Source organism: Rhodococcus sp. MS13 (assembly GCF_013277835.1).
GTDB classification, from domain to species: Bacteria; Actinomycetota; Actinomycetes; order Mycobacteriales; family Mycobacteriaceae; genus Rhodococcus_F; species Rhodococcus_F erythropolis.
The window spans coordinates 1-113,975 of the sequence record NZ_VBTL01000003.1 but is presented as its reverse complement, the minus strand read 5'-3'; the positions used below and the strand labels follow the sequence as shown (position 1 = coordinate 113,975).

The following is a 113,975-nucleotide window of genomic DNA, read 5'->3' as shown; positions in this document are numbered from 1 at the left end:
ATCCTCGCGTGGCGCTCCGGAAGCAGTGCTGATCTGGTGAAGGCGTGCGGTCAGGTACTGACCATGATCCTTCTGTGGCTCGGCGTCGCCAACGTGATGTCCGTGGCCTTGCCGCTGCGGGCCGAACCGATGACGGCGAGGCGCCACGACGGCACATGGAAGCAGTTCCTGCTGTCTTTCGTCATCTCGTACGGTGTCGGACTGATCGTCAATCTGATGCTCTACTGGCGAGTCTGGGCGAAGACGACGCTGCTCGAGCAGATGGGCGGTCCGTGGATTCCGGTCCTGTTGCTCCTCGCGAGCGCGGCCGCGACGTGGCTGTTGCTGACCGTCCTGGCCGTACTCCTGGCCGAGCAACCACGCTTCCGGCGCGCCTTGCAACGGGAGATGGTGGTCTACCGCGAAGAAACCAACCACTTGCAGGCGACCATTCAGCACAATTCCGGCTAATGTAACCGTGCGTGGCTGATCCGGGCACGCCGCGAGTACACGCAGTGTCGAGGAAGGCGTGACCCATGATGTCCGTAAAGCCTGGCGCAGCCGATACGTCGGCCGCCGTAACCACCGCCTCCTGGCTACCACTGATCGTGGTGGTCCTCACGCAGATTCAGGCGTCGTTCGCCGTCAATGCGCTGACCGTCTCGATGGCCGGCATCACCACCGATCTCGACACTCCTGCAACAAGTGTCGGCACCGCGATCACCGCAGGCACCTTTGCCATGGCTGCCTTCATTCTGCTGGGCGCCAAGATCGGCGCCCGCTACGGGACGCGTTTGGTCTTCCAGATTGCCGTCGCGATTCACGGTCTCGCGATGGCTGCGGTCGCTCTGAGCCAGAGCCCGGCAATGCTGTTCGTGGCGCAAGCCGCGTCCGGCGCCGTGATCGCTCTCATCGCCCCCGCGTTGACGGTTTTCATCGCCACGAACTTCAATGGCGATCAGCAGGCAAAGGCCATCGGTTACCTGGCAGCAGCAATCCCCGCAGCCGGTGTGCTGGCACTACTCATCGCCGGTTCCTTCGCGACGACCATCGGGTGGCGCTACTCCTTCGCCCTCGTCGTGGCGCTCGCCGTGGTCAACCTGGTCCTGAGTTTCCGTGTCAAACCTGTTCCCCCGCAGAAGGACATCACCATCGATTGGGCCGGCGCCGCACTGGCTGCCGTTGCCGTCATCCTGCTCAGCTTCGGTTTCAGCGGCCTGAACTCGTGGGGCGTCATCCTGGCCACCGACGCTGCGCCGTTCTCGGTCATCGGTGTTTCACCCGCGGCCATCCTGATCGTCCTCGGCACCATCTGCGCGCAGGGATTCTTCCAGTGGACGCGAAGCCGCAAGGCGCAGAACAAACCTCAGCTCTTCAACCTCGACGTCCTCAAGACCGGCGCCGAGCGCGCCACCACGATTTGTATGGCGACGATGATGTTCGTGGGAACCGCGGCCAACTTCCTCATTCCGCTGTACATGCAGATCATCCAGGGCCGCAGCAGCTTGCAGACGTCGTTCTCGATCATCCCGTACACACTCTCGATCTTCATCGCGAGCACCGTCGTCGCGCGCCTGTACAAGACGTACTCCCCGCGTCTGATCGCACGAGCTGGGTTCGTCGTTGTTGCCGCTGGACTCATCCTGTTGGCCTTCACCATTCGTGGTGACTGGCATCAGATCTTTGTTGTCATCGGCCTGATCACCCTCGGCCTCGGGCAGGGCGCCATCGTTGCGCTGGTGTTCAACACCCTCCTCACCGCAGCTCCCAAGGAACTGGCCGGTGACGTCGGCGCCTGGCGAGGACTGGTACACAACATGTCCGGCAGTGTCGGCATCGCGGTGGCCAGCGTGTTCGCCGTCGGAATCCTGGGTACCCTCGTCAGCTCGCAGCTGATCGACAACCCCACCATCCCGGCATCGCTCAAGGTCGAGTCAGGGATCAATCTCGACCAGGTCAACTTCGTCCCCAACGATCAACTCGTCGTGACGCTCGAAAACACCTCCGCGACACAGGCACAGATCGACGAAGCCATCCGGATCAACACCGAAGCGCGCCTGCGCGCACTGCGAACCTCGCTGCTCGTACTCGCCGGGCTCTCTCTGCTCGCCATCATTCCGGCCGGGCGCATGCCCAACGAAGTACCTGCTCTGGAAGAACCGCAACCCACGAAGGGCAAGAAGTAACCGATGTCCAACCAAGACCAATTCGGTCCGATCGAGTACGTTGCTGTCGAGTTTCCCGGCGGTGCACCGACCTCCGCGGGATTCGAGCAGCTGCTCGCTCTCGTCGACTCCGGAGTGATCCGCATCCTCGACCTCGAGTTCGTCACCAAAGCCGCCGACGGATCGGTATCCGTCGTACCCGCGTCCACCTTCGAACTCGCAGATTTCGATTTGGCGCAGTTCGACGGCGCTGCCTCCGGACTGCTCGACGCCGGCGACATCGCTGCCGTTGGTGAAGAGTTGGCTGCCGGAAGTGTTGCCGCCGTACTCGTCTACGAGGAACTGGCAATACTGCCGGTCATCGAGGCCTGGACCCGCAGCGGCGCAAAGGTTGTCACCGAAGGTCACCTGAGCGTGGACGAACTGGCTGCTGCACTGGACAACACCGCACCGGATACCACGGAGAAGGACGCATGAGTTTCTTGAGGCGAGCCGGCCGGGTAGCCGTCGCAAGCTCCATTCACGGCAATGTTCAGCGCCGTCAGCGGACCCGTTGGGCTGCCGAAGATCAGGCCCGCGCAGCGCAGGTCCAGCCGGTGCCGCCGATTCCCGATCTACCGCCCCTCCCGCCGCAGGCAGCTCCGGCAGAATCGGAAATGTCGATGGACGCGAAGCTCGAACAGCTCACCAAGCTGGGCGAACTCAAGAATGCCGGCGTATTGACGGAGGCCGAGTTCGAGACCCAGAAGGCGCGCATCCTCGGCTGAACTAGCTGGGCCGCCCGAGTGCAAAAGCCATGACGGGAAGCTGCGTCGTCGCGAGATTCAACAGAGATGCCACTCGCGCATCCGTGAATCCTGCGATGGCGCAGCCCACAAGTCTCATCGCCTCGGTCACAAGGTACAGATTCTGAACCAGCACACCGGCATCCACGTGCATCGTGCGGTAGTGCCGCATCGCGTACTTCTCGAGCGGCGCTTCCACGTTCGCGACGACAAACAGAAGAACCGGGAACACGTCGACGAACTCGGGCTGGAGAAGGCTCGCTCGAAGGTTTCCTTGTACGTCACCCGGCCGGACGGCCTCAGCACGGCCTTCCTGGATGTACCGGTACACCCCGGCTCCAAGCGAGTGTCCGGGTTGGCTGACAACAAACGACAGCGTCAGTTCGCGCATCCCACCGGCCGTCGGGCTGCTGACCAGACTGTGGTGCAGCACATTTGAAAGTTCATCGATTCCCAAAGCATCTTGCGCTGGGTTGTAGTGGCTCCGTCGTGCCTGCAAGATATCCGGAAAGTCCCGGGCCGGCAGTGGCGTCGGCGCCGGTAATTCAACGAACTCAGACGTCACCGGAGGCAGTGCGCCCTCGTCGAACGGTAGCTCCGACGGAGCCACCGTCCGGTCAAGCGCAGCATGCAGCGATACGACGGCCTCGACCCGCTCGAGGGCGGTCAAGACCTCACGAACCCGGGTGCAGCAGGCGAGATACCTCGGCAGCTCCGTCGATCGACACCAATTCACCGGCGAACCACGCCTCCGGAACGGCAAAGATCGCATTCGACGTCGCGGCAGGCGTCCCGGCAAATGCCGTGCGGGCAGCCTCGAGTGTGGATTCCCGAGCCGACTCGGTGGAGTAAACGACAAGAATTGCCTGCGGCGACTTCGCGAGTATCGATTCGGTGGCTACCTGGCCGAAGTACTTCCCATCCGGAAGGTCGCTCTCGTAGAGGTTCTTTCCCCCGGCCGCCTCGAGCACGCTGCTGTAGAGGCCCCTCGCCAGAGCGTAGGACTGCCCCTCCGAAACCTGAACCATCACAGTGGCAACCGGCTCCTTCCCGGCCACGGATGCCTCGGTTTCTGCGAGCGACTTCTTGCCATCTGCCAGGAGAATTGCTGCTTCGTCACTTGTTCCGGTCAGGGCACCGAGACCGTCGATGTCGGACCAGACGTCGTCGATCCGCCCCTCGGTGACCGCCTTGTGGCAGTAGCCGCTGTTCACGAAGATCGGGATGCCGAGGTCACGCAATTCGTCCATGCTCTGCAGTCGGTCACCGTCGAACCAGTATTCCCCGTCGGAGACGATCAGATCCGGACGGGCGTCGAGCAATGCTTCTTTCGCGGGAACTCCGGTGCTCAGTACCGGCACGGCCGCGAACTGATCCGCGAGTTCGGGGCTGGGAGGAGAGAGATCGGTATTCGATTGTCCGACAATGCGGTCGGCGGCACCAAGTTGAATCAGAAGCTCTGTCATCGACGGATACAGCGAGACAATCCGCTCCGCCGTCTTGGGCAACGTGACCTCGCGGTCACAATTGGTGACGGAAATCTTCTCGGACGACGACGTCGCCGAATCCGCCGTGGAGTTTCCGCATGCGGTCAGTACTGCAGTGGCGGTAACGGCCGAGCACAACAGCGCGGCAGTACGTATCGAGGATTTCAAGACACTGCTTCTTTCGTGTGTAGGAGCGGAGGGGCGAACGAGAGCAAGGGACGCCCGGTCAAGGGGTGAGTGCCGAGATGCACCTGAACCCCGAATACTTCGGACAGCAGGTCCTCGGTGAGGACCTCGGCCGTTGGTCCTGTCGCGACAACTACCCCGCCGGAGAGCAGACAGACGTAGTCGCAATACGCTGCGGCCAAAGCGAGTTCATGGATCGCGACAATCGTCGTAGTACCAAGTTCGGCGACCAATTCCATCAATTCGAGTTGAGCTCGGATGTCGAGGTGGTTGGTGGGCTCGTCCAAGACCAGCACCGACGGTTGTTGAGCGATCGCCCGGGCCAACATCACACGCTGCTTTTCTCCGCCGGACAGTTCGGCGAAGAGTCGTGATCCGAAGCCGTGCATACCGGTTCGTGCCAGTGCGGCACTGACGATGTCCCGGTCGATTTCACCGAGTCGAGAGAATGCGCTGTGATGCGGCGTCCGGCCCGTCGCCACCACCTCGCGGACGCTGAACGAGAAGTCGGATGAATGCTCCTGCCCCACAACACCGATGATGCGTGCTGCCGATCGTGGTGAGAGATCGTCCCACACGTTCACCTCGTCGACCTTCACGATTCCGCTTCTCGGCTTCATCGAGCGGTACAACGCTCGCAGGAGGGAGGACTTTCCACTGCCGTTCGGCCCGACGAGTCCGACCACGCTCCCCTCGGGCGCTTCGAGATTTACGCCGGAAACCACCAGACGCCCACCTCGAACGACGTGAATCCCGCTGGCCGACAATCTCATGACTGCGCACCTCCGTCGCGTCGAAGTAACCAGAGGAAGAACGGGGCACCCAATCCGGCGGTGATGATTCCGAGTGGTAATTCGTTGGGCGCATCCAACATCCGGGCCGCAAGATCGACGATCACCAGGAAGGTTGCACCGACCAGCGCGGTTGCCGGCAGCAGCTTGCGGTGGTCGGATCCGACGAGGAGTCGTACGGCGTGCGGCACGAGCAGCCCCACGAAACCGATTCCGCCGGCAACGGATACAACAACCGCGGTCAGCAACGACGCGATCACCAGCAGTAGCAACCTGGTACGGCGCACGTCGACGCCCACCGATTGCGCGCTCTCGTCTCCCATAGCCAGCGCGTTGAGTTGGCGAGACTGCGTCAACAGCACTGCCGCACAGACGGTGATCACCGCGGCGGGCACACCGAGATCCGACCAACCTGCCCCGCTCACCGAACCGAGTAACCAGAAGAGCACTCCCGAAAGCTGACTCGGATCGGCGCGCAACTGCACAAAACTTGTTGCAGCCGAAAGCAGATAGCCGATGGCAACTCCGGCCAAGACCATGCGCAGCGGGACAAGCATTCCCTCGCGCCGACCCAGTACGAGAACCGCGATCAGGGAAACCATGGCCCCCAGGAAGGCTGCCACCGGAACACCGATCGACAGGCCGGTTCCGATGCCCGTCGTCATGATCAGCACTGCGCCGAAGGACGCTCCCGAACCGACACCCAAGATGTACGGATCGGCAATCGGATTGCGCACCAACGCTTGCAGCACTGCGCCGGCCAGTGACAACCCGGCACCCGCCAGTGCTGCGATCAGAATGCGCGGGACCCGCAGTCCCCACACGATCCGGTCGAGTAGCGGGTCGACCGGCGGCCCACCGGCGTGCGCGTACAACACCGCGAATACGTCGGCGAAGGACAGCGACGCAGCGCCCGACCACACCGCGACGGTGGAGACGGTGGCAAGAACCACGGCCGTGGCCAACAGAAACGGGACGTATCCGCGGTCGCCGACGGGATGCGCACGCGACGGGGCATCAGGTACTGCTTCGCTGGTCAGCGTCATCGCACTCCTGAATAGGTAGGGGTTCACAGGGATGAACAGGTGGATCTAACCATAACGACAGTCGTTTTCATTAATAGTGACATGCTCATCTGTGCGGACAAGGGTCGGTCCGCAGGGCGCTCACCCACGCGAAGAGTGCCCCGACCAGCGCAAAGCTGCACGCAACGAGGTAGGCGGTGCCGATATCCCATCGTCCTGCAATTGCCCCGGCAATCAAGGCACCCACCGGCGAACCACCCCAGGCGACCATCCTCGCCGTGGTGTTCACGCGCCCCTGTAGACGATCCGGAGTCAGACGCTGACGTGCACCGATGCCGTTGAGGATGGTGACAGTCGCACAGCCGGAGTAGACGGTCAGAGCGGTGATCGCTGCGTCGGTGTTGCTGGTTGTCGCAACGACGAACAGCACCACCGGGGCGATGGTCAACGCACCGACAGTGATCGCGCCGACCGGCCATTGCGCCGGTAGGCGTGGGAGCAAGACTGCGCCGACCACGCCACCCACGGAGACTGCTGTCCACACGGCCCCGATCATCGGACTCGACGTCGAAATCCCCAGCCTCTCGGTCGCGTACACCACCAGGAGCGCCGTGACAGCACCCTGCGTCAGCGAATTGACGAAGCCGACGCCGGTTAAGGCTCGCAGGAGCGGAGACTGCCAGAGGAAGCTGAGGCCTTCGCGTATGTCACGCGCAATTCCGGGTTCCGACTTCTTCGGCGCCGCAGGAGTACTCGAGAACGAGGCTCCGATCGACGCCATGGCCAGCCCGGCCAATACGTAGGCCAGTGCATCAGCACCCAATGCGTAGGCCGGGCCGATCGATGCCACGAGCACTCCGGCAATAGCCGGAAAGGCAACATCGACGAGCGTGCTGGAAGTCCACAGCGCACTGTTGGCGGCCGGTATTCTCTGCCGACCGACCAGCGCAGGCAAGGCTCCGAAAGCTGCAGCATCGAACCACACGAAACACGTTCCGATGCACATCGATACGCCGACCGCGTGCCATGCCGTCAACACACCGAGCGCCTGAGCCGCCGGAATGCTCGCCAAGGCAAGAGCAGCGACGGCCTGCGCACACAGGATGACTGTCCGCCGGTTGACTCGGTCTGCCACGGCGCCCGCGAACAAGCCGAACACGAGGTACGGCAGAACCGTCCCCGCAGCCGCGAGCGAGGTGAGAAACGGAGACCGGCTGATGTCGAACACCAGGATCGGCATTGCCACTCCGGTGACGGCCGCACCGGCCACGGCAATCGTGCGAGCCGTGAAGAACAATCGAAACGATCTGTCCCGAAACACATGTGGTTGCGCTTCGGCGGATCCCGTCGTCGAGGTCTCGCTCATGTATGCACTCTCTTGTACCTGTTGCTCTCCGTGGCGATCTTTCGTACGGTGGCATCGTAATGGAAATGGTTTCCATTACGGAAGGGATGACAATGAGCAACATTTCGTTCGACAGCGTCTCCAACTCGGCTCCGGCCAATGCACTCCAGGGTGTCGGCACCAACGCCCTCGTCGACAACCCGTTCACCTTCGAGCCGGTTGCCGAGGCGACGTCCGCACATGCTCTGCAGGGTGTGGGCACCAACGCCCTCGTCGACAACCCGTTCAGCTTCCAGAGCTGAAACCTTCCCTGATCCGGACCGTTTCGACGGTCTGATCTGCCGATGACCCCGCCCGCATCCGACTCGTCGGGTGCGGGCACCGACAAGGAGATCCGTGTACGCCCTCGCCGACGGACACCAGCTGTATCCGACACCGGACGGTACTTGGCATTACCTGACACCGGACGAGAACGCGGTCACGATCGGTGCGCCGGCCGAAGACCTCGCGGAACTCGACAACTTTCTCAGGCGCTCTGGTTCGGTGCTCGGCCCGGGAGCGATCGAGATCGCCGACGCTCTCGTCTCTCGCGGCGTGCTGGCTGTTCCAGGTCAAGTGCCAGAGATTCCGGGTCCACAGCGTGTGCTGATGGACGGGGTCGGACCCGTTGCCGATGCCTGCATCGCTCTGCTCTCCAAGGCTCTTCCGGACCTCGACGTCGTATCCACCACTGCGCCAATCGAAGACGACGTTGCGTCTTCGGACCTCGTACTGTCGGTTGCCGACGCTCCTCCTCACGACGCGTGGTCGGAACTCGATACCTGGTGCCGCCACAGCCGAACTCCGTGGCAACGCGTCCACGCAGAGCTGGGTGAGATCTGCATCGGTCCCTTCTTCGACGGCATCGACAGCGCGAGCTACCGGGACGTCTGCGGTCGACGGCTAGCCGCGTCACGCGTACCGGATCACCTTCTGGCGCTGTGGAACCACCTCGCCGACAGTGAACGTCGTCCGCTTGGACTTTCACCCACCACAGCCGCAATGGTCAGTGCACTTGCATGTTCGGACGTCGTGGCTAGTTCTTACGGCGCACCGCAATCACACCTTCACCACCAGATCTGGATGAATCCACGAACCCTGATGATGACTCGACATCCCGTGCTACCACTGCCAGGCGGCGTTCTCGAACCTTCGCCGACGCTCCGGTGATCTCACTCGGAGTGAAGATCCCGGCAGCAGACGGCTCTTCGCTGGCTACGGATGTGCTTCTCCCAGATTCTTCACCTCGAGGATTGATCGTGATCCGAACCCCGTACGGACGCGGGTGGCATCTGGCCGAGGGGCTCGAATGGCGATCACGAGGAATTGCCTTCATCTGTCAGGACGTACGTGGACGGCACGATTCCACCGGATCTTGGGAACCCTACGTTCACGAGCGCGAGGACGCCGCCGCCCTTGCCGAGTGGCTGCAGGATCAGCCGTGGACACCCGAGTGCGTCATCGCAAGCGGGGCTTCGTATGCGGCAGGAACTGCGTGGGCGTTTACTGCCGAGACCAACGGCGCCGATCGGGCATTTCGTGCTCGCGGCGTCGTCTCCAAAGTGCCGACCATCGGAAGCGACCGCGTCAAACGTGATCCCTCGGGGATACTTCTCCTCGCCGAGCATCTGGCGTGGTGGGGCGAGCACGGAGATTCGTCTTCCTCTCGTGAGGGTTTCATCCCTGCCCTGATGCGCTCGGATTCGTCTTTGCTGGAACATCTCCCGGTGCAGTCGATGATCGAGGATGTTGGCCTGACCTCCGATTCACCGGGCTGGTTGACGCCGATCCGTCGCGCTCGCGAGCGCGAAGACTTCGGTGGCGATGATCTGGTGTCCGCGGACGAACTCTCCGAACTCGACGTCGCCGGGCTGCACATCGGCGGTTGGGACGATGCGATGATTCGGGAGACACTGCGGCACTTCGCATCCGTGGGGCGCGGGCCGCAAAGTTTGATCGTGGGCCCCTGGGCGCACGACCTCCGCCCGGGAAGGGTCGGCGAGACAAGTTTCGGCCGCCTTCAGGTCGAGTGGATGGAATCGATATTCTCGGCGCGGCCCGTGACCATCAATCGGGTGTTCGACCGGGGTGCAGGCGATTGGTCGAGCGAACCGTATGTCACGGGTGCGAATCGCGTTCGTCTCGAACCAGACCCGAGGACGGCGCCTTTCAACTTCACGCACCACGCAGACGAGGGCCGAAACGACTGTGTTGTCTGGACTTTCGACATGGAGGTCGAGTGTGTGCTGTCGGGAATGCCTTCGGTGGAGTTGACAGTGCATTCGCCCGAGGGCGAAGCTGACTGGATCGTCGAGCTGAGCGTCGTCGATAGCGCCGGAGTCACCAGGTCGATCGCTCGTGGGGCCGGCGTCAGCCTTTGCTCCGGCACGTTGACCATAGATCTCGATCCCGTGTTGCACACTGTGCGCGCGGGTGATGTCTTGACGCTGCGGATCGCCGGCTCGGACTTCCCACGACTCGCACGCAATCTCGGAGACGGTGATCGCTATCGAGGAACACGCAGTACCGCACTGCACCAATCATTTTCCGGGTCGTTGACCCTGCCGATACTCGGAGGAACTGCCGGTGGATGACTTGCTGGTCGACGCCCGAAGCGGCGTGCTGACCTCACTGGAACCACACATTCGCTCGGACATGCCGACGGGCTGGGTCGGTTGGGCCGCGAGGGTGGCCGACACCAGAAACTTCGGCGGCAGCGGTTCACTGTTTCGCGCGGACCCTTACGGATTCGGGGCTTCGATACGCAACGACGCAGCGGCCCGCGGGGCGGCAACCGGTGAGGCTGTCGAAAGATATTGCGGCAACGTGGTCCCCGAAGATCTGATCCGCAGCAGTGCGTCAGCGCTGGAACTGGCAGGCTCACGGGTCGTCGATCCGGCGAAATTTGCGTTGTACAGCGAGGATCAGTACCGCCTTCCCGGATTCCCCTTTGTTCCCTTCACATCGGCTCTGGAAATCCGCTGGGCGCTGGGTCACACCATGGACGAAAAAGTGCCCACCTATGTGCCAGCCGCCCTGACCTATCTCGGGTACTACACCGGCACCCGTCGCGGCGAACCACCGATCGCGTCGTTGCAGTACGCCGGAATCGCCGCGGGACGCTCACGCGACGAGGCCGAGATGTCAGCTCTGCTGGAACTTCTCGAACGCGATGCCACCGCACTGTGGTGGTGCGGGGACCGGTCACAGCCGGCAATCGAACTCGCCGACTGGGAGCGGTTACCTGTGCACCGCCAACTCGGGGATCTGGAGAGCGACACTCGGAGCGTTCGAGTGCTTCTGCTTCCCTCCCCCTTCGGCATTCCCGTCGCCGCAGTGTGGATCCGGGATGACCGACGTGGATTGGTCGCGCTGGGCACAGCTTGTCGACCAACGGTGGAGGCGGCAGTCTCGAAGGCCCTTGTCGAGGCGTACGCCGTACTTGCCATCACGATCGACCTCGCCGACCCCGACGGGCCGACCTGGCGCAGCGTGGCGGACGGAACGCTGCCGGCGCACCTGTACAAACCCTTTCGGGCCGACCGTCGTTACCGGGACGAGTTCGATGCGCAGTGGAAGGACGTCGTCGATCTGCCGACCGTCGCCCAGCTGTATCTCGACCCCGTGATGGCTGGGGCAGCGGAAGAGCATCTCTTCGATTACACCGAAACACGCTCGGTATCAGAGATTCCCGACGAAGATCCTGTGAATCTTGCTTCTCTGGTAGCCCTTCTGACGTCTCGAGGGTACCAACCGATTTCCGTCGATCTCACCACCCGCGACATCTCGATTGCCGGGTTGCACGTCGTCCGCGTCCTGTCTCCCGGCCTCTACAACAATGCGCCGGCAGCTTTTCCCCTTCTTGGAGGTAGCAGATTGACCAGCGCATCGACCACCCATCTGCATCTGCCGGTCCCTCTCGCATGAGGTCTTTGCTCGTCGACCGCCGAACTGGGATCATTCGAGAGTTGGTCGACGCCGTTGTTCCCCAGCACTTTCCGCCGGAGTTCAAGCTGATTCACTCGTATGCCTCCGACTCGGCACGCTTCTCACCCTGGTCCAGCGACTCGGCGGGCGCCGGATATTGCTTCGATCTGGGTGACCGTGCGCGGCCTACCGCAGCTGCGATAGGCGAAGCGGTGGAACGATATTGCGGGAACATCGTCGCCAAACCGATCGTCCGCGGGTCGGCCGATGCATTGATCGGAGCAAGCATCGACCTGTCACAACTCGCGCGTTTCGACGCCGCCCAGTACGCGCGGCCACAGTTCCCGTTCGTCGAACCAACCGACGATCTCGAGTTGGACTGGACTCGCGGAGTCGACCTGATCACGGGTTCGGATATCTGGGTACCGGCCGAACTCGTCTGGGGTTCGTATCCTCATTTCGTCGCCCGGACGGGTCCGGCGATCTCTCCAGTAGCGCAGGCGGGTCTCGCTGCCGGTCCCACGACGGAATTCGCGATACGGAATGCATTGCGCGAGATAGTCGAGCGCGACGCGATGACGCTTTCCTGGACCGGAAGACGCGGCGTTCGGATAGTCACCGGCATCCCCGAGGTGCTTCGCCGCCTGGGCAATCACGGCAGCCTCTCGACCAGGTGGTTGTCATTCGACAGCGATTTCGGCATCCCGGTGCTCGGCGCCCTCGTCCACGACCGACTCACCGGATACTCGACCATGGGTACCGCCTGCCACGAAGAAGCGCAGACGGCTGCTTTCAAGTCGCTCGGCGAAGCGCTTCAGCTGCAACTGCTTTCCGCCGACTACGACAACCCGGAGAGCGGCATCGGTCGAGCCGCGGCCTCCCCGACCAGCCCGCTTGCGCCTTGGCGAGCTGACCGAAGCTATGCAGGCGCCTACCGATCGGACTTTGCCGACGTGATGGATTACGGGTGCCACTTGCAGCTCCACCTGGACCCGGAGATCCAAGCACGATTCGAGAGTGAGCTGGCAGGTGCCGTCGTCGGCGAGGTGGACCTCGACTCTCTGACGTCACCCATCGACACCGAAAGCGCACTGACAGGCTCGGGTTTCAGGCCGGCATGGGTCGACCTCACCACTGCTGATGTTCTCCGCGCTGGCTTGCATGTCGTCCGCGCCGTCGTACCCGGTTGTCTCACCAATGCGGCCGCCGGATTGCCGTTTCTCGGATCACCACGACTAGTCGACAGTCTTGCCGGACATCCAATTCGCACCATCCCATTGCCGCACTGACAGTTCCGGAACTGCCAGTTGTAACGACTCTGCGGTCTCCACCGCGTGAAACCACGTCGGCTTCGAGATTGCACGGTCTCGAATCACCTGCACGGCACGCGCGGCGATGGTTGCCGTCGCGGCCGACTGGCTACGCCCCGAAACCCACAGCGCCGGAACGGTATCCGTTCGGGCCATCGCAACCCAACGATCCGAACCCCACAGCTTCTTCGGCACAACCTTCTGGAGGGCGGGCGCCCACGTCATGGCTGCAAGCCCGAGTGTCGCTGTGGACGTGTCCAATCGCAGGTACGTCCGCACCGGTACGCCAAGGTCGCGCGTCAGGGCATGTTGGTCCGAAAAATCGGCCCGCACAGCAGGACCGGTGCGGTAGCCGGTCGCGTCCGCCGGCATCCGAAACGTCTTCATCCCGGCGTAGTTCCGGATCGATCGCCCGTCGGGATCGGGAAACCTCGTTCCCAACATCCCGTACGTCCACGCCGTCGCGGCCGGTCCGTGTAGTTCTCCGCCGCCGAGGCCGATCACGATGTCCACGGGTCCGTCGCCGAGTCGATGCGCTTCGGCGGCAAGGACACTGGTCAATCCCGGTGCCAATCCGACGCCCATCAGAACGGGTCCGTCGACCGCTTCCAGTTCTTCGCAGTAGCTCGAGGTTGCCGTGATGTCGACGAATGCCGCCCCACCGCGTACCGCTTCTTCTGCCAGGCGAACATCCTCGAAACCCGAGGCATTCACCACGACATCGAAGTCTCGAACCGCAGCCGAATACGCGCCTGGTTCTTTAAGATCAACGACGACGTCCGCGCGGGCACGATCGCGCCCGGCGGAGTACGCGGAGATTTCGGGGACCTTCGCGAGTTGTTTCATCAGGGGAATCCCGACGGCACCGTAGCCACCGAGTACAAGAACCTTCGTCATTATTTCGCCTCCCGAGTCGCTAGAGTTCGACTCTAGAGTTAGACTCTAATCATGACTGAGGTACTTCGGGAAGACACGTCGGCGCGGCGCAAGATCATCGAGGCAGCGCGGGAAGTTTTTGTCGATCCCGGCTACGCGGCCGCCACGATCAAACAGCTTGCCGCGGCGGCGGGCGTGTCGGTGCAGAGTGTCTATTTTGTGTTCGGCAACAAGCCGAGCGTGCTGTCAGCACTGCTCGACGTGGCCGTTGCGGGCGACGAGGAAAAGACGGCAACTCTCGACCGTCCGTGGGTGGCGGCGGCACTGGGCGCCCCACATCCACTCGGGCAACTCCGGATTCAGGTTCACCACGGACGGCTCATTCTGGAGCGTACCGCGGACATCCTGTTGGCCCTGCGGGCCGCTGCTTCCGCGGACGAGGACGCCGCCCGCCTTTGGCAAATCAACCGCACTCAGCGACGCACGGTGCAGGAACATCTGATGGTCGGCATCGTCGAAAAAGCGCCAACCGTCGACCTCGAAACAGCCGTGAACGTCGCACTCACGCTGCTCAGTCCCGAGACGTACACAGACCTCGTGGTCGGCGCGGGTTGGACCGGCCAAAAGTACGAAGAATGGGTGGTCAACACCCTTGCCGCCACCCTGGGCCTGGACCGAACCGTCAAATCCCGGAAGTAGCTGGGACTACTTGGTGGGCTTGTCGTCGATGTGCCGTGGGTTGTTCCACAGGCGTTCCGTCAGATCGTGAAGGACGGCGAGGGTGATCGTGTCGTCGTCCCGTCGGAGCAGAGACTGACTGACCGTCGCGCGCACCAATGTGCTGTCCGAGTGCACGAACTCCTTGACCGAGCCCGGCTCGGAACTCAGTTCACGATGAGCCTGCTCGGCACTGACGTCGTCGGCATCCTTGTCGTAGAGAATGTCCTGCAAACGCAAAGCCCAGACGGCCTTCTTGGGATATCCCAGCATGTCAGCGAAGGACGGGTTGGCAAAAACGATGCTGCCGTCGCGGTGAACGGCCATAACCGGCACCGGAAGCCTGTCGAGGAGAATCAGAGCAGGCATCTGCTCCAGATCCGCAATCGGCGATTGTGGCGGCTGCGCAACATTGCGGCGGCGTTCCATAACACGTCCTCTCAAGTTGCCCGAGTCGACAACAGTCTAACTGCCCAGCAAATCGCGGGTTGACTTCCCGCCCGGATGCAGTGACGAATGCCCGAATCGTGCCCGCCTGAGTTACGCCGCGAGCGCCTCCTGGTCCTCCGCCAAGGAACCGTCAACAACACGATAGACAGTATCCATCCGAGACAGGTGACTTCGGTCGTGTGTCACGAGAAGGGTTGCCGCCTCGTGTTCCCGCACCACCCCGATGATCAGATCCATGACAGCGGCACCGCGCTCCTGATCGAGCGCGCTGGTGGGCTCGTCGACCACCAGAAGCTGCGGATCGTTCATCAATGCTCGCGCGAGATTGACGCGCTGTCGCTGCCCACCCGACAGCTGAGACGGTCGTTTTCCGCTCTGATCCGCGAGCCCGACAGCGTCCAGCAAATCCATCGCTTTTGATTTCACGGCCTTGCGACGGGTCCGTGACGTGAAAACGGACTGCCCCAGATGCGCCATCACCTCGAGCTGCTCCAGAGCCGTCAACGACGACACGAGGTTGGACTGCTGGAAGACGATTCCGATCGACGAGCGTCGCAATTCCGACGCCGCCCTCCGACTCAGCGCCGCTATGTCGGTGCTGCCTTCCGGCGTCCGGAGATAGACGTGCCCGGAATCCGGACGGATCAGGGTCGACGCCACCGCCAACAGGCTGGACTTGCCTGAACCCGAAGGTCCGGTGATTGCGGCGATCTCGCCGCGGTGCAGTCGCAGAGACACGTCGTCCAGCGCCGTCACCCGCGATTGCCCGTCGGGAAACGTCAGATCGACGTTCTGGATGTCGAGAACTGTGGTGCCGGTTGTCATGGTCATCGTGCGCTCCCCAATGCTGTGAGTGGATCGGTGGTCGAGAGGAATCGAAGTGCAAAGGCCGCGCCGAGCAGACCGAGTCCGATCAATGCCACGGCAGGTACGACGGTCGTGGATGCGTCCAGGACAAACGGCATGGCGTCTCCGATCAGCGAGCCGGCCACGGCCGTCAGCCCGATTCCGACGGTGACGCCGGCGATCAGAACGATGAGCGCCTGGCCCAGTGCGTCGCGCACCAGAGAACCAGTAGTCGCGCCGAGCGCTTTCAACGTCGCGATGTCCGGGGTTCGCTGGATCGTCCACACCGTGAAGAACGCACCGATCACCAGGGCCGAGATCGCGAACAACATGAGCGTCATCAGCGTCAACGACCCGTTTTCCGACTTGTACGAACCGATCGCGTCGAGCGAACCGCTGACCGTCGTCGACGTCGTCACGGCTGACTTGTCCGTTGCGGAAGCGTCAGAGGCTCCGGTGACAGCCAGTACTGTCGCAACTCCGCCGCGTGGATTGGCCGCCTGCCAGTCACCGAGCGTCATCCAGACCACGGGCGAATGGCTGTACCAGTCGTCACCGCGAACGTCGCTGACGGTGAACTGCTGCGTACCGACGCTCACCTGATCGCCGGCGCCCGCCCCCAGATCGCGGGCGGCACCTTCGCTCAACACCAGCGTGCCTGACGCCGACGGCGTCACGTCACCGAAACCGCCGTCAGCACCGAACAGGGCCACCGACTTCTGATTTCCGTCGGCCAATCCTGCCTTCCCGCGGCCGATTCCGATGGGATCGACATCCTTCGCGGCCCCGGCCCAGGCGTTGACCTGGTCCTGTGTGAGCGCCGACTCGTCGAACGACGCCCCAGCTCCGGTGTCTGCAAACACCACCGTGTCGGCATTCATGGCCTCGATGGCCGACACGTTCTGATGGCGAAGTCCTGCAGTCAACCCGCTGAGAAAACTGACCAGAAGTGCAACCAACAGAACCACGACGGAGATCAGCGCGAAACGACCTCGCGCTGCCCGTAAGTCCCTCATTGCGACAAACACTGTGAATTCCTTTCCTGTGCTTGCCTCTACGCTCTCGCGGATGCAGACTCTTTCCATCGCACCTCGGATCGACATTCCAGCGCTCGAAAGAACCATCCCGGTTTACAACTTTTGATGGATGAACCAGGCCCGAACCTCGCTAAGCTGGGCGAGATGCACCGATCTCCGCTCACGCCTGTCTTCGCCGGCCTACAACTGGGCCTGCATGTCCTTGTCATGGCGCTGGCCGGTGTGGTGTTTCTTCGAGCGCTGATCGACGAATCCGACCTGACCGCAACAATCATCGCGTTGGCCGTGATCTTTGTTGCCGTCTATCTTTTCGGGGTTGCCAAAAGGCTGCGCGGCAACGCTGCCCGCTGGTGGCTCGCCGTGCTGACCCTCGTCTGGATCGCGACGATGGCGGTATCCGCCGACGCCGCCTACCTCGCATTCGGACTCTTCTTCCTCTATCTCCATATTCTGCGGCGCCCCTGGAGCCTGCTGGCCGTCACCGCGGCAACGGCTGTCGCCGTGATCGGCACCGGATTGCATCGCGGGTGGACAGTGGCCGGCGCCGTCGGCCCGATCATCGGCGCCGCCGTAGCCGTTGCTATCGGTCTCGGATATCAGGCGCTGTACCGGGAGGCAGCCGAGCGCGGACGTCTCATCGACGAATTGATGAACACCCGTGAAGAATTGGCGTCGACGTCTCGCGATGCCGGAAAATTCGCCGAACGTGAAAGGCTCGCAGCCGAGATCCACGACACCGTGGCCCAAGGACTTTCGAGCATCCAGATGCTCCTTCACGCTGCCGAACGCGCCGATCCGGAGAGCCCGGCCATCCGGCAGATCAGCCTCGCACGGGAAACCGCAGCGGACAGTCTTGCCGAAACCCGCCAACTCATCGCCGAATTGACACCGGCGGCCCTGGACGGTCAGTCGCTCGCCGATGCGCTTCGTCGAATCTGTGAACGCGCGAGCAGTCCTGAACTGGAAGCGCGATCCCTGGTCGAAGGTGAGGCAATCCGGCTGCCTATGCCCCTCGAAGCAACACTGGTGCGCATCGCCCAGGGTGCGGTGTCCAATGTTCTCCGCCACGCGGATGCAACCAGAATGGCTGTGACACTGACGTATTCCGACAACACCGTCAGCCTCGACGTGGTCGACAACGGCCGCGGCTTCGACGTGGCAGTTCTCGAACGCGGACCGGCGGAATCTTTTGGCCTCAACGCAATTCGACGACGCGTCGAACTGCAGGGCGGAACGTTCTCCATCGAGTCGGAGCCGGGACACACGGCCGTCGCGGTGACGTTTCCCCTCGATGTCGGTGAACAGTGATCCGCCTGCTGCTCGCCGACGATCACGCGATCGTGCGCGCCGGGCTGCGAGCGCTGCTCGAAAGCGAATCCGACATCGAGGTGGTCGGCGAAGCAGGGACCGCCGAGGAAGCCATAGCCTTCTGCGCCACCACGCCGGTCGACCTCGTGCTCATGGACCTGCGGTTCGGGCCAGGCAAGACGGGGGTCGACGCCACCCGCGCGGTATGCGCGCTGCCGAATCCGCCGCACGTACTCGTTGTGACCAACTACGACACGGACGCGGATATCTTGAGCGCCGTCGAAGCCGGAGCCAGCGGCTATCTGCTCAAGGACACACCCCCGGTCGAGTTGCTGTCGGCCGTCCGCGCCGCCGCAAGCGGGGACAGCGTTCTCTCCCCCTCCATCGCGTCGAAGCTCATGACTCGGGTACGCAAACCCGAAACCAGCCTTAGTCCAAGGGAAATCGAAGTGCTGAAGTTGGTGGCGGCGGGTCGATCCAACCGAGAGATCGGTAAAGAACTGTTCCTGAGCGAGACCACGGTCAAATCGCATCTGGTCCACATCTTCGGCAAGTTGGGCGTGAAGTCGCGGACGTCGGCGGTAGCTCGAGCGCGGGAGCTGGGTTCGATCTGACGTTTGTCCGAATTGTCGAAAGTAGCTGGACAGCAGTAATTTTCGCTTGCAATTCTCTTGTGTTCGAAACTCTGTTCGAATATGATTGCTTCATGGACAGTCGGGAAGCGTGGCAGCTGGATGGCGAGGACCTCAAGAGTGAGGTTCTGGATCTGGTGCGTGTCCGGCACGAGTTGCAATCGCGGATGGTGTTGCTGATCGTGGAAATGTTTTCCCGTGAGGTTCTCGGTGGGAAGGGTTTTCGGTCGATCGCGCAGTGGTTGCATGGTTCGACGAATCTGGAGATCGGTGAGTGCAGTCTGCTGGTCGGGTTGGCGCGGTTGTTGATGCTCGAACCCGTTGTGGGCGATGCGTTTCATCGTGGGGATGTGGATGCGTTGAAAGCCCGTCAGGTGGCGTCGTTCTGTCAGCATCCGCCGAAGAACATGACCCTGGCGGATGTGGACAAGGCCCGCGGGATTCTGTTGGGGTTGGCGTCGAAGAACATTGCCGATTGTGATGCGGTGCGGGCGGCGATCCGGCGGATCGAGAAGCAGTACGGCAAGCGTGAGGACGGTGTTCCGGTCGGGGAAGATTCGGAGCGCAACGAGTTCTACGCCTCGAAAGGCTTGTACGGGCGTGTGTCTGTGAAGGGTGACTTGGATGCTGTGAACGGGGCCCGTCTGATCACGTTGTTGTCGAGTCTGTCGGCTCCGACACCGGAGAAGGACGGCGTGAAGGACACCCGTACTCCTGCATTACGGCGGGCGGACGGGTTTTGCGAGTTGTTGCGCCGGTATGAGCGGGCGGGGTTGGGTCCGATCGAGGGCGGCGTGAAACCACACATCACGGTCACCGCATCGGCGAAAGACATGACGGACCTGCAGGCGTTGAAAGACCTCCTGCCGTCGACGGAGGAACTCGGGTTCGCATGGACGGACTGGGTAGGTCCGATCAGTATCGACACTGCCCGGATGCTGGCGTGCGACTGCACCGTGACGCGGATCTTGTTGGACGAGAATGGTGTTCCGCTCGACTGCGGCAAGGAAGCGAGAACAGCAACGGTGCCGCAGCGGCGGGCGTTGGCGGTTCGGGATGGTGGGTGCGCGTTTCCAGGGTGCGGGACTCCGTCGGGGTGGTGCGATGCTCACCATATCGTTCACTGGAACGATGGTGGCCCAACAGATCTCGACAATCTGATCTTGTTGTGTGGTCATCATCATCGGACGCTGCACCACACCGAATGGCGGGTCGAGATCGGCCCGGATCGGAAGACGGTGTTCTATCCGCCGATGTCGATCGATCCGTATCAGCAGCCGATCGGCGGGAACAGCCCACCGACAGCCGCCTGAACGGGCATAACTGAAAATGCCAGCGTATGCACCGGGGAAGAACCATGCCTCGGGGCATACGCTGGCATTTTCGGTTGCGCTCGATGTCCGTCTTGCGACAGCATATGTCTCCACTTCGACACGCAGGACCAATAGGGTCGAGGAATGTCTTTCTGCGAACCCGCCCGCGTTGTCACCGTCACGTCCCTGACCCCGCACATGCGGCGAATCAGCATCGAGGCAGAAGGCGACTGGCACTGGCCGACCGGCGGACAAGGCGACGAGCGCATCGATATCGCGTTCCCGAAACCCGGTGAAACAGAAGCAGATTACGACTACTTCAACAATCCCGACTACGGCAAGGCCGATCTCGGAACCGAGCCACCGTGGCGGCACTACACCGTGCGCAAGGTGCACGACGGCGGCCGACGTCTGGACATCGACTTCGTCGTGCACCCTGGCGGTATTGCAGCGGATTGGGCCCTGCGGGCCGAACCAGGTCACCTACTAGGCGTCTTCTGGTCGGACAGTTCGCGGTCCCACTACCAAGCACCGGCGGGTCCTCGCTGGCAGCTGCTGGTCGCAGACGCCACGGGTCTCCCCGGACTGGGCAGGATTGTCGAAGAACTTCGAGAGGGCGATGTCGCACAGGCGATCATCGAGGTCGAAACCGAAGAGGATCGACAGGAATTTGTCACTCGCGGCGACGTCACGTACACGTGGCTCGTGGGGAGTGGCCTCGGAAAGGCGCCGAGCGCGCTGTTCGAGGCTGTGGAGAAGATCGAGTTTCCCGAATCCGAATCGGCCGACGTCTACGCGTGGGTGGCGTGCGAAAGCGCAACCAGCCGTCGTATTCGTAAGCATCTGAGGGAAGTTCGAGGAATTGCTCGCGACAAGCACAATGTTGTCGGGTACTGGCGAGAGGGCGCCGACGGCCACGTTTCCGGCATGAACAGCGAGGAAGTCACCGTCGGCGCCTGAGCGCCGTGATCACTCTGCCGGCAGTGTGTCGGTAGATTCTGCGTGAGCCTGCTGCACGTCAGCCGGCTTTTCCGCGAGCATCTCGAACAGTGCACGGCGTGCCTCGGCAAGAATTGCCTCTGCCTTGGCGACCTGCTCAGCGGTCCCACCTGCGGCTACCGCGACAGCGGCACCTCGGAGTAGACCCATCGCGGGACGGAGCGCTGCGCCGGCTTCACCGAAGTGAGGGCGGCCGTGTCCGCGCTGACCTTCGCGACCGCGTCGGCCTTCGGGGCGTCCTTCTGCTCGGTCTTCGAAGCGACCCTCGGGGCGCTCTCCATCGAATCCTCGACGGAAACCGTGTCCACGATGCGGGCCTCGGCGGCCATGCTCGCGACGTTCTTGCATTTCTGGGTTGTTGTGTGGGGCGTACATGTTGTCCTCCTGGACTGTCTGTGTTTGTTTGACGTATCGACGATATATCGACAATAGATCGAACGCAAGGGTCCGGAGAATAATTCCCGCACCCTCGTCCGGATACGCTGAAGCCGTGAACACGGATCTACAAGCCCAGGCCGCAGACGTCCTACGCCGCCTCGCACTCGACGAATCCCTGAAAGAACGCACCATGGCGGACGCTGCGACTGCAGCACTCGCACGGAAAGTCGCCGCTCGCTACATCGGCGGCGAAACCATCGACGACGCTTTCGACCGCCTCCCCTCGATCTTCGCGCGAGGACACAAGGCGAGCATCGAATACACCGGGGAAAGCGTCCGGGATCCCGAGCTCGCGAACGCCGAAACCGATGTTTTCGTGGAACTCGCGGAACGAATCGGCACGTCGGGTGTCGAGAGCACCGTGTCGTTCGACCTCTCGCACATCGGCTTGGTAATCGATCCGGAGCAGTGCTTTCGCAATGTCGTGCGCCTGGCCGAGGCCACGGAACGCGCAGGTGCCGAGCTGATCATCTCCGCCGAAGCGTCCGATCGCACCGACCTGGTCCTCGACATGCACGCGCGGCTGGCCGAGCGCTTCACTCACGTGGGGATCACTGTTCAGGCCCGACTGCACCGGACCGCAAAGGATCTCGCCGCTCTGCTGGACCGACCCGGCCGCATCCGTCTCGTGAAGGGCGCCTTCCTCGAAGCCGAATCCGTCGCCTACCCGAGCGGTAGTGCCGAACTGCGCAGCGCGTATCTCGACTACGCTGCCCGAATCGTCGAATCGGGTCACCAGGTTTCCATCGCGACGCATGACCGCGACATCCTCGAAGCATTACGTGCCGAGCATGATTCGAAGCTCAGAGGCGAGCACGTCGAGTTCGAGATGCTGCTCGGTCTCGGTACCGAGCAACTGGACGCACTCCGAGCCGCGGGCTTCACCACACGCGAATACGTCATCTTCGGAACACAGTGGTGGCTGTACGTACTCAATCGCATCGCCGAAGAGCCGGAGCGTGTCTACACCGCGCTCATCGACGCGGCTTCTACAGAACCTCGGATGGTCGTCGGATCGATGGAACCTCGATGAGCTCGACAATCGCGCCGACCGAATCCTGAGTGTCGTAGTACGCAAAACCTCCGTCCCCGTTCGCCCCATAGCCGTACCCCGACTGAATCAAATCGACGTCGTGTTCCGCCATTTCGATCATCGCGTCCTTGATCGACGGGACGACAAAACCCAGATGGTGCAATCCGAAACCGTGACGCGATTGCCATTCGTGGTACGAGCTGGGGCCTTCGAGGAGTTCGATCAGCTCGATTTGGGGACCGACACCGACAAAAGCCAAGCGCATGCCGAACCGTCCTTCCTCACCTCGGTAGCTCAACTCCGGAACGTTGTCGGGCCCATACGTGTAGATCGACCAATCGTCTCGGCCGAGAATGCCGCTCCACAGCGCAACGGCCGATTCCAGATCAGGCACAATCATGGCGATCTGTGCCACGGCGTTTCCCCGCAGGGGCTCAGGGAGCGAGTCTGCCTTGACGCCTATCACTTGCCACTCCTCGTTCGGTTCGGTTATCGGACCAATTCAACAGCAGTCCGTTCACAGATTGACCATGTGTCCGGCAAGCCCGTGGAAAGCCTCCTGCAGCGCCTCACTCAGTGTCGGGTGAGCGTGAACGTTGCGTACGAGGTCTTCAACTGTCAGTTCGAATTTCTGAGCGAGCGTCAGCTCTGGCAATAACTCGGTCACTTCCGGTCCGATCAGATGTCCACCGAGCAACTCACCGTACGTATCGTCGCTGATCAGCTTCACGAACCCGACAGCATCCCCTAGACCATGCGCCTTGCCGTTGGCACTGAACGGAAAGGTAGCCACCTTGACATCCCAGCCCATGGTGTCGGCCTTGTCCCTCGCTTGCTGCTCCGTCCATCCGAAGCTGGCAACTTGGGGTTGGCAGAAAGTTGCGCGGGGAATCATTGGGTAGTCGACAGGGACGGTGTCTACGCAGGCAATCGTCTCAGCCGCGACCACGCCCTGGGCCTCTGCGACGTGAGCGAGCATCAACTGTGCGGTGACGTCGCCGATTGCGAAGATTCCGGGCACTGAAGTACGCATGTACTCGTCGACCATCACGGCTCCTCGCTCGGTCAGTTCGACGCCTGTCGTCTCGAGGCCGTAGCCGTCGGTCCGCGGAACAAATCCGATCGCTTGGATCACCTTGTCCGTGAGCAGCGTTCGCGCCTCGCCACCCTGCCTCACTACTACCTTGACCTGGCCACCCGAACCGACGATCTCCTCCACCCCAGTGGAAACCAGAATCGTGATCCCGGATTTCTTGTATCGCTTCGACAGTTCGGCAGATACATCCGCATCTTCCAGCGGAAGGATCCGCTCTGCGTACTCGACCAGCGTGACGTCAACTCCGAAACTGTTCAGGACATAGGCGAATTCCACACCGATCGCTCCTGCACCGGCGATGACCACGCTCTTCGGCAGCTCGCGAGTGAGAATCTGCTCCTCATACGTGACTACATTGTCGCTGCGAGTCGTGCCTGGAAGTAGCCGTGGCTCTGCTCCACTGGCGATAATCACGTTGTTGAAAGTTATCGTCGCGGAATCAACCCCCGATACCTCGAGGGTATTCGGTCCACGAAATACGCCGCGACCGTTGTACTGCCGAATACCGTTCTTCTTCATCAGGTAATTGACGCCCTTGGTTCGGCCGTCCGCAACAGATCGACTGCGGTCGAACGCAACCCCGAAGTCAACCGAAGTGACACCTTCGATTCCGAACATCGAGGCTCCGTCGGTCACCAGGTGCGCAATCTCCGCGTGCCGTAGCAGTGCCTTCGACGGAATGCATCCGACGTTCAGACATACGCCACCCCAGTACTTTTCCTCGACCACAGCAGTGGAGAGCCCCAACTGCGCGGCCCTGATGGCCGCAACGTAGCCACCGGGCCCAGCTCCGAGTACGACCACGTCGTAGTGTGAATTCATACCTGTGCCTCCCACTTTCTCGCGATGTCTGCTCAGCCGAAGATCTGGATCGGGTTCTCGAGAACTGTGGTGAAATGCTTCATCCACTTCGCGGCGATCGCCCCGTCGATCGGACGATGATCAACCGAGAGAATCACTCGTAGGACCGTCCCGACCTCCAGCCGTCCCGCCACGACAACGGGCTGCTCGGTCGCTGCTCCAATTGCAAGAATCGACGATTGAGGAGGGTTGATTATGGCCGAAAATTCCTCGACCCCGAACATCCCGAGGTTCGAGATCGTCGTCGACCCACCTTCGAGTTCGTCCTGCCGAATCTTCCCTGCACCTGCTCTCGCTACTAAATCTTTTGTAGCGCTAGCAATTTCGGAAATGGACATGGCGTCGACCCCGCGCAGAACGGGAGTAAGCAACCCGCGATCGGAATCTATCGCGATCGAAATATCCACCTTGGCAAAGGTTCTCACTGCGTCTTCGACCCAGATCGAGTTCATCTCCGGCACCAGCGTATGCGCCTTCGCCATCGCTTTGATCAACAGATCGTTGACCGACACCTTGGAAGCGCTGACTTCGTTGAGCTGCCTGCGCGCCTCCAGCAACGCATCGACCCGAGCAGAACCAGAGATGTAGAAATGGGGCTGTGTCTGCTTACTCGATGTCAGCCGAGCAGCAATTGCACGCCGAAGTCTCGTGTGCGGTGTGTCCGTGAAGGCAGAGCCATGGCCCTTGACACCAGCGTCCTTGACACCAACATCTTTCACTGCGACGGCCTGTGCCGAAGCGCCCTTTACTGCTATTGCGGCATCGACATCGTTACGTACGACGCGTCCGTTCGGGCCCGATCCCACGATGTCACCGAGGTTCAGCCCTGCCGATTCCGCTAGGCGTCGCGCCAAGGGACTCGCGAAAATTCGCGGCGCCCTCTCATCGGCCACTTTCTCGCCCGGCACGGTCGGAGACGACGTACCGTCGGGTTCGTCTACAGCATTGGATGTTTCAGGCTTGGCAGAGCACCCATGGGCATCACGGACCCCGAGCTCGGCCAGCAATGCCGCAATATCCTTCACGACTTCGCCCCGATCAGCGAGGACGGCGATCGGTGCACCGACCTCGACGGATGTCCCTGGTTCGACGAATGTGTGTACAAGTACACCCGCGGACTCGGCCTCGATCTCAACCGTCGCTTTGTCCGTTTCGAGAACGGCCAACGGTTCGTCGACATCGAATTCCGAATCGACAGCAAGCGGCCACTCGGAGAGGATTACGGTGGTAGCTCCGGCTGCCACCTCTGGCATGCGCAGTAATGTCGCCATGGCGGTTGATTGCTCCTAGAGAATTTCTGCCGATGAGGGTAAGTGGGTTCGGTTCGGTCGCTTCACGATCGAGTGATCCTCTTCAACGCTTCGACCACTTCATCCGTCTGTGCAATTGCCGCACGTTCGAGCACTTTGCTGATGCTCGGCGATGCCTCAGACCCCGTCACTCGCTGGATGGGCTGATCAAGCCAATCGAAGAATCGGCGCTGGATTTCATCACTGAGCCAGCCGCCGTATGACGTTCCGTATGCTCCTTGCTCAGCGATGACCACGTTGTTGGTCTTTCTGATGCTTTCGCCAATGGTGTCCCAGTCGATACTCGCTTGGTCGAGCCAACGGAGATCGATGACCTCGGCATCGACTGTCCCGATTTCATCCACTGCCTCGAGGCAATGCCCCACCATCGACAGGTAGGAAATGATCGTGAGATCGCTTCCGCGCCGACGCACTGCGGCCTTCCCGACCGGCAGGAAGTAGTCGTAGTCATCGGTCGGCGCCTGGCCGCTCGTGCCATATAGGTCTACGTGCTCGATGACCACCACCGGGTCGTTGCATTGCAAAGCGCTGTTCATCAAGCCGATGTAGTCGTACGGCGTGGACGGTGCGACGATGCGCCATCCCGGGGCAGTTGCAAACACGCCGGCAGGGTCCATGGAATGTTGCGAGCCGTAGCCGGTCCCCATAGCGACCTTGCTGCGCAATACGAATGGAACGTTGCTGTCCCCTCCGAACATATGTCGCGCCTTTCCGATCTGATTGAAGATCTGGTCGGCTGCCACCCACATGAAATCGGCGTACATGAATTCGACGACTGGTTTGTACCGTCCGTCCAAGGCGATTCCGCCACCGAGGCCTGCGAACGCATTCTCACTGATCGGAGTGCCGAGCACTCTGCCCGGGTATCGATCAGCCAATCCTTTTGTAGCGCCGTTCGTTCCGCCCTTCAAGCGATGAATATCCTCACCCATCACGACGATGGAGTTGTCGGCGTCCATGCGACGGTCCATCACCTCCGCCACGACGTCGATGAACTTCCGATCGACCATCTCACCGGCGAACTCCTCTGGCTCGACGAATCGGGCACCCCCGAACTCACTGAGATCACCACGTATCCCGACATCGACGAAGTTCACATCCGGCCATTCCGATGCCTTGATTCTGGCCTCACCAGGCTTGCCCCCTGGCACTGTTTCCAGCAGCTCGCCACCGATCTCCTGCATTACTCGGGAGGCTTGCGCGACCGCCTTGGCTACGTCGGCTTCCGTCAGCAGCTTCCGACGGACTACTTGATCGGTGAGCAGACGAAGCGGATCGCGCTTTTTCCAGGCCTTTTCTTCGTCCTTCGTGCGATAGCCGAAAGCGCTGCCCGGGAATGGACCGTTCTGGTGAAAGAAGCGGTAGACATCAGCTTCGATGATCGTCGGGCCCTTACCCGAACGCATATGGGTGAGGGCCTCCTGCATCGCGAGGTGGACCGCAAGCGGGTCCATACCGTCAACCTTCCAACTAGGAATGTTGAACCCGAGCCCGCGTGCCGACAATCGCGGTTCACCGGTCGCTTCCGCGACATGTGTGGAAACCGCATATTGGTTGTTCTCGATGAAGAAGCAGATCGGAAGATCCCAGGCTGCTGCCAGATTGAACGATTCGAGTACCGAACCGATGTTGACCGCGCCATCACCGAAATAGGTAACTGCGACGGCATCGGTTCCTGCCTGACGGTGCGCCCAGGCAAACCCTGCAGCTTGCGGTACCCCGCCTCCGACGATCGCATTCGTACCCATCGCGCCGGCTTCTTTCCACTGCAGGTGCATGGACCCGCCACGACCACGGCAGTAGCCGCGCGACAGACCACAGATCTCTGCGAGGCTGCGGGTCAGTACGGTACGGACCTCTGGCGAGAGTTCAGCGGTCGGATCCAAACCGTCGACAGCCACATGGGCCAGCGCCTTGGCAAGGAACTGATGATGTCCGCGGTGGGAACCGTTGATGGAGTCAGCGGATGTGAGGCCGACGATCGACCCCACAGCCCCACCCTCTTGTCCGATGCTGGAGTGGGCCGGACCGTGGATCAGTCCCTTCCCCGCCAACTCCAGGACGTATTCCTCGAAGGATCGGATCAAGATCGTCTGAGCCAGCATCGTGGCGAGAAGCGACGGGGCGGCCGCATCCCAGTCCTTGTTCGATGTTGCCAGTTCCACCCATGGTGATGCTGCGGTGAGTTTCTTGTGCGTGGTCATAGTCAGTCTCCGGATCAGGCCTTTGGACGGCCAAGCTTTGGCAGCGCGTCTGGACAGCGCGGAGGGACTCGCGCGGGGCGGTCCACTTTCCGTGTTGGGCCTCACATTGCCATCGAATGGATCCATTCGCAAACCCGACCAGGTCTCTATCGGAAGCAAATGTGGCCTGCCCCACTTGACGAACTGGTGCAACACCGCGCAACATACGAGCTGTGAGTTTTGTCCGGCATGCAAACTTAAACGATTGGATCCAAAGCGGTGAAGCATTCAAGCCAGATCGCGACCGCGGTCAAACATGCAAACAGGCACAATTGGATCCAATCCGCGACACGGACCATCCCGAACACCATCACGCATGTCCGCAGTGAACAATGAACTCCGGCACCCGCTCGATCCGTGGCCGAGCAGAACTGCGCCCGTCCCCCATCTCGAGGAGCACCGTTGTCCGAAGCCGATTCTGCGAACGGCCCCACCACGGTCGCGAGCCACCGCATCGCTGCCCATATCCGCGAAGACATACTTTCCGGACGCCTACTCCCTGGAGTTCGAATCCGCCAGGAGGAGATAGCCGAACGACTCGGCGCGAGTCGACTACCGGTGCGAGAAGCGCTGCGCATGCTCGAATCCGAAGGCCTGGTCGAACTGAAGGCGAACAGCGGCGCGTGGGTGTCCTCGATGGATATGCAGGAATGCGATTTCGTGTATCGCATTCGCGAACGTATCGAGCCCATGGCGCTGGCGGAGAGCATCCCGCATCTGAACAGCAGTGTGCATGATCGACTCTGGAGTATCCAGGAAGAGATCGAAGCCAACGAGGACGTAGACCGATTCCTGGTACTGGACCGGGAGTTGCATCTACTCACTTACAGCGGTTGCGAGATTCCTCAGTTGATAACTATGGTGACGCGGTTTTGGAATACCACTCAGCATTACCGTCGGGCATATGCCCGGCTGACGGGTCCCGAACGAACCTGGGTCATCAACTACGAGCATCGCTTACTGATCGAAGCCATCGTGCGCAAAGACGAGATCGATGCCGAACGGTGCCTGACCGGCCACATACGAAGAACCAGAACCGAATTAACCAAGCATCCCGAACTTTTCGACAGCACCCATCCTGATTCTTCGCCGGGAGGTTCGTCGAAAGTGCGCTGATCAAAGGAAAGCGACTTGTACGACTTCACCGATCGCACCATTGCAATATCCGGAGCCGCAGGAGGAATTGCCAGGCAGGTATCCGAGCAGATGTACGCAGCAGGGGCGAATCTGGTACTCGGCGACCTGGATACACAAGCACTCTCCGCGATCAGAGCTTCCCTGGATCCTGACGGAAATCGTATAGCGACAACCGAACTCGATGCTGCTTCACCTGAAAGCAATGATCACTTCGTTGCGGTTGCGCAAAGGCATTTCGGGGGGATCGACCATCTGATCGTCGCTGCGGGGATCTATCCCGAACAGTCAGTGGAGTTGATGACCGACCAGCAATGGCGAACGGTCATGTCCGTCAACCTCGACGGGGCAATGTATTTGACACGCGCCGCCATTCCGGTGATGCGTGACGGCAGCTCGATCGTCAATCTGACATCCATGGCAGGCCATCGCGGCAGTCGAAATCACGCTCACTACGCGGCGTCAAAAGGTGGACTACTCGCTTTCACTCGCAGTCTCGCTTGGGAACTGGGCGGATCGATCCGAGTCAATGCAGTATCGCCCGGCATCATCGAAACACCGATGACTGCAAATTTGGTCAACAGCCAAAACGACCACCTCATCCGTTCGACGCCGATGGGCCGATTCGGCCGCGCCGCCGAGGTTGCTTCCGTGGTCGGGTTCTTGTGCAGTCCAGCCGCGAGTTTCGTGCACGGCGAAGTGATTCATGTGAACGGCGGACTCCATATGGGCTGAACGCCCATATCCAGCGAACTTGTTGAACGACAAACATACTGACATCTCGAGAAGGCTCACATGAACAGCTCTGCACCTCCGGAACAAACCCCCGCACTAGATCGCGCCCGTTCGCTCCGGGCAGCCGTGTCCGGAAACATCCTCGAATGGTTCGATTGGACTCTGTACGCAATCTTCTCCACATACCTGGCCTCGAACTTCTTCGATGACAGCGATCCCACTTCTGCCCTGCTGTCGACACTTGCGGTGTTCGCAGTCGGATTCGTGGCGCGGCCGTTCGGTGGCCTTGTCTTCGGGCGCCTGGCGGACCGCAAGGGTCGAAAATTCACGATGGTGCTCACGATGTGCCTGATGGCCGTTGCAAGCCTGGCAATTGCATTGATCCCGAGCTACGAGAGCATTGGGGTGTGGGCGTCGCTCGCGCTCTTGATTGCACGTCTGACGCAGGGCCTCGCGCATGGAGGGGAGGCCGGCGTGTCCTACACCTACGTCGGTGAGATCTCGCCTCGAGATCGCCGAGGGCTCTGGGGCAGTTCGGTATTCACGGCTGTCACCTTCGGAGTAATGCTGGCGACTCTCGTCGCAGCATTGTTGACGGGGATCCTCGGAAAAGACGACATGAGCAGATACGGATGGCGAATTGCTTTCGCCATCGGGGCCGTACTCGGTCTCTACGCATTGTTCTTGCGTCGTGCAGCATCCGAATCGCCTCACTTCGAAGAGAATTCGGATTCTGCAGCTACGGCACCTCCGATCGCACGAAAGGACATTGTCAAGATCGGTGTGCTGATTCTCATGCTGTCTGCGGGGCAGAACGCGGCCTACTACACTTGGGCCACCTTCGCGTCAGCGTATGCAATTTCAGCGAAGGGAATGGATCCCAACGGAGCCTTCATTGCAAGCTTGCTTGCCCAACTCGTTGTGCTGGCACTACTTCCACTCTCGGGTCACCTCTCGGACAAGTACGGTCGGCGTACCATGGCGGCAGCCTTCGGCATTTCCGGCGCTGTCCTCGTACTGCCGATCGCGGCTATCCTTACCGCCCAGCCGTGGACCTTGTTCGTGACGCAGGCGATGGGATTGGCGGTATGGTGCTGCGCGTCCGCGATGTATCCGGCGCTCATGTCCGAACTCGTCCCGACCCGTGCACGCGCGATGGGAGTCGGCTTCGCTACCTCGCTGTCCGTTGCGATCTTCGGCGGTACTGCGCCATACCTGAACACCTGGTTGACCTCGCGAGATCTCGGATGGGTGTTCTCTGTGTACGTCGGAGCACTGTGCCTGCTCTCCCTTATTGCCGCCTTGATCATGAAGGAGACCAAGGGAATCGACCTCCGTACGGTCGGCATGCCTTTCCGCAATGCCGGCAAGAACGAGAATCGGGTGTCGACTTCCGACATCGGCGAGCTGTCGAACAGATAGAGACAAAACAGTGGGGCTGCACTCGAATCGAGTGCAGCCCCACTTGTGTATGTTTCTAGCTCTCCAGAAACGCCTTGATGCGCGCCAGAGTGGTTTCCATTCCGGTCTGCATCAGCTGATCTCGACCCCGACCGAGTAGGCCGCTACCCGACATCATGCGGACGTAAAGCGCAGGCGTCGCATAGATTTCACGAGTCTCGGTAAGCACAGTGCCCGTTCCCGAAGGCTCGAGCACGTACGTCCACCGAGCCTTCGGCTCGTCCGATTCGAAGGAGAACTTCCGGCAGTCGACCACGTCGACCACCGTGCAGTGCGTGCTCCACCGAATCAGGCCGTGCTTGTTGGTGCCCTTGAACTTTGCACCCACAGTGCCCGGAGTTCCGGAAGTCCATGTTCCACCGGTGTTTTCAGGGCTGAAGCGACCCATACCTTCGATGTCGCTGACAACCTTCCACACCGATACCGGAGTTGCCTCGATGTACGCGCTGGCGGTTTCCACCCGTTACCGGCCCGGAACCCAGGACATGATCTTGATGGCGTGAGGCATGAGCTTTGCCCACACCTTGGCCGGAAGTCCGCGCGGTCCACCGAGATTCATGACGCGGGTGGTGGCAACGGTCTGCGGCTCGGTGTACTTGATCAGCCCCTCGGCGCCGTGACGACGACCGACGCCCGAGACACCCATGCCGCCCATCGGTGCTGCGGTGCTGCCCCAGGTGGGTGCGTAACCCTCGTCGACGTTGACGGTGCCGGCGTGGATACGCGCTGCGATGGCTTCGCCGGCAGCCTTGCTTCCCGCCCACACACTGGCGTTGAGGCCGTACTCGGTGTCGTTGGCCGCAGCGATGGCCTCTTCGACGTCCTTGACGGGGTAGATCGAGACGAGCGGCCCGAAGGTCTCGTCGCGGTAGCACTCGGCGTCTTCGGGAACCCCGGTGAGCAGGGTGGGCTCGTAGAACAGCGGTCCGATGTCCGGGCGGGCCTTGCCGCCGGCAATGACGGTGGCGCCCTTGACCACTGCGTCGTCGACATGCGCGGAGATTGCCTTGACCTGGGCCTCGGAGACGAGGCTGCCCATCTCGATTCCGAATTCGTAACCAGCGGCGAGGTTCATCTTCTTGACGCGGTCACCGAACATACGGATGAACTCGGGTGCGATGGACTCTTCGACGTAGATGCGCTCGATGGAGATGCACAGCTGACCGGAGTTGGAGAAGCACGCACGCACAGCGGCGTCGGTGACCTCGCGCAGGTCTGCGCCGGCCGCGACGATCATCGGGTTCTTGCCACCGAGTTCGGCGGAGAAGCCGATCAGTCGACGGCCGGCCTGCTCGGCGAGGAGCTGACCGGTCGCGGTGGAACCGGTGAACATGAGGTAGTCGGTGTTCTCGACCAACGCGGTGCCCACGACGGAGCCCGGTCCGGGAACCACGGCGAAGAGGTCGCGGGGCAGTCCCGCCTTGTAGAGCAGCTCGACGCAGGCGAGCGCGCAGTACGGCGTCTGGCTGTCCGGCTTGAGGACAACGGCATTGCCCGCGAGCAGCGCGGCGATGGCGTCGGACACGGCCAGCGTCATCGGGTAGTTCCACGGCGAGATGACGCCGACGACACCCTTGGGCTGGTAGCGGACGACGGTCTTCGTCAGACCCGGGAGCATGCCGGAGACGCGACGCGGGCGCAGCAGCTTCGGCGCCACACGTGCGTAGTGACGCGACGTCATCGAGATGTCGAGGACTTCTTCCTGAGCTGCGGTACGCGACTTTCCGGTCTCGGCCTGAGCCATGTCCATGAGGGCGTCGCGGTTCTCGAGGATGAGGTCGCGGTAGCGGTGGAAGACGGCGGCGCGGTCGAGGACGGAGCGCTTGGCCCATTCCTTCTGGGCGACGCGGGCACGGGCGATGGCCGCAAGTGCGTCGTCGGCGGTGCCGACGGGGATGGTCGCCAGCTCCTTGCCGGTGAACACCTCGGTGATGGACTTCGTCGGGCGATCGGCAACATTGTCGATGGCGATCAGATCGGCGAGCCGCGAGAAGGTCGCAGCGGACGGAGCAGGCATTTCAGTACCCCTACTGGTGAGTAGTTCTTGGAGTTACACACAACTTACCCCGTCGGTGGTACCGATCACAGTGCCGAATCAGACAGAGTCAACCAATACTGCCTCTTTCGGACGTTTTGCGATCAACAACGACATGACTGCAGCGATCGCGCAGAGCGCGCCGGCCACCAAGAAGGCAGCGTCGTACGAGCCGATCTGATCACGAACGAGGCCGGCCAAGAAGGCCACCAGACCTGCACCGATCTGGTGCGATGCCAGCACCCAACCGAACACGATGGGAGCGTCGGCGCCGAAGTGCTGACGGCACAGCGCGACCGTCGGCGGAACCGTCGCCACCCAGTCGAGCCCGTAGAAGATGACAAACGCGATCATCGGCGGATTCACGGTGTTGGCGAGCAGCAGCGGCAGGAAGAGCAGCGAGATTCCGCGGAAGAGGTAGTAGATGCCGAGAAGTTTTCGCGAGTCCATCCGGTCGGTGAACCAACCCGAAGCAATGGTGCCGACCATGTCGAGGATTCCGATCAACGCCAACAGGGACGCGGCCGTCGTGATCGGCATTCCGTGATCGTGCGACGCCGGGACGAAGTGCGTTCCGATCAGTCCGTTGGTGCTCGCGCCGCAGATCGCGAAGGTACCGGCGAGAAGCCAGAACACCTTGGTCTTCGACGCCATCACCAGCACCGAGATCGCCCGGCCTCCGGCACCGCCGCGCTGGTAGACAGGCTTGGCGGGTGGGGCGTAATCGGCGGGCGCGCCGTACGGCGTCGTTCCCACGTCTGACGGATAGTTACGCAGGAACAGCAGAACGAACGGCACGACGGCCAGTGCGGCAAACGAAACTGTGAAGGCGACGCTCCTCCAGTCGTACGTTTCCGCGAGCTTCGCCAGGACGGGCAGGAACACCAGCTGACCGGCAGCACCACCGGCCGTCAGGATGCCGGTCACGAGACCACGCTTTTCGACGAACCAGCGATCGACGACGGTGGCGACAAACGCCAGCGCCATCGAACCCGTACCGAGGCCGACGAACACACCCCACAGCAGAATGAGCTGCCAACTCGAGGTCATGAAGATCGTGAGACCACTGCCGAGCGAGATGAGCGCCAACGCCGAAGTGACGACCGCCCGGATACCGAACCTTTCCATCAGGGCAGCGGCGAACGGCGAGGTCAGCCCGTACAGGATCAGGTTGACCGAGACGGCGGCCGAGATGCTGGCGCGCGACCACCCGAAATCCTCGTGCAGCGGATCGATCAGCACCGATGGGGCAGCGCGGAAGCTCGCCGCACCGACCAATGCCAGGAATGCCACGATCGCGACGGACCACGCGCGGTGAAAGCGCGGGGGTCTCACCTGCTGCGGGCCCGATTCGGGGAGAGCGGTCTCAGAAGTCACAGAGAGAATTCTGCAGTTCGGATTCGATCGAGAACAGTGGCCAGATTGCCAATATATGAAAGGATCGAGCCATGTCTGGTCCGCATCGCGTCGTCGTACTGGCTCTGAACGGAGTCATTCCCTTCGAACTCGGGATCCCCGCGCGTATCTTCGGGCGTGCCCTCGACGTCGAGGATCGGCCGCTGTACGAGATCCTGACGTGCACCGTCGACGGCAATCCCGTCCGGACCGACGCTGACTTCAGCATTTCGGTCGACCATGGGAGCGAGTTGCTCGCCACCGCCGACACCGTCGTCATCCCCGCGTCGTACGAATTGGGCCCGGCCTTCGACGAGGGTTATCTCTCCCCCGAATTGGCCGCAGCATTCGACCGCATCCGCCCGGGGACCCGGCTGGTCTCGATCTGCACCGGTTCGTACATCCTCGCCGCGGCCGGTTTGCTCGACGGACTCCGCGCTACGACGCATTGGCGCAACACCGACCATTTCCAGCGTGTCTATCCCAAGGTGAACGTGGATCCCGACGTGCTGTTCGTCGACGAAGGCCACATCCTGACCTCGGCCGGCGTGGCGTCAGGCGTCGATCTCTGTCTGCACATCGTCAGGCGCGACCACGGCATGGAAGTGGCGAACACCGTCGCGAGGCGTTGCGTCGTACCGCCGTGGCGCGACGGTGGCCAAGCGCAGTACATCCGCCGCCCACTGGCCGACAAGCCTTCGGAATCGACTGCCGACGCTCGGCACTGGGCCCTCGAACATCTCGGCGATCCGATCACGCTGGCAGACCTGGCGACGCGTGCCAACATGAGCGTCCGCACCTTCAGCCGTCGATTCCGCGACGAAGTCGGAACCACACCGAACCGCTGGTTGACCAGCAGACGCGTCGATCGGGCACGTGAATTGCTGGAGGAATCCGATCTGTCGATCGATGCAATTGCAGCTCGAACCGGCTTCGGGACCGCGACATCGATGCGTCAACACATGAACGAGGCGCTCGGCGTTTCACCGAGCGCCTACCGACGCACGTTCAAGGCACCGGCGTAAGCGGCAGTACCAGGCACTATCCTGGAGGCCATGGCCGAACAGACTCGCCCGAACTTTCCCCAGTACTGCGGATACCTCCTGGGGAAGACGCTCCCCGACCGGTACCAGGACTGGGTGCGGAACGATCTGGTCGGACCGGGTGCGCAGGCTCGCTACATCATTCGTTTCACCGTGCCGGCGACGCTGATTCTTCTGCTGTTCCTGTTGATTCCGGGACCGATCTGGATTCCCTTGGCCATGATGGCTTTGCTGCTCATCCCGCTCGCGTACTTCGTCGTGGCGCTCGGGACCATCTACCGCCGTCACCGCCTGCTGAGCCACGGACTCGATCCCGAATTGCTCGACGAGAAGGCCCAGCGCCGTGCCGATCGCACTCGCGAGGACTACGAGAAGCGGCACGGTCGCTGAGCACCCCTCAGCGGAACATCGTCACTGCGGCCTTGGCGAGGACCTTCGGATCCTTCTCGTAGTGATGCATCTTGGTGAGCTTGTCTTCCGGAATCCCCAGGAACTTGTAGACGGCTACCTGAGCGCAGCGCACCGAGTACTGCTCGGTGAACACCATGTCGAACGGCAGCTCCGCGAACTGACTGATGAACGCCAGGTTCTTGGAGTGCTTCGGCACCACCAGCGGCCGGTCGCCGACGGCTCGCCGATTGAACAGCGCACTGGCGTAAGGCATGTGGCTGGGAATCGAATTCACGACGCTGTCCATAATCTCTTGTCGGCGCGCGGCCAGCGTCCCGCTCTCGTCGAGCGCCTCGAGATGCCAGAGAGTCTCTTCCAGCATTTCGCGCCCGGTCATCTCGATGAACGGCTTCTTCACGTAGTCGCCGTCCTTGCGCGGGAACAGACAGTAACCCCAGAAGACTCCTTCGTTCTCCTTCTGCGCGTGGTAGTGCGGCTGATGGTGAACCACGATCGACAGAAGCACGTTCGAGTCCACGAACGTGTTGAGTGCATTTCCGGGGAGCTGCTTGGTGATTCGGGAAATCTCGTTGATGAGCTCGTGTGACGAAGTGGTGACGGTGAAGCTGGTCCACTCACTCTGCGCCCGGTCCCCGAAGAACTTGTCGGGATTCCCGAGATCGTAGAAATGCTCGGTGGCCTGCTTCCACAGCAGCGCACTCGGTGCGTATCTCATGTCTTCGACGATCGGAGTATCCAGATCGCCGATCGACGAACTGTCGGTGATGCTGCCGTTGGTGTCGAAGACGAAATCGCCTTCCGCCACGTCGATTCGGCCCTTCTCGCCGGTGCGGACGTTCTCGTAATCGAGTCCCGTCACGATGATCTCGTCTCGAAGCGGGGTGTCCTTGAACACGAATTCGGTGATCTTCAGTTCGTTGACGAACTTCACGCCCTTACCTTCGAGGAAGGTCCGCATCGGCAAGATGATGCTCTCGTACTGGTTGTACGGGGACCTGGTGACACCCGCAAGCGTCTGAATGCGGCTGAACTCGAGAATCATTCGGTTCATGTACCGGCGAAGCTCCATCGCCGAACTCACCCGCTTGAAAGCGAAAGTGGTCTCCCACATGTACCAGAAGTTGGTGGTGAAGAAGTGCGGAGTGTCCTCGAACCACTGCTCGATGCTGATGTCGTCGAGTTTTGCCTCGTCCGACTCCGGCATCGTCATCAGCTTCGTCAACAAGTACCGGTCCTTGTTGTCGAATTGCATGTGCTTGTAATCGTTCTCGCCCTTGTTGCGAATACCGTCTCGGTCGATCAACCGTGCGACGTCATGCGTGGGGTGCGCGTGGTCGAAGTCGAGAATGTCATCCGTCACCGACTTTCCCGGGTTGTCCAGCGACGGAACCGCACTCAATATGTCCCAGAGGTTCTCGTAGGTTTCCTCGTTGAGCATGCGTCCGCCGCGGTTGATGAAACCCGCGTCGTTACCGAGTTCGCGATGGCCGTACTGGTGCTGAAACGTAGCGGCGGATTCGCCGTCGTTCGCTCCGTGCATGTCCAGGCCCATGATGGTGATGTCCTCACCGTTCCACTCACCGTCTCGAATCAGATAGACGGCAGCCGAGAGGTTTCCGATGCCGGCACCGATCATGTAGGCCTTGTGAGACAGATTGGAAGACATTGGGTTTCGTTCCTTACTCGAGTCGCGGTACGGATACCTTCCAAGCATGGACCCGTTTGCCCGCAGGCGCATCACCCGAACCGGATGACGTCCGTCACGGTCGCTGAAAGCGCACCAGATCGAGCGCAAAACGCACGTAGTCACGTGCAATTTCCTCGGGCGTTTGCGGCCCACTCGGCCGATACCATTGCGCGACAGAGACACACATCACGACAATCGCACGCGCGGCCTGTCGCGGCCGATCCGTCTCGAACACACCGGCGGCGATTCCGTCGTCCACTTGCTTCGTCATCAACCATTGCTGGTAGTTGCGTGATTCCGTGATGCGCAACCTGTTCTCGGCTGTGAGACTGCGCATTTCGCTGGCGCCGAGGAATCCTTGATCACCCCGATAGATATGGAACAAGGTCACACATTCGACAAGGAAAGCCAATCTTTCGTCGGGACTTTCGCCCTCTTCGATAGCCGCCAACGATCTCGTGTTCAGTTCAGCCATGGTGAGGTCGAGAATTTCGGCCAACATCTGTTGCTTGCTGGAATAGTGGTGATACAGACCCGGAACACTCATCTGCGCACGTTTGGCGATCTCACGCATCGCAGCGCCGTGATATCCGGTCTTCACCATCTCCGCGAGCGCGGCCGCCAACACCGGATCGAACGAACTCGGACCGAACCTTCGCCACTCGTTCGGGCGAAAATGTGCGTCCGGGTCGGCGTCGTCGCCTCCCCACCGCGGCTGTTCCGGCGGACGCACTATCGCAGCCGGGAGCAGAGCGTCGAAACGCACTCCGAGAATCCCTCCGATTGCCGCCAACCGGTCGACGCTGACTCTGGTCTTTCCGGTCTCAACAGCGCTGAGGGTGGCCGGGCTGACATCGAGACGCCTGGCCAATTCACGCAGCGAGAGCCCGCTGTGACGCCGCACTTGCCGGATCGACGCCCCGATCAGGACAGCATTCTCAAATTCGGTCACAGTGTTCAGTATTGCCGAACATAGGATTTCCAACAATGCGATGACCACGGAAATCTATGAACGTGTTGACTACTAGTTATCGGCCTGAACATGATGTGGATCACAAAGACCCAGGTCCGCCCGAGCGATCGTTCGGTGTCGGTAGCGAGAGGATCGAATCACCATGACCGAGGCGCCATATCTTGGAGAACTCCTGCGCGACGCACCCAGCAACTGGGGCAAGTGGGGAGAGTCCGACGAGGTCGGTTCACTGAACTACCTCGACGCCGGACAGGTGCTTCGCGGCGTCGGAACCATCAAGCAGGGTTCCGTGTTCACACTCCAACGTCTTATCGGCGATCCCAAGGGTGATCCGGTCTGGCCGGGCCGGAGCCCCGCCGAGCGCACACAGATCTTCGACGAGAGCAGCTGGGACGGCGACGACGCCCCCAACTTCCCCGGCGGCCTGCATTACGCGGACGACAAGATCGACGCATTCCTGCAGGGCTCGACGCAGTACGACGCACTCGGCCACGTCTGGTACGACGGCGCCCTGTGGAACGGATACTCAGCTGATACCACTGTCGGCGGCCTGGAGAAGGCCAGCGTCGAACCGATTGCCGACCGCGGCGTCGTCGGACGCGCAGTACTTCTCGACATGGCGAAGTTCCGCGGCAAGGAGAACCTCGACAAGGCCGAAACCTTCACGCACCATGATCTTTTGGCCTGTGCCGAAGCGCAGGGCGTCACCATCGAGAAGCGTGACATTCTCGTCATCCGCACCAACTTCCTCAAGCTGTTCTTCGACCAGGGCGAAGCCTTCTACGAGGGCTTCTGCGAGCCCGGCTTGATCTACAGCCCCGAACTCGTCCAGTGGTTCCAGGACATGGAGATTCCGAACCTCGTCACCGACACCATTGCCAACGAGGTCACCACCGACCCCGAAAACGGTGTGGCACTGGTTCTCCACAACGCATTGATGCGCAATCTCGGTGTGGTGTTCACCGAGATCTGCGATCTGGAGAAGCTGGCCGCGGACTGCGCGTCCGACGGCCAGTACACGTTCTTGTACGTCGCCGCACCGCTCAAGGTTGCCAAGGCCAGCGGCTCTCCCGTGAATCCGGTTGCCATCAAATGACATACGAAGATCGCCCTTGGTTGGCGTTGTACCGCAACGACGTTCCCCCCGACATCGACGTCGAACAGCCCACAATGCTCGAAATGTTGGCAGCGGCGGTCCGCTCTGATCCGGACGCCACGGCTGTGAAGTACTTCGACGGTCAACTCAGTTTCGCTGAACTGGATCAGCAGAGTGACGCCCTGGCCCGCGCACTACGAGCAGGTGGTCTGACGAAGGGAGACCGTGTCGCACTCTTCCTGCAGAACGTTCCGCAATTCGTGCTCGCCCTCGCCGGAATCTGGAAAGCCGGCGGCGTCGCAGTCTCGATCAATCCCATGAGCCGTGAACGAGAACTGGGATACCAACTCGAAGATTCCGGAGCAGCGGTTCTGATCGCTCTCGAGGGGCTCTACGAGTCCGTCGGCCGCAACGTCGTCTCCGACTCGCCGGTCAGGCGAGTCATCACCACCTCGGAACTCGAGTACCAAAGCCGCAACGATCCACGGGTTTTCGACGGAATCGTGAAGAAGGATCTCGGTACCGATGATCTCGCGACGCTGATCGACCAGCATCGTCTCGGCGATCCGATCACTACCGACGCTGCACCGGAAGACATTGCGGTACTGACCTATACGTCGGGAACCACAGGTCCGCCGAAGGGAGCGATGACCTCTCACGCGAACATGACCTTCAACGCCCAGGTCTACCGTGACTGGCTGGGGCTCACCCCGAAAGACACGGTTCTCGGCGTAGCACCGCTCTTCCACATCACGGGGTTGATCGGTCACATCGCGGTGTCCGTCTTGGCGAGAATGCCGCTGGTGCTGGCCTATCGCTTCCAGCCCGAGGTGATGCTCGACGCGATTCGTGAGCACCGCCCGACATTCACAGTCGGCGCCATCACTGCGTTCACCGCACTGCTCAACACTCCGGGTTGCGCGCCCGAAGACTTCACCTCCATGCGGTTGCTGTATTCCGGCGGCGCACCCATCTCGCCGACAGCCGCCGAGGCAGTCCGCGCCATGACCGGTACTGCGCTGCACAACATCTACGGGCTGACCGAGACCACGTCGCCCACTCACGCCGTTCCCGTCGGGGCAGATACCCCCGTCGACCCCACGTCCGGGGCACTGTCCGTTGGCGTTCCAGTACCCAACACCGTGGTCCGCATCGAAGACGAGGGCGGTGCGGTCCTGCCGATCGGAGAGATCGGCGAATTGGTCGTCCGTGGTCCACAGGTGGTGCGCGGTTACTGGAACAAGCCGGAGGAGAGTGCGTCGGCCATTCGCGACGGGTGGTTCCACACCGGCGACGTCGGTTTCATGGACGAAGCCGGCTGGTTCTACGTCGTCGACCGTAAGAAGGACATGATCATCGCGTCCGGCTACAAGGTGTGGCCACGCGAGGTCGAGGACGTTCTTGCCGAGCACCCCGCAGTCCGTGAGGCGGCAGTCGTCGGGATCGCCGACGAATACCGCGGTGAGACGGTGAAGGCGTTTGTCAGCCTCGTCGCGGGGGCGTCCGTCACCCCGGAAGATCTGATCGATCACTGCAAGCAGCGGATGGCGGCGTACAAGTACCCACGCTCCGTGGTGCTGGTGGAGGAACTGCCCAAGACCGTCACCGGCAAGATCTTGCGACGGGAGCTGCGCACGACCTCCTGATCACAGGGCAGCGGGCGGACTTCACGGTCCGCCTGCTGTCTGATCGCGCACAGTTTTAGGTCGACCACGCAATCGGGGTAATGGAACAGTAATATGTGCTGAGTACCCACGGACAAACGGGAGACATCAGTGAGCAAGTTCGGACGTAAGAAGCAGCCCACGCCCAAGAGCTACCAGTGGCTGGCCATGACCCTCATCGCGTTGTCGCTCTCCGTGTCGATCGGGATTGCCGCCAAACCCTCCTGAGCTCCGCGGATCCGAAACTTGTAACCCCGCGTCCATCTGCACATGGGCAAATAGGTGCAATTCGGACGCTTAGCTGTTCTAACTTTCCTTCCGTCGTGTCACCTCGGCACCGACGGAGAGGATCAACTCACCATGCGAAGCTCACGCTTCGGCGTGCTGGCCGCTGCCGGCGCTGTCGGACTCGTGCTTGTCACCAGCAGCGTTCAGTCGATCGCCACGGCGTCACCGTTCGGTTCGCTCGACGCCGGTTCGAGTTCCGGTTCGACAGAGACACCGACCGTCAGCAACGGCGGTTTCACCTCCAAGACGCCCTACACTCCCGGCCAGCGCATCGCCGACTATCAGGCGCCGCCGACCGGATACATCCCGGTGTACACGGAAAGTGTTGCGCGCCATGGTTCCAGAGCACTGTCGAGCCTGAAGTACGACGACCTGAGCCTGCAGCTGTGGGAAATCGCCGAAGCCGAGAACGCATTGACACCCGTCGGCAAGGAATTCGGCCCGGCGCTTCGTGATCTCATGGCCGCCAACAAGAAGCTCGGGTACGGCAACCTCAGCGGACTCGGGGTCACCGAACATCGGCAGCTCGGAGCGCGCGTCACCGAGCGCCTCCCGCAATTGTTCGACGCCATCGCAGCGCAACAGGGCACCATCACTTTGACTTCGTCGGGCGTCGACCGTGCCGTGGACAGCGCCGAGAACTTCGCTCAGGGCCTGACCGGTGCGTTTCCGGCCGTCGCCGGCGATGTTGCGCCGGTGACCACGGATGCCGACCTTCTCTACTTCCACGACTCGGATGCAAACGCCGACTACAAGGACTACGAAGAGTCGGATCCTCGACTGAAAGCCGTCGACGACCAGATCGCCGATCTTCCCCGCACCCGCGAGGTCTCGCGGCACATGATGCTCAGGCTCTACTCGGAGGACTTCGTGAACCGGCTGAGTGCGGGCGAGTTCTCACTCGTCGACCGCGGCAAGGGTTCCAGCACGATCGACAACGAGGTCGACGCCGCGTACATGCTGTACAACACGTACATCATCACTCCGGGCATGGCCGAAGAAGGCAAGTGGAATTTCGAGCGGTTCATCGACTCCGACGACGCTCAGTGGCTCGCGTACACGAACGACGCCGAGGACTTCTACGCCAAGGGCCCTGGCTTCACCGGTGAAGACGTCACCTACCGGATGGCAACCGTCCTGCGCGACGAGTTCCTGCGCGGCTTGCAGGAACACACCGGCGACGCCGCCGTACCGGGAGCGGACTTCCGGTTTGCACACGCAGAAACGATCATCCCCTTCGCTGCGCTCCTGAAACTGCCGGGAAGCACCGTCTCGCAGGCCGAGGGCGATCTCTACACCTACGCGAACAACCCCTGGCGCGGAGCGAATGTCAGCCCGATGGCCGCCAACGTGCAGTGGGACGTCTACGCCGGACCGGACGGTGAACGGCTGGTCCGAATGCTCTACAACGAGCGCGAGACAGCATTTGCTGCCCCGTGCGCTCCGGTGAGCGCCGGGAGTTTCTTCTACACGCCGGACGAACTGGCCCGCTGCCTACCGGAGATTTCACCGGCGGCCTGAGGTCCGGCAACTCGGGATCCAGCCAGCGGTCGACGAGGGCGCGCCCATGCCTGGTGCAACGCCAGCATGTGCGCCTTCTCGTCGTCTTCCATCAACAAGGCGTCGCAGATACGTACGATGACCGGAGCCGAAACACCAACGGACGTACCCTGTTCCAGCCGCTGATAGTGATTGAAACTGATGTCGGCTATCTGCGCGACATCACGCCGACTGAGGCCGTGCATGCGGCGAGCACCCTCGCAGCGCATGCCGACCATTTCGGGCGCAAGACTGTTTCGTTTCTCGACGAGCATCTGGCTCATCAACTGACGCGCGCTCGACCCGTTCACGTCGCCACCTTTTCCATCCCTGAAATATGCTTTCAACTAACACGTTTCAGAATATGGGATGGGACGGACACGGCGGTATCTCCGAGATGACAGATAATCACGCGATACCGCCAACCCTGTGCCCGTTCAGGCTGTGACGATCAGGGGCCGAAGATCAGGCTATGAACCTGCCGATCGTCGGATTCGACTGGCAGATGGGACTACTGCCCCAATTGATCGAACCGAACGCCGTCGCAACGACATTGCCGACGCCGGTATTCACCGTCGCAGAGAGATACGGGTACGCCCCTACCAGGTCGACGATTCCGGACTTGCCCGTGTCGGTGTTGACCCACGCAACGGTCACCTGACCCGCCGCCGGAATGGGCGCGGCTGCCGGGAACGAATCGAAGCGAATATCACCCTTGGCGATGGGCGGATTGGACTCTGGTCCGGACTGGCCGGTGAGCCCGGTCAACGAGGCCAGTGACCCCTGATTCGGGCACCCGATGGTGACGGCTGCGCCGCCGAAAGGGTGGGGCGGATCAGCCGAGGCGACTCCGGCGAACATGACGCTCGCGGCAATCGGTAATCCGATGGCCGCAAAAACCCCGGCCGTGCGTGTGACGCTCATAGCTGCTCCTCGGGTCGACAACACTTTCCGGATACCCCTGGTACAACGCCCGAAACGATGGAAAGTCGACTATTCACACCCCTAGACAACGCATGTTGTCAGAACTACAGTCGGTGGTGCAGCTCACACCTACCTCTGCAGTGCGCAGACCAGTCCCAGGGAGTGTTCAGATGAAGCGCTACGACCTCCGCAGTCGCACGGATCGACTCGATCCCGAAACCGATTACGAAGAGATGTCGCGCATTCTCGCGGCGCAAGAGTTTCCCTGGGACATCAATCAGGCGCTCAGCTTCGCCCTTTTTCGCACGTACGCGGTCCCTTCCATCGGCAAGCTCCTCTTCTCGACGGGCGAGTTCACCGACAAGGTTCAAAAGCGCTACGACGACACCAGCCTGATCCTCGACGCCATCCTCGAGCACGGCCTCAGCAGCACCGAAGGCCGCAAGAGCGTCCGTCGAATGAATCAGATGCACGGCTCGTACGACATCTCCAACGAGGACATGCTCTACGTTCTGGCCACCTTTGTCGTCACGCCGGTCAGATGGCTCGACGAGTACGGCTGGCGGAAGATGACCGACAACGAGATCGTCGGGTCGACGAATTATTACCGCCACCTGGGTCGGTACATGAACATCAAAGACACTCCTGACACCTACGAGGGGTTCGTCAAACTTCTCGACGACTATGAGCGCGAACACTTTTCATTCGACTCCGGAGCGCGGGCCGTCGCTGATTCCACCCTCGAACTGATGTGCACCTTCCCGCCCAACAACCTGGCGCCGAAGGCTCTGGTCAAGGGATTCGCGTTCGCCCTCATGGACGATCACCTACTCGACGCCTTCCACTACAAGCACCCGAGCACCGCGATGCGCGTCGTCTCGCGCGGTGCGCTGAAGGTCCGTGCGCGTCTGCTGCGCTTCTTCCCGGTGCGTACGAAGCGGAAATTCGCCCGCGAGCTACCCAACATCCGCAGCCACCCGAACGGTTACAAGGTCGAAGACCTCGGCACCTTCCCCACGGGATGCCCGGTCAAGCACCTGCAGGCAGACCAGCAAGCCCAAGCGTAGGTGCGTTGGGATACTTGCACGGTGGCGCAACTCTGGATGCTCGAGGATCTCGAACCGTGGCGCGACACCCCCATGCCTGGCGATACTTGCGAACCGACGACCTACTGGGCCAGTCCCGAAATGTTGGACCTTCCTGCCGAGGTGTGCTGCGAAATCGATGCACGCATCGCGACCGTGACAATCGACGGCCGCACTGAGCACATAGCCCATCTCGGACACGGATTTACGACACTGATCGGCGACGATGTCGGAAGCGTCGGCGAGGTGCGGTTGAGAGGTTGCCTGGTGTGGGATCGCTACCTCTGGACGCAATACCGCACTCAGCCCACCGGGCGCGTACGGGTGAAAGCGCGGCCCGGCCACCTCGTGCAACACGAAACACTCTTGACGACAATTCATTCCGGTCTCTTCAACGTCGTTTTCGACGGGCCGACGGTGTACTGCGAGACGGGTCGGGTCCCCACAAATTTCGGCGTCCGCTGGAACACGCTGGTAGTCGAACTCGAGACTTGGCCGTGATCGGTCGTCAGTGCCAATACGGCGGAATGATATCCGGGTCGTCGAGGACGGCATCGATCCGCGAATCGGCCACAATTCGATTGATCGCTTCCTCAGGGGCGGCGATGATCGCGAAATGTGGGTCGACATCATTGGTTATGCACCATGCATGATCCGCCGGCCAGATGAAGGCCGGATCAGGGGAAGAACCCCACGGCCAACGAGCTGAGTTCTCCACGCTCCAATCGGCGTAGTCGGCAAGCGTTCCACGGAAGAGCCAGTAGTCACGATTGGGGATCTCGAACCGCGGAACGTCATCACCGACTGCCGACCCCCACCCGGTCCACATGCAGAAATAGCACTCGTCGGGTGTGGTTGTGTAAGTGGACAACACATCCAGGGCGAAGCCGATCAGCACTTTCTCTTCCGGCCCGGTTTGATCGAAATCGACATCATTGGATTTCTGACCGGGAAAGCTCGGATCTGGGATGAACCGCAGGCGCGCATACTTCGGAAATCCGATCGGGCCGCGCCCAGCCAACTGATACCAAGGCAAATCCTGATCGACCAGCCAATCGGTAGCCGTCAGATCTGTGCACAATGTCAGGCCCGTTCTGGGCTCATCCGTATCCCTCATGGCCGAGTGACGGAGGAGTCTCGCGCCGTAAGACGCAGGGTGATCAATTCGTGGTTCGTCTCGGCATCGTGTCGGCGCCCCTCTTCTTCGAACTCCATCAGCGCATAGAACCTGCGGGCGCGATCGTTGAGGGTGTACACCTCGAGCGTTACCTCGCCGTGCATGGTTGTGGCGTGTTCGACCAACGCCCTCCCGACTCCCAACCCCTGTGATGCCGGCGCGACGAACAGTCCCCCGATTTCGGAGCCGATCATTCCCAACAGGCCAACAACTTCGGAGTTGTGCTCAGCCACCCAATTGTCGGCCTGAATCAGATAGACCTCTCGCATCTTCTGCTCCCGTTCGCCCGTTCCCTCACCCGTAAGGAACGGATGGGCTTCACGGGCAGCGCGCGACCACAGGTCGACGACCACATCCTCATCCGAGGGTAGGTAGCGGCGAATGATCAGATCCTGGTTCACAATCCGACCATACCCTCCGGCATCAGAGAGATAGCCGGCGCTGAAAGTGACCAACTCTCGGATCAACGCACGACGGCCTCGACGTAAACCAGCGGCAACAATTCCATTCGTTGCCACCCCACAATTACTGCCTTGTGCAAGGGTTGTCCGATGACTGACGGTGATCCGATAACTAAGCGCGGAGGTCCGGCATCCTGGTGGAAGGTGATGGCAGTTGTCATCGCAGTGCTTGTCGCTCTCACATGCGGCGTCATCGTGTGGTCCTTCATGCCGCCGGTTGTGTACTTTCCGTTTTTCGCGCTCGCCGCCTCAGTGTTGCTGGGTTTGGGTGGAGTGTGGTTGATACTCAGCCTGATTGGTTGGATGAAGTACAAAACGCTCCGTTTGAGCACGATCGCGCCGGTGATAGTCCTCGTCACCGGCGCGCTCGTGACCTTGTCCGCCCCTTCGCGTGTTGCGTTTGCATTGTCGAAAGATTCGCTCGAAGCAGTGGCCGCGGATTGCCAGAAGTCGTTGGACAACCAAACAATTGGCGTCTACCGGGTCCTGCAGGTCTGGCCCGTCGGCAACGGGTGCCGCTTCCACATCGAGGGCGGTCTGATCGATTCGATCGGATTGGCGTACTTACCGGACGGCGCACCATATCTCGGCAAGCCCCGCCGCGACGGCGAGATCGGATACCAGGAGTTCGACGGCGACTGGTACTCGTTCGTTCAAGCGTTTTAGCGGCGCGCAACTAGTCGACGAGCTTGGCCTTCAAAAGCGCGATCGTGTCCGCAGTGAGTCCGAGACCTTCGGTGAGATAACCGTCGACGGTTCCGTAATCGCTGGCTATCTGCGCGAGTCCAGCTTCCAGGTACGACGCATCGACACCGAGGGCTGGCTCGAGATTGGTCGCTACCTGCGGGCTCAGGGCCTGAGAGATCTGCGCAAGGATCTTCTCGTTGGTCGCCTGAAGGTAGGTGTTGCTCAACAGATAGTCGTCCATGATCGTCTGGGCGGGGACACCAGCGATGGTCTGCAGCAACATCGCGGTCCAACCCGTGCGGTCCTTGCCTGAAGTGCAATGGAACAACTGCACCCCGTCACCAGCAGCGATGTCCGAGAGAACCTGCTTGAAGCCGGCGCGGCGCACAGGGTCGGTGACAAAACTGCGGTTGGTGTCGACCAAGAACTGCTTGGCCTCTTCCGGCGACTTGATCGTTGTGGCGAGCTGAGTGAGATCCTTGAACTCGATGGGGATGTTCGTGTACGTCACACCGTCCGGGAGCTTGTCCGCGCCACCGATGAACGGGTTGGAGATCTCAGTTGAACCGCGGAGGTCATAGGCGTCGGCAAGTCCGAGGCCGGTGAGCGTCGCCTTGTCTGCGTCGCTGGTCGCGGTCAGCGCATTGGACCGGTAGATGACGCCGCGCTTGAGGTGCGAGCCGTCGACGGTGGCGTATCCCCTACCGTCATTGCCGGCGACGTCGCGAAAGTTGGCCACGGAGGCCAAGTTCGGTGTCGGCGCGAGCACGGGATCGAGCGAGCCGAGATCGACCGATCCCGTGTTGAGAGAGCCCAAGTCGAGCGGGATGGCCGTGGCGGGAGCGGCAAACAACAGGCCTCCGGTGACAACAAGTGCGGCGGCCTTCGCAGTGCGAGCGAACAACATTCGTGAGCGTGTGGACATGTGGCAGTGTCTCTCTCTTTGGTTTGGGATTTGCGGTTTGGTGAGCTGGAGTTACGGTGCGACGTCACCGATTCCGGTGAACCCGTATCGCTGATGGGGTCCGATGACTGCTACCTCGAACAGTCCTGTCCCGGTGCGAGTCAGGCCGTCTTCTACAAGGGTGAACCGGGCCAAATTGTCGACCGGGCACAGCATCTTCTTCCACGGTTCGATGTCCGAAACCTTCTCTCGCAGGCCCTGAACCACCAGTTCTCCCTGCCACATCCCGTGGCGCCAATCCTGCTCGAGTCCGTAGCCCGTACCGACACCGATGTAGTTGGGCAGAATCGGTTCGCAGGTTATCTCCAGGATGTGGTCGGATTCGCCTGGTGCACCGGGACGCCGAAAGTACAGAGTTCCGCTCTTCACCTCGCGGGTACCGGAAATGAAGGTGAGCTGGTGGTCCGGTCGACCCAACCACTCCGGCTCGCGCGAACGATCCGCCCAGACGCGTGTCGCATCCTCCAGAATTCGGCGGCCCTGCTGATCCTCTTGAACGACCGTGACGACGGTGAAGTCCCCGAATTGCATGATCGAGTAGATCCAGAAGAAGTTCTGACTACCGGCGATCGACGGATCCGCCTTGCGTCCAGGAGGTTCCGCCTCGCCGACCGGTCGAACACCCCAGGATCGATCGCGATTACCCCGCCACGTCTCCGGGGTGACCGGGATGACGTCGCCGTCGACGGTCAGGGATCCGGACCATGTTCCGGTCTGCACGAATCGTTGCGTGTCGAAGGTGACTCGTTCGAGCTGGCGATGGAAATGTCTGGCCTCGAGATTGGCGGGGCCGTCGGACTCGAAGGTGAGGTCGAAGCTCAGGTCCGGCGCTTCGGGACTCGGGTCCAACACCACCCGCAGACGGTGCAGACCCTCGATGATCTCGATCCTCAACGGGCCTACTGACAGGTCCATACGATCGTCACCCAAGGCGCGGGATGCCCGGAAGACGATATGGTCGTCGCCGCGCCGAAGAACCGCAAAGCCGTCGCACACACCAAGATTGGGGTACTGACCGAGACCGATGATGAGAAACAGCGGCTCGCTGTCGCCGTCGACGCCAGCATGGCAGTTGAAGTAGTAGCGGTCGTAGAAGTTTCGATCCGAGGTGCCCACGTGGCGGATAGTCTCGGCGGTCTGATGTACCGGGTAGTCGTCGAGCGGGGACAGTGTCATCGTGCATCTCCTGTTGCGACCGACGCTGTTGTGAGCGTGGCTGTAGCGAGCGATTCCCAATAGGTGCCGTCGAGCATGGCTTCGAGTGTCTTGTGGTGCAGGATCATCTCGTCCGGGTTGTCGGGGAATTCCGCCTGACCGAAAGCCACTGCGCGACTTTGGACTCGGAACATGATCACCGCATGCCGCAGCGCGGCGTACACGATGTAGAAATCGAGATCTGCAACCTCGTGGCCCGAAAGCGAGCGGTAGGCCTCTGCCACGTCCTCGCGACGAAGGAAATCCGGCATTCCGGGGAGTCCGGCCATGGCAGCGAGATCCTCGAAGAACCTGTGCTGGAAGATCATCCAGCCGAGGTCCAGCTCACGCGGCCCCAGTGTGGCCATCTCCCAGTCGAGGACCGCCGCTGGTTCGAAGTCGCGGTAGATGACATTTCCGATCCGCGAGTCACCCCAGCAGAGCACTGCGGAACCGGCATCGACGGGAAAGTTCGCTTCGATCCAGTCGAAGCCGCGCTCGATCAACGGAGATCCCGGTCCGTCGGCTGTTGCCCACTCGTAGTAGCGTCGCTGGTCCTCGATGTGCGAGCGAAGTGCTTCTGCCCCAGTCGGTTCGGCACCATCGCGGCACAACTCGGGGAGAGCGAGGTGTGGATCGGCCATAGCGTGCAACTCCGCCAGCACTCGGACCGAGGACTGCTGGAGCCGAGAACAGTCGGCCGCTGAAGCCTCCGAGAGCCAGGATCCGAACGTGTACGGCATGACGTCTGGCGGGATTTCGCCCTCGCGCCGTTCCATCACGAAGAACTCGCCGCCGAGCGCGTCCGGGTTGCTCTCGGACCAGTACACGCGCGGAATCGGCACCGACGTGTGAGCTGCGACGGCGCTCATGACCCGAAACTGCTGGTCCAGGTTGTACGACGGGAAGATCGGCACCGCACTGTCTCGTGGAGCGATGCGGGCGACCAGGCGATGCCCGGCTCGAATCCCGTCCTCGATCCAGGTCGCATCGAACAGCACGGTCTCGTTGGACATGCCGTTCGCGGCGGGCACCTCAACCGAGGTCACGGAGGGTTTCGAGCCTCGCCACAGCACGGTCGTGAGCCAGCCTTCGAGGCTGCGTCGCATCTCTGCCGGGTCGTTGCGGGATTCGCCGGGCCTGGCGAATTCGGCGTAGTCGGGATCTCCGCCTGAGGTTTCTGTTTCGGTTCGAAGGTTCATCACCACTCCTCGTGGTTCGGTGGCGCCGATGCGCACGTGCCGATAGTCGATACAATATGTAACGACTAAAGCCGTGACAGAATGTAACGGCCATCACAGCGATACCGCAAGGGATTTGCCCAAAATGTCCAAAGATTCCGAAACTCAGCACCGCCTGGGCCCGCAGCGAAACCCTGCAATCGACGACGCAGTACTGGACGCGACCAGGCAACTGTTGGAGGAAAAGGGGTACGCCGGCACATCCATCGACGCCATCGCGACGCGCGCGGGAGTCGGGCGTCCAGCCATCTACCGTCGGTGGCCGTCGAAGGCACACATCGTCAACGACGCGATCTACCCCGTGCTCGACGTCGAACAGGGCGCGGACATTGACACCGAACTCGGCGCCGAGGGCACGATCGCGGATCAGATTCGCGCGCTTGTGCAGGGCGCGGTGGCACTGTTCGCCGCTCCCGCCACCCGGGCCGCTGCGCCCGGACTGATGAGCGAAGTGCGAACAAACGCGGAATTACGCGACGTTCTCGTGGTGCGGCAACTGGCCGGAGTCCGCGTCGAGCTGAACCGTCGACTGGAAGCGGCGAGGGAGCGCGGCGACATCCGAAGCGGCGTCGACGCCGACGCTCTTCTCGACATCATGGCGGGCGCGGCCATCTTCGCGATGTCGGTTCGCGACGTCTCGGACCCGGGACCGTTTGCCGATTCTCTTGCCGACATAGTGCTGAACGGCATACTCCCCGACGACAACTAGGCCCGAGCCCCGCCGACTATCCTGTGGGGCATGACCGAGCCTGTAGCGACCGCTGACCTTGCCGACGAGATCGGACCCGACATCCGTAGCTGCGACACGCAGTTCACCCAGTTCGGTGGACGTGAGGTTTTTGCCGGCCCCATCACCACCATCAAGTGCTTCCAGGACAACCTGCTCGTGAAGCAGACCCTCAGCGAACCGGGCAACGGTGGAGTCCTCGTCGTCGACGGTGACGCGAGCATCCACACCGCCCTGGTCGGCGACATCATCGCCGGCCGCGGCGTCGACAACGGCTGGGCCGGCGTCATCGTCAACGGAGCTGTCCGCGACTCGGCGATCCTGCGCACCCTCGACATCGGCGTCAAGGCGCTGGGCACCAACCCGCGCAAGAGCACTCAGACCGGTTCGGGCGAGAAGAACGTGCCGATCGAAATCGGCGGAGTCACCTTCAACCCCGGCGAGATCGTCTACAGCGACCAGGACGGCGTCGTCGTTCGCGAAAGCTAGTCAGAAGTCGCGGGATCAGGCGGGGGCTTCCACTTTGGCGGCCATCCCGCCGATCTCGACGACATCGCCGTCACGAAGCTGGCGGCCCCGACGATCTTCGACCTCACCGTTGACCGAAACCATGCCGTCGGCGATCACTTCCTTGGCCTCCGCGCCCGATTCGATGAGGTTCGCGAGCTTGAGAAACTGACCGAGCCGAATCATTTCGTCGCGGATGGGTACTGCTGGAATGTTGTCGGTCATGTCAATCATCTTCCTCCTCCCACAAAACTGGACACGACAGACCACACTTAGCGTGAGGATCTGATCGACCGGTAGGAGAGGAAGCTCGATGGCACCATTGACCGAGGTATCGGACACCACTGCAGAGTTGGTGGAATCGCCACCCGAAAATCCGCGCCAGGCGCGGCGATTCCGCAAAGGGCGGTTCAGCCAGGTTCCCCATATCTCGGGATTGATCCTCGGAGTCTTCTCCGTACTGGTGTTCCTGTGGAGCATCTCGCCGGTACTGCGGCACATCCTCCGCGTCCCACGCGAATACATCGACAGCTACTACTTCGACGCACCGGATACGAGCCTGTCGTGGGCGCTCGTCGTCGCCCTGCTCGCCGCGGCCCTCGCGAGTCGCAAGCGCATCGCCTGGTGGCTGCTGACGATCTACCTCGCGCTGATCACCCTCACCAACATCGCCTCCACGATCGTCGACAAGAACCCGAACAACGCAGTCGCCGCTGTCGTTCTGCTTGTCGTGATCGGAATCCTCATCGCCGCGAGGCCCGAGTTCTACACACGCGTACGACGCGGCGCCGGTTGGAAAGCGCTCGGCGTACTGATCGGCGGCATGGCTGTCGCGACCGTGATCGGTTGGGGCCTTGTCGAACTCTTCCCGGGCGACCTGCCGCAGAACCAACGATTCCTCTGGGCCCTGAACCGCGTCACCGCGGCGGCTTCGGTCGACAACGAGGTGTTCGACGGCCATCCACGCGTCTTCGTCAACACGGTCCTCGGTCTCCTCGGCGCCATCGCACTACTCGCCGCAGTTATGACGCTCTTCCGCGCGCAACGCTCCAACAACGCCCTCACCGGCAACGACGAATCCGCGATCCGCGGGTTGATCCAGAACTTCGGCGCCGACGACTCCCTCGCTTACTTCGCCACCCGCCGCGACAAGGCCGTCATCTTCGCGCCGAGCGGCAAGGCCGCGATCACGTACCGCGTCGAGATCGGCGTCTGCCTCGCCAGTGGTGATCCCATCGGCGATCCCGAGGCGTGGCCGCACGCCATCGAAGCGTGGCAGGACCTGGCCTCGCAGTACGGCTGGGCGACAGCCGTCATGGGCGCCAGCGAAACCGGGGCGACGGCGTACAAGAAGGCAGGCTTGAGCGTCCTGCAACTCGGCGACGAAGCGATCCTGCGCACCCGCGAGTTCAATCTCAACGGACGCGACATGCGCCCGGTGCGCCAGGCCGTCACCCGCGTCAGGCGCCACGGCGTCACCGTGCGGATGCGACGTCATCGCGACATCCCGCCGGAGGACATGGCGGCCGTCATCATCCGCGCGGACGACTGGCGTGACACCGACACCGAGCGCGGCTTCTCCATGGCGCTCGGCCGACTGGGCGATCACCTCGATGGCGACTGCCTCCTCGTCGAAGCCGTCATGGGCGAAGGCACGGAGGACGAAAGCGTCGTCGGCATGCTTTCGCTCGTGCCGTGGGGACCGAACGGCGTTTCGCTCGACCTGATGCGTCGCAAGCCGACGGCACCCAACGGTGTCGTCGAATTGATGGTCTCGGAGTTGGCCACACGTTCCGACGAGATCGGCGTCGTGCGGGTCTCGCTCAACTTCGCCGTCTTCCGCTCGGTGTTCGAGGAAGGTTCGCGCATCGGCGCCGGCCCGATCCTCCGTATCTGGCGCTCGGTGCTCGTCTTCTTCTCCCGCTGGTGGCAGCTCGAAGCGCTGTACCGCTCCAACGTGAAGTACCAGCCGGATTGGGAGCCGCGCTTTCTCTGCTTCGAGGACAACCGTGAGCTTCCACGCGTCGGATTCGCGTCGGCCATCGCCGAAGGCTTTGTGGTTCTGCCCAGTTTCGGACGCAAGTCGAGCCAGGTCGTCAAGCACACCGGAACACATGCGGCGGTGCCGGCAGCTCTGGTGACTTCCGAAGGACTGCACGCCGACGGCAGCCCGCCGGACTCGGCGCCGTCGTTCACGACCAACGGTCCGCGTCGACCCGAGCAGGTCCGCGTGCGCATGAACAAACTCGCGCAACTGGCCGACGAAGGAATCGCCGCCTACCCCGTCGCCTACCCGCCGACGCATACGATCGCAGCCGCAGCGAAGTCGCCGGAGGGCACCCGCGTACGCATCGCGGGACGCCTGCTGAGGGTTCGCGACTACGGCGGAGTCGTGTTCACGGACGTGCGCGACTGGTCCGGCGACATCCAGGTTCTGGTCGACCAGGACAACGTCGGCCGGGAGAAGCTGGCGGAGTTCGCCGCCGAGTTCGATCTCGGTGACCTGATCGAAGTGAGCGGAACCATCGGGCGTAGCCGCAAGGGCGAGCTGTCGCTCATCGCCGCCGAGTGGCGCATGAACGGCAAGTGCCTGCACCCGCTGCCGGACAAGTGGAAGGGCCTCTCGGATCCCGAGACCCGAGTCCGCCAGCGGTACCTCGACATCGCCCTCAACCCGAAGGCCCGCGAACTGCTCGAAGCTCGAAGTGCCGTCGTGAAGTCGCTTCGCGATTCACTCGGTGGTCGCGGATACCTCGAAGTCGAGACCCCGATCCTGCAGCAGGTGCACGGCGGCGCGAACGCCGCTCCGTTCCTGACACACATCAACGCGTACAACCTCGACCTCTATCTCCGCATCGCACCCGAGCTGTACCTGAAGCGCTTGTGCGTCGCAGGAATGGAGAAGGTGTTCGAGATCGGCCGCGTGTTCCGTAACGAGGGCGTCGACTTCAAACACAATCCCGAATTCACGATCCTCGAGGCCTACGAGGCGCACAGCGACTACGAGGGCATGATGCGGATGTGCCGCGAGCTCATCCAGGCGGCGGCCGTCGCAGCGTTCGGGCGCGAAATCATCATGCGACCCGGCCCGGACGGCGAATTGGTCGAGGTCGACATCTCCGGCGAGTGGCCGGTGAAGACGATGCACGGCGCCGTCGCCGAAAAGCTTGGTGTCGACGTCTCCCCCGAGACGAGTCTCGAAGACCTGCAGAAGCTGTGCGACGCCAACGAGATTCCGTACCAGTCCAGCTGGGATACCGGCGCCATCGCGCAGGAGATGTACGAGCACCTGGTCGAGGACTACACGGAGTTCCCGACGTTCTACACCAACTTCCCCACCTCGATGTCTCCGCTCACCCGGCCGCATCGCAGCATCCCCGGCGTCGCCGAGAAGTGGGACCTCGTGGCGTGGGGTGTCGAACTCGGAACCGCGTACAGCGAGTTGACCGACCCCGTGGATCAGCGCAACCGGCTCACCGAGCAGTCGATGCTCGCGGCCGGCGGCGATCCAGAAGCGATGGAATTGGACGAGGACTTCCTTCAAGCCCTCGAACACGCGATGCCGCCGACGGGTGGTCTCGGGATGGGCGTCGACCGAATCGTCATGCTGATCACGGGCGGCAGCATCCGCGAGACGCTGGCCTTCCCCCTCGCGAAACCGCGTCAGTAGTCCGGATTCTCACGTGCCGGAATTGTTCCACGTGAAACCACCGGGCGAGATCTTGCAGGTCGGCGAGAGCCGACTGCATGTTCTTGCCGAGGGCGACGGCCCCGTCGTCGTCCTGTGCGGCGGACTGGCGGGCAACTGGTTCGACTGGGATGACTGCGCGCGTCATCTCCAGTCGGACCACACCGTCGTCCGCTTCGATCGCCCGGGCTTCGGACTCAGCGAGCCGTCTTCCGACGTGCCGACCGTCCGCGGCGAAGCTCAGCGGATCCGCGACGTGCTCGACACTCTGGGACTGACTGGTCCGGCCGTCGTCGTCGGCCACTCCATCGCCGGCTTCTACGCCGAAGGCTTCGCGCGACTGTTCCCCGATCGGGCGGCGGGGATGCTGCTCCTCGATTCCAGTGCCGAGAAAGAACCGAAACGTCTTTTCCCCCGCGACCTGCTGCTGATCGCCTCCCGGGCCGCCGCGGCCTCGTTCAGCACCACCGGACTCCAACGACTCCTCGGCACCACGACGCGCAAGATCCTCAACCAGTCCGTGCCGCCGAGCGGGTCGTCCGAAGCCACCCTCGAATGGGTCCGGAAGATCTACCGCGAGCCTCACTATCTGGAGGCGGCGATGATCGAATACGTCGCGTACACCGATATGGCGCTGGAGCTCACCGCTTTACGACGCTCGAGCAAGCACCCACTGCCCGACATCGACCTCAGCGTCGTTGCCGCACACACTGGCCACACCACTCCCTGGTCCATCGCCTGGATGGCAAAGCAGCAGAAACTCGCCACCTACCTCGGCGGGAGTTTTCACGTCCTGCGCCCGGCGCATCACCACGCGATGATCGATCAGCCCGAGGAGTTGGCGAACTTGATTCGACGCCTCACGCAGCCGAACCCTCGGGAATGACACTTCAACGTACAACTCGGACAGTAGCCGGATCATTGCTAGTCTCGGACAGCTTCTGCTTTCTACGACAGGCTGACCATGGACCGTTCGACACGTCGGGTGCGCTCGTGCCTGATTTTCGTGGCGATCCTCGTTGTCGCCCTGGCGGGCATCGCCGCCCGTCCGCCCGGGTTTCTGTCGACCTTCTGGCCCGCCAACGCGATCCTTCTGGGCATTCTCCTTCGTAACCCACGCTCGTTTGCGCCGATCGGACTCGCTGTCGGCGGCGCCGCGCTGCTGACTGCGGATCTTGCGACCGGAAGCCCCGTGCAGAGGGCCTTCGAACTGAATGCGATCAATCTGGTCGGCGTCACAACAGGATTGATCGCCGCGAACTTGCTCGGCTGTTTTCCGCGGCGGATCTCCGAGACCAAGTACACGACCAGAATCTTCGTCGTCTCGGTTCTGGCGTCGTTCACGGCTGGGTCCGCCAGCGCGCTGCGCACTCAACTCCACGAAGGAAGCGGTGCGGGAACGGAATTGGTGGGTTGGTTCTTCGCCGACCTGTGCACCTATCTGATCGTGCTGCCCATCCTTCTTTCCGCACCTCCGTTCGACCACGTCCGTCGTACGTTCGGGCCGTCCGTGCGGCAGAATCTGCGACTTCGACGGGTCGCCCAGATCCTTCTGCCGCTGGCAGCCCTCCTCGCCTGCCTCCCGCTGGCCCTCGAAGTGCAGGGAGCCCTCGCATTGCTGCTTCCGATGCCGGCGCTCTTGTGGTGCGCGATGCGCGTCTCGCTGTTCAGCACTTCGCTCCTCGCGGCTGGGTGGAGCGCGTGGGCGCTGATCATGGCGGGCCAGGGGCGGTTGGCCCTGGCCGATCCGGTTCATCTGCTCAGCGAAGGTGTGACCACCAGAATCTCCGTCATCTTGATGGCGCTCTCCCCCATCGCGGTAGCCGTCGCCACGGGCGCACAACGACGCGCTGAACGTGAACTCCAACGCATCGCCGAATGCGACGCCCTGACCGGAACGCTGAGCCGACATGCGTTCTGGACCCAGTCGCAGGAACTCCTCGACACCCAACACACAGCGCGAAAATCGATCGCCGTCATGATGCTCGATCTCGACCACTTCAAATCGATCAACGACAACCTCGGCCACCTCACCGGAGATTCGGTCCTCGAACAGTTCGGAAACACCCTCCTCGCCACTACCGAAGGACTGGGACTGTCCGGTCGACTTGGCGGTGAGGAATTTGCCGTCGCCGCGGCCGACTGCACATTCGAGGAAGCAATTGCCCTGGCAGAACGCATCAGACAGAGGCAGGAGGCGCACTCCCGATCCATCCGCGGCTTCGCCGGAACGGTCAGTATCGGAGTCGCCTGGGTAGATCAGGCAATGGCCGAGATGGACGCTCTGCTCGACATCGCCGACACCGCCATGTACCAGGCGAAACGCGAAGGCCGAAACCTCGTGGTGGCCGTCGATCTGTACATGGCAAGGTGACGTGGGTGCAACTACTCCTGATCCGACACGCGCTCCCCGAACTCGCCGAGGTCACCGAAGGCTTCGCCGATCCCTCACTGACCGACGCCGGTCGCGTGCAGGCACTTCGGCTGCCTGCGGCATTGGCCCCCTACCGGATCACCGGGCTCTTCAGTAGCCCGCAGAAGCGCGCACTCGAGACCGCGGACCCGGTAGCGCAGGCATTGGATCTTCCGGTCACCGAGCTCGAGGGTCTGGCGGAGTACGACTACGAGCAGCCCCACTACATCCCGATGCACGAGGTCTTGGAACGCGCACCGGAAACGTATGCGCGCATCAAGGCCGGATGGCTACCCGAGTCGGTGGACGGCGACGCTTTTCGTGCGCGAGTCCTCGGTGCGATCGACGACGTCGTCGCCGCAACCGACAACAACGCCACCGTGGCGATCTTCTGCCACGGCGGCGTCATCAATATCGTTCTGCAGGAACTACTCGGGCTGGAGCGTCCGTTGACCTTCCCGATCGAGTACGTGTCCGTCACGCGAATACTTGTCTCCCGGGACGGAAGCCGCAGGGTCGGGTCGATCAACGAAACCGGTCACGTACGCAACATGCTTCGCGTGTAGTCACACGTTGTGGCACGCCACCTGATGACCGCCCTGGACGAGACGAAGTTCGGGAACTTCCTCGGCGCAGAGATCCGTGGCCAGCGGGCACCGAGTACGGAACCGGCAGCCGCTGGGCGGATTGAGCGGCGACGGCAGCTCGATGACCTTCTGCTCGACGTTCTGCGCTGCGGTGACGGTGGCATCAGGATCGGGAATCGACGACAGCAGTAGCTGCGTGTACGGGTGCAGCGCGCGGTTCTGCATGTCTTCTGCGGGAACGATTTCGCAGACGCGGCCCAAGTACATGATCATCACGCGGTCACTGATGTTCTTCACGACGGCCATGTTGTGCGCGATGAACAGCAAAGACAGCCCGTGACGCTTCTTCGCATCCTCGAGCAGGTTCAGAATCTGCGCCTGCACGGAGACGTCGAGGCTCGAGACCGGCTCGTCACAGATCAGGACTTTGGGATCGAGCATCAATGCACGGGCGATGCACACACGCTGGCACTGTCCGCCCGAGAGTTCGCGCGGGGTCCGGTCCCACACCATGTCCGGGTCCAACCCAACCTCGGCAAGAACCTCGCGTGCCCGAGCTTCGATGGCGGCCTTGTCTTTTCCGCCCCAGATCGACGGACCCTCGGTGATGAGAGCCTTGACCTTGCGACGCGGGTTCAGGGAGGAGATCGGGTCCTGGAAGATCATCTGCAACTGAGTGCGACTGCGACGCAGTTCTTCCGCGCCCAGTGCCGTCATTTCGGTCTCTCCGAGGCGAATGGAGCCCGACGTCGGCGAGGGCAACTGCATGATCGCCCGGCCCGCTGTGGACTTGCCACAGCCGGATTCACCGACAACGCCCAAGGTTTCACCCGGAGCGACGGTGAAGCTGATCCCGGACACAGCGTGAACGGTCTGCCCCTTGCCGACGTTGAATTCGACGACCAGGTCCTCGACCGTCAGGGCCGCGTCCACCGTCTCGGGCTTTCTGGTTTCGGTTGCTGCAGTCATCAGACCATCTCCTTCACCGCGAGCGTCAGGCCCGCTGCGGTAGTGCCGGCCTTCTCGTTGGCGACCAATGCCGTTGTGCCTTCAGGGGTGTCGACCGGGTAGTGGCACGCGAACGTGTGACTTTCGGTTGTGTTGTCTCCCAGGCCACCGGGAGCCAGAGCCGGTTCGCCGGTCAGGCAGTCGTCCTGCGCATACCGGCAGCGAGCGGCGAAGCGGCAACCGGTGATCGGCTTCGTCATGTCCGGCAGTCCACCCGGAATTGTCTGCAGCACTGTGTGCGTCGGCGATTCGAGTCGCGGAATCGCGGCCATCAGCGCTTCGGTGTACGGGTGGCGCGGACGAGTGAACAACTCCTCGGTGGCCGACGTTTCCACGACGGACCCCGCGTACATGACGGCGACACGATCCGATCGTCCCGAGACCACACCGAGGTCGTGGCTGATCAGGATGACGGCCATATTGAGCTTGTCGTTGAGCGAGGCGAGCAGGTCGAGGATCTGCTTCTGCACGGTCACGTCGAGAGCTGTGGTCGGCTCGTCCGCGATCAGCAGTTTCGGCTCGCAGGCCAGGGCCATCGCGATGACCACACGCTGACGCATACCGCCCGAAAGTTCGTGGGGGTACTGATCGAGCCGACGCTTGGGCTCGGGAATACCCACCATCGACAGGAGTTCCGCTGCGCGATCGCGGGCCGCGTCCTTCTTCAGACCCAGGTGGAACTTCAAGGATTCGGTGATGTGGGTGCCGATGCGCTTGAACGGATTGAGCGAGGTCATCGGATCCTGGAAGACCATGGCGATCTCGGGTCCCCAGAAGTGCTTCATCTCCGACTTCTTCATCGTCGACATGTCGCGACCGGCAAACGTCACCGTCCCGCTGATGTCGAGAGCCGGACCCTTCTGGAGCAATCCCATGATGGTGCGTCCGAGAACCGACTTGCCGGAACCGGATTCACCCACGATACCGAGAGTTTCACCGGCGGAAACGTGGATCGAGACACCGTCGACTGCTCGCAACTGGCCACGCGGAGTGGCGAATACGGTTCTGATGTTGTCCGCCTGCAGTAGCGGAACGCCGTTCTGAACTGAAGTGGTCACAGCTTACTCCGATACTTCTCGCCGATGAGGTTGAAGGAGAACACCGTCAGGAAGAGGAAGACGCCGGGAACCAGAACGATGAACGGATGCTTCTCCACGATCCCGCCCTGGCCTTCCGCAATCATGTTGCCCCAGGTCGGATCAGGTTGTGCGATACCGAGTCCGAGGAAGCTGAGTGATGCTTCCGCGACAATCAGGCCGGAGACGGCCACCAGGCCGAGCGCGGCGACCGGAACGAGGACGTTGGGAACCAACTCGCGCCAGATGACGCGCCATTTGGTGGCGCCCATGGCCCGCGCGGCAAGCACGAACTCCCGTTGGGCGACGACGATGGTGTTGGCCCTGGCGATTCGAACCATGCTGGGAATGCAGAGAATCGAGAGTGCGAGGGTGATGTTGCGCAGGTTCGACGTGAGCACCGCGGCCAGTGCGATCAACAGCACCAGAGAAGGAATGGCCAGCAGCGAGTTGGTCAGGATTCCGACGACTGCGTCGACCTTGCCGCGGAAGTAACCGGCCATGACGCCGATGGTGCCGCCGATGATCATGCCGATCAGTACGGCGCAGATGGCCACGGTCAAGGATGCCCTGGCACCGAACAAAGCGCGGGCAAGCAGGTCGAGACCGAAGTTGTTGGTACCCAACGGGTGATCGGAGAGCAGGCTCGGCGAGGCGAAGCCCGGCTCGGCCAAGGTCTTGACCGTGTCCTTGTACTCACCGAGCGGCAGCAGCGGTGCGAAGATCGCGGCCAGGATCAGCGCGGCCAGCCAGATGCACGCCAACCAGTACGAGAGATCGAACTGACTGCCCCACTTGGACGTACCGAGTTTGCCGAGACCCTTGAAGAGGAAAACCAGGGCAACGAGCGCGAGCACGATGCGGACGGTCATCATGATGGCCGAACCGAAGAGTGCGGTGCCGAGCAGCGCAACGCCGATCACTGTGAGAATCGATCCGATCAGGACCAGATTCTTGGGCTGTTCCAACGTCTCGACGGGGCCGGGAGCCAGCAGGACTGTCTGCTGCCGGTATGTCATCACCTCGGACGGGGCCGGCGACGGGGCCGCTCCGTCTGGCGTCACTTCAGACATGGACACGACGACTCCTCGGGTCAAGATAGGTGTACAGAACATCGATCGCACTGTTGACGAGGACGTAGATGACCGCGATCACGACCACCGCGCCAAGCAGCATCGGCGAATCACCTTGCTGCGCTGCGCGGACGATGAGCGTGCCCATTCCGGGCAACGAGAAGAGCGTCTCGACGATCACGGTGCTGCCGATCATGCCGCCGAGAGCCAGACCCATCATCGTGATGAGCGAGAACGACGACGGTCGGAGCGCGTCACTGAAAAGCACTCGCAGCGTGGGCATTCCCTTCGCCTTCGACGCGAGGATGTAATCCTCACGGAGCGTCGTCACCAGATCGGATCGGAGAACGCGAGTGAACATCGCCATCTCGAGGAGGCTGATGGTGATCGCGGGAAGTATTGCATGTGAGAGGTTTCCGGAGAGGCTGTCCCCGATGCGCACCCACTGTGATCGCGGGAACCAGCCGAGCCAGTTGACGGTGACCATGATCAGCAACAGACCGGCGAGGAAGCTCGGGACGGAAAGAACACCGAACGTCGCGGCGCTGATGACGCGGTCGATGACGCCGCCTTCGTGGTGCGCCGACCAGAGTGCGAGCGGCACGGCGACGACGAGTGCGATGACCAGACCCATCACGGCCAACTGAACGCTGACGGGCAGCGCCGAGCCGATCGCAGTCAGAACGTCCTGCTGCGGGGGAACAAGCGAATTACCGAGGTCGCCCTGGAGAGCGCTGGTCAGCCAGTCCCAATAGCGAACCAGCAGTGGATCGTTGAGCCCGAGCTGCTGCCGCACTTCCTCGTACTCGGCGGGCGTTCGGCCTTCACCGAGAACGGAGACAGCAGGATCGCCGGGGATCAGTGATGCCAGCACGAAGGTTCCGAAGCTGACGATCAGGATCACAATGACGAGCTGGCCCAATTTCTTACCTATTGCGCCGATGTTCATCGATTTCGTCTCCTTCGGACAGCGAGCTCGCAATACACAGCAGTTCCTCTGATTTCAGGTCTTGGTTCAAGCTCTCCAGGACTTCAGGCTCTCTAGGACTTCCAGGCTCCGTCGAAGAGCACGATTCCGTCGAGGCTCTGCTCGAGACCGTGAACGTTCTGGTTCCAGACGTCGAGTGCGGCGACGTTGCCCCACACCTGCCACGGGACGGTCTCGTTGGCGCGTTCCTGGATCTGTGCCAGGACTGCCTTCTTGTCGTCGTCGGTGGTTGCGACGCCCAACTTGTCCAGGAGAGCGTCCATTTCGGCGTCGGAGTAGCCGGTGGCGTTGTTACGGCCGCCGGACTTGATGCCCGTGTACAGACGCTCGTAGGGATCGGCCTCGGCGAGGCTCAGTGCTGCGGTGCTCATGTCGTAGTCGTGATCGGCATACATCCGCTTGACCAGATCACCTGCACCGGTGACGTATTCGATCTGAGCGTCGAATCCGACAGCGTTGAGCATTGCCTGGATGGCCAGAGCCGTTGCCTGGGCGGACGGTTCCTGGATGGAGAGGAAGGTGATCTTTCCGTCGTAGCCGTCGGCCTTGGCCTGATCGAGCAGTTCCTTCGCCTTGGCGGGATCGACGCCGATCGGTGCGACGTCGTTGTGCCAGCGCGAGGTGTCCTGGAAGATCTCCTGGCCGGGCAGTCCCTTGCCGTTGTTGACGCGGGTGTTGAGCGTCTCCGGATCGACGGCAAGCGCCATCGCCTGGCGGACACGAACATCCGAGCCCGGGCGACCCGGGGCCATGTTCACGTTGGCGATGTAACCGAGCGACGGGATGTCGACGAAGCCGGGGTAACCCGACTCGATCAGATCCAGGATCGGGGTGAGCGTACGCATGTACGCGGCGTCGATGCCGCCCGTCTTGAGGGCTTCAGCGGTGGGCTGAGCGCCGACGATGCTGATCAGCTTGAGCTTGTCGATGTTCGGTGCGCCGTCGTAGTAGTCGGGGCGAGCAGCCAACAGCAGTTCCTCGTTGGGAGCGAACTTCTCGAGAGTGAACGCGCCCGCACCGATCGGGGTGAACTGGTCACCCTGCTGCGCGCTCGGGGCGACGATCATGCCGGGTCCGGTAGCGAGCATCGACTGGATGCCCGTCCACGGATCAACGAGGTTGAAGACGACGGTCGTCGCGTCGGGGGTGTCGATCGAGGCAACCTTGGAAGCCCACAGGCTCGACTGCGGTCCCTTGTTGGTGACGTAGCGGTTGATACTGTCCGCCACTGCCTTGGAATCGAAAGCTGTTCCGTCGCTGAATTTCACACCGTCGCGGAGCTTCAGCGTCCAGGTCTTGCTGTCCGAACTCGCTTCGAGCGACTGGGCGAGCTTGGGCTCGAACTTCTGCCCGATGGGGTCGTAGCGCATGAGCACGTCGTAGATGGCGCTGAGCTCGCTGCCGCCGGTGGCGCCGGCAACCTGAGCCTTCGCGGGATCGAGAGTCGTGACCGCCGAGTAGCCGCTGAACGTCAGCGTGCCGCCCTTGGTGGGAGTGCCGGGGTCGGCCTGCTCGTTGACCATGCCGATCTTCAGCGAGGAACCGGAATCAGCGGATTCGCCGCCGCCATTGCTCGAGCCGTTGTCGGCGCACGACGCCAGGAACATACTTGCGGTGATCGCCAGCGCAGCCGCAGCCAATCTGCGACTTCCGCGGCGGGAACTACGACTCATTCGAATGCCTCCAAGGCGGGGTAAGACCGTGACGTGATGTTGAACACGAAACAGTCTGTGACGGGAGGCACAGAAAATTGGATCGAGTCTCGCTCAGTGGAATCGGTTAAGTTGCAGGCCTCAACGGCCAGGTAAACCGACCCTGGCCAGCGATTACCCTCACCGACATCAGACCAGCCGGTCTAGTCCCGGTCGAGCGTGGCTTCCTCGAGATCGAGCTCTCGAAGTACCTTGCGGAGAACCTCGTCGTCGATCCGGCCGGCATCGCGCTCGGCGATGAACACACCTCGCTCGGCATCGATCATCTCGAGGCGCAGCGAGCGGAAGGCGTTCGACGGGCTCTCCCCCAGATCCTCGTCGCTGCGTCCCAGTCGCTCCCACGCCGAGTTCGCGCGGTGGGTGTTCCAGCTTCGCAAGATGTCCGCGGCGCGATTGCGGACCTGAGGGACGTCGTCGGCGTCGGCTCCGACCAATTCGTCCAGGCGCGCCGCAGCAGCGCGTGCAGCCTTGTCCTGAGCCGCCGCCTCGGCGCGTGCGTCGGACTGCTCCTCGTCTCCTTGCACACCGAGGACACGGATGACCCACGGCAACGTCAGGCCGTGCAGCAGCAGCGTGCCGACCACGACGACAAACGTCAGGAACAGGATCAGCGAACGGCCCGGGAAGTCTTCACCACTGTTGACCGTCAACGGAATGGCGAAGGCAGCAGCCAGCGACACGACCCCTCGCATACCGGCCCACGACACGACGAACACTGCCCGCGCCGAAATCTCCGGCTCCCTCGCTCGGATACGGGGCGACAGCCAACGCGGTACGTACGTGAACGGGAACACCCAGGCGATCCGCACCACCACGACGGTCACGAGCACAGCAATCGACGCCCAGACGACGATCGAGGTGCTGTACCCCTGCAATCCGTTGACAACACTGGGCAATTGGAGCCCGATCAACAGGAAGACGAAGGACTCCAGGATCAGGTCGACGGCCTTCCACACTGCCGTGTCCTGCAAGCGCGTCGCATAACTCGCGCGCGTGGAGCGCTGGCCGAGGAACAATCCGGCCACGACGACCGCGATGACGCCCGACGCGTGGACCTCTTCAGCAGCCAGGTAGGTGAAGAACGGCACCACCAATCCGATTCCACTCTCCATCACCGGATCCTGGAGTTTGCCGCGAACCTTCGAGATGACAAAGCCCACCGCGAGGCCGATCACCGTTCCACCGACCGCTGCGACGAGGAAGGTCTCGAAGCCGCCGATCAGTGTCGCACCGGTACCCACCGCCGCCGCGAGAGCGACCTTGTAGGCAGTCAGAGCGGTGGCGTCGTTGAGCAGGCTCTCCCCGCCCAGCAGGGTCATGATTCGGCGCGGCAGACCGAGCTTGCGTCCGATTGCGCTCGCGGACACCGCGTCCGGCGGCGCCACGATGGCGCCGAGAACCAGTGCGGCCGCAATCGAGAACTCCGGCACGATCAGATAGGCGACAAAGCCCACCGCTGCCGTCGTCGCCAGGGGCAGCCCCACTGCGAGAAATCCGATAGGACGCAGATTGGACCGCAGTGCCAGGTATGAACTGTCCAGCGCCGCCGAGTACAGAAGTGGAGGCAACACGACGAACAGGACGAGGTCCGGATCGAGCTCCAACTCCGGAACACCGGGTATCTGGCAGGCGATCAAACCGACCAGGACAAGGATCAGCGGCGAAGACAATCCGAACCTTCGCGCGACCGCCGCCACCAGCAACGCCGCTACTACAACCCCCAGTAATATGCCGTTCACTCTGGCAGCATGCAGTATGGAAGGCGATGAAGAAAATCCTGAAGCGAGCAGCAGCTCGCACACAGCAGCCCGCACCCGCTCCGACCGGTTGCGAGGAACTAACCAATGCGCCCGAAACGGACCCGGCAGCGCTGACGCCCGGCGTCTGCCAGGAGTGCGCCGAGTTGGGCGAGGATAACTGGTCTCACCTGCGCATGTGCCTGTGCTGCGGCCACGTCGGGTGCTGCGATTCCAGCCCCCATCAGCACGCGACCAACCACTACCGCGACACCGCGCACCCGGTCATGCGCTCGCACGAGCCCGGCGAATCCTGGCGCTGGTGCTACGTCCACGATCTGATGGATTGATCGCGCACGACTCGCAGTGTGCTGCGCATAGTGCCCACCTCGCACGGCGCACAGGCCTCGGTGTTGCGCACATTGCTCAATCCACTGGGTAGCTATTGCCCAATCTGTATGCCGATGATGGACTTTGACGCAGAATCTGCACAACAGATCGACAGGTGCGGCTGGACTTTGCCGCGCCGAACGGTTCGGCCTCAGGAAGTCCTGCCAAACATCACAACCACATCGTCGGCCCCATGATCTGGGGTACAGGCGGTGCGGCGATCGATGTCAACTATCGAAGGCAGGACCGGCCGTGAACAGCCCCAGCATCAACCAGAACGCTCCCGAGCCACTGGCGGAGATCGAGAAGCGCGTTCTGTGGTTGTCGACCGCGATGATCCATCACGCCAACCGTGTCCGTCCGAATCCCAGTGGGCTCAAAGTCGGCGGCCACCAGGCCTCGTGCGCGTCGATGGTCTCGATCATGACGTCGCTGTGGTTCGGCCAACTTCGTTCCGGCGACCGGGTTTCCGTCAAGCCGCACGCGGCTCCGGTGCTCCACGGCATCAACTATCTGCTCGGTGAACTCGACGAGTCGTACCTGACAACGCTGCGCGAGTTCGGGGGCCTGCAGAGCTACCCGAGTCGATCAAAAGATCCTGATCCGGTGGACTATTCGACCGGATCTGTGGGAATCGGTGCAACGGCTCCCATCTGGGGCGCCATCGCACGCCGATACGTCGACGCCTCCCTCGGCGGCGCCGGAACCGGGCGTCAGTACTCCCTTGTCGGTGATGCCGAACTCGACGAGGGCGCTGTGTGGGAAGCAGTTCTCGATCATTCGGTCGCCGAACTGGGTGAGATCGTGTGGATCGTCGACCTCAACCGCCAATCGCTCGATCGGGTGGTGCCGAACATCGCGGCAACCCGCCTGGAACGCATGTTCTCGGGCGCCGGCTGGCAGGTCATCACCGTGAAATTCGGCGCGCTCCTGGAATCACTGTTCACCCGGCCGGGCGGCACAGCGTTGCGCGAACGAATCCTGGACATGCCGAATCCGGAGTACCAGCGTCTGCTGCGATGCACGGCCGACGAGGTCCGTCTGAGGCTGCCTGGCGACGCGGCGGACGCCGACGCGATCACGTCGCTGATCAACGACCTCGACGACGCCACGGTGCTCGAGGCCATCCGCAATCTCGGTGGCCACGACCTCGACGCTCTGCGAGAGGCGTACGCGCAGATCGACGACACCCGCCCCACCGTGATCATCGCGTACACGATCAAGGGCAGGGGTCTGCCGACGCAGGGCCATCCGCAGAACCACTCGTCGCTGCTCACCGCCGAGCAGTACGAGATTCTGGCGGCGGAACTCGGCATGGATCCGTCGAAGCCCTGGGAACGGTTCGAGGCGGACGGCCCGTCCGGCCGCATCTGCGCCGAAACCGCTGGGCGCCTGGCTCGCCCGAAGGTGGAGCATCTGATGCCCCCGGCAGTTCCGAAAGACATCGGCCGTACCCCCTCCGGCACATCCACCACTCAGGCAGCTCTCGGTCGGGTGCTACTCGACCTCAGCCGAGAGGCGCCGGACGCCGCGAAACGTGTTGTCACACTGAGCCCGGACGTCAGTTCCACCACCAACCTGGCAGGGTGGCTGAACAAGGTCGGGGTCTGGTCCCCCAACGAGCGGCACAACTGGTTTGCCGACGACGCCGAAACGATCATGCACTGGCGTGAGAAGCCCACCGGTCAGCACATGGAACTCGGTATCGCCGAGACCAACCTGGTCGGGCTGATGGGCGAACTCGGTGCAACCTGGAGTCGCTGGGGCCAGCCGCTCTTCCCCATCGGCGTGATGTACGACCCCTTCATCGAGCGGGCTCTCGAACCGTGGTCGTACGGCATCTACGCCGGTGGACAGTCGATCATGGTCGGCACTCCGTCGGGCGTCACCTTGGCTGCCGAAGGTGGTGCGCACCAGTCGATCAAGACTCCGTCCATCGGACTGGAACAGCCGGGGTGTGTCAGTTTCGAACCGGCATTCGCCGTCGACGTGGAGTGGACGCTCCTCGACAGCATCGGACGCCTCGGCCGACCAGACGGCAGCTCGTCGTATCTGCGTCTGTCGACCCGTCCGGTCGATCAGGCCTTGGCCGCGGTACCGACCGATCCGGCTGCGCGAGAACGCCGTCGACGTCAGGTGGTGGCCGGCGCGTACACGCTGCGGCACAACCCTGATCCGGCCATCACCCTGGTCGGTATGGGTGCCACCGCCACCGAAACACTTGTCGCAGCCGAAAGACTGGGCGAGCAAGGCATTTCCGCCGACGTCGTGTGCGTGACCAGCCCCGGATTGCTCTTCGAAGCACTCCAGTCTCGGCGCGGTCTCGCGGACGGTCCGTCATGGATCCTGGATCAGGTCTTTCCGAGTAGCCGGTCCGCGCCGATGGTCACCGTTCTCGACGGGCACCCGCACACCCTCGCGTTCCTGACGGGAATCAACAATGTCCCGGGTGCTGCGCTCGGAGTGAGCCGGTTCGGTCAGGTCGGTTCACTCGAAGACGTCTACCGGTACCACGGCCTCGACTCCGACAGCATCGTCCGCGCCGCCCTCGATCTCACTTCTTGATCGGCCACACTCTCTGATGCCGAGAAGCGTCCCCGCGGGGACGCTTCTCGGGTCTGATCAGTTCTCTAGTTCTTCAGAGGCCTTCAGTTCTTCCAGGCCTTGTCGAAGAACATGATTCCGTCCAGGCTCTGCTGAATGCCGTGGACGTTCTGCCCCCACACACCGAGCCACGGAGTGTTGCCGTAAACCTGCCACGGCACAACCTCATTGGCGCGCTCCTGAATCTTGGCGAGCACCTCGATCTTCGCGTCGTTCGACGTCGCTACACCCAACTGGTCGAGCAGCGTATCCATCTCGGGGTCGGAGAAACTCGCGGCGTTGTTTCGCCCACCGGTCTTGAGGTTCGAGTACAGACGCTCGAAGGGATCGGCTTCCGCGAGGTTGGCGGAACCTGTTGCCATGTCGAAGTCGCGGTCGGCGTACAAACGCTTGACGACGTCGGCAACCGAGTTGACGTACTCGATCTGGAAATCGAAACCGACGGCGTTGGCCATCGACTGCAGAGCCAGAGCCATCGCCTGCGCCGAATTCTCCTGCAGCGTCAGGTATGTGATCTTGCCGTCGAAACCGTCGGCCTTGGCCTCGTCGAGAAGCTGCTTCGCCTTGGCGGTGTCTACGCCGATCGGAGCGACGTCGTTGTGCCAGCGAGAGGTGTCCTGGAAGATGACCTGGCCGGGCAGACCCTTACCTTCGTTGAGGCGATTGTCGAGAGCGACGGGATCGGTCGCGAGCGCCAATGCCTGTCGCACCCGCACGTCGGCACCGGGACGACCGGGAGCCGTGTTGACGAGCGAGAGGTACGACAGCGACGGGATGTCGACGAAGCCCGGGTAGCCGGAGTCGATCAGATCCAGGACGTTCGGAAGCGAACGCATGTACGCGACGTCGGTGCCGCCGCTCTTGAGGGATTCGGTGGTGGACTGTGAACCGACGATGCTGATCAACCGCAGCTTGTCCACGTTCGGGGCGCCGTCGAAGTAGTCTTCCCGAGCGTCGAGGATCAATTCCTCGTTGGGAGCGAACTTCTCGAGGGTGAACGCGCCGGCGCCGATCGGGGTGAACTGATCGCCCTGCTGGGCGCTCGGCGCGACGATCATGCCGGGTCCGGTGGAGAGCAGTGACTCGATACCGGTCCACGGGTCGACAAGATTGAAGACGACCGTCGACGCGTCCGGGGTGTCGACTGACGCAACCTTCGACGCGTACAGGCTCGACTGCGGCCCCTTGTTGGTGACGTAGCGATTGAGGCTCGCCGAAACGGCCGCCGAATCCACCGGAGTGCCGTCGCTGAACTTCACACCGTCGCGCAGTTCGAGAGTCCACGTCTTGAAGTCGGAACTCGGTTCCATCGACTCCGCGAGTTTCGGAACAAATTCCTTCGACGCCGGGTCGTAGCGCAGCAAGGTGTCGTAGATGGCGCCCAGCTCCGAACCAGCGACCGAACCGGCGATCTGCGTCTTCGCGGGGTCGAGATTCGTGACAGCGGAATACCCGCTGAACGTGAGCGTGCCACCCTTGACCGCGTCACCCTCGTCGGACTGCTCGTTGACCGGGCCGATGGACAACCCTGAACCGGAATCCGGTGCGTCGCCGCTCCCACCCCCGTTCCCGCTGTCAGCGCACGACGAGACGAACAGGCCGGCGGAGACAGCCAGCGCGACGGCGGCAACCTTGCGGTGACCGCGCCGAGAACTGCGACTCATTCAAAACCTCCAGGTCAGAAACTGTGATGTGAAGCATTGTCGAGACAGTTTGTGACGTAAGGCACAGGGATTAGTTGCAGGTCCCGCTCAGTGGAATGTAGCGAGAAGATTGTTCAGTTTTCGAGCGACATTTGCAGGTCAGGCCGTTAGCGAAGGTCAGGAATTCATTCCGATTCGAGTGACCTCAACGGGTGAATCGCCGGAGCACCGTCGAGGAGTGGGCAGCCGCGGCCAGTGCAGCCTGCAGATGTGCGGACTCTAACGACTCGTACGACACGAGGCTCCCTCATCGGATACCTTTCGCAGAGGGGAAGTCAGCTAGAGACACACGCCGCAAACGTACACACGAAAAGGGCAACCAATGGGGCTACTGAAGGACGTCACCGGCTGGCGACGCGGGACGAAGTTGCAGCGTCGACTACGTGACCTCACCGGCACGCTCGTAGTTGTCACCGGTGCAGGCAGCGGCATCGGGCGTGAAACGGCCCTCGCCTTCGCGGCCCAGGGAGCTATCGTCGTCGTCTCCGACATCAACCTCGAAAGCGCGCAGGACACTGCGGCACTCATCAACACACCCACTCAGGCCAGCGGAGCCGAAGCGGTGTTCGGTGGCGGTTCGCACGCCTACCAGGTCGACGTGTCCGACGAACAGGCCGTGATTCGATTCGCGGAGACAGTCGCGGCGCATCACGGCGTGCCGGACATCGTCGTCAACAACGCTGGAATCGGGTTCTCCGGGACATTCGCCGACACCGAGCAGCGCCAGTTCGAGCGCGTCATGGACATCAACTTCTGGGGAGTTGTCTACGGCTGCCGGGCATTCACCCCGATGATGATCGACCGGGGAACCGGCGGACACGTCGTCAACCTGTCTTCGGCCGCCGCCTACACACCCCAGAAAGCACTCACCGCGTATTCGACAAGCAAGGCAGCGGTATTCATGCTCTCGGATTGCCTACGGGCGGAACTGCTTCCACACGGCATCGGCGTCAGCACCATCTGCCCCGGCCTCGTGCACACGAACATCCTCAAGACCACCGAGTTCGCCGGGACCACCGCCGAGGAACAACTCGAGAATCAGACCAAGGTCGACAACTTCTACCGCAAGCGCAACTTCACCCCCGACCGGGTGGCCAGTGCCATCGTGAAAGCAGTTCGCACGAACAAGGCCGTGGTGCCCGTGACCGTCGAAGCCAAGCTCGGACGCACGATCAGCCGGTTGTCTCCCGGGTCGATGCGCGTCGGAGCTCGGTTCGAGATCTAGGTCAGCTTCCGAAACTCAGGCTGCCCGTGAAACCCTGCTGCACATCGGCTTCCGAACGGGGAAGAACCTCGTAGGTGCTGGCGTACTGGCCACTGAAACCGGTGACGGTGATCGGGCGTCCGACTGCAATGGCGTCGACGTCAATTCCGGTCTGGGTGTTGACGAAGATGACGGTGTTTCCGTCGACGCCGGACACCAGGATCTTGTGGCCGTACGGCAGATCGTCGACGACGGGTCCGCTCACGATCCCGGACACCGTCACGAGACGACCTTCGCTCCCCTCACCGATTGCATTGAGGGGCAATCGCGCCGGGCTGATCTGGGTGGTCGTGCCGATTACCTCGACGGCAGTCGGGCGGACGACGAGCAGGCCTTCCTGATCCGCGAGGACTCCGGTGACCTGAACCTGATCGCCGAGAGCAATCCCGGAGTTGTTCGGATCGCTGATGTAAATGCCCGAATTGCCGCTCTGGAGACCAAAGCCCTTGTCGTAGAAGCTGGATTCGAACACTCCGGACGGCGTAGTCGCGGTTCCCACGACGGTGACCGTCGTTCCGATGGCCTGCGCACGGGCTGCCGCGATGGAGTCCGCGGACACCTCACCGACAACCGCTGCCGGCTCCGCCGTCGCTGCGGTGCCGACAAACATGGTGGCCGCGGCCGCAACTGCCAGTGCCGTCACACCTCGACGCAGGACCGGACCGGCAAGAACGCTGTCTCGAAACATGTTTGAGGACTCCCCTGTGATTTCGTGGCCGCGCAGGTTCTCCTGATGGAGTGCCGCCTTCGCCCACCCTGAGGCACAGGTTATTACAGGTCGGACGCCGCAGCGGTGGTGACATTCCGTCACCACCGCTGCGTCTAGGCTTCCGAGTTTTCAGGAACCGGAGCTTCCGGACGAACCGCTCGAGCCACTGGAACCACTGGATCCTGTTCCGCCACCGAGATCGTCGAGAGGATCGCTACCGGTGAGCCCGCCCGGATACAGGTAGGCGTCGGAGATCGTGCTGAGCGAGGTTCCGGACGTGGCCGGTACCTTTGCTCGCCAGTTGACGATCGGATTCAGCACTCCGAACGGTCCGCAACCACTGGCGGCGGGCAGCGCGAAGCCGGTGGCCTCGTTCCCGACCGGGCTCACCTTCAGCGCAGTCGACGGCAGCACCGTGTAGGTCGGTACCACTGACGGGTCAGGCGCGAGACGGAGATTCACCGGTGCCGCCGCGGAACCCAGGTAGCAGTTGTCGCCGAGGAACGCGTTGTTGATCTTCATCCGCACCGGGATGCTCAGATCCATGTCGGTGATGATTCCGTTGAGAGTCGGCGCAGCCGTTGCCTCCACCTCGGCCGTTACTGCGGCCAGGCCGAAGAGATTGCCGAACGGAAGATCGATTCCCAGAACTCCGCCGGGAACCGTCAGCGGCTTGGAGTAGACACCGTTGTGTCCGTCGTCGCGCGGGAGAAGAACGGTGGACTCACCTTCACCGGAGCCGGCCTCGGCGGCAATGATCATGTCGCCTTTTCCGATCGGGAGGTTGAAGCCGTTGTTGTCGAAGGTTCCGCTCTGAACCACTACCGACACACAGGATTCGGCAGTAGCCGGACACACTGCGGCGCCCGGTACCGAATTGTCGACCGGGTCCTGAGCCGAGGCCATCGGCGCTGCAAAAGCCAGCACTGCACCTGCGGTACCTGCAATAACGGCCACGCGCGTGCCGAGACGTCTGTTGCCGTTCTTGTGAGATTTCTGCACTGATTTCTCCCTGCCGTTTATGTGATGGGGGACGAAACTCGCAGTCATTGCTTGTGTTTCGACCGCCGCCGACAAGGTCTTGCGGTGTGCTCCTACTCACAAGTAACAACTGAACAGATGTATATCACAGGACTTCGACTTAAAAACAGGGCAAAAGGGAGTTTCCTTAAAACGGACAAACTAAGCGGTACGGTGTGTAACACTCACGGGTGATGAACACGAACAGACTGGTCCTCTGCGTCGCGGCAGCGGGCCTACTCCTCAGCGGCTGCAGCAGCCAATCCGACAGCAACGCAGCGGAATCCACTTCTGCTGCCACCAGCACGTCGATCGCGGCAACGTCGAGTTCAGCTGCCCCCGAGTCACTGTCGGCGCTGGCGACCAGCCCACCCGCCGCAACTCCGGAAGCCGCGCCGAGCGTCGTCGAATCGACGCCCCCACCGGTAACGCTGCCGGTAGCGCCACAGGTAGCGCCACCGGCGAACGCACCGATCGACGCCCGGTCACCGGACGAGATCGTCGCGAACGCAGGCGAGAAGGGACAGCGGTACATCGCTGCACTACGCCTGGCCGGGATCCCGCCCGCCGGAATGGATTCCGCCGAGATCCTCTACGCCGACGGCACCTGCAAGGCTCTGGCCGACGGCATGCCGCGGTCCGAGGTGCTGGCGGAGTTCAACTCCGTCGGCGAGGTGTACTCACAGATCACGCCGATGTCTTCGCAGCGGATCGCCGAGATCTACGTCGACACCGCGGAGCAGACGTACTGCTGATCAGGCTTTGCCTGCCAACCAGTTGTGCAGCCAGGATGTGGCCGAATTGCCTGCGCCGTCAACGACGTAACGCGTGTAGTCGGTGTGAACCTGCGAGCCGTAGAAGGCGACCAGTTGATCGACACGCCGCGAGTTCGCGCCTGGATCGAGCTGAGCCATCAGTGCGGGGAGTCCGCCAGCGGTGACCAGATCGTTGACGATCACGGCGGCCTCGTCGCGCAGCGAGAGAGCGTTTGCCGGAGTGGGGTCGGAAACCTGAGCCATGAACCCGGCCAGACGCATCACGAAATCGTCCTTGGGCGTCGAGCAGTACAGATCACCGACGGCGCACAGCGTCACCGTTTTGCCTGACAGCCAACCGAATCCACCGATGCGAGCGCCGCTGGCTCCGTTGCCTCCGACAGCAGGTCCGATCAGGACGTCTGACTCGGAGCGGCGGGGATCGGACAGGAGGCCGACGCCCTCGACGCGAGTCGGGGGAACAACGCCGATGCCGGTTCCGATCTCGGCTGCGAGATCGCCTGCCGCGTCGGCGCCCTGGCTGTATCCGACGATCGCGAAGCGGGTGTCACCGCACGAGGCGGCCATCGCGGCGATCATGCCGCGGGCGTTGTCGACAGCCTGCTGCTTCGACTTGGCGTAGACGTTGGACTCCCACGGGAAGGCCGTTGCCGAGTACGTGACGTAATCCGTGCGCACGGAACCGGGAAGGCCGTTGGTGACCGGGGCAAGCATGCCGGCACCGGGAGAAGTACCCGAAGGCTCCCAGGTTCCAGGAATGGCCACGACGTACAGACCGGGGCAGGGATCAGCCGACGCCGCGGGAGAACTGACAACCGGTACCACTACTGCCGCAGCTAGTGCCGACAACACCGCAACGAGACGCCTCGCACGCATGAAACTCCCCTGATTTAACTTAAGCAACCCATACACCACTATCGATGCTCCGGAATCATACTGTCTGGGCGTTGTGTCTGTCCGATGCACGATTGATGAAGGTTTGTTACAGATCGTGCGAACTACTTGCAGAAACAAAGCCGCACCCCACCGAATGCGATGGGGTGCGGCTTTGTAAGAGCCTCTAGCGCTGCGGAGCCGCTGTCGGGTGGATCGGTGACGGAAGGGCGGTGACACCCTCGAGGTAGGTGTCCACAGCGGCTGCTGCGGAACGTCCCTCGGCGATGGCCCAGACGATCAGGGACTGACCGCGGCCCATGTCACCGGCCACGAACACGCCGTCGACGTTGGTGTTCCACTTCGACGTGCGGGCGACGTTGCCGCGCTCGTTCAAGTCGACACCGAGATCGGTGAGCAGACCCGGCTTCTCGGGGCCGACGAAGCCCATTGCCAGGAGCACGAGATCGGCTTCGAGCTCGAAGTCCGAGCCCTCGACCTTCTCGAAACGACCCGACTTCATCTCGACCTCGTGAGCCTTGAGTCCGGTGACCTTGCCGTTTTCACCGACGAAGTTCTCGGTGTTGACGGAGAACAGACGCTCGCCGCCTTCCTCGTGAGCCGAAGCCACGCGGAACATGAGCGGGTACGTCGGCCACGGAGTCTGCTCGGCGCGAGTCTCCGGCGGACGCGGCATGATCTCGAACTGGTGCACGCTGGCTGCGCCCTGACGGTGCGAGGTGCCGAGGCAGTCCGCGCCGGTATCGCCGCCGCCGATGATGACAACCTTCTTGCCCTCAGCGGTGATGGTGGGAGCGTCGAGGTCACCCAACTGCACACGGTTGGCGATCGGCAGGAACTCCATCGCCTGGTGGATGCCGTCCAGTTCGCGGCCCGGGATCGGCAGATCGCGAGCTGCGGTGGCGCCGCCGGCCAGAACCACTGCGTCGAACTGCTCGCGCAGCTCGTCCGCGGTGATGTCCACGCCGACATTGACGTTGGTCTTGAAGACGGTGCCTTCGGCTTCCATCTGCTCGAGACGGCGGTCGATGTGCCGCTTCTCCATCTTGAACTCGGGGATGCCGTAGCGCAGCAGGCCGCCGATGCGGTCTGCCCGCTCGAAGACCGTCACTGCGTGACCGGCGCGGGTCAGCTGCTGCGCTGCAGCCAGACCGGCCGGACCACTGCCGACAACTGCGACCCTCTTGTTGGTGGCGTGCGCGGCGCGAACCGGCTTTACCCACCCTTCGTCGAAGGCCTTGTCGATAATCTCGACCTCGACCTGCTTGATGGTGACCGGATCCTGGTTGATGCCAAGGACACAGGACGCCTCACAGGGCGCGGGGCACAGACGACCGGTGAACTCCGGGAAGTTGTTGGTCGCATGCAGACGCTCGATGGCGTCGTGCCAGTGGTCCTTGAAGACCAGGTCGTTCCACTCGGGAATCAAGTTTCCGAGAGGGCAACCGTTGTGGCAGAAAGGAATTCCGCAGTCCATGCAACGGCTGGCCTGGGTCTGGAGGGTTTCCTTCGGGAACTCCTCGTAGACCTCTTTCCAGTCGAGCAGGCGCAACGGCACCGGCCGGCGAACCGGAAGTTCGCGCGACGTGTGCTTCAGGAAGCCGCTTGGATCACCCACGAGCTGCCTCCATAACTGCCTCGTCCACGTTCTTGCCATCCTTCTCTGCGGCCGCGATGGCCAAAAGAACCTTCTTGTAGTCGCGGGGCATCACCTTTGCGAAGTGACCCACCTGCTGCGACCAGTCGCCGAGGATGCGCGTGGCAACCTCGGAGCCGGTTTCGTCGCGATGACGTTCGATGACGCTCTTCAACCAGGTGAAGTCGTCGCCCGAAAGATCCTCGAGGTCCACCAGTTCGGTGTTGAGGTTCTTCTCGAATGCCTTGTCGGGGTTGTAGATGTACGCGACGCCACCGGACATGCCGGCGCCGAAGTTACGTCCGGTGGCTCCGAGGATGACCACCTTTCCACCCGTCATGTACTCGCAACCATGATCGCCCACACCCTCGACGACGGCAGTGGCGCCGGAGTTACGGACTGCGAAGCGTTCGCCGACGACACCGCGAAGCAGAGCCTCGCCGCTGGTGGCGCCGAACAGGATGACGTTGCCACCGATGATGTTGTCCTCGGCGACAAAGCCTTCCGCTGCATCGAGCGGCGGGCGTACGACGATGCGTCCACCCGAGAGGCCCTTGCCGACGAAGTCGTTGGCGTCGCCGTGCAGGCGCAGGGTCATACCGCTGGGCACGAAAGCACCGAAGCTGTTACCGGCGGAACCGGTGAACGTGATGTCGATGGTGCCCTCGGGCAAGCCCTCTCCACCGAACGCCTTGGTGACCTCGTGGCCGAGCATGGTGCCGACCGTGCGGTTGACGTTGGTGATCGCGGACTCGAACGAGACCGCCTCACCCTTGTCGAGTGCGTTGCGGGCCGAGACGATCAACTGCTGATCGAGCGCCTTGTCGAGACCGTGATCCTGCGTTCCGGTGCAGTGGACGTCCTGGTCCATGAACGCGGACTCGACCTGGGTCAGGATCGGCGACAGATCGAGATTGCCTGCCTTGCTTCCCTTCCAGTGATCGAGAGCGCGCGTGGTGTCCAGCATGTCGACCTGGCCGACTGCTTCGAGCAGCGTGCGGAAACCGAGTTCGGCGAGAAGCTCGCGAACCTCCTCGGCGATGAACATGAAGAAGTTCTCGACGAATTCCGGCTTGCCACTGAAACGCTGACGCAGCAACGGGTTCTGTGTCGCGACACCGACGGGGCAGGTGTCGAGGTGGCAGACGCGCATCATGATGCAGCCCGAGACAACCAGCGGTGCGGTGGCGAAACCGAACTCCTCGCCGCCGAGCAGGGCAGCAACGACGACGTCGCGACCCGTCTTGAGCTGGCCGTCGACCTGCACGACGATGCGGTCACGAAGACCGTTGAGCAGCAACGTCTGCTGGGTCTCGGCGAGGCCGAGCTCCCACGGTGCGCCCGCGTGCTTGACGGAGGTCAGCGGGGTGGCACCGGTGCCACCGTCGTGACCGGAGATCAGAACGACGTCGGCATGTGCCTTGGAGACACCGGCCGCGACGGTTCCGACGCCGACCTCGGAGACCAGCTTCACGTGGATGCGGGCCTGCGGGTTGGCGTTCTTCAGGTCGTGGATCAGCTGCGCGAGATCCTCGATCGAGTAGATGTCGTGGTGCGGCGGCGGCGAAATCAGCCCGACGCCAGGCGTGGAGTGCCGAACCTCGGCCACCCACGGGTACACCTTGTGAGCCGGAAGCTGGCCGCCCTCACCGGGCTTGGCTCCCTGCGCCATCTTGATCTGGATGTCGGTGCAGTTGCTCAGGTAGTGCGAGGTGACACCGAAGCGTCCCGACGCGACCTGCTTGATGGCACTGCGTCGCAGATCGCCGTTCTCGTCCGGCGTGAAGCGCGACGGATGTTCGCCGCCCTCACCGGAATTGGAGCGGGCGCCCAGACGGTTCATCGCGATGGCGAGAGTCTCGTGAGCCTCGGCGGAGATGGAGCCGTAGCTCATCGCACCCGTCGAGAAACGCTTGACGATCTCGCTGGCCGGCTCGACCTCGTCGATCGAGATCGACGGCCGCTTGCCGATGTTGAAGTCGAACAGACCACGCAGAGCGGCAAGGCGCTCCGACTGGTCGTTGACCATAGTCGTGTACTCCTTGAACACCTCGTACTGACCTGTGCGAGTTGCGTGCTGGAGCTTGAAGACCGTGTCCGGGTTGAACAGGTGGTACTCGCCTTCACGACGCCACTGGTACTCGCCGCCGACCTCGAGCTCGCGGTGAGCGCGCTCTTCGGGGCGATCGAGGTACGCGATGCGGTGACGTGCTTCGACGTCGGCTGCGATCTGGTCGAGGCCGATGCCACCGAGCTGCGACTGCAGACCGGTGAAGTACTCGTCCGTCAGCTCCTGCGAGAGGCCGATGACCTGGAACAGCTGAGCACCGGTGTACGACGCGAGCGTCGAGATGCCCATCTTGGACATCACCTTCAGGACACCCTTGCCGGCTGCCTTGATGTAGTTCGCGATGCCCTTCTCGAGAGTCAGGCCCTCGAGTTCCTTGTTCTGCAGGAACTCGTCGATGGTCTCGAAAGCCATGTACGGATTGACCGCTGCGGCACCGAAGCCGATGAGGAGCGCCATGTGGTGCACCTCGCGGGCGTCGCCGGCCTCGACGATGAGGCCGACCTTGGTGCGCGACTTCTCACGAACCAGGTGGTGGTGCACGGCCGAGGTGAGGAGCAGCGACGGGATCGGCGCGTAGTCCTCGGTGGACTCGCGGTCCGAGAGCACGACGATGCGTGCGCCACCCTCGATTGCCTGCGAGACCTGGTACTTGATGCCCTCGAGCGCACGACGGATACCGTCGCCGCCTTCCTTGACGGGGTACAGGCCGCGGATCACGACACTGCGGAAGCCCGGGAATTCGCCGTCGTCGTTGACGTGAACGAGCTTCGACAGATCGTCGTTGTGCAGGATCGGCTGCGGGAGCGCAATCTGCTTGCAGGAGTCCGCATTCGGGTGCAGCAGGTCGCCCTCGGGGCCGATGGTCGCGCCGAGGCTGGTGACAACCTCTTCACGAATCGCGTCGAGAGGCGGGTTGGTGACCTGAGCGAAGAGCTGCGAGAAGTAGTCGAACAGCATCCGGGGACGTGACGAGAGCACGGCGATCGGAGTGTCGGTACCCATCGAGCCCAGTGCCTCGGCACCGGAGAGTGCCATCGGCTTGACCAGCAGGTTGACCTCTTCGCTGGTGAAACCGAAGAGCTGCTGACGCAGAACGACGCGCTCGTGCGACATGTACGTGTACGGGCGGTCCGGCAGGTCGTCCATGTGGATCAGACCTTCGTCGATCCACTGCTGGTACGGGTGCTCGGCAGCGAGTTCGGACTTGAGTTCGTCGTCGCTGATGACCCGGCCCTGCGCGGTGTCCACGAGGAACATGCGGCCGGGCTGGAGGCGGACCTTGCGGACCACGGTGGACGGATCGATCGGCAGAACGCCGACCTCCGACGCCATGACGACGAGGCCGTCTTCGGTGATCCACAGACGCGACGGACGCAGACCGTTGCGGTCCAGCACGGCGCCGATGACGGTGCCGTCGGTGAAGCACACCGACGCCGGTCCGTCCCAGGGCTCCATGAGAGCCGAGTGGTACTCGTAGAACGCCCGACGAGCGGGGTCCATGCTCTCGTGCTTCTCCCAGGCTTCCGGGATCATCATGAGAACTGCGTGCGGCAGGCTGCGGCCGGCGAGGTGCAGCATCTCGAGCACCTCGTCGAAACGAGCGGTGTCACTGGCGCCCTGGGTGCAGATCGGGAAGATCTTGTCCAGGTTCTCGCGGCCACCGAAGACGTCGCTGTCGATCAGGGACTCGCGAGCGCGCATCCAGTTCTCGTTGCCGGTGACGGTGTTGATCTCACCGTTGTGAGCGACCCGGCGGAACGGGTGCGCCAGCGGCCACGACGGGAACGTGTTGGTGGAGAAGCGCGAGTGGACCAGGCCCAGTGCGCTCTCGACACGATCGTCCTGCAGGTCGAGGTAGAAACCCTTGAGCTGCGGGGTGGTGAGCATGCCCTTGTAGACGAACGTCTGGCCGGACAGGCTGGGGAAGTACACGGTCTCGCTACCCGGGCCACCCTTGCCGGCGCCTTCGGAGCCGAGTTCGTGCTCGGTGCGCTTACGCACCACGTATGCACGACGCTCGAGATCCATGCCGGTGTACTTGTCACCCTCGGAGCCGATGAAGATCTGACGGAACGTCGGCATCGCGTCGCGCGCCAATGCGCCAAGCGAGGAGTCGTCGGTTCCGACCTCGCGCCAGCCGAGAACCTTGAGGCCCTCTTCGACGACGATCTTCTCGACTGCAGCAGCAGCCTCGTGTGCATCGGCATCGCCCTGCGGGAGGAATGCGATACCGGTTGCGTACGCGCCTTCGGCGGGCAGCGCGAAGTCCACGACAGCTCGGAAGAACTTGTCGGGAACCTGCAGCAGAATGCCCGCACCGTCACCCGTGTTGGGTTCTGATCCGGCAGCGCCGCGATGCTCGAGGTTGACCAGAGCGGTGATCGCCTTTTCGACGATGTCCCTGCTGCGGCGACCATGCATGTCGACAACAAATGCGACTCCACAGGAGTCGTGCTCATTGGACGGGTGATAGAGGCCCTGGGGGCCTGGAAGTTGCTTCATACCCAGCCTTCGTATGCCATAAAGATGCACCGACGACCAGCAGCGCTGATGGCCATCAACTTGCAATGCAAGTCCTTCAAAGCACCGACACGACGATGTGTTCGGTACCACCGAAGTAGCCGCCCTGCGCAGACGCGATGGTGTGCGTTCTGGCACCCGGCGACGTGAGTCTTCGGTCGGTTGAAACTTTTGTGAGTCAACCGTGTAACGAAAACGATAATTCAGAACCCCGGCACGGGCGCAACTAAGGTAGCCCTATAATTGCTCTGAACTGCGGCGATGCAGGGAGCCAGAAGGCCCCTCGACAGATTTCGGAGCTGCGTCTGTGCAGAGAAGTTCCGATTCACAGGATACCGAATCCGCAGGAAACAGGCGCGATGGGCGATGAATGCAACAACTGGCCGCAGCGATAAGAATCAGCTGCGGCCAGTGCGCCTCGAACTGTAACAAAAGTTGATCGATCAACCAAGGTCTAGGCCTGAATTGTTTGCTCGCAGAATGCCATCGCTGTAATTTCCGTAGGCTCACCCTTGAGAAGACGGGTGGCGAAGCGCAAATGACAACAGCAGTAGTGGTGGGCAGTGGCCCCAACGGTCTCGCGGCGGCGATCGAACTCGCCCGCGCCGGAATCGACGTCCATGTCATCGAGGGTGCGGACAAGATCGGCGGTGGCACCCGCAGTAGCGAATACATAGTCGACGGACTCGTCCACGACGATTGCTCCGCCTTCCATCCCACCGCTTTGGCTTCTCCCTACTTCAAGGAACTCGACCGCGAATTCGGGCTCGCCAAGCATGGCCTGACGTGGCTGTGGCCCGAGATCGATCTGGTCCATCCACTCGACGACGGCACCGCCGGGGTTCTGTGGCGCGATATCAACCGGACCGCTGAGGGACTGGGTGCCGACGGTAAGCGCTGGCTCGACGTCTTCGGATACCTTGCCGAGAACTTCGACGAGTTGGTGCAGGACGTCTTCCAGCCGATCGTGCACGTTCCGAAGCACCCGCTGATGCTCGCCCGTTTCGGGACGGGCGCTCTGCTTCCCGCGACGGGTTTCGCTCGGATGTTCAAGACCCCACAGGCGCGGGCGCTGTTCGGTGGCGTCGCGGCGCACATGTTCGGGACGCTCACCCTTCCTCTCTCCAGTGCTGTCGGCTCGATGCTCACTGCGGCCGCTCATGCTCACGGTTGGCCTGTGGCGCAAGGGGGTTCAGGATCAATTGCGGAGGCGCTCGCCTCGATCCTGCGCAGCCTCGGTGGCACCATCGAAACCGGGAACTGGGTGACCAACTACTCCCAGATCGCCGGTTACGACATCGTCATGCTCGACATCGCCCCCGATGCGGCCGGGCGCCTGCTCGACGGCCGGCAGCCCGACCGCATCGCCCGGGCCTACCGCAAATTCCGCTACGGCACCGCCGCCTACAAGGTCGACTACGCCGTGCGTGGTGACTCCGACGGAAGCGTCGTGCCGTGGACGAATCCGCAGGCCCGCAAGGCCGGCACCCTGCACCTGTCCGGGACGATTTCGCAAACTGCTGCTGTCGAACGCCAGACCGTACGGGGTCAGATGCCGGACAAGCCCTTCATTCTGTTGGGCCAGCAGTTCTTGGCCGCCCCCTCCCGATCTGTGGGAGACATCCACCCAGTGTGGGCGTATGCGCATGTGCCGCATGGCTATCCGGATGACGCCACCGATGCGATCACGCGTCAGATCGAGCGCTTTGCGCCGGGGTTCCGGGACCGGGTCGTGGGCGTCCACGTGCGCAATGTGCCGCAGATGCAGGCCTACAACCCCAACTATGTGGGCGGCGACATCTCCGCGGGTGCGAACACGGCGCGGCAGATCATCGCGCGCCCCCGATTCGGACTGGACCCCTATGCCACCGGGGCCCCGGGCGTGTACCTCTGCTCGTCCGCAACTCCCCCGGGCGGCGGGGTCCACGGGATGGGTGGGTTCAATGCTGCGCGGGCGGCGCTGAAGTCTCGGGGTTGAGGCGTCCCCGATGGGGACGACATTTCAGACAAACGCCTTCGGAGGAGCCCGTGACCCAGCCGGCGAACACGGACGAAACGCAAATGCCCGGCCCAGTGGCCAAAGCGAACCCGCGACAGAGCAACTAATGCATGAGACGCAGAACATGCATTGCTGGTCAGGCACCTCGCCGGTGGTGTCGAACCACCCCCGCTCCGACCGCGAGGGATTCCGCGGCAAGGGTGCGGATGCTGCGGATTCCCATGCTGTCGAGCTCGCGCTGAGCTGCCTCGATCTGATCGAGTCCGGCGGCTGCCACCGGACCGGTGCCGACGACAACCCAGATAACGGACGTGACGGCGGCTTGCTCGAGTGCGGTGCTGTAGTCGGCTGCCGCATCGGCACCGATGACATCGGTGCGCGCGACAAACGCGAGGGTGGCCGGTGAGAGCGATCATCACGACGGAATTGGCGGGGACGAATCCGAGCAATGCCGGGATTGCGGCCAAGACGTCGGTGGCGGTCCTCAAACGGATGTTCTGTATGTCGTTCCCCTTTGCTGTGAAAGTGACCGGGCCTCGTGCCCCGCCAATTTTTTTCGCCTTCTGGCAAAGGAGAATCGCGTCGGCATGAGGGGGCCGGAGTGCCACCCCTGGGCCGAGAAAATTTTGACGGGAGGTTGCGAGTGGCGAAAATTTCTCGGAGCCATCGGCCGGCGCTTGCGCCGCGAGGGGTTGCGCGCAGGTCACCGCCGACGAGAATCGGAAGGCCAAAAAGGAGAAACAAATCAACGCTTTTCGCTGGTGCGGAGCGCAGCGGAGCTCATTTCGGGGGACACCGGTAGGTGGCCGGCCGCCGGGCAGGCGCCAACACACTGCCGGCAACGGACGCAGCGTTTGCACCTCCCGCTCGGGTGGCTGGCGGGGTGATTGTGCGGGAGCGACGGAGGCCGGCCACGCTTGGTGCCGCGGCAGCTCTGATCAACCTTGGATTGAGATTTCTCGCCACAGTATTGAAGTTCATTCGATGATGAGTCTTCGCCTTTAACTTATCCGATTACATTCTTCTTTTACTTATCTAGACACATTCCCTACGGCAAGAAGTTGAATAGCTTTTAACGCGCGTTCTCATTTGCCCTACCGTCACGGGGATGCTCGACACGTAGTAGTCTAATGACATCAACCGAAGCGGTGACCAGCTTGTTCGGTACCCATACGAGGGCTACCGGAATTGGCTTGGCACTGTTATGGTTGGTTTCCGTTCACGAGCCTCGTGATCGGTTTCATCACCAGATTGATTGGAAGGAACGCCACACATGTGTGCTTTTTCTGTCGATAGACAATTCAACTGGATCAATAGAAAGCGGGAAAGATATGAAAGACGATTATAGAAAAGATATTAGTCAGGGCCCGACCGGTCGATGGGGTTGGACACGTTGGTGGTCCAAGGTCGAGCGGTCCAAGGTGGTTCCTGGCGGCGAGAAGACAATTTTGATGATTGACCTGCTGATACAGGGTCTCTGGTTGTGGCTCCGGCCGGCAGTGGAAGCGTTGGTATCCGCAGGTCCAGATTCGGTCGTGATCGTCGCGCTTGCGCTGGTAGGTGCAGGATTTTCGTTCTTCGCGGCGTGGGCTGTTTTCGCGTTGTTGATGCTTGTTCGGTGGTTGATTAGGAAGTACTGGCCGGCTCGGCAGCAACGCCTGTAGTGATTTAGTCGCAGTTTGATCGCAGGGTGAAGGGCACGTCGCCGCAGGGGTTAACCGGCGGCGGCGCGCTTCTCTCTGGTTTTCGGGTTACGTGCGAGTGTGTCTGACACGAGTCGGAATCTGTCCTACGGTGGGTTGATGAATCAGTCAACGCCGGTGACGCAGCCGTGTACCGAAGAGATTTCGCCGGGCGTTCTGTGCGGTGGGGTGTGGGTATCGACGGCAACTGTGGTCGGTAGTCCACAGGATTCGGGAAAGTGCGAGACGTGCGGGAGTACCCGGCGGACGCCGGATGTCCCGACAGTTTCGTATGTCGTCGATGCGGCTGATCTGACCTGACTCCGCGCAATCGCGAGGGTCAGTCTCTGCCGAGGTCGTGTTCGCGTTTCGGCAGGCTCGGCCGTGCTGGGGTGGGGTCTTCGGAGGCTGCAGTGCGGCTTCGGTTTGTTGTGGGTGGTGCGGGGAAGCTCATGCGGGCTCGGTTGGCGATGTCGCTGAGTTCGTTGGGGTTGTACGGTTCGCGGTTTCCGCTGCGGAGGTGCTCGATCATCGCTTTGTGGTGCTCGGCGACCTCGAGGTGAATGACGGTGCCTTGGGTGTTGGCGAGGGGGGTGGTTCGGTGTTGTTGCGGTGTACGCCGGGGGCGAGGACGTCGCGGAGTGGTGTGTGGGTTGCTTCCATTGCGACGTAGCGGGCTGCTTGTACTGCGGAGGCGTGGACTTTTTGCCAGTCGATGGTCCAGCCGGAGGATTTGAGGAGTTCGTCGAAGAAGACTCGTTGTGTGCGGGAGTTGCCGTCTCGGAACGGGTGCAGGACGGTGGTTTCGCCCCAGTGGTAGGCGAGTCGGTCGACGGCGCGGTCTTTCGGGAGTCCTTGGGGGAAGTTGTCTTTGGCGATTCCGCGGAAGATGAATGCGGCTTGGTTTTCGATGTGTTCGGGTCGGCAGTGTGGGAGGTTCATGCCGACGGCGCCGGTGTCGCGGGTGCGGAGGGTGCCTGCCCAGTCGTAGACGTCTTGGAGGATGAATTGGTGGATCTTTTTCAGGTGTTCGAAGTCGAAATTCCCTGCGATGGGCTGTAATTCGAGTTGCAGGATGCGCTGATACGCCGCTTCGGTTTCGTCCTCGAGGAGTGCTTGCGGGTCGGTGTGCCCGAGTTTGTTGATCAGGACCCCGGTTTCGGGGTCGACGTACGGGTCTTTCAACTGCGGGCAGCTCGGCGGCGGCGGTTTTCGGCGAGGACGAGTGCGACTGCTTCGTCGCCGGTGATTTCTCCGCGTAGTTGCCGGCGGCCGACTTCGATGCCGTATTCGCTGGGTTCCATGCCGGCCATGCGGTGTCCGGCGGTGGCGGCGGCGATGGCTCGGTCGATCTGGGCTTCGGTCATGTGCGAGTGCGCGTTGCGTGCGGTGGTCACCGGCGCTCCTTCGTCGACTCGGGCGAGGGTGGCGGTGCGCAGGGGAGCTGCGCACCATTGTCTATTCTACCTGATCACTGCCAGTTTCCTGGGGTCAACGGACCTGTGCGGAGGAGGAAAGGGGGTGTGGTTTGGGCGTTGGCAGTGCGTTTCTCTGTGGCGCGCCGAATTGGAAATTGGATGCCCAGGTTTGGCGGCACCCCATGCCAGCGGCGAGGTGCTCCCAGCTTGATCCATTGGTGGTGTAGTTACCAAGGCTCGTCGAGCGACGCTGGAATGAGGGTGCCGCCGGCATCTAGCTAACACGGAACCTTACTTCGGCCGCTGGACGAAAAACGCTGCCGTCCCGGCAGTAACTGCGGGCGGACTCACTGCGGCGGGTCGGTTGGGCCGTTTCTTGACGGCTGGGGCAGGCCCCGCTGCTCCGGTCAGACGATATACGTTTCGAACCCGCTCTCGGGAGAAATCTCGTTTGGAGAAACTCGATTCTGTGACAAGAGTCTTCCCGACCTTCAGTAGGCCATGATCGACAAGCTCCTTGGTTCCGCGAGCTCTGGTTGCGGGTGAAAGGCCAAAGCGCGCAGGGAATAACGCCGTTGACCACCAGACCGGCTTCCCGGGTCCTTCTTGGCTCGAAAGAACAGCCAACAGCACAGCTAGCGCAGGGGCCGACAGCGTCTGAATATGTCCTCGAGTCCACAATCTAGAAGGCACTTTGAAGTAGAGATGCCGGTCTCTCTGATCACCCGATCGAACGTAGGCGGTGGACGGGAGCTCGTAGGCAGCTCCGGTACCGCTTTCTTCAAGAAGCTCGATGGTCGAGGGCTGCCCTGGATGGGGGGTCAATTTGATGAGTCTTTCGCGCTCGAGGGTTTTCAGTGCATCCGAGATTCGTTTCGCGCCCCCCTTCTCTGGATCGTCAAGGCTCAGCAGCGTTGCCCACTTTCGAGATGAGATTTCGGTATCGAAGGGCGGCGACGAGCAACGCCAGATCAGAGCGAGGAAGAGTCGAATGGCGACGGCATTGCCGCGGCCCCTCGCCGCAACGAGACGTGACAGGGGTGTCTCACCGTTGTTTTCCGAATCTCGGACGAACGAATTCCGCACGGGTATGTCCACTCGCCGATTCGATGTTTTGAGAATCTCCTTTGCGAGTTTTATAGACTCTTTGGAGACACCAACTGGCTGTTCAGCGCCCATTTTCCTCGTGCCCTGGCTGCCGCTCCCTACAGTGGCCTCCCCGGTCATATTCATGTCCTCCATACTTCACTCACCTAGAGGTGACTGACTTATCAACTAACGTGTACCTAATAATCTACAAGTCGTGGTTCGTTTAATCAACTGCGAGGCGGTTGTCCACCGGTCCCTGCTTGCAGCCTTCCAGGTTTTCTGCGACTTCAGAAGATCAAACACGTTTGCCAATCCGCCGACCGGCAGGACACATTGCCAACTCGTACGTATCAGGATTACAACATTTCTGCAGCTCATACCCAATATTCGAGCCTCCAACCGTCGCAGGATCAATCGGCAGCGACACTCGATCATCGGACCGAAAGGGGTAACTCGGCCACTATCCGTCGTAGGTCGATCCACAGTTGCAAAGTTCAAATAGCCCCTGTACTGTTCTTCCCAGGCGCGAAAGCAAGTTATCCACTAGCCCGGAACCCGACTTCCAATCGGGGAGAAGGCGAGTGGCCAGGAACCCTCCCGGTTGCCAACCCTGAGGGGAATGCGGACGAACTTTCGCACCTACGTCCAAAGCATTAGATCCCCGGACCTGATGTGGAGGGAATGCGGACTCGGGCATCCAGTTCGTAGATCACATCCCCTCCGGACAAACCAGTAGGGCCTCGGCTGGACCCGAGGCCCTACTGGCGTTTGTCGTCATCATGCAGTGATGCAACTCGTTTTGGCAGCCCATCGGACGGCGTCGACGTGTGATCTGAAGGGCTGGGACCACGCTCGACCCATGCCCGACGTACGCGACTCTGACGAGCGCGACATGCTCCCAAGCCCTCATGACCCGCCTCATGCAAGAACACACCCTGCCTGGCCTGTCCCTATTTACGGAGAGGAGAACAGGTTGTTCCAGGTTTGGGACTACACCCCGTTTCGACGGACTCCGCTCTCCGCGCCAGGTGCTGCTCAGCCGCCCCGCGGACTGTTACCGACCCCCACCACAGGTCAGACCCCGGATCTTCAACTGGTTGTCGGCACTTGTCTCTACATTCAGACCCGGTAACAGCCCGGATCAAGCGTCAGGAACAAACGATGACGTTCGTCAACGATGCTCCACCGCCACTGCCCGGCATGCCCCACGGCACTCCCGCGCGACCGGCGTTCCAGATGACGTTGATCGGGCAGCCCCAACCGGTACGTATCCCCGAACGTCTGTGGCGTTCTTGGCTCGACGATCCTGCCGTCGTTTCTCGCTTCGAGTCCAAACGCTTTCGACGCCGCCAGGAGCAGTGTTGGCCATGGATCGGCGGCGTGTCATCGACCGGGCACGGTTCCTTCCGAGCGGCGAGCCTGCCCGGGCCGTCGCCGCGCGGGACCGTGCCGGCGCATTTGTTCGCCTACCAACGCGAATACGGTGTCATCTCGAGGTTGGGCTGGTCCAACACCGACGACGCGGTGCTGTGCCATCAATGCGACTTCGCCGGCTGCACCAACCCCGCACACATGCAGTTGGGAACCAATCGCAGCAACCGCAGCGAATACGAGCTCCGGCGACGCAACATCGCCAGCCCCCTCGCCGACGTCCGGGGACCTGCGGGTCGCACTCGCGCCATCGCCGCCGCGATCCGTATCGGGATCGAACAGAACGTAGGAGTCGACGTCATCGAAGAGCGCATCGCTGCGGCCGAGGCTGCAGGACGTCCGCTTTCCCTCTGGTAGCGGCCCAGCACTCAAATACAGCTGCAGATGCGTTTCATGAACATTTCGTTGTAGTGCAATCTATTTCGGGGTTTCTCTTGTCTTTCTGTCGTTGCTATCCGTCCCATCAGCAGCTCAGTACGCTCGGGAATTTGTTTGTGAAGTTGCCGACGTCGAGTAGCTGGTGGCTGTTCGGATGCAGTGGGCCAGTTTCTCGGCGACAGCTGCGGTGGAGGCAGGGTTTTGCCCCGTAATGAGCGTGTCAGTAACTTTGATGTGCTGCTGCCAGGCGTCTCCTGCTGTGTAGCTGCCTCCCATTCGCCGGATTTCTTGCTCGACGGTGAAGGGGAGTGCTGCGAGCAGTCCAACGTCAGCTTCTTCGTTGTCGGAAAAGCTCGTCATGGCGATGCCTGCGTATGGCCATTCGGTCCCGGGTGGACTGTCAGCAAGCAATGCTGCTGTTCCATGACAAACCGTGGCGACCGGGGTTCGACGCCCGCGGAGTGCGCGTAGGAGGTCTCCTACACGCGAATCGCTGTGCAGGTCCACTAGTGGCGCGTAGCCGCCTGGTACGAAGATTCCGTCGATGGCAGCGGGATCGAGCTGATTCAGTGCGACCGGCCGTATTAGTTGCTCCCCCAGACCCGATAGGTACGTCCGGTATCCGTCCGGGTCGGGGCTGTGAGGGGCATCCAGGCTGTCGGCTTCGACGTGTGCGGCACCGCCTTCGGGTGTCGCGATGACGATTTCCATGTCGGCGGTGGTGAAGATCTGGTGGGCTGTGATGAGTTCTTCGGCCCAGAAGCCGCAGGGTCGAGTGGAGCCGCCGTTGAGCGTCAAGGTGTCGGCTTCCGATAACAGGATCGCGATAGTTGCTGGTTGTATCACCGTCCGTGCTCTTTCTCTTCGCGGTAGAGGCCGAGTGCCGTCATCGTGGGTGCGTCGTTGAACTCGAACAGCACCGCTGGATCGGCAGTGTCGTTGAAGTAGCTCAGGGAGGCCCACGAAGGAACGGCGATGGTGTCTCCCTCGTTGCACGGGAAGTCTTTTCCGTCGATGCAGACGGTAGGCCGGCCTTGGGTACCGATCAGTACAGCCGAGGCGGTGCGTCGCATGGGTAGTGTTCGGGTTCCTGCGGGTACGAGTGTGAAGGCGGCGTCGATGACTGGTGTTACAGGGGCGTTAGTACCTTCGGCGTGCAACGTGTATCGGTATGAGTCGTGCGGATCGGGATCGTGTGTTCGTTCTTGTTGGTGGAGTGCGCGTATCACGTTGTCCCACTTGTAGAGCAATGGTTCGTGTGGGTTTCGGTGGTGGCGATCTTGGCCGAGACCGCGCCGGTCGAGATCTGTACTGCCACTGTAGAGCTCGAACTGTGTAGCGGCGAGAGCGCCGACGAGGGGGTCGTTGGTGCAGTCCTGCCAGATGGCGGGGGAGTCGGTGGGGCTGTCGTTGCCGTGCTCGTGCCATTGACCCGCAGGGGTGATCACGACGTCACGAGGGTCGAGGTACATCTTGGTTCCACCGACCGTGGTCCACGCCCCGTCGCCCTCGTGCATGTATCGCAAAGCTGTCGGGGCGTGGCGATGAGGGGTCATCCCTTCGCCGCGGTTGATGATCTGCAACCCCGAGTAGAGGTATCCCACAGCGGCTTCGCGGTCATGGCCCGGGTTCGCTAGCGTCAGTACTCGTAGCGCTGCTCGGTCGCCTTTGACCATGTCGGCTGCCGCGATCGCGAGCGGTCGCAGGTCGTCATAACCCCAGCGCATGGCATGCGAGTCGGGGGCAGGAGACCATGGCAGGTTCTCGTTTGCCGCAGACCAACGCCCGACGGTGGAGAGCATTGCAGCTTTCTCGTGCAGCACTGCCTCGTTGGAGATGGTGGTGGTCACGACGCCGGTACCTCCTGCTGGGTGGCGGTCACTGAAAGGAGCGATCGGGATGGACCGACAACCGCGTCCGCTGCGGCGGTGAGTTCGGCGGACAACTGCTCGATGTGATCGGCGGTGGTGTGGATATTGCCGATGGAAACCCGGATGACATAGTGGCCGTCGAGCTCTGAGTGGGACAGCAGCGTCCGGTGGGTGCTGTTGACCGCCTCTAGCACCTGTCGGGTTGCGGCGTCGGCGTCGGCGTCGGTGTCGGCGGAGATTCGGAGGCAGAGTAGGGGGAGAGGGGAGTCGTTGGCGAGTAACCATCTGGGGTCAGCGGCAAGGAGGTTTCTGAGCTGCTTTGCCAGAGTGAGGCTGTGTTCGAGTCGGGTTTCGATGCCTCGTATTCCGAAGGCGCGCAGGGTCCACCACAGTTTCAAAGCTCGGAACTGCCGTCCGAGGTTCAGGGTGTAGTTCATGTAGTCGATACCGCCGGTGGTGTCCGTCCGTAAGTATTCGGGAATCAGGGTGAAGGCGGCTTCGAGCGCACCGGTGTGGCGGCAGAACAGCGCTCCGCATTCCATGGGGGTGAAGAGCACTTTGTGTGGGTTGGCGACGAGAGAATCTGCGGCCGCCAGGGAGGGAAGAATCCTCGTGATGGTGGGGGCCATCCGCCAGAAACCGCCGTATGCGGCGTCGACATGCAGCCAAACTCCGTGTTCACGGCATACAGTTGCGATCCGTTCGACCGGGTCGAGGGCACCGGAGGTGGTTGTTCCGACGGTCGCAACGACGGCGATCGGGGTGTACCCGGCGGCGATGTCTTTTGCGATGGCGGCCGACAAATGGGCCGGATCGAGCGTGTTGGTACCTGAGGTCGGTAGGCGCACGACATTATCGAGACCGATTCCGAGGGCGATCGCGGCCTTGTCGATCGACGAGTGGGCTTGATCGGAGGTGTAGATGCGTCCGGGCCTCTGGCCGGATGTTCCGCTATTTCTGATGTCGGGTTGCGCCTTGTGGCGGGCGGCAGCGAGAGCGTAGAAGGTGCCCAATGATGCGCCGTCGACCAGTAGCGCGTCCCCGGCCGGGTAGTCGAGCAGTTCCGCGAGCCACCTGGTGACGGTGTTCTCCACCGCGGCAGCGGACGGTGCACTTTTCCACAGCATGACGTTGACGTTCAGTGCGGCTGCGGTCATTTCGGCAAGGATGGCGGGCCCGGACGAGCTGTTGCTGAAATAGGCGTGGAATCGTGGGTGGTTCCACTGAGTCAAATGCGGAACGACGGTGTTCCACGTGTCGTCAAGGATGTCGCCGAACTCTGTTGCGTTGGCGGGCATCTCACCGTCGATCCCGTCGAAGATATCCGCCGCGTTCGCTGAGGTCGTAACGGGGACGTCATCCAGTGCGGCGAAGTGTCGGCATATTCGTTCGAGGGCGTCCGTACCGAAAGCCTGGAGCTGCTGGGGGCTCCAGTCGCCTGTCGATGTAGCTGGGGCGTGGGTCATTCGACGTCAACCGGGAGTTCGTGTGCGAAGGCGACCTCGCGGGGGCGTTCGCAATACCGGCGGTAGAAGTCGTCGAGTATACGTGTCTCCGAGTCGATGAGTTGGGCTGCTTCCTCGGCGCTCTCCCATGGGTAAGTCATCGTCACGCGTTGGGGGTCGGATGTGTGCTGAAAGAAGCGGGCGTGACCCGCCCAGCCCGGGTGGTGGTGGGCGTTGTCGTCGAGCAGTTCGTCCATTTCTTGTAGGACTGCGAGGGCATTCTCTGCTGCTTCGGTGGTCAGGTGCCAGGTTTCGATGACAGTGATCATGGGTCGTAGAGGCCTTTCTCTTTCAGTTGGTCTGACCGGTGCTGTCGAAGTGCTCTTGGAGCAGTGAATCGCCACCGGGGACGAATCGCTGGCAGATGAGTTGGTGAGCTCGACGGTTCTCGGCCTGGCTCTTCCAGAGCTTGCGGGCGGAATCTGCTGCAACGCCAGATAACTCAGCCGACTTGAGTGCTGTACGTACGACCTTGACTCCGGTGAGCATGATGTCGTGGTCTCGGTTGAACACGGCGGAAAATCCTGGTTCGAGCCAAGGCGGTTCCATGGACGGTCGGACGAAGTCCCGATAGATCTCCGGGGAGAAATCGGAGGCGTACCGCATGCTCTCGGTGGCACCGGCGTACAGGACCCCGAGTTCGGTGAGTTGGTCGGCGAGGTCGGACCACTGCTCGGTAGCCAGTGAGTCGAGCACGGCTGATAGTCGACTGTTCATGGAAATGACGAAGAGGTGGAACAGGTGGTGGCCTTTCTTCCATCGGGTGATCGCTTGTCGGGCAGCACCGTTCGGTGCTTGCGGGGTGCGATCGTCTTGGCCGGTCGAGAGGTGGTCCGTCGGCGCGGCCGTGGGTGCGGAGACTCGTTCCTGTGCAGCGACGGCAGCTGCCGCAGCGGCAGCGTCGCCGACGACCACTGCCAATGCGTCGAGCAGACGTAGCCGTGAGTCGTTGTTCAGCGTGGATCGTGGGAGGTCTGCGGTGATGGCGGTGACGACGGTCAAGGCACTGACCGACCATGCATGTGCGTCATCGCTGCGCGAGATTCTGAAGTAGGTGTCGTACTCGGCGCTTCGGGTGGCCGGGATGGTGCTATCAGTGGGTAGGACGACTCGATCGATGCTCGTCGGAGATGGGGTCATGAAGGCCTCTTCCGTGGCTTGAAGTGGAGTCAGGGTGATGGGGTTTTCGGGTTGCGGTCCAGACGGCTCCGACGACGACGGCGGCTCCGACTAGCTGAATCCAGGTGGGTCGTTCGCCGAGAACGGCAAAGCCGAAAGCGATAGCCAATACCGGCTGTAGCAGGAGCAAGGCAGCGACAGTGTTGGCCGCCAACGATCGGGATCCCGCGCTGATGAACAACCAAGCGGCAACCTGCCCGAGCAGGGCAAGGGCGATCATCCATCCCCAGGCAGACCCGGAGATGTCGAGATCGAGGTCACCGAGGCCTATCGACACAACCCCGGCAGTCACGGTTGCCGATGCTGTGGCCACGCAAATCGGTGTGACCAGATGGGTGGGACTTGATTGCATGGAACGGCGGTTCATGAACAGATATGCGGCGTATGCGGCACCGGCTGCGATTCCCAGGATGGAACCTCGCAGCGCATTGTCGGCTCCTGATCCGCCGATGAGTCCGCCGGCGAGTGCGACACCGAGCAGCATGCAGGGAACAGCCATGAGAAACCGTCGAGGGATGGCGGTTCGATCTACGACGAGCGCGATCAGAGGTAGCACGATGACCTGGACGTTGATCAGCACAGTGGCGATCGATGCACCGACGTCGAGGATGCTCGCGGTCCACATGACATAGTCGGCCCCGAGAAAGATCCCGGCACCAATAGCCAAGGGGTACAACTTCGTTGGCATCGCCCCGCGCCGGTGTAGTTCCCACAGGGCCATCGGAACGAGTGCTGCGAGCGCTATCAGACAGCGTAGAAATGCCGCGGTGCCGGAGGTGACGTCGGAAAGCTTGACGAAGGTGGCGGACAAAGAAAGTGAAGCGGCACCTGCGACCACCAACGCCGCGTTTCCGCCCACCCCCCGATCGGTGGCGGTAACTGCTATCGCGGTCTTGGTCACCTCATCAAGGCAACCAGGTACAAACCGATAAGTCTAATAGTCAGTTCTTCCGAAAACACGGTAGCATTACTTCTATGTTGTCGTGGGATCGTATGAAGATTTTCGCAGCGGTAGCCGAACACGGATCGGTGACCCGGGCCGCGGAGTCCTTGCACCTCACGGGACCGGGAGTGTCGCAACATATTCGGAAATTGGAGAAAGAAGCTGGGACCTCACTCGTCGAGAGAGAAGGCAGGTCGATACGGCTGACTCCCGCGGGGCGGGCGCTGGCGACGCGCGCGTCTGCCATGTCCGCCCTCGCCGACGCGGCCGAAGACGACGTCGCCTCTATCGACACCGCCGTTGCTGGAGCTCTGCGAGTGGGCGCGGTCGCCAGCGCGCTGCGCCGGCTGGTGGTTCCGGCTCTGGCAGATCTTTCTCGCACGTATCCGCTGCTGCGCCCCGAAGTCGTTGACGGAGAAGGAGTCGACCTGCTCGACAGGCTCCAGCACCGTACCCTCGATCTCGTCGTATTCGAGTCCTGGGACCATCGACCAGCGACCGTCCCAGCAGGCATCGAGGTGCATACCCTCCACGCCGAGGACGTGCACCTCGCGGTCCCTGCCGACGACCGGCGCGAGGTGGCGAGTCTCGCCGATGAAGCGGCCTCCGTCTGGACGGTGTGCCCAAAAGGTTCTGATGCACACTCCGCACTCGTACATGCACTACGCGAGGCTGGAATCGAGCCGACGATTCGATACGAGGTGTCCGACTACTCGACTCAACTCGCCCTCGTCGAAGCGAGGCTCGCTGTCGCACTAGTTCCGGACACCGCGCGAGCGAAAACGGCAGGCGTGCGATATCTGCCCACCGAGCCAGCCGTGACACGTTCGCTGCGCGCGGCCAGTTCGACCCGAATTCCCGCAGTCGGTGCATTACTCGATGCGCTGAACACCATCCTCTCGAAGTGATCAAAGTGAAGCCGGGCACCGAACCGCGCGCAACACACCGAGCAGTGCAATTGCCCAGCGTGAACGTCGCGCCCTGATTCGCATCACAGCCCGAGAACTGCTCCTACCTCCACTGTCCGTGGCATTCAGAACCGAGACCGCCAGGGACCGAAAATCGCCGCGCGGAGATCACCCTAGCGATCGCCCACTCGGCCGTCAGCATGCCTGACGCAAGGCCGAGCACCACCATCGATTCTGCTCGAAGCAGCATCGATGGTTGTTCGCCGACTCGAGCGCGACGTTGCCACCGACTAACACATTCGAGATGCCGAAACTGCAGGCCGCCCACTCTGAATTTAGGTAGTACTTACGTCGAAACTTGTTGCTGCACAGTCACTTAAGAGAAAAAAGTGACATAATATAAGTTATCGGCGAAACATCATGGCGGGCATTCCGGCGGAGCTGCAACTGATCTGACTTGGGACGGATGACACCGCATGGACGTCAGGCTGTGGCGATGGAGATTTTCGACAGCGACGCAACCGCGAACCCGATCTTACCGAATCAGACCCCACCGAGCTGGCCGCCAGAATATCCCTAAGAAGAACGGACTACTACTTTGGCGCTACAACCAAAGTAGTAATCTTGGGCAATTTTTCATCGAAAATCCTCCGGCGTTTATCAGTTTAGTACTTCAGTATTAGTGCATTAGTACTAGATGGCTACGATGTAGCCGGAAGAGCGTTTCGAAAAATGAACACGTTTCCGTCTCGGGTAGTCATACCGGTACCTCCAGTCACATAAAGCGCCTGGACCTGCCATGATATGGACCCCTCCGCAATATTGAAAAAACATAACGCGTTCCAACAAAGCGGCTCAAAATCGCCCCCCGGTAACAAATTTGCTCTATCGTGATCTGCATCACGGACTGGGACGCCAAACCGTGATCTGCAAGAAAGCTTCCCTCCGTGGTATCGCCGTCGGAGTTCGAAATTCGGGGTCCTTCAGGGATACCCCCATTAACGAAAGGAATGCACATGCGGAAATCAGGTATCGGATTCGCCATCGCTGCAGCAGTAGCATCGGCGGGACTTATCGGATCTGGTGTAGCTCAGGCCGGCCCCGCACCCACCGGCAATTACCAGATGTGTGGTTACACCTACCAGGGCGCGATCGTCGACAATGTCGATCCTCCAGCTACGGTCACCAAACTGTCGGGCAAGGTTGTCACCGGCAAGCTCAAGCTGGGCGGGTCGACCGTCGCGACCTACACTGCAACCTCCGACGCCAACGGCGGTTACTGCTTCCAGGGCAACGCCGGCATGGTGGGCACCGTGGCGCTGGGCGGCGTCGTCGAAATCAGTTCGCCTGGAGGAACGGTCTTCCATAATCCGGTCACGCAGAGCGACTTTGCCACTCACGCCGTCGGCACAACGAGTGCAACCAATTTCCACGTCGCGTTTTAGCTAGCTGGTCCAGGACGAAGCCGCGGTCGAAGTCAGTGTCGGCAGGGATGCTCGCGGTCAAAGCGGAGTATCCCCCAATCGAGCCCGTCCGCGACAGCTGGACTTGCGTCAAACTCTGTCGCTGCGATAAGCGAACTTCCGCAGTAGTCCACCAAAACTTTTCTCGAGTATTTCGAAACCCATGACACCGCGAAACGAATCGAATATCGTTACCTCGTCTCGGCCAGTTGCGAATTCTAGCGAATTCAGTGTCGATGACTGCAATTGCCGTCGCGCTAGTCAGAGTCGCTCTCGATTGGTATGCGACCAACCTCGAACAATTCCAGATCGTACCGACCTATTCCTCGATCTGAAATCCCGCAGCTACATGGAAAGGAACCACTGTGTCGATCGATTTTGGGACGGCCTTCGGAGAGCTCTTGAAGACCCTGTTCAGCACCGGGTTCGGGTCTCTAGCGACCCTCATCACCACATTCTCTGCAGAACAACCCGCCCAGGTATAAGGAGCACAAATGTTATCGCTGGCAGACTACCTACCGTTGGCTTCTGACATGCTTTTCAACATCCTCGTCAGAATGCCTCTCAATATTTCCTTCGGCATCGAGCTGTAGAAAGAAGCATCAGGATGAGCAAAGACCTCACACTTCTTGTATCGGGATCAGGAATCGCCACAGTCGGCGCACTGGTTACTTTCTTAATGGCTCTCGTCTTCCCTCCGAACTGAAACGGAATCACTATGCTGACAAAATACTGGCCCCAGATCGTCATCCTTTTCGGCACCGTACTGCAGCTACCGTTCCTAGGTAGCTTCATGGGTGCTGAAGAAATGAGCTGATCTCTCCTATCCGTCTGGCCCCAGGATCATGGCGTCACGGTGATCCCCGCGGCGATGCGATGGGCAACAAAAGAGAGCACGGGCACCAACTGCCGCCCACGAGATCCCAAGTCAGGGATCCTGTGGGCGGCAGTTGGTAATTGAGTCCGAATCCCTGCCCCGGAGTAACGACCGCGCCCTTGTTGAACGCGGTTGGTGAAGCTGATGCCATCGCACCTGATGTGGGTAGGGCCAATGTCGTCCAGCAACGTGGAGGCGTTTCTCCCGCGTAGTCGACGTATCGGCCAATCGGTAAGCAGACTCGTGAAAGTACTGCAGCTGAATACATTTCGTTCAGCCAAAAGTCGTTGACGCTGCAGTCGCGTTGGGCTGTGTCAGTCCGGACCCACAACAAATCCACGATGGGCATGAGGAGAAGCAGACGGTCGTTAGCATCGCGCACGACCGGTGATATCCGATTTTCACCGCCGAAAATTACAGGCACGATTGTGAACTCGATACAGCGAAAATAGCTGCCCTGCGGTGGTCGAGCCCTCGGGCCCCAACGGCTCGACCATTCGCCCTCGACTCTCACGACCCCCTCGACGAAGGCCCGACCGTGGAGTGTTTTCGTCGTCTGCGTCCAGAATTACACTCAGAGCAGCGCCAAACCTCGGCTGCCGGATACACGATCCTTGAACACACAAGGTGCATCGATCCTCGCTCTCACAATCGACCGTTTCTGAGACACCGGACGCCGAGACACCCGCCACTCCCCCACCGCGATCCGGAGGCAGAAGCTCGCGCGGGGAACTTCCGCCGGTCCATGTAGGTGTCGGATGCAATTCTGCCACTTCCGTTACCGAACTGTGATGTGTCTCAGAAACCCGTCTCACCTTCTGTTGCGCCCACTGGAGCGTGTCTGACGTTTCTGAGACAGTCATCCCTTGTGAGCGCCGTTTATGGATATCTGAGGGTTAGTGGCACCGACCAGGTGTTGGATTTGCAGAGAGACGCTCTGGCGAAGGCCGGCTGCGATCGAGTCTGGGAGGAAGTGGCGAGCGGCGCGAAGAACGATCGCCCTGAACTACTCGACCTGCTCGATCATCTTCGGGCTGGCGACACCCTGGTCGTGTGGCGTCTCGATCGGCTCGGTCGATCGTTGACGCATCTGATCGAGACGGTCGAAGATCTCCAGTCTCGAGGAGTGTCGTTCAAATCTTTGACGGAAACGATCGACACTTCATCTCCCGGTGGGATGCTCATCTTCCAAATATTCGGCGCCTTAGCACAATTCGAGCGCGCTCTCATCCAAGAGCGCACAGTCGCCGGCCTTGCCGCTGCCCGCTCACGAGGTCGTATCGGCGGTCAACCGAAGCGAATCGACGCAGCGAAGGCCCGCCAAATTCAGCGCATGATCGAGGACGGAACCCCCAAGAGCGAGATCGCGGCCGTACTCGGGATAGGCCGTGCGACCTTGTACCGCCACCTCGCCGCGCCCAGCAGTTGACCAAATGTGAGATCCAGAACCTCGCATGAGCAAATCAATCGAACGACCGAAAACGGTTTAATCGACCGTTTCGGTCGATTTGGTTTCGGGATGAGTTTCGGTCGACAGTTTCGCGGGGCCACCCGACCGCGCGGATTCGGGTCGATTCGTGGGCCGAATACGTTCGTTTGCGGTCCACCCGCTTTGCAACCGCCGCTTCCCGACGACGAGTGTCGGAATCGACCACCGTCAGTTTCGGTGCAAGACATAGGTGGGGTCATGCCTGAGTTCGTCAGAAGTGAAGGTCTCCCGGGCGAAGCCGTTGTTCAAGTACACGTCGTAGCTTCTCTGGTTCGCGGGGATGGCATCGAAGATGGCGGTGTACGTGCAGGTACCGGTGCCGTCAGGTTTCTGATCGATGGTGTTGGTTTCGAGTATTGATCTGGTGGATCCTGCGCCATTGTCTCCGAAGAGATTTATTTGGTCGTTGGGAGCGACACGGATCCCTCCGATGGTGCATTCGCCAGATTCCGCCGATGCTTGGTCCGCCTCGCCTCTGACGGTCAGGGCGGCGGCGAAAGTCGTTGGCACGTCAGTGTTGGTTACACAACTAGTCAGGGTCAGCATTCCCACAGAAACCACTGCTGCTACCGCGATCTGTCCAGTTCTTGGCCTCATATCCAGCAGGCTATCCAGCTTTTGCCCGTGGGCCCGAGAATCGATCGTTTCCGGTCATGCCTCGGATCGAAGTTGGTGATCGGCGTTGCGCTGGAAAGCACCCGGAAACCACTAAGCGCTACGTCGCCAGCGGTGCCGCTCCTGACAGATGGGGTGAACCCCTTACTGAGGTCGTTTCGATTCAGGCCCGCGGCTCAGCTTGACCTTCATGGCCGCAACAATGACTGCAAGCGATACCGCTGCTGTGATCGAGTTACCCCATCCGAGTGCGAAGAAATTCGCGGATGTATCGAAATCCACTGTCTTGCAAGAGGCTACGGGAAATGGGATCCATGCCCACCCCGCTTCTTCAAGTGTGCCGCTTGCATACAAACTTGCTCGGCAGAGCTCTGACGCAGAGGCTGGGAACCCCCACCGTGAGGTCGCACCGAAACTGACGATCAATCCAAGTATGCCAATAGCCAGCACGAAGGAGGAGGCATTGAAGAAACCTCGTCCTACACCCCCGGATGGATTCATGTGCACAGCGTACGTTCTCCCTCACGGTAGATACGGACCAGTCTGATTTGTCGCTAAAATGTGACCATCCGTTTGGTTTGAAGTCGCCTTCGGTCGGTTAGCGTCGACTCGTTCTGATCGATTCATGATTTCGACAGGAGGGCACGTGCGCGAAATTTCAAGGTTCTCACGGCGTCGAAGAAAAACTGGACGAGATTTCCGAAAGGTGAGAAATCTGGCCCGTACGGTAGTCATCGCGGCTGGGCTGGCCGGCCTCATCGCTTCAACTCCCGGCGTTGCAAACGCCGATCAGTTCCGAAATGGCCACTGGGTGTTTGGTTCCATCGAACGGGAATTTCTTGATTTCCTCAACGCGCAGAATCAGTCCAGCATCGGTGAACCGACGAGCGATGAACTTCTTGCGGGAGTCAACGGTGAGGGGCGCTGGCAGGAATTCGGTTACGGAAACCGGATTCTGTGGAGCCCGAATGTTGATATGAACAAGGGGCGTCAGGTCGGCGGTCTCATTCTGAACAAGTACCTGACACTTCCCCCGAGAAACTATAAAGAATATGAGAACGGCCCGACGCTCTCAGAGAAGCGAAACGACGAACGTGGTCGCTTGGGTTATCCGGTCACGCGCGAGCTCCCTGCGGTCGGGGGCCGATACAACAACTTCCAAGGCGGCGGAATCACCTACAAGTTTGGTGCCACATCGGCCTACGCGACATGGGGAGACATCCGGAACCAGTGGGGAGCACAAGGGTGGGAGACCGGGAACTACGGGTTCCCGACCAGCGACGAGTATCTGTGCCAGAACCAGTCGGACTCGGACAATGCGTGGGAACTCTATGGCGCTTCTGGACAAAACTTTTCGAACGGAAAGTACTTGACCTCAGGTCGACGGACTCCGACTATGCCCGCAGGAAAGGATTCCGTCGTGGCCGGCTCGATCAATTTCGTATCGACAAGTAGCTATACCACCCAGATTGATCAGGCCATAGCAGCGTGGGCAAACCAAGGTCCGATCAAAATTAAGCCGAACGATCCGCTGAATCCGTCCTATATCTCGTTGGAAATATCCGATACCAATCGCCCGGATCTGAAATGGGCTGGGCTGCACCACTGGGATCCCCTCGGCGTCGATACACTACAGATGAACACAGGGACAATTGTTTCTGCGGCGAATGCGCGAAATGTGATGGCCCATGAGATGGGGCACGCGTTGGGTTTCGAACATAATTGCCAGTCTCAATTGATGGACCCGCGCAGCAATAGTTCAGTATTTTTACCGCAAAACATGGACAGCGAAGCGTACCATTCACGGTGGGGGTATTGAGATGAAGCCAATTAGAAACAGAAAGCGTCTCCTATTCTCGGCCATGGCTCTCGCGGCCTTGACCATATCCGCGTGTTCGTCAGACCCTGGAGCCACTCCAACTTCCTTTCCTTCAGCTGCTCCAGAGATGTCGTCTTCAGATGCCAGCTGGTCATTCGACATCACCGATCCGGCGCTGTTGGCAGGGGCGTCCGACGCCATATTCGTCGGTACGGTGATCGAGCAAACGGGAACCAAAGCGTTGAGCAAGTTTCCCGAAACCCAATTCCTTGTTCGCATCGCTGACGGCGGAGTGTTGAAGGGCGATGTCAGTGGAGACATCACGGTGAACCAGCAGGGCGGTTTGCAACCGGACGGAACGATGGTCCTTTTGGACGACGACGAGATGGTGACAGTCGGTCAGTCTTACCTGTTCGCGACCGGCTATCTACCGTCGGAGGGGTGGTACACCGTCGTGCCGCATTCGGGGCACCAACTGATCACCGATGACGAGGTGTCAGTTCTCGAAAACAACAGCAGATCGCGCGGTGCTCCGCAGGAAGAACCTGCGGGAGTCGCTCACATGCGTGACGCCATTGCAGAGGGGAAGGTTCCGGACGCCGGCGAGGATCTCCCCCCAGTGAACTCTGAACCCGACGGTGGCCACGATGTTCCATCCTCGATTCCACCTACGACCACAGTGACACCAACCCCTACCCGCTGAGGACAACCTCCGCGCCGTTGCACTGGCAGATCGGCCTAGATCTCGCTCCGGAATGAAATTACATTTCGGAGCGAGATCTCTTTTGTACGTGAGGAAATCGAGAGTTCGTTCATCTCGAATTCGAGAATGTTCACGGCCGGGGGCTTTTGCTGTGGGTCGATTCGATCCCGGTAAGGAGGATCCGATTTTCCTCGCCGGTGAGTGCGCCGCCCATCACATCTTCGACGAGGTGGGCGGTGAAGGATGTCTGCGCGTCCGCGACGTTCGTCGGCGTGTTCAACGTGCGTTGGCGGCCGAGTAGTTCGCCGAGGTCGATGACAGGAGCGATCTGATTGATGGCGCCTTTGAGTGTTGTTTGGGTCTGCTCGCTCATCGGTTCATCTCCGTGTGATTGTTCGGCCATACAGCGGTGCGCTGCGCCTGTTTGGTGGTGCGGTTGGTGGGGATCGGCGCGAGGTGGTGGATTCCGGGGAGGCTGTAGGCGGTCAGCGCCAGTCGGGTGCGCCAGGCTTTGTGTTTGAACGCCCAGATCCAGTGTCCGGTCATCCAGATTGCGAGGCCGGCGGTGAGGATGGCGTAGGCGGTGGGTGTGCTTCCGGTGAAGCCGATGCGGAGCAGACCTTCGAAGACTGCGATCGCTCCTGCAAGTCGGGCGATGATTGATCCGAATCCCCAGATCAAGAGTGCTGCTACGGCGATGATCGCGGCGATAGCCATGCGGTTGTCCTCCTTCTCGTGGGTGATTCGGGTGTGGTTCGTAGTGGTCGAGCGCCGAAGAGTGCGCTGCTAGCTTTGCCCGCTGTACCGGCGCCATACGTAAGGGGCGGCGCACAGGAGAACCAGCAACAAAGAAACCAACGCGAAGATCATGCCGAATTGCCACGGTCTCATTGCGTCGGGAACCAACAGCCAGCCGATCAGTGTTCCGAGAACGAATCCGGCACCTGCTGCCACGGCACCTACTCCTGCGACTGGGGCAAGGATGTTGGTGATCTCCTTGTTCATGAGCGTTCCCTCCTGCGTTTTCCGGTGAGTGTGCCGTGTAGGTCCGACAGGGATTGCGGTCTCGACCGGTCAGAACAGGGCGTTTTGGGTGAGGGCTGCAGCGCTGTCGGTGCGTTTCTCGTAGGCGGCGGCGAGGGTTTGCGCGGCGGTGGGGCTGCATCCCATTTCGATGCCGATGTCTTCCCAGCTGGCTCCGTGGTCGTGCAGTTGCCAGGCGTCGTGTTCGTCGTCGTTCATCACTGGTGTTCACCTTTCACTGAGGGTGTGTGGCGGAGTGTGCGAGCCGCGATGAAGTAGTGAAATGCCAACGCGGCCAACCCTGTTCCGGCGAGTACCGCGAGGACGGGGCCGTCGGTGGTGCCGGTGACGGCGACGGTCAGGACGAATACTGCGAGCGCCAGGTAGAGGATCCCGAGGGCGATGTTGGCGATGAAATGTGTTGACCTGGCACAGTGTTTCGACTGCGACTGGGTGTCGGTCATGGCCTGCCTTCGCGGATGACGGCGAGGCGTTGGGAGGCGGCTCGGCGTTCGCGGCCGATGCTGAGCAGGTGCTCGAACAGTTGGTCTTCGGGGAGTTCTTCGGCGGCTTGGGCGAGGGATCGTGCTGCTTCGCGGAATCCGCGCCGGTAGGCCTGGGTGAGAACGGCGGCGATATTGTGCTCGAGTTCGGCGGAGGGGACGCCGATGGTGGTGATGTCGGTGAGTGCTTTGGTGAGTTGTTTCCCGAGGTGTCCGCTGGTGCGTCCTTCTTGCTGCAAGGTGGTGAAGACGTGGGCACTGTTGTGAGGTTTGCCGGCGGTGACTAGCTCCTCGATGGCGGTGAACAGTGCCGCGTTCACGGGCCGGTAGAAGTCTGCGCTGGTCAAGGCTGTGACGGCACGTTTCGCACTTTCGGCCGGCGCCCAGAGCAGCGAGCACAGGAGTTGAGCTTCGACGTCGAGGGCGGTGCTGTATTCGTCGATCTCGGCTTCGTTGTCGGTGAGGTCGTCGAAGTCGGGGACGGTGGCCAGTGAGAGTGTCACGTCGGGGTCCTTGCTGTCGCCGGTGGGCATGGGAGGTCAGGGTCGCGGTGAGGTGAGTTGCCGGTGGCTGCGCAGGATCTCGGCGGCCGCGCGGAGGTTGCGGGCAGCCTCGGCGAGGTGAGTGGCGATGTCCTGGTCATGGGCGGCAACGCCTTCGGCGATTTCCGTGTCGGGGGCGGTGTAGAGGGTGTGCAGTTCTTCGCGTGCGTCACTGATTCCGGCGAGGGAGTCGTCTAGGGCGGCGAGCATGGTGCGGAGTTTGCGGTCGACGGATTCGCTGTCGCGGCGGAGCTCGGCGTCGAGTGCGCGGTCGACGAAGTCTGCGTCGGGGGTGAAGGTGAATGCTGCTGCGGTCATCGTGGTCCTCGTTTCGCTGGCGAAAGTGCGTGGTTAGGCGGCCGGGGTGAGCTTCTTGATTTCGTCGGGGCGGAATCCGCTCCAGTGGTTTTCTCCTGCGACGACGACGGGGGCTTGCAGGTATCCGAGGCTCATGACGTAATCGCGGGCCTGTGCGTTTTCGGTGATGTCGATGACGTCGTATTCGATTCCCGCTTTGTCGAGTGCGCGGTACGTGGCATTGCATTGCACACATGCGGGCTTGGTATATACGGTGATCGCCATTTTCATTCCCCCTCGTCGGTGATTCTTTATTGATTTCATCCTATCGAACAATGCAATATAAACCAATACTTTCGCGGGCATTTCTTCGATTAGTTTCCGCTTTCGCTAATGACATATTCAATCATTTCCGCATTCTTTCTCTAATGCCGAACCGTGACATACGCAGCTACTTTCATGCGTTCTACCTGCATTTTCTCCCCCTCCCCCGGTATGTGCCGATATTCTGGTCTCGTCGGGAGTGGGTCAAGGTGAGCGTAGGAAAAAATATCGTAGCGCCGTTGCTTGAGCGTGCGAGTGGCGCGTGTGGATATCATTTCCGGAGCGGCCTTGATGCGCGAGTGTCGGGATAGAAGAATGTTCACACCGGGGCAGGTCGGTTCCTTTTCCTTGCGCTTTTATCGTGGGTCGTGGCTGGCGGCCGGGTGATTTCTTGCGTGTCTGTGGTGGTGTCCGCCTTCCGCCCTTCCGGTCCGCCGGTGGCTCTGACCGCCGGCCGGGGGCGGAAGGTGCGGGGCGGAAGGGCGGACGATCCCCAACCCTTTCGGGTCGGGGATCGCCGCTTCATCGGGTCAGTCGATCGCGACCTCGTCGATGGTGAGCTGTCCGGTGATGATTTCCTCAACGGCTGCGAGGGTGTAGCCCTGTCCCATCAGGAAACTGAGGTACCGGTCGGCGTTGCGCGGCTTGGATCGCCATGCGTCTTTGACCATGCGGGACTCTTGCGCGGCGAGCACCAGCGCGAGGGTGAGAACCTGGGCACGGGCTTCGGTTGCTTTCGCTGCCAGCGCTGCGATGTCCTTGCCTGGGTAGACACTCGGCAAGCCCATCAGCTCTGCCAGGACTTCCCCGGCCTTGTGCTCGGTCAGCAAGTGCGGGTCTTGCGCGATCGTCGTTGCGACGTAGGCCGCTGCCGCCCCCGGCGGGGTCTTACGAGCCAGCAAGGTTGTGCGCAGAAACTCGCGCCGAACGGTGGTCGCGGACTCGGCCTGCTTGTTCAACTCGCGTACACGTCGCCGTTCCTGCTTGTCCTTCGCTTCCCGCTCGCGCTGGCGGCGTGCAGCCTCGGCGGCGCGTTCCTCGTCGGTGAGTGCGGCCTCGGCCGTCTCTTCGTCTGCGGCGGTGGTGCTGTGGACTGCTTCCATGACCGGCGTGAGTGCCAACCCTGCGCCCTTGTGGTCGTGGCAGAAGTACTCTGCCGTCCACTCTTCGCGCCACTCCGCACTGTTGGCGTGCCTGAGTCCTTCGGCGGGAACTGCGTCGTCGTCCTCGGCGGTGTCCCAATCGATATCGTCCTCGTCCACCGGGTTTCCGGTCGCGGTGTCGCACAGCACGTCCGCGTAGGCCAAAACCGCGGACCAGAACTGCGGCGCGGCGTCGATCAACTCCTGTGTGACCTCGCCGCCGTCTGCGGTCAGCAGATCTGCCGGGGTCAGCGCGGACCTGTGATCCGGTGCAGCCGCGAGAATGGTGAATCCCTTCTCTGCATACGGGGCGGCGATCAGTGCATACGCTGCTTCCTCGGCTCGCTGGTCCCGGATGCGCTGGGCGGTGTAGGTGAAGTTGTACGGTCCCGTCTTCAAGAGCTTTTCGACGGCTTCGGTGTCTCCGGTTTCCTCGAACTCGGCCACTACTGCGGCTTGCTCGAGGTCGAGCTGTCCGGCGTCGAGGGCGGTGCGGGCTGCCTCGGCTTTTCCTACCGCTACTTGGGCTTTCACGTCCTTTTTGTTCATCGCGAGGGTCTTGGAGACCTTCGTGATGGATGCACCGAATTCGAGCATCTGCGCAACTCCTCGGGTGTGCTGCGCTGCGGTCAGCCCTTCGCGGTGCCGGTTGGCGGTGATCTGCTTGCCGATCCGGTCGATGGTGCGGGCCTTGTCGCTGCCTGCGTTGTCGGGGTAGATCACGACGGGGATGCTGGTCAGGCCGGTTTCGCGGGCGGCGAGGGTGCGGCGCTGGCCGTCGCGGACGACGATCGTTCCGTCTGCGGTCCGGACGGCGCTGATCGCTTCGAGTACTCCGTTTTCGCGGATGGATTCGACAAAGTCGGGGGTCTGCGCCAGATCGACGCTGTCGCGGACGTTCTCGCCGATGTCGAGGGCGTCGGGGTGCAGCTGCGCGACCTCGATCGCTGCGGCGGTGTGTGTTGCGGTCATCGCGATTCCTCTCGTAGACTTCGGGACACGACACCGGGCAGGTAACAGCTGCCCGGTGTTGTGTTGTTTCCGTAGGTTTTTCGATCTCAAGCGGTGGCCGGTTCCAAGATCACTTGATCGGCCGTGGGGTGACGGTCTCGGCAGCTATCGGCCTCGATGTGTGCGTCCATCAGGTCGGAGGCGTGGCCGTGGTAGTCGAGCGCGATGAGCAGCTCCACGAACGCGTCGATTTCCGAACAGCAGTTGTGCTCGACGACGCTGCCCCGATACTCGGCTGTCTCGAACAACTTCGCCCAGGCATCTGCTTTCTCGCAGATGTTGTGCAGGTCGTGGCCGTACATCGTTTTCTCCTTCGGTCGGGCGGTTGTGGTCGGTCATGCTGCGCGTCCTTGCGTGTGACGGATGGGTGGGTGGTTAGTTGGTGGGGGTGGCGGCGGCGTCGATGTCCTCCTCGGTGTGTCCGGCGTCGCGGGCTGCGGCGCGGGCGGCTGCGAAGGCGTCGACCAGGGCGGTGACGTCGATGAACCCTTCGCGGCTGCGGTCGAACATCGCTGCATCAAGGGCTGCGGTCGCCTCGACAACGGCGACGAGCGCGGGTGCAAGGGTGTCGGTTTCGGTGCTCACGTGGTTTTCCTTTGTTTCGGGGTGGGCGGGTTGGCTGTCGTCTACTCGGCGTTGACGCACTGTGCGGCGTCGTTGTGCATGCGAGGGCAGGAGTAGTCCCCGCACCCGCAAGTCAGTCCGGCGTAGTGGTTGGTTGCTGCGTTGTAGTCGTCGCTCATCGGTGACCTTTCGTTCGTGACTGGGGACGAATCCCGTGCCCCGCCAATTTTTTTCGCCTTCTGGCATAGGAGAGTTGGACCGGCATTAGGGGGCCGGAGTGCAACTGGTGAGCGGAAGAGTTTTTCTGCGAGCCTGCGAGTGCGGGTTGAAAAAGTCTTTCGAGCCGAAGGCCGGAGGAAGCGGAGTCAGCGGTTGCGCGCAGGTCACCGCCGGTCAAAATCGGAAGGCCAGAAGGAGAAACAAATAAGACGCTTTTCCAGAACGGAGCGAAGCGGAGTTCTCTTCGGGGGACACCGCAGGTGGCCGGGCCGCCGGGCAGGCGGATGCAGTAGGTGATCCGACCGACCGGGTTGAGTGCCAGGCATTTACTCATATGGAACTGAAAGCGGCAAGCGGACCGTTTCCGCATCCACACTTACGGGCAATCAGCCTTGTTTCGCCTAGTCATAAAGTATGAACGCCCAGATTGCGAGCCTTTCGCGCTACCACTGACGTGACCGACGTCATGCTGTCGCAAATGTTCGGTTACCGACTTTTGCGATACCGTCAGTTACATCAAAGTGGGTTGCGGCCGATGCAGCCTTCGCGTCACAGGAGGTTTCCATGTCCCGTTCACGTATGGCCGTAGCTGCGCTGCTGGTCCCAGTCGCAGCCGGCGCTGTCGCCCTCCTCGGCGCGGGTGCAGCCTCTGCCGCAACCCCGTACTCCGGCAACGGGTATGTCGGCATTCGATTCGATCCGAACGAAACTCAATTCATTGCCGACACCAATGCCGCGGATTTCCTCGAGGTTGTTCCGAACGACTACTGGAGCATCGCCCTCGGCGAAGGCTCGATCTACAAGGGCGACGGCCAGTACGTCTACGCCAGCATCGATCAGTTGGTCGAGGAAACGGCGTCCCACCGAGGTGAGATCTCCTTCTCGCTCACCGATCCTGCGATCTGGGACAACAACATCTACATCCTCCAGGACTGGTGACATAGGTCGAGTTCGTACGCGTAGGGCCGGTGAGCGCATTGCTCACCGGCCCTTTTCGCGTGTCCGTAATTGCCCCGTTCAAGTGGTGGCCGGCACTTCCGCGATGGCGTCGGCGGTCACGAGCATGTCGATCTCTACGAGGTTGGTTCCGCCGGCATCGGTGACACCCACGGTTACCCCTGCCATCATTGATCGCTGGGAAATGATAAAGCCTCAAACCGATCCACGCCGTCGGGACCCTGGCACCCAAGCATGTACCAGCACGGTTGCCAAGCGAACCTTGACGCCCCGAGAGTGCGCGTCATCGCGGGGAGAAGGGAGCAGGGCCTCCGCCACCAATGATAGGTATCGCCCCCGGCAGACACCGAATCTCGGAAAGATCTCGGATGAATCGGTACCGCCGTACGGGGCCCACTGGACGGCGAAACTAATCACACTGTGTTGGTGGGCACTGATCGAGCCAGTTCGCTTGAGCTGGTCACACTGATAGAGCAGGGCTCGGATCTGTTCCGGACTGTAAGTAGCGCCTGCCTTCATCATGATCCTCTACTAACGGAGCTGTCCTGAATTTGTTCTGACAGACAGTCGCAGTGCCGAGAAGATGAATCGAGCAGGTACATGACACCGAGAATCACTAACAGTTCTTGCCGGCCCTTCAACAGTCCCTCCCTCATAGGTATCCGAATCAAGAGGCTTTTGAAGGTGTGCCATTGGCGGTGTACACAGCGATCGGCATCATTCGGTCTTCGCCGGCGCAGACACTGAATATTGGGTACCGCTCCCCTGGCACCGTATGTTGAAACCTAACGCGCACAGTTTGACTGAGCGCTGCTGGCAAATCGCCATCGATGAGTGCACAAAGCCATGGGCCTTCATCCAACTCGACGATTGCCAGCGTCGCCGAGAACAGCCAACGCTCTTGGCATCCCGGAACTAATACCGTCCGCCAGGAGACGATCGTGCCTCCACCGCAGCACGGTTCGGCAACGAGTTGGATCTCCCCGCACTCAGAACAGAGTCGAGTGTGCGGTGGCAACCTCACACTGCACCACTCGCAATGGAGGACGTACAAACTCGTCTGACCAGTCATCGAATCGCCTAAAAAATCGGTCAGTACCGGCGTGCGGCATAAAACGGCATCGAATCGATTGGAGCTCGTTTCACTAACTGCCCCGAGGTCGGTGCATGAACTACCTCACCGTTTCCCGCATAGATTCCAACATGCTCACCGCCATAGAACAGCACCAAGTCCCCCGGCTGCAGACGTGCCTCTTCCACCGGGATACTCCCTGCTGATTGTGCATATGTAGTGCGCGGAATCTCGACTCCCGCTTGGCGGTATGCCCACTGTGTCAACCCGGAACAATCAAAGGAGTCCGGACCGGTCGCACCCCAGGCGTATGGAACGCCCAGCTTGGACTCAGCGGCGGCAAGCGCTTGTTCGCCATGCGAGGCTGCTGGAGTCGGCGCCTCTTCAACTGCGAGCCCGACAATGGGAGACTCTTCCCGGGCGGCAGTATTTGCCGGAAGTGGCGCCGGTGTAATGAACGGTTTGATCCCCGCCAGAAGTCCCGCCCACAAGTCTGGGGCGAGCTGGCTCCCCGCACTGTCGACGCCGGGAACATCTAGCACCTGTGCATCCGCCGAACCAGCGGCGAAAGCAACGGGTACCGCGGTCCGTGCGCCCATTAACAGCACACAGCCTCCCGCTTGGATCAGTCGCCGCGTACCGACCAAATTGCGACTCCACATTGTTCCAAATCTCCGATCACGGTCTCCGCCTCCTCGGTTGTGGACTGCGGTGAGATCACCTAAGTCTGGCCATCCCTGCAGCGATCGACAGCGGTCAAATCACCTCAACACATACCTACTCGTGAGGTCATATCTACCCGGACGGTTCTAATGCGGGCCCTTCGATCGAACATGTCGGATAAGGCGTTCCTGCATGTTTTTGTACGAAATCGCATCGGGTGCAGGGAATCCGCTTCGTACGGCCTCCGCAGCGGAAACTGCGGCAGTAACTGCTGCCCGGTATGGCAGTGATCCAGTGCTCACTCGGCGGATGCCGATGGTGGCGAGCTCGGTTAGGGAAAGTCCCGGTACAGGAAGAATATTCAGCGGAGCTGTGACAGCCGTGGCAATGTCTCGAAGTACCGTTGAATCGGTGGCGCCAGGGACGAAGATCCCGTCCGCGCCGGCAGCAACGTACTGCTCGGCGCGTCGGATGGTCGTCTCGATATTGGCTTCTTGGCCGACCCAGTAGGTGTCGACGCGAGCATTGACAAATACTCGGGGGCACTTCCGTTTGATTGCTGCTACCTTCGCGGCCAGTAGATTGGGCTCGACCAGTTTGCCGGCGGTGCTGTCTTCGATGTTAATTCCAGCGACACCGAGTTCGGCTACGTAGTCGGCGACGTCATCAAGATCCTCTGTGTATCCGTCCTCGATGTCGATACTGATGTGGCACGGTAAGTGCGCCAGATCCCGAGCGAGAGCAATGTTGGCGGCGCGTGTCGCTCGCAAGCCATCGGGGGCGCCCTGGGTCGAGGCCACACCGAAACTCGTGGTTCCAATCGCTTCGAAACCCGCGTCGAGGAATGCTAATGCTGAGGGTATATCCCAGGCGTTGGGAAGGATCAGGGGCGATGCCCTGTGGTGCATTTCGTGAAATGGTTGGATCATTTTTTCTCCGAGTAGGTTCCCGATATCGCAGGCAGTAGTTACTTAGTTGTGCAGGACGGCAAGGGCTCCCGACGCGATCACTAGGCTTATCGTGACGAATCGAAATGCTTCGCTGGTCATTTTGCGTGCGATCCAAATACCGCAAGAATTGCCTACCAGTGCAGTCGACAAGAGAACTGGTAGGGATGGCCACACCATGTCCAAGGTGATGGCGTTTGCCATCCACATGATCGCCAGTGCTGCGGTGTTCGCGATGATGAAGAAGCCCGCGAGATCGGCAATGAACGTCAAAGGAGGGAGGCGAGCTCGCATGAGTAAGAGTGCAGGTGGGGGACCGTTGAGCGACGTGGTCGTACCCAAATAGCCACTTATCCCTCCAGTCAACGTGAGAGTCAGTGTGGATGGGGTGTAGGTCTTACCGCTGGTGGGAAGCATCATCGCTACCCCACAAAGCATTACGAGTATGCCGACTGCGGGCTGGAAGTAGACCATCGGCAAGCTCGTGACCGTGGCGGCGCCTAGCCAGGAGCCTGGCACACTGCCTAAACCGAGCAACCCAACGCGTCGCCACTGGATATTTCGTCGAAGCTGGACGGCGATCGCAATCCGAGTCACCAGTGCGACGGTCAGATTGAGAACAATTACTTGCGGAAGTGGGAATCCTATGAGGAGCATGAGGGGCGTGGCAATCAGCGCCGCCCCAAATCCGGTGGCCCCGCCGATGATCGATGTGGCTCCCATGCATAGGGCGCCAAGTGCTAGAAGTGTCATCTGCTTCCGACTCTAGGCGCACTCAAAATGTGAGTTTTCGAATCGCGACACTATCGACTAGCTTGCGGGTCAGGGTCATCCCGGAGACTGTCTTC

The 113,975-nt window shown here is 61.6% G+C and carries 109 protein-coding genes and 1 pseudogene (1 of these 110 running past the window's edge); 47 read left to right on the top strand and 63 right to left on the bottom strand.

Annotated features, from left to right (window positions below):
- From FEZ59_RS06250 to FEZ59_RS06235, 4 genes are all read left to right on the top strand, one after another.
- Positions 1 to 450, top strand: the 3' end of a protein-coding gene (locus FEZ59_RS06250; RefSeq protein ID WP_046377698.1) for a hypothetical protein. It extends 798 nt beyond the left edge of the window; only the last 450 of its 1,248 coding nucleotides appear in the window; its start codon lies off the left edge, out of view; it ends in the stop codon at positions 448 to 450.
- Positions 451 to 515: 65 nt separating this feature from the next.
- Complete coding sequence (locus tag FEZ59_RS06245; RefSeq protein ID WP_021332682.1) at positions 516 to 2,165, top strand: MFS transporter; 1,650 nt, start codon at positions 516 to 518, stop codon at positions 2,163 to 2,165.
- 3 nt (positions 2,166 to 2,168) lie between these two features.
- Entirely contained in the window at positions 2,169 to 2,621 is a 453-nt protein-coding gene (locus FEZ59_RS06240; protein ID WP_021342374.1) for a DUF6325 family protein, read from the top strand.
- Positions 2,618 to 2,911 carry an SHOCT domain-containing protein gene (locus tag FEZ59_RS06235; protein WP_019746316.1) on the top strand — a complete coding sequence of 98 codons (294 nt, stop codon included), beginning with the start codon at positions 2,618 to 2,620 and terminating at the stop codon, positions 2,909 to 2,911. The genes FEZ59_RS06240 and FEZ59_RS06235 overlap by 4 nt, the downstream gene beginning before the upstream one ends.
- Before the next feature lies 1 nt (position 2,912).
- Here FEZ59_RS06235 and FEZ59_RS06230 read toward each other — a convergent pair whose 3' ends face one another.
- The 5 genes from FEZ59_RS06230 to FEZ59_RS06210 form a co-directional block, all read right to left on the bottom strand.
- Complete coding sequence (locus FEZ59_RS06230; RefSeq protein ID WP_029254148.1) at positions 2,913 to 3,599, bottom strand: SagB family peptide dehydrogenase; 687 nt, start codon at positions 3,597 to 3,599, stop codon at positions 2,913 to 2,915.
- A 4-nt stretch (positions 3,600 to 3,603) separates the two neighbouring features.
- Positions 3,604 to 4,584, bottom strand: coding sequence for an ABC transporter substrate-binding protein (locus tag FEZ59_RS06225; protein WP_029254147.1), 981 nt, complete (start codon positions 4,582 to 4,584; stop codon positions 3,604 to 3,606).
- On the bottom strand, positions 4,581 to 5,375 hold the full coding sequence (locus FEZ59_RS06220; RefSeq protein ID WP_020905693.1) for an ABC transporter ATP-binding protein: 795 nt from the start codon (positions 5,373 to 5,375) through the stop codon (positions 4,581 to 4,583). Before FEZ59_RS06220 ends, FEZ59_RS06225 begins: the two co-directional genes overlap by 4 nt.
- The gene (locus FEZ59_RS06215; protein WP_047889378.1) at positions 5,372 to 6,439 is read right to left on the bottom strand and encodes an iron ABC transporter permease; all 1,068 of its coding nucleotides are present in this window, start codon (positions 6,437 to 6,439) and stop codon (positions 5,372 to 5,374) included. The genes FEZ59_RS06220 and FEZ59_RS06215 overlap by 4 nt, the downstream gene beginning before the upstream one ends.
- Before the next feature lie 85 nt (positions 6,440 to 6,524).
- Complete coding sequence (locus FEZ59_RS06210) at positions 6,525 to 7,784, bottom strand: MFS transporter (protein WP_172932427.1); 1,260 nt, start codon at positions 7,782 to 7,784, stop codon at positions 6,525 to 6,527.
- Between the two features lie 92 nt (positions 7,785 to 7,876).
- On the opposite strand from FEZ59_RS06210, the gene FEZ59_RS06205 reads away from it, so the two are divergent.
- The 5 genes from FEZ59_RS06205 to FEZ59_RS06185 all read left to right on the top strand — a co-directional run bounded on the left by FEZ59_RS06205 (position 7,877) and on the right by FEZ59_RS06185 (position 13,018).
- A complete protein-coding gene (locus FEZ59_RS06205; protein ID WP_003943543.1) occupies positions 7,877 to 8,065 on the top strand; it encodes a streptamidine-related RiPP repeat protein in 189 nt (62 codons plus the stop codon).
- A gap of 94 nt (positions 8,066 to 8,159) precedes the next feature.
- On the top strand, positions 8,160 to 8,972 hold the full coding sequence (locus FEZ59_RS06200; protein ID WP_172932426.1) for a hypothetical protein: 813 nt from the start codon (positions 8,160 to 8,162) through the stop codon (positions 8,970 to 8,972).
- Positions 8,969 to 10,396, top strand: a complete 1,428-nt coding sequence (locus FEZ59_RS06195; RefSeq protein WP_172932425.1) for a CocE/NonD family hydrolase — start codon at positions 8,969 to 8,971, stop codon at positions 10,394 to 10,396. The genes FEZ59_RS06200 and FEZ59_RS06195 overlap by 4 nt, the downstream gene beginning before the upstream one ends.
- Entirely contained in the window at positions 10,389 to 11,729 is a 1,341-nt protein-coding gene (locus FEZ59_RS06190; protein WP_172932424.1) for a YcaO-like family protein, read from the top strand. Before FEZ59_RS06195 ends, FEZ59_RS06190 begins: the two co-directional genes overlap by 8 nt.
- Positions 11,726 to 13,018: a YcaO-like family protein gene (locus FEZ59_RS06185; protein WP_113683415.1), complete on the top strand. Its 1,293-nt coding sequence runs from the start codon at positions 11,726 to 11,728 to the stop codon at positions 13,016 to 13,018. Before FEZ59_RS06190 ends, FEZ59_RS06185 begins: the two co-directional genes overlap by 4 nt.
- Here FEZ59_RS06185 and FEZ59_RS06180 read toward each other — a convergent pair.
- Entirely contained in the window at positions 12,965 to 13,936 is a 972-nt protein-coding gene (locus tag FEZ59_RS06180; RefSeq protein WP_113683414.1) for a sugar nucleotide-binding protein, read from the bottom strand. The two genes, FEZ59_RS06185 and FEZ59_RS06180, sit on opposite strands and share 54 nt — an antisense overlap.
- 51 nt (positions 13,937 to 13,987) lie before the next feature.
- Here FEZ59_RS06180 and FEZ59_RS06175 point away from each other — a divergent pair, with 51 nt between their 5' ends.
- Positions 13,988 to 14,614 (top strand): TetR/AcrR family transcriptional regulator, encoded by a 627-nt coding sequence (locus FEZ59_RS06175; protein ID WP_019746303.1) that lies wholly within the window; start codon positions 13,988 to 13,990, stop codon positions 14,612 to 14,614.
- 6 nt (positions 14,615 to 14,620) lie between these two features.
- On the opposite strand, the gene FEZ59_RS06170 is transcribed toward FEZ59_RS06175, so the two are convergent.
- The 3 genes from FEZ59_RS06170 to FEZ59_RS06160 form a co-directional block, all read right to left on the bottom strand.
- Complete coding sequence (locus tag FEZ59_RS06170; protein WP_172932423.1) at positions 14,621 to 15,061, bottom strand: PAS domain-containing protein; 441 nt, start codon at positions 15,059 to 15,061, stop codon at positions 14,621 to 14,623.
- Positions 15,062 to 15,172: 111 nt separating this feature from the next.
- Positions 15,173 to 15,913, bottom strand: coding sequence for an ABC transporter ATP-binding protein (locus tag FEZ59_RS06165; protein WP_020968047.1), 741 nt, complete (start codon positions 15,911 to 15,913; stop codon positions 15,173 to 15,175).
- On the bottom strand, positions 15,910 to 16,956 hold the full coding sequence (locus tag FEZ59_RS06160) for an ABC transporter permease (protein ID WP_031332638.1): 1,047 nt from the start codon (positions 16,954 to 16,956) through the stop codon (positions 15,910 to 15,912). The genes FEZ59_RS06165 and FEZ59_RS06160 overlap by 4 nt, the downstream gene beginning before the upstream one ends.
- 153 nt (positions 16,957 to 17,109) lie before the next feature.
- On the opposite strand from FEZ59_RS06160, the gene FEZ59_RS06155 reads away from it, so the two are divergent.
- The 4 genes from FEZ59_RS06155 to FEZ59_RS06140 all read left to right on the top strand — a co-directional run bounded on the left by FEZ59_RS06155 (position 17,110) and on the right by FEZ59_RS06140 (position 21,178).
- Positions 17,110 to 18,273, top strand: a complete 1,164-nt coding sequence (locus tag FEZ59_RS06155; RefSeq protein WP_225320223.1) for a sensor histidine kinase — start codon at positions 17,110 to 17,112, stop codon at positions 18,271 to 18,273.
- On the top strand, positions 18,270 to 18,887 hold the full coding sequence (locus tag FEZ59_RS06150) for a response regulator transcription factor (protein ID WP_166501595.1): 618 nt from the start codon (positions 18,270 to 18,272) through the stop codon (positions 18,885 to 18,887). Before FEZ59_RS06155 ends, FEZ59_RS06150 begins: the two co-directional genes overlap by 4 nt.
- A 92-nt stretch (positions 18,888 to 18,979) precedes the next feature.
- Complete coding sequence (locus FEZ59_RS06145) at positions 18,980 to 20,218, top strand: HNH endonuclease signature motif containing protein (RefSeq protein ID WP_172932422.1); 1,239 nt, start codon at positions 18,980 to 18,982, stop codon at positions 20,216 to 20,218.
- Between the two features lie 144 nt (positions 20,219 to 20,362).
- Positions 20,363 to 21,178 carry a siderophore-interacting protein gene (locus tag FEZ59_RS06140; protein WP_070796729.1) on the top strand — a complete coding sequence of 272 codons (816 nt, stop codon included), beginning with the start codon at positions 20,363 to 20,365 and terminating at the stop codon, positions 21,176 to 21,178.
- A gap of 9 nt (positions 21,179 to 21,187) precedes the next feature.
- On the opposite strand, the gene FEZ59_RS29970 is transcribed toward FEZ59_RS06140, so the two are convergent.
- Positions 21,188 to 21,592, bottom strand: coding sequence for a hypothetical protein (locus tag FEZ59_RS29970; protein WP_242459737.1), 405 nt, complete (start codon positions 21,590 to 21,592; stop codon positions 21,188 to 21,190).
- A 115-nt stretch (positions 21,593 to 21,707) separates the two neighbouring features.
- Between FEZ59_RS29970 and FEZ59_RS06130 the strand changes: the two genes are divergently transcribed.
- A complete protein-coding gene (locus FEZ59_RS06130) occupies positions 21,708 to 22,688 on the top strand; it encodes a proline dehydrogenase family protein (RefSeq protein ID WP_141488017.1) in 981 nt (326 codons plus the stop codon).
- Here the strand turns inward: FEZ59_RS06130 and FEZ59_RS06125 are convergent.
- The 4 genes from FEZ59_RS06125 to FEZ59_RS06110 form a co-directional block, all read right to left on the bottom strand.
- Positions 22,645 to 23,103: a VOC family protein gene (locus FEZ59_RS06125; protein ID WP_256065320.1), complete on the bottom strand. Its 459-nt coding sequence runs from the start codon at positions 23,101 to 23,103 to the stop codon at positions 22,645 to 22,647. The two genes, FEZ59_RS06130 and FEZ59_RS06125, sit on opposite strands and share 44 nt — an antisense overlap.
- A gap of 102 nt (positions 23,104 to 23,205) precedes the next feature.
- Positions 23,206 to 24,606 carry a dihydrolipoyl dehydrogenase gene (gene lpdA / locus FEZ59_RS06120; protein WP_141488018.1) on the bottom strand — a complete coding sequence of 467 codons (1,401 nt, stop codon included), beginning with the start codon at positions 24,604 to 24,606 and terminating at the stop codon, positions 23,206 to 23,208.
- 32 nt (positions 24,607 to 24,638) lie between these two features.
- Positions 24,639 to 25,916, bottom strand: a complete 1,278-nt coding sequence (locus FEZ59_RS06115) for a dihydrolipoamide acetyltransferase family protein (protein WP_172932421.1) — start codon at positions 25,914 to 25,916, stop codon at positions 24,639 to 24,641.
- Between the two features lie 62 nt (positions 25,917 to 25,978).
- Complete coding sequence (locus FEZ59_RS06110; protein WP_029537334.1) at positions 25,979 to 28,159, bottom strand: alpha-ketoacid dehydrogenase subunit alpha/beta; 2,181 nt, start codon at positions 28,157 to 28,159, stop codon at positions 25,979 to 25,981.
- Between the two features lie 396 nt (positions 28,160 to 28,555).
- On the opposite strand from FEZ59_RS06110, the gene FEZ59_RS06105 reads away from it, so the two are divergent.
- Genes FEZ59_RS06105 through FEZ59_RS06095 form a run of 3 tightly spaced genes read left to right on the top strand, consistent with a single transcriptional unit; the run spans position 28,556 to position 31,489 of the window.
- Positions 28,556 to 29,314 carry a GntR family transcriptional regulator gene (locus FEZ59_RS06105; RefSeq protein ID WP_258537323.1) on the top strand — a complete coding sequence of 253 codons (759 nt, stop codon included), beginning with the start codon at positions 28,556 to 28,558 and terminating at the stop codon, positions 29,312 to 29,314.
- Between the two features lie 15 nt (positions 29,315 to 29,329).
- Positions 29,330 to 30,067, top strand: a complete 738-nt coding sequence (locus FEZ59_RS06100; protein ID WP_019746288.1) for an SDR family NAD(P)-dependent oxidoreductase — start codon at positions 29,330 to 29,332, stop codon at positions 30,065 to 30,067.
- 60 nt (positions 30,068 to 30,127) lie between these two features.
- A complete protein-coding gene (locus FEZ59_RS06095; RefSeq protein ID WP_019746287.1) occupies positions 30,128 to 31,489 on the top strand; it encodes an MFS transporter in 1,362 nt (453 codons plus the stop codon).
- Between the two features lie 55 nt (positions 31,490 to 31,544).
- Here FEZ59_RS06095 and FEZ59_RS06090 read toward each other — a convergent pair whose 3' ends face one another.
- The 3 genes from FEZ59_RS06090 to FEZ59_RS06080 all read right to left on the bottom strand — a co-directional run bounded on the left by FEZ59_RS06090 (position 31,545) and on the right by FEZ59_RS06080 (position 34,940).
- A complete protein-coding gene (locus FEZ59_RS06090; RefSeq protein WP_019746286.1) occupies positions 31,545 to 31,988 on the bottom strand; it encodes an SRPBCC family protein in 444 nt (147 codons plus the stop codon).
- Positions 31,989 to 31,991: 3 nt separating this feature from the next.
- Positions 31,992 to 33,545: a succinic semialdehyde dehydrogenase gene (locus FEZ59_RS06085; protein WP_003943578.1), complete on the bottom strand. Its 1,554-nt coding sequence runs from the start codon at positions 33,543 to 33,545 to the stop codon at positions 31,992 to 31,994.
- Positions 33,546 to 33,623: 78 nt separating this feature from the next.
- On the bottom strand, positions 33,624 to 34,940 hold the full coding sequence (locus FEZ59_RS06080) for an MFS transporter (protein ID WP_172932420.1): 1,317 nt from the start codon (positions 34,938 to 34,940) through the stop codon (positions 33,624 to 33,626).
- Between the two features lie 71 nt (positions 34,941 to 35,011).
- Here FEZ59_RS06080 and FEZ59_RS06075 point away from each other — a divergent pair, with 71 nt between their 5' ends.
- A complete protein-coding gene (locus FEZ59_RS06075; RefSeq protein ID WP_172932419.1) occupies positions 35,012 to 35,983 on the top strand; it encodes a helix-turn-helix domain-containing protein in 972 nt (323 codons plus the stop codon).
- A 30-nt stretch (positions 35,984 to 36,013) separates the two neighbouring features.
- Positions 36,014 to 36,391 (top strand): DUF5313 family protein, encoded by a 378-nt coding sequence (locus FEZ59_RS06070; RefSeq protein ID WP_003943558.1) that lies wholly within the window; start codon positions 36,014 to 36,016, stop codon positions 36,389 to 36,391.
- A 7-nt stretch (positions 36,392 to 36,398) separates the two neighbouring features.
- Here FEZ59_RS06070 and FEZ59_RS06065 read toward each other — a convergent pair whose 3' ends face one another.
- Positions 36,399 to 38,126, bottom strand: a complete 1,728-nt coding sequence (locus FEZ59_RS06065; RefSeq protein WP_172932537.1) for an oleate hydratase — start codon at positions 38,124 to 38,126, stop codon at positions 36,399 to 36,401.
- Between the two features lie 46 nt (positions 38,127 to 38,172).
- Positions 38,173 to 39,099: a TetR family transcriptional regulator gene (locus tag FEZ59_RS06060; RefSeq protein WP_172932418.1), complete on the bottom strand. Its 927-nt coding sequence runs from the start codon at positions 39,097 to 39,099 to the stop codon at positions 38,173 to 38,175.
- A 115-nt stretch (positions 39,100 to 39,214) separates the two neighbouring features.
- Between FEZ59_RS06060 and FEZ59_RS06055 the strand changes: the two genes are divergently transcribed.
- The 3 genes from FEZ59_RS06055 to FEZ59_RS06045 all read left to right on the top strand — a co-directional run bounded on the left by FEZ59_RS06055 (position 39,215) and on the right by FEZ59_RS06045 (position 43,641).
- Complete coding sequence (locus FEZ59_RS06055; protein WP_003943547.1) at positions 39,215 to 40,168, top strand: cyclase family protein; 954 nt, start codon at positions 39,215 to 39,217, stop codon at positions 40,166 to 40,168.
- On the top strand, positions 40,165 to 41,814 hold the full coding sequence (locus FEZ59_RS06050; RefSeq protein WP_172932417.1) for a long-chain fatty acid--CoA ligase: 1,650 nt from the start codon (positions 40,165 to 40,167) through the stop codon (positions 41,812 to 41,814). Before FEZ59_RS06055 ends, FEZ59_RS06050 begins: the two co-directional genes overlap by 4 nt.
- Before the next feature lie 378 nt (positions 41,815 to 42,192).
- Positions 42,193 to 43,641: a histidine-type phosphatase gene (locus FEZ59_RS06045; protein ID WP_172932416.1), complete on the top strand. Its 1,449-nt coding sequence runs from the start codon at positions 42,193 to 42,195 to the stop codon at positions 43,639 to 43,641.
- Here FEZ59_RS06045 and FEZ59_RS06040 read toward each other — a convergent pair.
- Positions 43,587 to 43,970 (bottom strand): helix-turn-helix transcriptional regulator, encoded by a 384-nt coding sequence (locus tag FEZ59_RS06040; protein WP_153213374.1) that lies wholly within the window; start codon positions 43,968 to 43,970, stop codon positions 43,587 to 43,589. The genes FEZ59_RS06045 and FEZ59_RS06040 overlap by 55 nt on opposite strands.
- Before the next feature lie 154 nt (positions 43,971 to 44,124).
- Positions 44,125 to 44,583: a hypothetical protein gene (locus FEZ59_RS06035; RefSeq protein ID WP_019746277.1), complete on the bottom strand. Its 459-nt coding sequence runs from the start codon at positions 44,581 to 44,583 to the stop codon at positions 44,125 to 44,127.
- A gap of 170 nt (positions 44,584 to 44,753) precedes the next feature.
- Here FEZ59_RS06035 and FEZ59_RS06030 point away from each other — a divergent pair, with 170 nt between their 5' ends.
- Together FEZ59_RS06030 and FEZ59_RS06025 are read left to right on the top strand one after the other, a co-directional pair.
- On the top strand, positions 44,754 to 45,650 hold the full coding sequence (locus FEZ59_RS06030; RefSeq protein WP_172932415.1) for an oxygenase MpaB family protein: 897 nt from the start codon (positions 44,754 to 44,756) through the stop codon (positions 45,648 to 45,650).
- A gap of 21 nt (positions 45,651 to 45,671) precedes the next feature.
- The gene (locus FEZ59_RS06025) at positions 45,672 to 46,169 is read left to right on the top strand and encodes a hypothetical protein (RefSeq protein ID WP_080909338.1); all 498 of its coding nucleotides are present in this window, start codon (positions 45,672 to 45,674) and stop codon (positions 46,167 to 46,169) included.
- Between the two features lie 7 nt (positions 46,170 to 46,176).
- Here the strand turns inward: FEZ59_RS06025 and FEZ59_RS06020 are convergent, their stop codons facing one another.
- Both FEZ59_RS06020 and FEZ59_RS06015 read right to left on the bottom strand, forming a co-directional pair.
- On the bottom strand, positions 46,177 to 46,785 hold the full coding sequence (locus FEZ59_RS06020) for a hypothetical protein (RefSeq protein ID WP_172932414.1): 609 nt from the start codon (positions 46,783 to 46,785) through the stop codon (positions 46,177 to 46,179).
- Complete coding sequence (locus FEZ59_RS06015; RefSeq protein WP_172932413.1) at positions 46,782 to 47,246, bottom strand: GNAT family N-acetyltransferase; 465 nt, start codon at positions 47,244 to 47,246, stop codon at positions 46,782 to 46,784. Before FEZ59_RS06015 ends, FEZ59_RS06020 begins: the two co-directional genes overlap by 4 nt.
- Positions 47,247 to 47,396: 150 nt before the next feature.
- Here FEZ59_RS06015 and FEZ59_RS06010 point away from each other — a divergent pair, with 150 nt between their 5' ends.
- Entirely contained in the window at positions 47,397 to 47,972 is a 576-nt protein-coding gene (locus FEZ59_RS06010) for a hypothetical protein (protein WP_202022598.1), read from the top strand.
- Between the two features lie 10 nt (positions 47,973 to 47,982).
- On the opposite strand, the gene FEZ59_RS06005 is transcribed toward FEZ59_RS06010, so the two are convergent.
- From FEZ59_RS06005 to FEZ59_RS05995, 3 genes are read right to left on the bottom strand one after another with little or no spacing between them, the layout of a single operon-like run.
- Positions 47,983 to 48,918 (bottom strand): tyrosine-protein phosphatase, encoded by a 936-nt coding sequence (locus FEZ59_RS06005; RefSeq protein ID WP_019746272.1) that lies wholly within the window; start codon positions 48,916 to 48,918, stop codon positions 47,983 to 47,985.
- Between the two features lie 51 nt (positions 48,919 to 48,969).
- Entirely contained in the window at positions 48,970 to 50,133 is a 1,164-nt protein-coding gene (locus FEZ59_RS06000) for a hypothetical protein (protein ID WP_172932412.1), read from the bottom strand.
- Positions 50,130 to 51,353, bottom strand: coding sequence for a phosphotransferase family protein (locus tag FEZ59_RS05995; protein WP_172932411.1), 1,224 nt, complete (start codon positions 51,351 to 51,353; stop codon positions 50,130 to 50,132). Before FEZ59_RS05995 ends, FEZ59_RS06000 begins: the two co-directional genes overlap by 4 nt.
- Before the next feature lie 124 nt (positions 51,354 to 51,477).
- Here FEZ59_RS05995 and FEZ59_RS05990 point away from each other — a divergent pair, with 124 nt between their 5' ends.
- Both FEZ59_RS05990 and rraA read left to right on the top strand, forming a co-directional pair.
- Entirely contained in the window at positions 51,478 to 52,101 is a 624-nt protein-coding gene (locus tag FEZ59_RS05990; RefSeq protein WP_029254121.1) for a TetR/AcrR family transcriptional regulator, read from the top strand.
- Positions 52,102 to 52,131: 30 nt separating this feature from the next.
- Positions 52,132 to 52,608, top strand: coding sequence for a ribonuclease E activity regulator RraA (gene rraA / locus FEZ59_RS05985; protein WP_003943552.1), 477 nt, complete (start codon positions 52,132 to 52,134; stop codon positions 52,606 to 52,608).
- A gap of 15 nt (positions 52,609 to 52,623) precedes the next feature.
- Here rraA and FEZ59_RS05980 read toward each other — a convergent pair whose 3' ends face one another.
- Positions 52,624 to 52,851 (bottom strand): RNA-binding S4 domain-containing protein, encoded by a 228-nt coding sequence (locus FEZ59_RS05980; RefSeq protein WP_003943569.1) that lies wholly within the window; start codon positions 52,849 to 52,851, stop codon positions 52,624 to 52,626.
- A gap of 88 nt (positions 52,852 to 52,939) precedes the next feature.
- On the opposite strand from FEZ59_RS05980, the gene lysX reads away from it, so the two are divergent.
- The 4 genes from lysX to FEZ59_RS05960 all read left to right on the top strand — a co-directional run bounded on the left by lysX (position 52,940) and on the right by FEZ59_RS05960 (position 59,293).
- Positions 52,940 to 56,296: a bifunctional lysylphosphatidylglycerol synthetase/lysine--tRNA ligase LysX gene (gene lysX, locus FEZ59_RS05975; RefSeq protein ID WP_047889516.1), complete on the top strand. Its 3,357-nt coding sequence runs from the start codon at positions 52,940 to 52,942 to the stop codon at positions 56,294 to 56,296.
- 13 nt (positions 56,297 to 56,309) lie between these two features.
- Positions 56,310 to 57,200, top strand: coding sequence for an alpha/beta hydrolase (locus FEZ59_RS05970; protein ID WP_020968026.1), 891 nt, complete (start codon positions 56,310 to 56,312; stop codon positions 57,198 to 57,200).
- Between the two features lie 78 nt (positions 57,201 to 57,278).
- Positions 57,279 to 58,688, top strand: a complete 1,410-nt coding sequence (locus FEZ59_RS05965; RefSeq protein WP_172932410.1) for a GGDEF domain-containing protein — start codon at positions 57,279 to 57,281, stop codon at positions 58,686 to 58,688.
- 5 nt (positions 58,689 to 58,693) lie between these two features.
- Positions 58,694 to 59,293 (top strand): histidine phosphatase family protein, encoded by a 600-nt coding sequence (locus FEZ59_RS05960; RefSeq protein WP_031330982.1) that lies wholly within the window; start codon positions 58,694 to 58,696, stop codon positions 59,291 to 59,293.
- On the opposite strand, the gene FEZ59_RS05955 is transcribed toward FEZ59_RS05960, so the two are convergent.
- From FEZ59_RS05955 to FEZ59_RS05930, 6 genes are all read right to left on the bottom strand, one after another.
- A complete protein-coding gene (locus FEZ59_RS05955; protein ID WP_021332638.1) occupies positions 59,294 to 60,283 on the bottom strand; it encodes an oligopeptide/dipeptide ABC transporter ATP-binding protein in 990 nt (329 codons plus the stop codon).
- Entirely contained in the window at positions 60,283 to 61,380 is a 1,098-nt protein-coding gene (locus tag FEZ59_RS05950) for an ABC transporter ATP-binding protein (RefSeq protein ID WP_019746261.1), read from the bottom strand. The genes FEZ59_RS05955 and FEZ59_RS05950 overlap by 1 nt, the downstream gene beginning before the upstream one ends.
- Entirely contained in the window at positions 61,377 to 62,471 is a 1,095-nt protein-coding gene (locus tag FEZ59_RS05945; protein ID WP_020968023.1) for an ABC transporter permease, read from the bottom strand. The genes FEZ59_RS05950 and FEZ59_RS05945 overlap by 4 nt, the downstream gene beginning before the upstream one ends.
- Positions 62,464 to 63,420 carry an ABC transporter permease gene (locus tag FEZ59_RS05940; protein WP_019746259.1) on the bottom strand — a complete coding sequence of 319 codons (957 nt, stop codon included), beginning with the start codon at positions 63,418 to 63,420 and terminating at the stop codon, positions 62,464 to 62,466. The genes FEZ59_RS05945 and FEZ59_RS05940 overlap by 8 nt, the downstream gene beginning before the upstream one ends.
- A 92-nt stretch (positions 63,421 to 63,512) precedes the next feature.
- Entirely contained in the window at positions 63,513 to 65,132 is a 1,620-nt protein-coding gene (locus FEZ59_RS05935) for an ABC transporter substrate-binding protein (RefSeq protein ID WP_020968021.1), read from the bottom strand.
- A 182-nt stretch (positions 65,133 to 65,314) separates the two neighbouring features.
- Positions 65,315 to 66,910, bottom strand: coding sequence for a Na+/H+ antiporter (locus FEZ59_RS05930; RefSeq protein ID WP_020905652.1), 1,596 nt, complete (start codon positions 66,908 to 66,910; stop codon positions 65,315 to 65,317).
- A gap of 26 nt (positions 66,911 to 66,936) precedes the next feature.
- Here FEZ59_RS05930 and FEZ59_RS05925 point away from each other — a divergent pair, with 26 nt between their 5' ends.
- Positions 66,937 to 67,257 carry a UBP-type zinc finger domain-containing protein gene (locus tag FEZ59_RS05925; protein WP_172932409.1) on the top strand — a complete coding sequence of 107 codons (321 nt, stop codon included), beginning with the start codon at positions 66,937 to 66,939 and terminating at the stop codon, positions 67,255 to 67,257.
- Between the two features lie 292 nt (positions 67,258 to 67,549).
- On the top strand, positions 67,550 to 69,862 hold the full coding sequence (locus FEZ59_RS05920; RefSeq protein WP_172932408.1) for a pyruvate dehydrogenase: 2,313 nt from the start codon (positions 67,550 to 67,552) through the stop codon (positions 69,860 to 69,862).
- 83 nt (positions 69,863 to 69,945) lie between these two features.
- On the opposite strand, the gene FEZ59_RS05915 is transcribed toward FEZ59_RS05920, so the two are convergent.
- Positions 69,946 to 71,565, bottom strand: coding sequence for an ABC transporter substrate-binding protein (locus FEZ59_RS05915; protein WP_092765199.1), 1,620 nt, complete (start codon positions 71,563 to 71,565; stop codon positions 69,946 to 69,948).
- Positions 71,566 to 71,926: 361 nt separating this feature from the next.
- Between FEZ59_RS05915 and FEZ59_RS05910 the strand changes: the two genes are divergently transcribed.
- Positions 71,927 to 72,829: an SDR family NAD(P)-dependent oxidoreductase gene (locus FEZ59_RS05910; protein ID WP_020968018.1), complete on the top strand. Its 903-nt coding sequence runs from the start codon at positions 71,927 to 71,929 to the stop codon at positions 72,827 to 72,829.
- 1 nt (position 72,830) lies between these two features.
- Here FEZ59_RS05910 and FEZ59_RS05905 read toward each other — a convergent pair whose 3' ends face one another.
- Together FEZ59_RS05905 and FEZ59_RS05900 are read right to left on the bottom strand one after the other, a co-directional pair.
- Positions 72,831 to 73,556: a hypothetical protein gene (locus FEZ59_RS05905; protein WP_029256845.1), complete on the bottom strand. Its 726-nt coding sequence runs from the start codon at positions 73,554 to 73,556 to the stop codon at positions 72,831 to 72,833.
- Positions 73,557 to 73,706: 150 nt separating this feature from the next.
- Positions 73,707 to 74,579 (bottom strand): hypothetical protein, encoded by an 873-nt coding sequence (locus FEZ59_RS05900; RefSeq protein WP_020968016.1) that lies wholly within the window; start codon positions 74,577 to 74,579, stop codon positions 73,707 to 73,709.
- 212 nt (positions 74,580 to 74,791) lie between these two features.
- Between FEZ59_RS05900 and FEZ59_RS05895 the strand changes: the two genes are divergently transcribed.
- Positions 74,792 to 75,352 (top strand): DUF732 domain-containing protein, encoded by a 561-nt coding sequence (locus FEZ59_RS05895; RefSeq protein ID WP_172932407.1) that lies wholly within the window; start codon positions 74,792 to 74,794, stop codon positions 75,350 to 75,352.
- Here the strand turns inward: FEZ59_RS05895 and FEZ59_RS05890 are convergent, their stop codons facing one another.
- The 3 genes from FEZ59_RS05890 to gltB all read right to left on the bottom strand — a co-directional run bounded on the left by FEZ59_RS05890 (position 75,353) and on the right by gltB (position 82,476).
- Positions 75,353 to 76,249, bottom strand: a complete 897-nt coding sequence (locus tag FEZ59_RS05890; RefSeq protein ID WP_172932406.1) for a cutinase family protein — start codon at positions 76,247 to 76,249, stop codon at positions 75,353 to 75,355.
- Positions 76,250 to 76,433: 184 nt separating this feature from the next.
- Positions 76,434 to 77,885 (bottom strand): glutamate synthase subunit beta, encoded by a 1,452-nt coding sequence (locus tag FEZ59_RS05885; protein ID WP_020968013.1) that lies wholly within the window; start codon positions 77,883 to 77,885, stop codon positions 76,434 to 76,436.
- Positions 77,878 to 82,476: a glutamate synthase large subunit gene (gene gltB / locus FEZ59_RS05880; protein ID WP_020968012.1), complete on the bottom strand. Its 4,599-nt coding sequence runs from the start codon at positions 82,474 to 82,476 to the stop codon at positions 77,878 to 77,880. Before gltB ends, FEZ59_RS05885 begins: the two co-directional genes overlap by 8 nt.
- Positions 82,477 to 83,032: 556 nt before the next feature.
- On the opposite strand from gltB, the gene FEZ59_RS05875 reads away from it, so the two are divergent.
- A complete protein-coding gene (locus tag FEZ59_RS05875; protein ID WP_172932405.1) occupies positions 83,033 to 84,472 on the top strand; it encodes an NAD(P)/FAD-dependent oxidoreductase in 1,440 nt (479 codons plus the stop codon).
- 127 nt (positions 84,473 to 84,599) lie between these two features.
- Entirely contained in the window at positions 84,600 to 84,899 is a 300-nt protein-coding gene (locus tag FEZ59_RS29960; protein WP_242459766.1) for a hypothetical protein, read from the top strand.
- Between the two features lie 14 nt (positions 84,900 to 84,913).
- Here FEZ59_RS29960 and FEZ59_RS30390 read toward each other — a convergent pair.
- Positions 84,914 to 85,101 (bottom strand): annotated as a pseudogene (locus FEZ59_RS30390) (hypothetical protein); the annotation flags it as partial.
- 522 nt (positions 85,102 to 85,623) lie between these two features.
- On the opposite strand from FEZ59_RS30390, the gene FEZ59_RS05865 reads away from it, so the two are divergent.
- Complete coding sequence (locus FEZ59_RS05865; protein ID WP_134998639.1) at positions 85,624 to 86,157, top strand: hypothetical protein; 534 nt, start codon at positions 85,624 to 85,626, stop codon at positions 86,155 to 86,157.
- Positions 86,158 to 86,295: 138 nt separating this feature from the next.
- Entirely contained in the window at positions 86,296 to 86,496 is a 201-nt protein-coding gene (locus tag FEZ59_RS05860; protein ID WP_172932404.1) for a hypothetical protein, read from the top strand.
- Positions 86,497 to 86,703: 207 nt separating this feature from the next.
- Here the strand turns inward: FEZ59_RS05860 and FEZ59_RS05855 are convergent, their stop codons facing one another.
- The gene (locus FEZ59_RS05855) at positions 86,704 to 87,360 is read right to left on the bottom strand and encodes a Fic family protein (protein WP_242459735.1); all 657 of its coding nucleotides are present in this window, start codon (positions 87,358 to 87,360) and stop codon (positions 86,704 to 86,706) included.
- Positions 87,357 to 87,572, bottom strand: coding sequence for an antitoxin VbhA family protein (locus FEZ59_RS05850; protein ID WP_172932403.1), 216 nt, complete (start codon positions 87,570 to 87,572; stop codon positions 87,357 to 87,359). Before FEZ59_RS05850 ends, FEZ59_RS05855 begins: the two co-directional genes overlap by 4 nt.
- Before the next feature lie 2,271 nt (positions 87,573 to 89,843).
- On the opposite strand from FEZ59_RS05850, the gene FEZ59_RS05845 reads away from it, so the two are divergent.
- The gene (locus FEZ59_RS05845; RefSeq protein WP_172932402.1) at positions 89,844 to 90,470 is read left to right on the top strand and encodes a hypothetical protein; all 627 of its coding nucleotides are present in this window, start codon (positions 89,844 to 89,846) and stop codon (positions 90,468 to 90,470) included.
- A gap of 114 nt (positions 90,471 to 90,584) precedes the next feature.
- Here FEZ59_RS05845 and FEZ59_RS05840 read toward each other — a convergent pair whose 3' ends face one another.
- Genes FEZ59_RS05840 through FEZ59_RS05815 form a run of 6 tightly spaced genes read right to left on the bottom strand, consistent with a single transcriptional unit; the run spans position 90,585 to position 95,947 of the window.
- Positions 90,585 to 91,337, bottom strand: coding sequence for a type 1 glutamine amidotransferase domain-containing protein (locus FEZ59_RS05840; RefSeq protein ID WP_172932401.1), 753 nt, complete (start codon positions 91,335 to 91,337; stop codon positions 90,585 to 90,587).
- Complete coding sequence (locus FEZ59_RS05835) at positions 91,334 to 92,341, bottom strand: cupin domain-containing protein (RefSeq protein ID WP_172932400.1); 1,008 nt, start codon at positions 92,339 to 92,341, stop codon at positions 91,334 to 91,336. The genes FEZ59_RS05840 and FEZ59_RS05835 overlap by 4 nt, the downstream gene beginning before the upstream one ends.
- Entirely contained in the window at positions 92,338 to 93,828 is a 1,491-nt protein-coding gene (locus tag FEZ59_RS05830) for an aminotransferase class I/II-fold pyridoxal phosphate-dependent enzyme (RefSeq protein ID WP_172932399.1), read from the bottom strand. Before FEZ59_RS05830 ends, FEZ59_RS05835 begins: the two co-directional genes overlap by 4 nt.
- Positions 93,825 to 94,136, bottom strand: coding sequence for a hypothetical protein (locus FEZ59_RS05825; protein WP_172932398.1), 312 nt, complete (start codon positions 94,134 to 94,136; stop codon positions 93,825 to 93,827). Before FEZ59_RS05825 ends, FEZ59_RS05830 begins: the two co-directional genes overlap by 4 nt.
- A 22-nt stretch (positions 94,137 to 94,158) precedes the next feature.
- Positions 94,159 to 95,007, bottom strand: a complete 849-nt coding sequence (locus tag FEZ59_RS05820) for a hypothetical protein (protein ID WP_172932397.1) — start codon at positions 95,005 to 95,007, stop codon at positions 94,159 to 94,161.
- Positions 94,961 to 95,947, bottom strand: a complete 987-nt coding sequence (locus FEZ59_RS05815) for a DMT family transporter (protein ID WP_346343220.1) — start codon at positions 95,945 to 95,947, stop codon at positions 94,961 to 94,963. Before FEZ59_RS05815 ends, FEZ59_RS05820 begins: the two co-directional genes overlap by 47 nt.
- A gap of 74 nt (positions 95,948 to 96,021) precedes the next feature.
- Between FEZ59_RS05815 and FEZ59_RS05810 the strand changes: the two genes are divergently transcribed.
- The 3 genes from FEZ59_RS05810 to FEZ59_RS05800 all read left to right on the top strand — a co-directional run bounded on the left by FEZ59_RS05810 (position 96,022) and on the right by FEZ59_RS05800 (position 100,666).
- A complete protein-coding gene (locus FEZ59_RS05810; RefSeq protein ID WP_172932396.1) occupies positions 96,022 to 96,897 on the top strand; it encodes a LysR family transcriptional regulator in 876 nt (291 codons plus the stop codon).
- 1,016 nt (positions 96,898 to 97,913) lie between these two features.
- Complete coding sequence (locus FEZ59_RS05805) at positions 97,914 to 98,342, top strand: hypothetical protein (RefSeq protein WP_172932395.1); 429 nt, start codon at positions 97,914 to 97,916, stop codon at positions 98,340 to 98,342.
- 1,763 nt (positions 98,343 to 100,105) lie between these two features.
- Complete coding sequence (locus FEZ59_RS05800) at positions 100,106 to 100,666, top strand: recombinase family protein (protein ID WP_172932394.1); 561 nt, start codon at positions 100,106 to 100,108, stop codon at positions 100,664 to 100,666.
- 228 nt (positions 100,667 to 100,894) lie between these two features.
- Here the strand turns inward: FEZ59_RS05800 and FEZ59_RS05795 are convergent, their stop codons facing one another.
- Complete coding sequence (locus FEZ59_RS05795; protein ID WP_242459743.1) at positions 100,895 to 101,272, bottom strand: hypothetical protein; 378 nt, start codon at positions 101,270 to 101,272, stop codon at positions 100,895 to 100,897.
- A gap of 715 nt (positions 101,273 to 101,987) precedes the next feature.
- Here FEZ59_RS05795 and FEZ59_RS05790 point away from each other — a divergent pair.
- The gene (locus FEZ59_RS05790; protein WP_172932392.1) at positions 101,988 to 103,160 is read left to right on the top strand and encodes a matrixin family metalloprotease; all 1,173 of its coding nucleotides are present in this window, start codon (positions 101,988 to 101,990) and stop codon (positions 103,158 to 103,160) included.
- Positions 103,161 to 103,287: 127 nt separating this feature from the next.
- The gene (locus FEZ59_RS05785; protein WP_172932391.1) at positions 103,288 to 103,863 is read left to right on the top strand and encodes a hypothetical protein; all 576 of its coding nucleotides are present in this window, start codon (positions 103,288 to 103,290) and stop codon (positions 103,861 to 103,863) included.
- 130 nt (positions 103,864 to 103,993) lie between these two features.
- On the opposite strand, the gene FEZ59_RS05780 is transcribed toward FEZ59_RS05785, so the two are convergent.
- The 11 genes from FEZ59_RS05780 to FEZ59_RS05730 all read right to left on the bottom strand — a co-directional run bounded on the left by FEZ59_RS05780 (position 103,994) and on the right by FEZ59_RS05730 (position 109,290).
- On the bottom strand, positions 103,994 to 104,236 hold the full coding sequence (locus tag FEZ59_RS05780) for a hypothetical protein (RefSeq protein WP_030537347.1): 243 nt from the start codon (positions 104,234 to 104,236) through the stop codon (positions 103,994 to 103,996).
- Entirely contained in the window at positions 104,233 to 104,580 is a 348-nt protein-coding gene (locus FEZ59_RS05775; RefSeq protein WP_030537346.1) for a hypothetical protein, read from the bottom strand. The genes FEZ59_RS05780 and FEZ59_RS05775 overlap by 4 nt, the downstream gene beginning before the upstream one ends.
- Before the next feature lie 69 nt (positions 104,581 to 104,649).
- Positions 104,650 to 104,868, bottom strand: a complete 219-nt coding sequence (locus tag FEZ59_RS05770; RefSeq protein ID WP_172932390.1) for a hypothetical protein — start codon at positions 104,866 to 104,868, stop codon at positions 104,650 to 104,652.
- A gap of 69 nt (positions 104,869 to 104,937) precedes the next feature.
- Positions 104,938 to 105,105, bottom strand: a complete 168-nt coding sequence (locus FEZ59_RS05765) for a hypothetical protein (protein WP_166502855.1) — start codon at positions 105,103 to 105,105, stop codon at positions 104,938 to 104,940.
- Positions 105,105 to 105,350, bottom strand: a complete 246-nt coding sequence (locus FEZ59_RS05760) for a hypothetical protein (RefSeq protein WP_172932389.1) — start codon at positions 105,348 to 105,350, stop codon at positions 105,105 to 105,107. The genes FEZ59_RS05765 and FEZ59_RS05760 overlap by 1 nt, the downstream gene beginning before the upstream one ends.
- Complete coding sequence (locus FEZ59_RS05755; protein ID WP_172932388.1) at positions 105,347 to 105,922, bottom strand: DnaB-like helicase N-terminal domain-containing protein; 576 nt, start codon at positions 105,920 to 105,922, stop codon at positions 105,347 to 105,349. The genes FEZ59_RS05760 and FEZ59_RS05755 overlap by 4 nt, the downstream gene beginning before the upstream one ends.
- Before the next feature lie 6 nt (positions 105,923 to 105,928).
- Positions 105,929 to 106,249 carry a hypothetical protein gene (locus FEZ59_RS05750; protein WP_172932387.1) on the bottom strand — a complete coding sequence of 107 codons (321 nt, stop codon included), beginning with the start codon at positions 106,247 to 106,249 and terminating at the stop codon, positions 105,929 to 105,931.
- Between the two features lie 33 nt (positions 106,250 to 106,282).
- Entirely contained in the window at positions 106,283 to 106,513 is a 231-nt protein-coding gene (gene nrdH / locus FEZ59_RS05745) for a glutaredoxin-like protein NrdH (protein ID WP_125052846.1), read from the bottom strand.
- Between the two features lie 569 nt (positions 106,514 to 107,082).
- Positions 107,083 to 108,666, bottom strand: a complete 1,584-nt coding sequence (locus FEZ59_RS05740; protein ID WP_172932386.1) for a ParB N-terminal domain-containing protein — start codon at positions 108,664 to 108,666, stop codon at positions 107,083 to 107,085.
- Positions 108,667 to 108,752: 86 nt separating this feature from the next.
- On the bottom strand, positions 108,753 to 109,007 hold the full coding sequence (locus tag FEZ59_RS05735; RefSeq protein ID WP_172932385.1) for a hypothetical protein: 255 nt from the start codon (positions 109,005 to 109,007) through the stop codon (positions 108,753 to 108,755).
- Positions 109,008 to 109,080: 73 nt separating this feature from the next.
- Positions 109,081 to 109,290: a hypothetical protein gene (locus tag FEZ59_RS05730; RefSeq protein ID WP_007734790.1), complete on the bottom strand. Its 210-nt coding sequence runs from the start codon at positions 109,288 to 109,290 to the stop codon at positions 109,081 to 109,083.
- A 762-nt stretch (positions 109,291 to 110,052) separates the two neighbouring features.
- Here FEZ59_RS05730 and FEZ59_RS05725 point away from each other — a divergent pair.
- A complete protein-coding gene (locus FEZ59_RS05725; protein WP_172932384.1) occupies positions 110,053 to 110,427 on the top strand; it encodes a hypothetical protein in 375 nt (124 codons plus the stop codon).
- Between the two features lie 1,110 nt (positions 110,428 to 111,537).
- On the opposite strand, the gene FEZ59_RS05720 is transcribed toward FEZ59_RS05725, so the two are convergent.
- The 3 genes from FEZ59_RS05720 to FEZ59_RS05710 all read right to left on the bottom strand — a co-directional run bounded on the left by FEZ59_RS05720 (position 111,538) and on the right by FEZ59_RS05710 (position 113,850).
- On the bottom strand, positions 111,538 to 112,116 hold the full coding sequence (locus FEZ59_RS05720) for a C40 family peptidase (protein WP_172932383.1): 579 nt from the start codon (positions 112,114 to 112,116) through the stop codon (positions 111,538 to 111,540).
- A 210-nt stretch (positions 112,117 to 112,326) separates the two neighbouring features.
- A complete protein-coding gene (locus FEZ59_RS05715) occupies positions 112,327 to 113,109 on the bottom strand; it encodes an isocitrate lyase/phosphoenolpyruvate mutase family protein (RefSeq protein ID WP_172932382.1) in 783 nt (260 codons plus the stop codon).
- A 42-nt stretch (positions 113,110 to 113,151) separates the two neighbouring features.
- Positions 113,152 to 113,850 carry a sulfite exporter TauE/SafE family protein gene (locus FEZ59_RS05710; RefSeq protein WP_242459732.1) on the bottom strand — a complete coding sequence of 233 codons (699 nt, stop codon included), beginning with the start codon at positions 113,848 to 113,850 and terminating at the stop codon, positions 113,152 to 113,154.
- Positions 113,851 to 113,975 lie beyond the last annotated feature (125 nt).

Coding starts and splice junctions, on each gene's coding strand:
- FEZ59_RS06245 (WP_021332682.1), top strand. CDS start 516: ATGATGTCCGTAAAGCCTGGCGCAGCCGATACGTCGGCCGCCGTAACC.
- FEZ59_RS06240 (WP_021342374.1), top strand. CDS start 2,169: ATGTCCAACCAAGACCAATTCGGTCCGATCGAGTACGTTGCTGTCGAG.
- FEZ59_RS06235 (WP_019746316.1), top strand. CDS start 2,618: ATGAGTTTCTTGAGGCGAGCCGGCCGGGTAGCCGTCGCAAGCTCCATT.
- FEZ59_RS06220 (WP_020905693.1), bottom strand. CDS start 5,375: ATGAGATTGTCGGCCAGCGGGATTCACGTCGTTCGAGGTGGGCGTCTG.
- FEZ59_RS06215 (WP_047889378.1), bottom strand. CDS start 6,439: ATGACGCTGACCAGCGAAGCAGTACCTGATGCCCCGTCGCGTGCGCAT.
- FEZ59_RS06210 (WP_172932427.1), bottom strand. CDS start 7,784: ATGAGCGAGACCTCGACGACGGGATCCGCCGAAGCGCAACCACATGTG.
- FEZ59_RS06205 (WP_003943543.1), top strand. CDS start 7,877: ATGAGCAACATTTCGTTCGACAGCGTCTCCAACTCGGCTCCGGCCAAT.
- FEZ59_RS06185 (WP_113683415.1), top strand. CDS start 11,726: ATGAGGTCTTTGCTCGTCGACCGCCGAACTGGGATCATTCGAGAGTTG.
- FEZ59_RS06180 (WP_113683414.1), bottom strand. CDS start 13,936: ATGACGAAGGTTCTTGTACTCGGTGGCTACGGTGCCGTCGGGATTCCC.
- FEZ59_RS06175 (WP_019746303.1), top strand. CDS start 13,988: ATGACTGAGGTACTTCGGGAAGACACGTCGGCGCGGCGCAAGATCATC.
- FEZ59_RS06170 (WP_172932423.1), bottom strand. CDS start 15,061: ATGGAACGCCGCCGCAATGTTGCGCAGCCGCCACAATCGCCGATTGCG.
- FEZ59_RS06165 (WP_020968047.1), bottom strand. CDS start 15,913: ATGACCATGACAACCGGCACCACAGTTCTCGACATCCAGAACGTCGAT.
- FEZ59_RS06155 (WP_225320223.1), top strand. CDS start 17,110: ATGCACCGATCTCCGCTCACGCCTGTCTTCGCCGGCCTACAACTGGGC.
- FEZ59_RS06145 (WP_172932422.1), top strand. CDS start 18,980: ATGGACAGTCGGGAAGCGTGGCAGCTGGATGGCGAGGACCTCAAGAGT.
- FEZ59_RS06140 (WP_070796729.1), top strand. CDS start 20,363: ATGTCTTTCTGCGAACCCGCCCGCGTTGTCACCGTCACGTCCCTGACC.
- FEZ59_RS29970 (WP_242459737.1), bottom strand. CDS start 21,592: ATGTACGCCCCACACAACAACCCAGAAATGCAAGAACGTCGCGAGCAT.
- lpdA (WP_141488018.1), bottom strand. CDS start 24,606: ATGAATTCACACTACGACGTGGTCGTACTCGGAGCTGGGCCCGGTGGC.
- FEZ59_RS06115 (WP_172932421.1), bottom strand. CDS start 25,916: ATGGCGACATTACTGCGCATGCCAGAGGTGGCAGCCGGAGCTACCACC.
- FEZ59_RS06110 (WP_029537334.1), bottom strand. CDS start 28,159: ATGACCACGCACAAGAAACTCACCGCAGCATCACCATGGGTGGAACTG.
- FEZ59_RS06095 (WP_019746287.1), top strand. CDS start 30,128: ATGAACAGCTCTGCACCTCCGGAACAAACCCCCGCACTAGATCGCGCC.
- FEZ59_RS06085 (WP_003943578.1), bottom strand. CDS start 33,545: ATGCCTGCTCCGTCCGCTGCGACCTTCTCGCGGCTCGCCGATCTGATC.
- FEZ59_RS06075 (WP_172932419.1), top strand. CDS start 35,012: ATGTCTGGTCCGCATCGCGTCGTCGTACTGGCTCTGAACGGAGTCATT.
- FEZ59_RS06070 (WP_003943558.1), top strand. CDS start 36,014: ATGGCCGAACAGACTCGCCCGAACTTTCCCCAGTACTGCGGATACCTC.
- FEZ59_RS06065 (WP_172932537.1), bottom strand. CDS start 38,126: ATGCTTGGAAGGTATCCGTACCGCGACTCGAGTAAGGAACGAAACCCA.
- FEZ59_RS06055 (WP_003943547.1), top strand. CDS start 39,215: ATGACCGAGGCGCCATATCTTGGAGAACTCCTGCGCGACGCACCCAGC.
- FEZ59_RS06050 (WP_172932417.1), top strand. CDS start 40,165: ATGACATACGAAGATCGCCCTTGGTTGGCGTTGTACCGCAACGACGTT.
- FEZ59_RS06045 (WP_172932416.1), top strand. CDS start 42,193: ATGCGAAGCTCACGCTTCGGCGTGCTGGCCGCTGCCGGCGCTGTCGGA.
- FEZ59_RS06035 (WP_019746277.1), bottom strand. CDS start 44,583: ATGAGCGTCACACGCACGGCCGGGGTTTTTGCGGCCATCGGATTACCG.
- FEZ59_RS06030 (WP_172932415.1), top strand. CDS start 44,754: ATGAAGCGCTACGACCTCCGCAGTCGCACGGATCGACTCGATCCCGAA.
- FEZ59_RS06020 (WP_172932414.1), bottom strand. CDS start 46,785: ATGAGGGATACGGATGAGCCCAGAACGGGCCTGACATTGTGCACAGAT.
- FEZ59_RS06010 (WP_202022598.1), top strand. CDS start 47,397: ATGACTGACGGTGATCCGATAACTAAGCGCGGAGGTCCGGCATCCTGG.
- FEZ59_RS06005 (WP_019746272.1), bottom strand. CDS start 48,918: ATGTCCACACGCTCACGAATGTTGTTCGCTCGCACTGCGAAGGCCGCC.
- FEZ59_RS06000 (WP_172932412.1), bottom strand. CDS start 50,133: ATGACACTGTCCCCGCTCGACGACTACCCGGTACATCAGACCGCCGAG.
- FEZ59_RS05995 (WP_172932411.1), bottom strand. CDS start 51,353: ATGAACCTTCGAACCGAAACAGAAACCTCAGGCGGAGATCCCGACTAC.
- FEZ59_RS05990 (WP_029254121.1), top strand. CDS start 51,478: ATGTCCAAAGATTCCGAAACTCAGCACCGCCTGGGCCCGCAGCGAAAC.
- rraA (WP_003943552.1), top strand. CDS start 52,132: ATGACCGAGCCTGTAGCGACCGCTGACCTTGCCGACGAGATCGGACCC.
- FEZ59_RS05980 (WP_003943569.1), bottom strand. CDS start 52,851: ATGACCGACAACATTCCAGCAGTACCCATCCGCGACGAAATGATTCGG.
- lysX (WP_047889516.1), top strand. CDS start 52,940: ATGGCACCATTGACCGAGGTATCGGACACCACTGCAGAGTTGGTGGAA.
- FEZ59_RS05965 (WP_172932410.1), top strand. CDS start 57,279: ATGGACCGTTCGACACGTCGGGTGCGCTCGTGCCTGATTTTCGTGGCG.
- FEZ59_RS05955 (WP_021332638.1), bottom strand. CDS start 60,283: ATGACTGCAGCAACCGAAACCAGAAAGCCCGAGACGGTGGACGCGGCC.
- FEZ59_RS05945 (WP_020968023.1), bottom strand. CDS start 62,471: ATGTCTGAAGTGACGCCAGACGGAGCGGCCCCGTCGCCGGCCCCGTCC.
- FEZ59_RS05940 (WP_019746259.1), bottom strand. CDS start 63,420: ATGAACATCGGCGCAATAGGTAAGAAATTGGGCCAGCTCGTCATTGTG.
- FEZ59_RS05935 (WP_020968021.1), bottom strand. CDS start 65,132: ATGAGTCGTAGTTCCCGCCGCGGAAGTCGCAGATTGGCTGCGGCTGCG.
- FEZ59_RS05925 (WP_172932409.1), top strand. CDS start 66,937: ATGAAGAAAATCCTGAAGCGAGCAGCAGCTCGCACACAGCAGCCCGCA.
- FEZ59_RS05915 (WP_092765199.1), bottom strand. CDS start 71,565: ATGAGTCGCAGTTCTCGGCGCGGTCACCGCAAGGTTGCCGCCGTCGCG.
- FEZ59_RS05910 (WP_020968018.1), top strand. CDS start 71,927: ATGGGGCTACTGAAGGACGTCACCGGCTGGCGACGCGGGACGAAGTTG.
- FEZ59_RS05905 (WP_029256845.1), bottom strand. CDS start 73,556: ATGTTTCGAGACAGCGTTCTTGCCGGTCCGGTCCTGCGTCGAGGTGTG.
- FEZ59_RS05895 (WP_172932407.1), top strand. CDS start 74,792: ATGAACACGAACAGACTGGTCCTCTGCGTCGCGGCAGCGGGCCTACTC.
- FEZ59_RS05890 (WP_172932406.1), bottom strand. CDS start 76,249: ATGCGTGCGAGGCGTCTCGTTGCGGTGTTGTCGGCACTAGCTGCGGCA.
- gltB (WP_020968012.1), bottom strand. CDS start 82,476: ATGAAGCAACTTCCAGGCCCCCAGGGCCTCTATCACCCGTCCAATGAG.
- FEZ59_RS05875 (WP_172932405.1), top strand. CDS start 83,033: ATGACAACAGCAGTAGTGGTGGGCAGTGGCCCCAACGGTCTCGCGGCG.
- FEZ59_RS29960 (WP_242459766.1), top strand. CDS start 84,600: ATGCATGAGACGCAGAACATGCATTGCTGGTCAGGCACCTCGCCGGTG.
- FEZ59_RS05865 (WP_134998639.1), top strand. CDS start 85,624: ATGACATCAACCGAAGCGGTGACCAGCTTGTTCGGTACCCATACGAGG.
- FEZ59_RS05860 (WP_172932404.1), top strand. CDS start 86,296: ATGAATCAGTCAACGCCGGTGACGCAGCCGTGTACCGAAGAGATTTCG.
- FEZ59_RS05845 (WP_172932402.1), top strand. CDS start 89,844: ATGACGTTCGTCAACGATGCTCCACCGCCACTGCCCGGCATGCCCCAC.
- FEZ59_RS05830 (WP_172932399.1), bottom strand. CDS start 93,828: ATGACCCACGCCCCAGCTACATCGACAGGCGACTGGAGCCCCCAGCAG.
- FEZ59_RS05825 (WP_172932398.1), bottom strand. CDS start 94,136: ATGATCACTGTCATCGAAACCTGGCACCTGACCACCGAAGCAGCAGAG.
- FEZ59_RS05820 (WP_172932397.1), bottom strand. CDS start 95,007: ATGACCCCATCTCCGACGAGCATCGATCGAGTCGTCCTACCCACTGAT.
- FEZ59_RS05810 (WP_172932396.1), top strand. CDS start 96,022: ATGTTGTCGTGGGATCGTATGAAGATTTTCGCAGCGGTAGCCGAACAC.
- FEZ59_RS05805 (WP_172932395.1), top strand. CDS start 97,914: ATGCGGAAATCAGGTATCGGATTCGCCATCGCTGCAGCAGTAGCATCG.
- FEZ59_RS05795 (WP_242459743.1), bottom strand. CDS start 101,272: ATGCTGACCCTGACTAGTTGTGTAACCAACACTGACGTGCCAACGACT.
- FEZ59_RS05785 (WP_172932391.1), top strand. CDS start 103,288: ATGTCGTCTTCAGATGCCAGCTGGTCATTCGACATCACCGATCCGGCG.
- FEZ59_RS05780 (WP_030537347.1), bottom strand. CDS start 104,236: ATGAGCGAGCAGACCCAAACAACACTCAAAGGCGCCATCAATCAGATC.
- FEZ59_RS05775 (WP_030537346.1), bottom strand. CDS start 104,580: ATGGCTATCGCCGCGATCATCGCCGTAGCAGCACTCTTGATCTGGGGA.
- FEZ59_RS05770 (WP_172932390.1), bottom strand. CDS start 104,868: ATGAACAAGGAGATCACCAACATCCTTGCCCCAGTCGCAGGAGTAGGT.
- FEZ59_RS05765 (WP_166502855.1), bottom strand. CDS start 105,105: ATGAACGACGACGAACACGACGCCTGGCAACTGCACGACCACGGAGCC.
- FEZ59_RS05760 (WP_172932389.1), bottom strand. CDS start 105,350: ATGACCGACACCCAGTCGCAGTCGAAACACTGTGCCAGGTCAACACAT.
- FEZ59_RS05755 (WP_172932388.1), bottom strand. CDS start 105,922: ATGCCCACCGGCGACAGCAAGGACCCCGACGTGACACTCTCACTGGCC.
- FEZ59_RS05750 (WP_172932387.1), bottom strand. CDS start 106,249: ATGACCGCAGCAGCATTCACCTTCACCCCCGACGCAGACTTCGTCGAC.
- nrdH (WP_125052846.1), bottom strand. CDS start 106,513: ATGGCGATCACCGTATATACCAAGCCCGCATGTGTGCAATGCAATGCC.
- FEZ59_RS05740 (WP_172932386.1), bottom strand. CDS start 108,666: ATGACCGCAACACACACCGCCGCAGCGATCGAGGTCGCGCAGCTGCAC.
- FEZ59_RS05735 (WP_172932385.1), bottom strand. CDS start 109,007: ATGTACGGCCACGACCTGCACAACATCTGCGAGAAAGCAGATGCCTGG.
- FEZ59_RS05725 (WP_172932384.1), top strand. CDS start 110,053: ATGTCCCGTTCACGTATGGCCGTAGCTGCGCTGCTGGTCCCAGTCGCA.
- FEZ59_RS05720 (WP_172932383.1), bottom strand. CDS start 112,116: ATGGGCGCACGGACCGCGGTACCCGTTGCTTTCGCCGCTGGTTCGGCG.
- FEZ59_RS05715 (WP_172932382.1), bottom strand. CDS start 113,109: ATGATCCAACCATTTCACGAAATGCACCACAGGGCATCGCCCCTGATC.
- FEZ59_RS05710 (WP_242459732.1), bottom strand. CDS start 113,850: ATGGGAGCCACATCGATCATCGGCGGGGCCACCGGATTTGGGGCGGCG.